The 112231-nt window shown below is 73.4% G+C and carries 103 protein-coding genes, 1 tRNA gene, 3 pseudogenes and 1 riboswitch (1 of these 108 cut by a window edge); of the genes and pseudogenes, 50 read left to right on the top strand and 57 right to left on the bottom strand.

Annotated features, from left to right (window positions below):
- A protein-coding gene (locus AB0F82_RS25735) for a trypsin-like peptidase domain-containing protein (RefSeq protein WP_362631632.1) crosses the window boundary here: on the top strand, positions 1–378 show its 3' portion. 831 nt of this gene lie to the left of the window's left edge; the window shows 378 of its 1209 coding nt (coding positions 832–1209); its start codon lies off the left edge, out of view; the stop codon is at positions 376–378.
- Here AB0F82_RS25735 and AB0F82_RS25730 read toward each other — a convergent pair.
- Positions 332–724: a hypothetical protein gene (locus tag AB0F82_RS25730; protein ID WP_362631630.1), complete on the bottom strand. Its 393-nt coding sequence runs from the start codon at positions 722–724 to the stop codon at positions 332–334. The two genes, AB0F82_RS25735 and AB0F82_RS25730, sit on opposite strands and share 47 nt — an antisense overlap.
- A gap of 80 nt (positions 725–804) precedes the next feature.
- Positions 805–1752, bottom strand: a complete 948-nt coding sequence (locus AB0F82_RS25725) for an AEC family transporter (RefSeq protein ID WP_362631628.1) — start codon at positions 1750–1752, stop codon at positions 805–807.
- Between the two features lie 83 nt (positions 1753–1835).
- Here AB0F82_RS25725 and AB0F82_RS25720 point away from each other — a divergent pair, with 83 nt between their 5' ends.
- The 4 genes from AB0F82_RS25720 to AB0F82_RS25705 all read left to right on the top strand — a co-directional run bounded on the left by AB0F82_RS25720 (position 1836) and on the right by AB0F82_RS25705 (position 6431).
- Entirely contained in the window at positions 1836–3254 is a 1419-nt protein-coding gene (locus AB0F82_RS25720) for a sensor histidine kinase (RefSeq protein ID WP_362631626.1), read from the top strand.
- A complete protein-coding gene (locus AB0F82_RS25715) occupies positions 3251–3931 on the top strand; it encodes a response regulator transcription factor (protein ID WP_356815909.1) in 681 nt (226 codons plus the stop codon). The genes AB0F82_RS25720 and AB0F82_RS25715 overlap by 4 nt, the downstream gene beginning before the upstream one ends.
- Before the next feature lie 131 nt (positions 3932–4062).
- Complete coding sequence (locus tag AB0F82_RS25710; RefSeq protein ID WP_362631624.1) at positions 4063–5178, top strand: alpha/beta hydrolase; 1116 nt, start codon at positions 4063–4065, stop codon at positions 5176–5178.
- Entirely contained in the window at positions 5175–6431 is a 1257-nt protein-coding gene (locus AB0F82_RS25705; protein WP_362631622.1) for an acyltransferase family protein, read from the top strand. Before AB0F82_RS25710 ends, AB0F82_RS25705 begins: the two co-directional genes overlap by 4 nt.
- Positions 6432–6572: 141 nt before the next feature.
- Here the strand turns inward: AB0F82_RS25705 and AB0F82_RS25700 are convergent, their stop codons facing one another.
- Positions 6573–6995 (bottom strand): DUF350 domain-containing protein, encoded by a 423-nt coding sequence (locus AB0F82_RS25700; protein WP_356815906.1) that lies wholly within the window; start codon positions 6993–6995, stop codon positions 6573–6575.
- Positions 6996–7088: 93 nt separating this feature from the next.
- Here AB0F82_RS25700 and AB0F82_RS25695 point away from each other — a divergent pair, with 93 nt between their 5' ends.
- The gene (locus tag AB0F82_RS25695) at positions 7089–8948 is read left to right on the top strand and encodes a GNAT family N-acetyltransferase (RefSeq protein ID WP_362631620.1); all 1860 of its coding nucleotides are present in this window, start codon (positions 7089–7091) and stop codon (positions 8946–8948) included.
- Between the two features lie 14 nt (positions 8949–8962).
- On the opposite strand, the gene AB0F82_RS25690 is transcribed toward AB0F82_RS25695, so the two are convergent.
- Positions 8963–11017: an AMP-binding protein gene (locus AB0F82_RS25690; RefSeq protein WP_362631618.1), complete on the bottom strand. Its 2055-nt coding sequence runs from the start codon at positions 11015–11017 to the stop codon at positions 8963–8965.
- Between the two features lie 170 nt (positions 11018–11187).
- Here AB0F82_RS25690 and AB0F82_RS25685 point away from each other — a divergent pair, with 170 nt between their 5' ends.
- The gene (locus tag AB0F82_RS25685) at positions 11188–13101 is read left to right on the top strand and encodes an ABC transporter ATP-binding protein (protein WP_362631616.1); all 1914 of its coding nucleotides are present in this window, start codon (positions 11188–11190) and stop codon (positions 13099–13101) included.
- 7 nt (positions 13102–13108) lie between these two features.
- Positions 13109–13495 (top strand): VOC family protein, encoded by a 387-nt coding sequence (locus AB0F82_RS25680; protein WP_362631614.1) that lies wholly within the window; start codon positions 13109–13111, stop codon positions 13493–13495.
- A gap of 81 nt (positions 13496–13576) precedes the next feature.
- Here AB0F82_RS25680 and AB0F82_RS25675 read toward each other — a convergent pair whose 3' ends face one another.
- Both AB0F82_RS25675 and AB0F82_RS25670 read right to left on the bottom strand, forming a co-directional pair.
- Positions 13577–13924 (bottom strand): hypothetical protein, encoded by a 348-nt coding sequence (locus AB0F82_RS25675; RefSeq protein ID WP_362631612.1) that lies wholly within the window; start codon positions 13922–13924, stop codon positions 13577–13579.
- Between the two features lie 172 nt (positions 13925–14096).
- Positions 14097–14819 (bottom strand): FadR/GntR family transcriptional regulator, encoded by a 723-nt coding sequence (locus tag AB0F82_RS25670; RefSeq protein ID WP_356816026.1) that lies wholly within the window; start codon positions 14817–14819, stop codon positions 14097–14099.
- Positions 14820–14950: 131 nt separating this feature from the next.
- On the opposite strand from AB0F82_RS25670, the gene AB0F82_RS25665 reads away from it, so the two are divergent.
- Positions 14951–15472, top strand: a complete 522-nt coding sequence (locus AB0F82_RS25665) for a gluconokinase (protein WP_362631610.1) — start codon at positions 14951–14953, stop codon at positions 15470–15472.
- Positions 15473–15511: 39 nt separating this feature from the next.
- A pseudogene (locus tag AB0F82_RS25660) lies at positions 15512–16202 on the top strand (gluconate transporter); the annotation flags it as partial.
- A gap of 16 nt (positions 16203–16218) precedes the next feature.
- Here the strand turns inward: AB0F82_RS25660 and AB0F82_RS25655 are convergent.
- The 4 genes from AB0F82_RS25655 to AB0F82_RS25640 form a co-directional block, all read right to left on the bottom strand.
- Positions 16219–17181 (bottom strand): hypothetical protein, encoded by a 963-nt coding sequence (locus AB0F82_RS25655; protein WP_362631608.1) that lies wholly within the window; start codon positions 17179–17181, stop codon positions 16219–16221.
- A gap of 87 nt (positions 17182–17268) precedes the next feature.
- A complete protein-coding gene (locus AB0F82_RS25650; protein WP_362631606.1) occupies positions 17269–18897 on the bottom strand; it encodes a cytochrome P450 in 1629 nt (542 codons plus the stop codon).
- Positions 18898–19187: 290 nt separating this feature from the next.
- Positions 19188–20072 carry a hypothetical protein gene (locus AB0F82_RS25645; protein WP_362631604.1) on the bottom strand — a complete coding sequence of 295 codons (885 nt, stop codon included), beginning with the start codon at positions 20070–20072 and terminating at the stop codon, positions 19188–19190.
- 146 nt (positions 20073–20218) lie between these two features.
- Positions 20219–23827: a S8 family serine peptidase gene (locus AB0F82_RS25640; protein WP_362631601.1), complete on the bottom strand. Its 3609-nt coding sequence runs from the start codon at positions 23825–23827 to the stop codon at positions 20219–20221.
- A gap of 179 nt (positions 23828–24006) precedes the next feature.
- Here AB0F82_RS25640 and AB0F82_RS25635 point away from each other — a divergent pair, with 179 nt between their 5' ends.
- From AB0F82_RS25635 to AB0F82_RS25625, 3 genes are all read left to right on the top strand, one after another.
- Entirely contained in the window at positions 24007–25533 is a 1527-nt protein-coding gene (locus AB0F82_RS25635) for an MFS transporter (protein WP_362631599.1), read from the top strand.
- Positions 25530–25715: a DUF6629 family protein gene (locus AB0F82_RS25630; protein ID WP_362631654.1), complete on the top strand. Its 186-nt coding sequence runs from the start codon at positions 25530–25532 to the stop codon at positions 25713–25715. Before AB0F82_RS25635 ends, AB0F82_RS25630 begins: the two co-directional genes overlap by 4 nt.
- Positions 25716–25806: 91 nt before the next feature.
- Positions 25807–27462, top strand: a complete 1656-nt coding sequence (locus AB0F82_RS25625) for a GMC oxidoreductase (protein ID WP_362631597.1) — start codon at positions 25807–25809, stop codon at positions 27460–27462.
- A 97-nt stretch (positions 27463–27559) separates the two neighbouring features.
- On the opposite strand, the gene AB0F82_RS25620 is transcribed toward AB0F82_RS25625, so the two are convergent.
- The 6 genes from AB0F82_RS25620 to AB0F82_RS25595 form a co-directional block, all read right to left on the bottom strand.
- Positions 27560–28039, bottom strand: a complete 480-nt coding sequence (locus tag AB0F82_RS25620) for a carboxymuconolactone decarboxylase family protein (protein WP_356815503.1) — start codon at positions 28037–28039, stop codon at positions 27560–27562.
- Positions 28036–29118: an NAD(P)H-dependent amine dehydrogenase family protein gene (locus AB0F82_RS25615; RefSeq protein ID WP_362631594.1), complete on the bottom strand. Its 1083-nt coding sequence runs from the start codon at positions 29116–29118 to the stop codon at positions 28036–28038. The genes AB0F82_RS25620 and AB0F82_RS25615 overlap by 4 nt, the downstream gene beginning before the upstream one ends.
- A gap of 70 nt (positions 29119–29188) precedes the next feature.
- Positions 29189–29353 carry a DUF6126 family protein gene (locus tag AB0F82_RS25610; protein WP_167751146.1) on the bottom strand — a complete coding sequence of 55 codons (165 nt, stop codon included), beginning with the start codon at positions 29351–29353 and terminating at the stop codon, positions 29189–29191.
- Between the two features lie 15 nt (positions 29354–29368).
- Positions 29369–30001, bottom strand: coding sequence for a helix-turn-helix domain-containing protein (locus AB0F82_RS25605; RefSeq protein WP_362631591.1), 633 nt, complete (start codon positions 29999–30001; stop codon positions 29369–29371).
- An 82-nt stretch (positions 30002–30083) separates the two neighbouring features.
- Entirely contained in the window at positions 30084–30653 is a 570-nt protein-coding gene (locus AB0F82_RS25600; RefSeq protein ID WP_362631589.1) for an HPP family protein, read from the bottom strand.
- Between the two features lie 238 nt (positions 30654–30891).
- Positions 30892–32427, bottom strand: coding sequence for an ATP-dependent DNA ligase (locus AB0F82_RS25595; protein ID WP_362631587.1), 1536 nt, complete (start codon positions 32425–32427; stop codon positions 30892–30894).
- A gap of 185 nt (positions 32428–32612) precedes the next feature.
- Between AB0F82_RS25595 and AB0F82_RS25590 the strand changes: the two genes are divergently transcribed.
- Positions 32613–35426, top strand: a complete 2814-nt coding sequence (locus tag AB0F82_RS25590; protein WP_362631585.1) for an alpha/beta fold hydrolase — start codon at positions 32613–32615, stop codon at positions 35424–35426.
- Positions 35423–36295, top strand: coding sequence for an ABC transporter permease (locus AB0F82_RS25585; RefSeq protein WP_362631583.1), 873 nt, complete (start codon positions 35423–35425; stop codon positions 36293–36295). Before AB0F82_RS25590 ends, AB0F82_RS25585 begins: the two co-directional genes overlap by 4 nt.
- Before the next feature lie 100 nt (positions 36296–36395).
- Here AB0F82_RS25585 and AB0F82_RS25580 read toward each other — a convergent pair whose 3' ends face one another.
- On the bottom strand, positions 36396–37346 hold the full coding sequence (locus tag AB0F82_RS25580; protein ID WP_362631581.1) for an aldo/keto reductase: 951 nt from the start codon (positions 37344–37346) through the stop codon (positions 36396–36398).
- Positions 37347–37680: 334 nt separating this feature from the next.
- Between AB0F82_RS25580 and AB0F82_RS25575 the strand changes: the two genes are divergently transcribed.
- Together AB0F82_RS25575 and AB0F82_RS25570 are read left to right on the top strand one after the other, a co-directional pair.
- Positions 37681–37959 carry a GlsB/YeaQ/YmgE family stress response membrane protein gene (locus tag AB0F82_RS25575; RefSeq protein WP_356814956.1) on the top strand — a complete coding sequence of 93 codons (279 nt, stop codon included), beginning with the start codon at positions 37681–37683 and terminating at the stop codon, positions 37957–37959.
- Between the two features lie 515 nt (positions 37960–38474).
- Positions 38475–38888 (top strand): TraR/DksA family transcriptional regulator, encoded by a 414-nt coding sequence (locus AB0F82_RS25570; protein WP_362631578.1) that lies wholly within the window; start codon positions 38475–38477, stop codon positions 38886–38888.
- Here the strand turns inward: AB0F82_RS25570 and AB0F82_RS25565 are convergent.
- Positions 38872–39129 carry a hypothetical protein gene (locus tag AB0F82_RS25565; RefSeq protein WP_356814954.1) on the bottom strand — a complete coding sequence of 86 codons (258 nt, stop codon included), beginning with the start codon at positions 39127–39129 and terminating at the stop codon, positions 38872–38874. The genes AB0F82_RS25570 and AB0F82_RS25565 overlap by 17 nt on opposite strands.
- Before the next feature lie 230 nt (positions 39130–39359).
- Here AB0F82_RS25565 and AB0F82_RS25560 point away from each other — a divergent pair, with 230 nt between their 5' ends.
- The 3 genes from AB0F82_RS25560 (at position 39360) to AB0F82_RS25550 (ending at position 40567) form a co-directional block, all read left to right on the top strand.
- Positions 39360–39533, top strand: a complete 174-nt coding sequence (locus tag AB0F82_RS25560) for a CsbD family protein (protein WP_356814953.1) — start codon at positions 39360–39362, stop codon at positions 39531–39533.
- Between the two features lie 230 nt (positions 39534–39763).
- Positions 39764–40213 carry a PRC-barrel domain-containing protein gene (locus AB0F82_RS25555; protein WP_362631575.1) on the top strand — a complete coding sequence of 150 codons (450 nt, stop codon included), beginning with the start codon at positions 39764–39766 and terminating at the stop codon, positions 40211–40213.
- 162 nt (positions 40214–40375) lie between these two features.
- Positions 40376–40567: a hypothetical protein gene (locus tag AB0F82_RS25550; RefSeq protein WP_362631573.1), complete on the top strand. Its 192-nt coding sequence runs from the start codon at positions 40376–40378 to the stop codon at positions 40565–40567.
- Between the two features lie 366 nt (positions 40568–40933).
- On the opposite strand, the gene AB0F82_RS25545 is transcribed toward AB0F82_RS25550, so the two are convergent.
- The gene (locus AB0F82_RS25545; protein ID WP_362631571.1) at positions 40934–41440 is read right to left on the bottom strand and encodes an allene oxide cyclase barrel-like domain-containing protein; all 507 of its coding nucleotides are present in this window, start codon (positions 41438–41440) and stop codon (positions 40934–40936) included.
- A gap of 319 nt (positions 41441–41759) precedes the next feature.
- Here AB0F82_RS25545 and AB0F82_RS25540 point away from each other — a divergent pair, with 319 nt between their 5' ends.
- From AB0F82_RS25540 to AB0F82_RS25495, 9 genes are all read left to right on the top strand, one after another.
- Positions 41760–42245: a DUF2975 domain-containing protein gene (locus AB0F82_RS25540; protein ID WP_362631569.1), complete on the top strand. Its 486-nt coding sequence runs from the start codon at positions 41760–41762 to the stop codon at positions 42243–42245.
- Positions 42245–42481: a helix-turn-helix domain-containing protein gene (locus AB0F82_RS25535; protein WP_362631567.1), complete on the top strand. Its 237-nt coding sequence runs from the start codon at positions 42245–42247 to the stop codon at positions 42479–42481. Before AB0F82_RS25540 ends, AB0F82_RS25535 begins: the two co-directional genes overlap by 1 nt.
- Positions 42482–42672: 191 nt before the next feature.
- Positions 42673–42993 carry a peptidase inhibitor family I36 protein gene (locus tag AB0F82_RS25530; RefSeq protein WP_356814948.1) on the top strand — a complete coding sequence of 107 codons (321 nt, stop codon included), beginning with the start codon at positions 42673–42675 and terminating at the stop codon, positions 42991–42993.
- 2061 nt (positions 42994–45054) lie between these two features.
- Positions 45055–45960, top strand: a complete 906-nt coding sequence (locus AB0F82_RS25525; RefSeq protein WP_362631565.1) for a DUF2637 domain-containing protein — start codon at positions 45055–45057, stop codon at positions 45958–45960.
- Between the two features lie 528 nt (positions 45961–46488).
- Complete coding sequence (locus tag AB0F82_RS25520; protein ID WP_362631563.1) at positions 46489–46929, top strand: hypothetical protein; 441 nt, start codon at positions 46489–46491, stop codon at positions 46927–46929.
- 106 nt (positions 46930–47035) lie between these two features.
- Positions 47036–47647 (top strand): hypothetical protein, encoded by a 612-nt coding sequence (locus AB0F82_RS25515; RefSeq protein ID WP_362631561.1) that lies wholly within the window; start codon positions 47036–47038, stop codon positions 47645–47647.
- 708 nt (positions 47648–48355) lie between these two features.
- The gene (locus AB0F82_RS25505; RefSeq protein WP_362631560.1) at positions 48356–50176 is read left to right on the top strand and encodes a CocE/NonD family hydrolase; all 1821 of its coding nucleotides are present in this window, start codon (positions 48356–48358) and stop codon (positions 50174–50176) included.
- Positions 50177–50321: 145 nt separating this feature from the next.
- A complete protein-coding gene (locus tag AB0F82_RS25500) occupies positions 50322–51956 on the top strand; it encodes a N,N-dimethylformamidase beta subunit family domain-containing protein (RefSeq protein WP_362631558.1) in 1635 nt (544 codons plus the stop codon).
- 226 nt (positions 51957–52182) lie between these two features.
- Entirely contained in the window at positions 52183–52587 is a 405-nt protein-coding gene (locus AB0F82_RS25495) for a VOC family protein (RefSeq protein WP_362631556.1), read from the top strand.
- Here AB0F82_RS25495 and AB0F82_RS25490 read toward each other — a convergent pair.
- From AB0F82_RS25490 to AB0F82_RS25465, 6 genes are all read right to left on the bottom strand, one after another.
- Positions 52557–53366: an ABC transporter ATP-binding protein gene (locus AB0F82_RS25490; protein ID WP_362631554.1), complete on the bottom strand. Its 810-nt coding sequence runs from the start codon at positions 53364–53366 to the stop codon at positions 52557–52559. The genes AB0F82_RS25495 and AB0F82_RS25490 overlap by 31 nt on opposite strands.
- Positions 53363–54391 (bottom strand): FecCD family ABC transporter permease, encoded by a 1029-nt coding sequence (locus AB0F82_RS25485; protein ID WP_362631552.1) that lies wholly within the window; start codon positions 54389–54391, stop codon positions 53363–53365. The genes AB0F82_RS25490 and AB0F82_RS25485 overlap by 4 nt, the downstream gene beginning before the upstream one ends.
- Positions 54388–55383, bottom strand: coding sequence for an ABC transporter substrate-binding protein (locus AB0F82_RS25480; RefSeq protein ID WP_362631550.1), 996 nt, complete (start codon positions 55381–55383; stop codon positions 54388–54390). The genes AB0F82_RS25485 and AB0F82_RS25480 overlap by 4 nt, the downstream gene beginning before the upstream one ends.
- Positions 55384–55425: 42 nt before the next feature.
- Positions 55426–55562, bottom strand: a riboswitch (cobalamin riboswitch).
- Positions 55563–56021: 459 nt separating this feature from the next.
- A tRNA-Trp gene (locus AB0F82_RS25475) sits at positions 56022–56098 on the bottom strand.
- A 61-nt stretch (positions 56099–56159) separates the two neighbouring features.
- Positions 56160–56687 carry an SMI1/KNR4 family protein gene (locus AB0F82_RS25470; protein ID WP_362631548.1) on the bottom strand — a complete coding sequence of 176 codons (528 nt, stop codon included), beginning with the start codon at positions 56685–56687 and terminating at the stop codon, positions 56160–56162.
- Positions 56688–56726: 39 nt separating this feature from the next.
- The gene (locus AB0F82_RS25465) at positions 56727–57122 is read right to left on the bottom strand and encodes a hypothetical protein (RefSeq protein ID WP_362631546.1); all 396 of its coding nucleotides are present in this window, start codon (positions 57120–57122) and stop codon (positions 56727–56729) included.
- A gap of 131 nt (positions 57123–57253) precedes the next feature.
- Between AB0F82_RS25465 and AB0F82_RS25460 the strand changes: the two genes are divergently transcribed.
- The 3 genes and pseudogenes from AB0F82_RS25460 to AB0F82_RS25450 all read left to right on the top strand — a co-directional run bounded on the left by AB0F82_RS25460 (position 57254) and on the right by AB0F82_RS25450 (position 59923).
- Complete coding sequence (locus AB0F82_RS25460) at positions 57254–58585, top strand: glycoside hydrolase family 18 protein (protein WP_362631544.1); 1332 nt, start codon at positions 57254–57256, stop codon at positions 58583–58585.
- Between the two features lie 159 nt (positions 58586–58744).
- Positions 58745–59140: pseudogene (locus tag AB0F82_RS25455) on the top strand (serpin family protein); the annotation flags it as partial.
- 66 nt (positions 59141–59206) lie between these two features.
- Positions 59207–59923: a serpin family protein gene (locus tag AB0F82_RS25450; protein WP_362631652.1), complete on the top strand. Its 717-nt coding sequence runs from the start codon at positions 59207–59209 to the stop codon at positions 59921–59923.
- On the opposite strand, the gene AB0F82_RS25445 is transcribed toward AB0F82_RS25450, so the two are convergent.
- Positions 59820–60854: a PfkB family carbohydrate kinase gene (locus AB0F82_RS25445; protein WP_362631542.1), complete on the bottom strand. Its 1035-nt coding sequence runs from the start codon at positions 60852–60854 to the stop codon at positions 59820–59822. The two genes, AB0F82_RS25450 and AB0F82_RS25445, sit on opposite strands and share 104 nt — an antisense overlap.
- Positions 60851–61525, bottom strand: a complete 675-nt coding sequence (locus AB0F82_RS25440) for a bifunctional 4-hydroxy-2-oxoglutarate aldolase/2-dehydro-3-deoxy-phosphogluconate aldolase (RefSeq protein ID WP_362631540.1) — start codon at positions 61523–61525, stop codon at positions 60851–60853. The genes AB0F82_RS25445 and AB0F82_RS25440 overlap by 4 nt, the downstream gene beginning before the upstream one ends.
- A gap of 88 nt (positions 61526–61613) precedes the next feature.
- Here AB0F82_RS25440 and AB0F82_RS25435 point away from each other — a divergent pair, with 88 nt between their 5' ends.
- The 3 genes and pseudogenes from AB0F82_RS25435 (at position 61614) to AB0F82_RS25425 (ending at position 64195) form a co-directional block, all read left to right on the top strand.
- The gene (locus AB0F82_RS25435) at positions 61614–61805 is read left to right on the top strand and encodes a helix-turn-helix domain-containing protein (protein ID WP_362631538.1); all 192 of its coding nucleotides are present in this window, start codon (positions 61614–61616) and stop codon (positions 61803–61805) included.
- Positions 61806–61849: 44 nt separating this feature from the next.
- Positions 61850–62374 (top strand): annotated as a pseudogene (locus AB0F82_RS25430) (IclR family transcriptional regulator); the annotation flags it as partial.
- Between the two features lie 150 nt (positions 62375–62524).
- Complete coding sequence (locus AB0F82_RS25425) at positions 62525–64195, top strand: sigma-70 family RNA polymerase sigma factor (RefSeq protein WP_362631650.1); 1671 nt, start codon at positions 62525–62527, stop codon at positions 64193–64195.
- A 49-nt stretch (positions 64196–64244) separates the two neighbouring features.
- Here the strand turns inward: AB0F82_RS25425 and AB0F82_RS25420 are convergent, their stop codons facing one another.
- From AB0F82_RS25420 to AB0F82_RS25400, 5 genes are all read right to left on the bottom strand, one after another.
- The gene (locus AB0F82_RS25420; protein WP_362631536.1) at positions 64245–65042 is read right to left on the bottom strand and encodes a class I SAM-dependent methyltransferase; all 798 of its coding nucleotides are present in this window, start codon (positions 65040–65042) and stop codon (positions 64245–64247) included.
- Between the two features lie 9 nt (positions 65043–65051).
- Entirely contained in the window at positions 65052–66443 is a 1392-nt protein-coding gene (locus AB0F82_RS25415; RefSeq protein WP_356813745.1) for a glutamate decarboxylase, read from the bottom strand.
- Positions 66444–66731: 288 nt separating this feature from the next.
- Entirely contained in the window at positions 66732–68096 is a 1365-nt protein-coding gene (locus AB0F82_RS25410; protein ID WP_362631533.1) for an MFS transporter, read from the bottom strand.
- Positions 68093–68719, bottom strand: coding sequence for an ArsR/SmtB family transcription factor (locus tag AB0F82_RS25405; protein ID WP_362631531.1), 627 nt, complete (start codon positions 68717–68719; stop codon positions 68093–68095). Before AB0F82_RS25405 ends, AB0F82_RS25410 begins: the two co-directional genes overlap by 4 nt.
- Positions 68720–68852: 133 nt before the next feature.
- Entirely contained in the window at positions 68853–69569 is a 717-nt protein-coding gene (locus tag AB0F82_RS25400) for a TioE family transcriptional regulator (RefSeq protein ID WP_362631529.1), read from the bottom strand.
- A gap of 58 nt (positions 69570–69627) precedes the next feature.
- Between AB0F82_RS25400 and AB0F82_RS25395 the strand changes: the two genes are divergently transcribed.
- The 3 genes from AB0F82_RS25395 to melC2 all read left to right on the top strand — a co-directional run bounded on the left by AB0F82_RS25395 (position 69628) and on the right by melC2 (position 72309).
- Positions 69628–70845 carry an erythromycin esterase family protein gene (locus AB0F82_RS25395; protein ID WP_356813749.1) on the top strand — a complete coding sequence of 406 codons (1218 nt, stop codon included), beginning with the start codon at positions 69628–69630 and terminating at the stop codon, positions 70843–70845.
- 232 nt (positions 70846–71077) lie between these two features.
- Positions 71078–71467, top strand: a complete 390-nt coding sequence (melC1, locus tag AB0F82_RS25390; RefSeq protein WP_356813750.1) for an apotyrosinase chaperone MelC1 — start codon at positions 71078–71080, stop codon at positions 71465–71467.
- Positions 71464–72309, top strand: a complete 846-nt coding sequence (melC2, locus tag AB0F82_RS25385; RefSeq protein WP_362631526.1) for a tyrosinase MelC2 — start codon at positions 71464–71466, stop codon at positions 72307–72309. Before melC1 ends, melC2 begins: the two co-directional genes overlap by 4 nt.
- On the opposite strand, the gene AB0F82_RS25380 is transcribed toward melC2, so the two are convergent.
- Complete coding sequence (locus AB0F82_RS25380; RefSeq protein ID WP_356813752.1) at positions 72267–72968, bottom strand: response regulator; 702 nt, start codon at positions 72966–72968, stop codon at positions 72267–72269. The two genes, melC2 and AB0F82_RS25380, sit on opposite strands and share 43 nt — an antisense overlap.
- A complete protein-coding gene (locus AB0F82_RS25375) occupies positions 72965–74593 on the bottom strand; it encodes a sensor histidine kinase (protein ID WP_356813753.1) in 1629 nt (542 codons plus the stop codon). The genes AB0F82_RS25380 and AB0F82_RS25375 overlap by 4 nt, the downstream gene beginning before the upstream one ends.
- A gap of 105 nt (positions 74594–74698) precedes the next feature.
- Here AB0F82_RS25375 and AB0F82_RS25370 point away from each other — a divergent pair, with 105 nt between their 5' ends.
- Together AB0F82_RS25370 and AB0F82_RS25365 are read left to right on the top strand one after the other, a co-directional pair.
- Positions 74699–76102, top strand: a complete 1404-nt coding sequence (locus tag AB0F82_RS25370; protein WP_356813754.1) for a cation:dicarboxylate symporter family transporter — start codon at positions 74699–74701, stop codon at positions 76100–76102.
- Between the two features lie 317 nt (positions 76103–76419).
- On the top strand, positions 76420–78195 hold the full coding sequence (locus AB0F82_RS25365; protein ID WP_356813755.1) for a S8 family peptidase: 1776 nt from the start codon (positions 76420–76422) through the stop codon (positions 78193–78195).
- Between the two features lie 30 nt (positions 78196–78225).
- On the opposite strand, the gene AB0F82_RS25360 is transcribed toward AB0F82_RS25365, so the two are convergent.
- The 4 genes from AB0F82_RS25360 to AB0F82_RS25345 form a co-directional block, all read right to left on the bottom strand.
- Positions 78226–79620 (bottom strand): alpha/beta hydrolase family protein, encoded by a 1395-nt coding sequence (locus AB0F82_RS25360; RefSeq protein ID WP_356813757.1) that lies wholly within the window; start codon positions 79618–79620, stop codon positions 78226–78228.
- Positions 79621–79704: 84 nt separating this feature from the next.
- Positions 79705–80382: a (2Fe-2S)-binding protein gene (locus AB0F82_RS25355; protein ID WP_362631522.1), complete on the bottom strand. Its 678-nt coding sequence runs from the start codon at positions 80380–80382 to the stop codon at positions 79705–79707.
- A gap of 63 nt (positions 80383–80445) precedes the next feature.
- Positions 80446–80856 (bottom strand): VOC family protein, encoded by a 411-nt coding sequence (locus tag AB0F82_RS25350; protein ID WP_362631520.1) that lies wholly within the window; start codon positions 80854–80856, stop codon positions 80446–80448.
- Positions 80857–80938: 82 nt separating this feature from the next.
- Complete coding sequence (locus AB0F82_RS25345) at positions 80939–81739, bottom strand: alpha/beta fold hydrolase (protein ID WP_362631517.1); 801 nt, start codon at positions 81737–81739, stop codon at positions 80939–80941.
- Between the two features lie 140 nt (positions 81740–81879).
- Between AB0F82_RS25345 and AB0F82_RS25340 the strand changes: the two genes are divergently transcribed.
- Positions 81880–82566 (top strand): GNAT family N-acetyltransferase, encoded by a 687-nt coding sequence (locus tag AB0F82_RS25340; RefSeq protein ID WP_362631515.1) that lies wholly within the window; start codon positions 81880–81882, stop codon positions 82564–82566.
- Positions 82567–82636: 70 nt separating this feature from the next.
- Here the strand turns inward: AB0F82_RS25340 and AB0F82_RS25335 are convergent, their stop codons facing one another.
- Positions 82637–83665: a TolB family protein gene (locus tag AB0F82_RS25335; RefSeq protein ID WP_362631513.1), complete on the bottom strand. Its 1029-nt coding sequence runs from the start codon at positions 83663–83665 to the stop codon at positions 82637–82639.
- Positions 83666–83975: 310 nt separating this feature from the next.
- On the opposite strand from AB0F82_RS25335, the gene AB0F82_RS25330 reads away from it, so the two are divergent.
- A complete protein-coding gene (locus AB0F82_RS25330; RefSeq protein WP_362631511.1) occupies positions 83976–85274 on the top strand; it encodes an alpha/beta hydrolase in 1299 nt (432 codons plus the stop codon).
- Here the strand turns inward: AB0F82_RS25330 and AB0F82_RS25325 are convergent.
- Entirely contained in the window at positions 85252–86733 is a 1482-nt protein-coding gene (locus tag AB0F82_RS25325; RefSeq protein WP_362631509.1) for a carboxylesterase/lipase family protein, read from the bottom strand. The two genes, AB0F82_RS25330 and AB0F82_RS25325, sit on opposite strands and share 23 nt — an antisense overlap.
- 98 nt (positions 86734–86831) lie before the next feature.
- On the opposite strand from AB0F82_RS25325, the gene AB0F82_RS25320 reads away from it, so the two are divergent.
- Complete coding sequence (locus AB0F82_RS25320; RefSeq protein ID WP_362631507.1) at positions 86832–87152, top strand: hypothetical protein; 321 nt, start codon at positions 86832–86834, stop codon at positions 87150–87152.
- Positions 87153–87247: 95 nt separating this feature from the next.
- Complete coding sequence (locus AB0F82_RS25315; protein ID WP_362631505.1) at positions 87248–87535, top strand: chaplin; 288 nt, start codon at positions 87248–87250, stop codon at positions 87533–87535.
- 120 nt (positions 87536–87655) lie between these two features.
- On the opposite strand, the gene AB0F82_RS25310 is transcribed toward AB0F82_RS25315, so the two are convergent.
- The 6 genes from AB0F82_RS25310 to AB0F82_RS25285 all read right to left on the bottom strand — a co-directional run bounded on the left by AB0F82_RS25310 (position 87656) and on the right by AB0F82_RS25285 (position 93464).
- Positions 87656–88519 carry a tyrosinase family protein gene (locus tag AB0F82_RS25310; RefSeq protein WP_362631503.1) on the bottom strand — a complete coding sequence of 288 codons (864 nt, stop codon included), beginning with the start codon at positions 88517–88519 and terminating at the stop codon, positions 87656–87658.
- 30 nt (positions 88520–88549) lie between these two features.
- The gene (locus tag AB0F82_RS25305) at positions 88550–88915 is read right to left on the bottom strand and encodes a tyrosinase family oxidase copper chaperone (protein WP_356813769.1); all 366 of its coding nucleotides are present in this window, start codon (positions 88913–88915) and stop codon (positions 88550–88552) included.
- 59 nt (positions 88916–88974) lie between these two features.
- Positions 88975–89514 (bottom strand): GNAT family N-acetyltransferase, encoded by a 540-nt coding sequence (locus AB0F82_RS25300; RefSeq protein ID WP_362631501.1) that lies wholly within the window; start codon positions 89512–89514, stop codon positions 88975–88977.
- 625 nt (positions 89515–90139) lie between these two features.
- The gene (locus AB0F82_RS25295; RefSeq protein ID WP_362631500.1) at positions 90140–91264 is read right to left on the bottom strand and encodes an acyl-CoA dehydrogenase family protein; all 1125 of its coding nucleotides are present in this window, start codon (positions 91262–91264) and stop codon (positions 90140–90142) included.
- Complete coding sequence (locus tag AB0F82_RS25290; RefSeq protein ID WP_362631499.1) at positions 91261–92493, bottom strand: acyl-CoA dehydrogenase family protein; 1233 nt, start codon at positions 92491–92493, stop codon at positions 91261–91263. Before AB0F82_RS25290 ends, AB0F82_RS25295 begins: the two co-directional genes overlap by 4 nt.
- Positions 92490–93464 carry an NADPH:quinone oxidoreductase family protein gene (locus AB0F82_RS25285; protein WP_362631498.1) on the bottom strand — a complete coding sequence of 325 codons (975 nt, stop codon included), beginning with the start codon at positions 93462–93464 and terminating at the stop codon, positions 92490–92492. The genes AB0F82_RS25290 and AB0F82_RS25285 overlap by 4 nt, the downstream gene beginning before the upstream one ends.
- 225 nt (positions 93465–93689) lie before the next feature.
- Between AB0F82_RS25285 and AB0F82_RS25280 the strand changes: the two genes are divergently transcribed.
- Both AB0F82_RS25280 and AB0F82_RS25275 read left to right on the top strand, forming a co-directional pair.
- Entirely contained in the window at positions 93690–94793 is a 1104-nt protein-coding gene (locus tag AB0F82_RS25280; protein ID WP_362631496.1) for a hypothetical protein, read from the top strand.
- A gap of 131 nt (positions 94794–94924) precedes the next feature.
- Entirely contained in the window at positions 94925–95866 is a 942-nt protein-coding gene (locus AB0F82_RS25275) for an SDR family oxidoreductase (RefSeq protein WP_362631494.1), read from the top strand.
- A gap of 33 nt (positions 95867–95899) precedes the next feature.
- Here the strand turns inward: AB0F82_RS25275 and AB0F82_RS25270 are convergent, their stop codons facing one another.
- Complete coding sequence (locus AB0F82_RS25270) at positions 95900–96733, bottom strand: enoyl-CoA hydratase/isomerase family protein (protein ID WP_362631493.1); 834 nt, start codon at positions 96731–96733, stop codon at positions 95900–95902.
- Between the two features lie 67 nt (positions 96734–96800).
- Positions 96801–97565 (bottom strand): PIG-L deacetylase family protein, encoded by a 765-nt coding sequence (locus tag AB0F82_RS25265; RefSeq protein WP_356813778.1) that lies wholly within the window; start codon positions 97563–97565, stop codon positions 96801–96803.
- A gap of 18 nt (positions 97566–97583) precedes the next feature.
- On the opposite strand from AB0F82_RS25265, the gene AB0F82_RS25260 reads away from it, so the two are divergent.
- Positions 97584–98375, top strand: coding sequence for an MBL fold metallo-hydrolase (locus tag AB0F82_RS25260; protein ID WP_362631491.1), 792 nt, complete (start codon positions 97584–97586; stop codon positions 98373–98375).
- Positions 98376–98385: 10 nt separating this feature from the next.
- Here the strand turns inward: AB0F82_RS25260 and AB0F82_RS25255 are convergent, their stop codons facing one another.
- From AB0F82_RS25255 to AB0F82_RS25245, 3 genes are all read right to left on the bottom strand, one after another.
- On the bottom strand, positions 98386–99696 hold the full coding sequence (locus AB0F82_RS25255; protein WP_362631490.1) for an alpha/beta fold hydrolase: 1311 nt from the start codon (positions 99694–99696) through the stop codon (positions 98386–98388).
- Positions 99697–99926: 230 nt separating this feature from the next.
- The gene (locus tag AB0F82_RS25250; protein ID WP_362631488.1) at positions 99927–101012 is read right to left on the bottom strand and encodes an S-(hydroxymethyl)mycothiol dehydrogenase; all 1086 of its coding nucleotides are present in this window, start codon (positions 101010–101012) and stop codon (positions 99927–99929) included.
- A gap of 73 nt (positions 101013–101085) precedes the next feature.
- The gene (locus AB0F82_RS25245) at positions 101086–102060 is read right to left on the bottom strand and encodes a LysR family transcriptional regulator (protein WP_362631486.1); all 975 of its coding nucleotides are present in this window, start codon (positions 102058–102060) and stop codon (positions 101086–101088) included.
- Positions 102061–102131: 71 nt separating this feature from the next.
- Between AB0F82_RS25245 and AB0F82_RS25240 the strand changes: the two genes are divergently transcribed.
- Together AB0F82_RS25240 and AB0F82_RS25235 are read left to right on the top strand one after the other, a co-directional pair.
- Entirely contained in the window at positions 102132–103133 is a 1002-nt protein-coding gene (locus AB0F82_RS25240; RefSeq protein WP_362631484.1) for a dihydrodipicolinate synthase family protein, read from the top strand.
- A 379-nt stretch (positions 103134–103512) separates the two neighbouring features.
- Complete coding sequence (locus AB0F82_RS25235) at positions 103513–104256, top strand: LysM peptidoglycan-binding domain-containing protein (RefSeq protein ID WP_362631482.1); 744 nt, start codon at positions 103513–103515, stop codon at positions 104254–104256.
- A gap of 49 nt (positions 104257–104305) precedes the next feature.
- Here the strand turns inward: AB0F82_RS25235 and AB0F82_RS25230 are convergent, their stop codons facing one another.
- The 6 genes from AB0F82_RS25230 to AB0F82_RS25205 form a co-directional block, all read right to left on the bottom strand.
- On the bottom strand, positions 104306–105214 hold the full coding sequence (locus AB0F82_RS25230) for a phytoene/squalene synthase family protein (protein WP_362631480.1): 909 nt from the start codon (positions 105212–105214) through the stop codon (positions 104306–104308).
- A gap of 71 nt (positions 105215–105285) precedes the next feature.
- Positions 105286–106980, bottom strand: coding sequence for a serine/threonine-protein kinase (locus tag AB0F82_RS25225; protein ID WP_362631478.1), 1695 nt, complete (start codon positions 106978–106980; stop codon positions 105286–105288).
- Positions 106981–107007: 27 nt separating this feature from the next.
- The gene (locus AB0F82_RS25220) at positions 107008–108630 is read right to left on the bottom strand and encodes a peptide-N4-asparagine amidase (protein WP_436842152.1); all 1623 of its coding nucleotides are present in this window, start codon (positions 108628–108630) and stop codon (positions 107008–107010) included.
- 162 nt (positions 108631–108792) lie between these two features.
- Positions 108793–109272 (bottom strand): ribonuclease E activity regulator RraA, encoded by a 480-nt coding sequence (gene rraA / locus AB0F82_RS25215; RefSeq protein ID WP_362631476.1) that lies wholly within the window; start codon positions 109270–109272, stop codon positions 108793–108795.
- Between the two features lie 247 nt (positions 109273–109519).
- A complete protein-coding gene (locus AB0F82_RS25210; protein WP_362631474.1) occupies positions 109520–110419 on the bottom strand; it encodes a DMT family transporter in 900 nt (299 codons plus the stop codon).
- A complete protein-coding gene (locus AB0F82_RS25205; RefSeq protein ID WP_362631472.1) occupies positions 110416–111324 on the bottom strand; it encodes a phosphatase PAP2 family protein in 909 nt (302 codons plus the stop codon). Before AB0F82_RS25205 ends, AB0F82_RS25210 begins: the two co-directional genes overlap by 4 nt.
- 151 nt (positions 111325–111475) lie before the next feature.
- On the opposite strand from AB0F82_RS25205, the gene AB0F82_RS25200 reads away from it, so the two are divergent.
- Positions 111476–112108, top strand: coding sequence for a TetR/AcrR family transcriptional regulator (locus AB0F82_RS25200; protein ID WP_362631470.1), 633 nt, complete (start codon positions 111476–111478; stop codon positions 112106–112108).
- Positions 112109–112231: the final 123 nt, after the last annotated feature.

Here is a 112231-nt window from a genome sequence, read left to right as displayed (position 1 = left end):
CGTGTGCAGGACGTCGTCGGCGGCAACCGGCTGGTCACCGGCGCCGGTTACGCGCACGCCCGGGCCACGCTGATCGGGCACCCGTCCACCGCCGCCCGGCCGCGCCTGTGCGTCAACCGGACGACGAAGTACACCAGCACCGACGCCCGGATCCCGGGCTCGTTCCTGCGGATCGCCTGCACCGGCTACCCGGGCGGCACCAGCGGGGGCCCCTTCCTGCTGCGGCTCGACGGCCGCACCGGGACCGGCGACGTGGTGGGCGTGATCGGCGGCTGGAAGACGGGCGGGGACACGTCCGACGTCTCGTACAGCTCGTACTTCGGCACGGACATCAGGAAGTTGTACGAGAAGGCGGTTGCCGGGGCGAAGGCGCCGTGAGCGCGCGCACCCACCGGGTCCGACGCGGGTTGCCGACCGTACGCGGGACCGCCGGGAACCCGTCGCCGGTCAGCAGCTCGGCGGGCGCGAGGCCGAGCCGGCGGCGCAGGTCGGCCAGGGCCGCGTGGACGGGCGCGAGGACCACCTCGGCGCCCGGGGCGACGGAGGCGAGGGCGTACGCGGTGGTCTCGATCGCCTCGGCGGCGTCCTCGGCCGCGGTCCGGCTCCACCCTCCCGGCGCCCCGGGGCCCCAGGGCGCGACGGTGTCGTAGAGGTGGCAGGCGGCATCGGCCGCGGCGTCGGCCCGTTCCCCGACGCCCGGCGCCGCGATGGTCGGCAGTTCCATGCCGGTTCAACGAGCCGGTCCCGCCCGGGGGTACGTACCCGTTGCCGCCGGCTCGTGCCGTCCACCCGGGCGGCGAACGCTCAGCCGGCGACCGTCTGGAGCCAGAGGGGCAGCAGCACCAGCGACAGGAGCGAGGTCTTGATCACTACCGAGGCGGAGAGGTCCACGCCCACGTCGTAGCGCTGGGCGAAGATGAACAGGTTCTGCGGGGTCGGCATGGCCGCGATCAGTACGAGGTACGCGAGCCAGTCGCCCCGCACCCCGAACAGCAGCCCGCACACCGCCCACGCCAGCAGCGGGAACGCCAGGCACTTGAACCCGATCAGGGCCAGCTCCTCGCGCGTCGTGCCCCGCAGGTGGAGGCCGACGCCGCCGAGGTGGAGGCCGAGGGCGAACAGGGCGACCGGCGAGGCGCTGTTCCCGACGAAGGCGGCTCCGTCCAGGGCCACGGCCGGGACCGGCACCGACAGCAGGTTGAGCAGGATCCCCGCGTTGCAGGCGAGGACCAGCGGGGTGGCGAGCGAGGCCCCGACGGCCCGGGACAGGCGTCGGCCCGGGCCGCCCTCGGCGGGGCCCGCGCGGCCCAGTTCCATGAGGGCGATGACGACCAGGGACAGTACGCAGACCTGGAAGAGCAGGATCGGGAAGATCGGGGCGGCCGTCCCGAAGACGGTGATGAACACCGGGACGGCGAAGTAGGCGGTGTTCACCTGGACTCCGGCCATCACGCGCAGTGCCACGGCGCGGGGCTCCCGCCGACCGCGGGCCACCGCCGCCACGGCCACGACCGCCACGGCGACCGCTGCGGCCGCCGCGTACCCTCCTATCGCCCGCCAGTTGAACAGGGCGGCGAGGTCGCTGGCGTAGATGTTCCCGAAGAGGTAGCAGGGCATGGCGAAGAGGAAGGCGTAGTCGGAGAAGGCCTTGGAGGCCTCGGCCGGGACGACCTTGCGGCGCGCGAGGAGGACTCCGCCGCCGAAGGCCAGCAGCACCGGCACCAGCTTCTCCAGCGCCGCCGCCCCGCCCATGCGAACGTCTCCCCCATGATCGACTGCTGTGCACCCTACCCCTGCGCCCGTCCGGGCCGGGCGGCGCATAGGCTGGTGCGATCATGAGCGACACACCCCGCGCACGGACCGGAAGCGGACCCGGCGGTCGGTCGGCCTGGCGACCGGCAGCGCGGCCCGGCGGCCGGACCCGGGGGCCCGGCGCCCCGGCGCAGCTCGCCGCGGCCCTGCGTACCCCGGCCGGGGCGGCCCAGCCGCTGTTCGCGCAGGCCCCCAAGGCCTGGCAGCGGGCACTGCCGTACGTCCTGGTCGGCATCGTGGTGGTCTCGCTGCTGCCGACGACGATCGTCGTGCTGAGCGACGACTACGGAATGGACGGCGGTTGGGCGGGCGCGCTCGGGGTGGCGCAGACCGTGCCACTGCTCCTCTCCGTGACCCGGCCGCTGCCGGCCTGGCTCCTCGTCCTGGTCGCGGACACGCTCGGCGCGGTCCTGCTGACCCAGGCCGACAAGGTCGCCGGACACTCCTGGCCGTGGACGCCGATGGCCGTCGTCGGCTACCTGGTGCTGATGGCCTGCCTCGGACTGCGCGAGTCCATCCGGACCCTGGTCGCCGTGTGGCTGGTGACCGGTGCGCTCGGTGCGGTGCTCGGCTTCTTCCAGCCGGCGGACACCATGAACACCGCCGCGCTGCTCTTCGTACTCGTCGGCGTCGTGCTGGCCCTGACGGGTGCTCTGCGCGGTCTGGGCGACGCGCGCCAGCGGATCGCCGAACAGGAGAGCATCAGCGAGGCCGAGCGGTCGCGGCGCACCCTGCTGGAGGAACGCGCCCGGATCGCGCGCGAGTTGCACGACGTGGTGGCCCACCACATGTCGGTGATCACCGTGCAGGCCGATTCGGCGCCCTACCGGCTGCCGGGCATGCCGGAGCCGGTGCAGGAGGAGTTCGCGGCGATCGCGGCAGGCGCGCGGCAGTCCCTCGGCGAGATGCGGCGGCTGCTGACCGTGCTGCGGGCCCCGGACGGGGCGGGTGGCGCGGGCGACGACGGCGGCGGCGGCGAGCGGGGTCCGCAGCCGGGGATCGGCCGGCTGCAGCAGCTGGTGGAGGCGACCGTACGGGCGGGCCAGCCGGTGGAGCTGTCGCTGGCGGCCGGCGCGGCGCGGGCGGCGCCGCCCGCGGTGGACCTGTCGGCGTACCGGATCGTGCAGGAGGCCCTCGCCAACGTGGTGCGGCACGCGCCGGGCGCGTCCACCCGGGTGTCGGTGACGGTCGACGACGACGAGGTTCTCGTGCTCGTCGTCAACGGTCCCGCGGCCCGGGACGCGGTGGTGGAGCCGGACGGTCCGGGCACCGGGCACGGCCTCGTGGGCATGCGCGAGCGCGTACGGTTGACCGGCGGGACGCTGGACACCGGGCCCCTGCCCGACGGGGGTTTCCGGGTCGCCGCGCGCCTGCCGTTGCGCGCCGGTGCCGGTTCCGCCGACACGGACGGCACCGACGACATGAATGAGGAGCGCAGTTGACCATCCGCGTGGTCATCGTCGACGACCAGGCCATGGTGCGGGCGGGGTTCGCCGCGCTGCTGTCGGCGCAGGCCGACATCGACGTGGTGGGCGAGGCCCCCGACGGGCGCCAGGGGGTGCGGGTGTCCCGCTCCACGCACCCCGACGTGGTGCTGATGGACGTACGGATGCCGGAGATGGACGGCCTGACGGCGGCCCGGGAGATCCTCGCCCCGCCGCCCGGGGTGGTGCACCGGCCGAAGGTGCTGATGCTGACCACCTTCGACATCGACGACTACGTGTACGAGGCGCTGCGCGCCGGGGCCTCCGGCTTCCTGCTCAAGGACGCCCCGCCCGCCGACCTGATAGCGGCGGTACGGGTCGTCGCCTCGGGCGAGGCGCTGCTCGCGCCGTCGGTGACGCGGCGGCTGATCGCGGACTTCGTCCAGCAGCGGCCGGCGCCGCGCAAGGACCCGGCGCTGCGGCTGAACGGTCTGACGCCGCGCGAGACCGAGGTGCTGGAGCTGATTGCGCGCGGGCTGTCGAACCAGGAGATCGCGGGTCACCTGGTGCTGGCGGAGCAGACGGTGAAGACGCACATCGGGCGGGTGCTGGCCAAGCTCGACCTGCGGGACCGGGCCCAGGCCGTGGTCTTCGCCTACGAGGCGGGCCTGGTGCGCCCGGGCGACTCGGCCTGATCCCACCGGCCGCCGGGCCGTCTCCTCCACCCCCTACCGGGGTATGACATCCGACTTGGCTCCACGGTCCGACGTACGCGCCGGTGCCGTCTTCCTACCTTCCCCCTCGTCACGACGAGAGGAGAAGGGGCATGCGCCGCTTCGGAAGGACGCTGGTCACGGCCGCACTGGCGGTGACCGTCGTCGGGGGGACCGCCGGATGGGCCTCGGGCGAGAGCCAGTCGGCGGTCACCGGGCCGCCGCCGGGCACCGCCGCCTGGCGGGCCGACACGGCGCACGGCCGGGCGCTGCCCGATCCGGCGACGGCGACGCCGCACGAGGTGGCCCGGTTCTTCGACGGGCTGGACGACGCGGCGCGCTCCGCACTCGTACGGACCCACCCGCTGGTGGTGGGCAACCTGGACGGAGCGCCGGTCCCCCTGCGGTACGAGGCGAACCGGCTCGCCGCCGCCACGGGTGAGGCGCGGTACGCGTCCCTGGCCGCTCCGGACCGGCGGATCCTGGCCTTCGACCCGCGCGGCCGGGGCCAGGTGGCCGAGGTCTTCGGGGACCTGGAGCACGCTGCGCACGTCTCGGTGATCGTGCCCGGCTCCGACAACGACGCCACCTCCTACGACGCCCTGCGCGCACCGCACACCGGCCCGGTCGGCATGGCCCGGGCGCTGCTCACGGCGACCGGGGGCTCGGCGACCGGCGCTTCGGTGGCCGGGGGTTCGGCGACCGGCGCTTCGGTGGCCGGGGGTTCGGCGACCGACGCTTCGGTGGCCGTCATCGCGTGGACCGGGTACACCACCCCGGTCGGCGTGGGCCTCGACGCGGCCGACGGCCGGCTGGCCGCCGCCGGGGCACCGCGGCTGGCCCGCTTCACCGCCGGCCTCGACGCGGTCGGCGCACCCGACCCGGCGCTGTTCTGCCACAGCTACGGCTCGGTGGTCTGCGGGCTGGCGGCCCGGCACACCGACGCCTCCGACATCGTGGCCCTCGGATCTCCCGGCATGCGGGCGGACACCGCCGACGCCCTGCGCACCGGCGCACGCGTCTGGGCGGCCAGGGGCCCCTCGGACTGGATCGCGGACGTCCCGAACGTCAGCTTCGCCGGGGTCGGCCACGGCGCCGATCCCACCTCGGCGGCCTTCGGCGCCCGCCGGGTGCCCGCCGCCGACGTACGCGGCCACGCGGGCTACTTCACACCCGGCACACAGTCCCTCGCGGCCTTCGCCGCGATCGCGAAGGGAGAGGTCCGATGAGCGGCCCCACCGGCCTGGCACCGCTGCGGAAGGCCGCCGAGCGGATCGACCGCCAGACCCCCGCCCACCGCGACCGGGCGGTCGACGGGCTGCGCGCTCTGGCGCTGCTGGCCGTGCCGACCGGCCACTGGCTGCTCGGCGGCTTCACGCTCGACGCGGACGGCGGCCTGCACAACGCCAGCCCCCTGTCGGCCTTCGGCGGGTGGGCGCCGGCCAGTTGGGTGCTCCAGATGCTGGGCGTCTTCTTCCTCGTCGGCGGCTACGCCTCGGCGCTCTCCTACCGTCGCCGCCCGGGGTCGGCCGGCGCATGGCTGAAGGGCCGGCTCGTACGTCTGGGGCGGCCCGTGCTCGGCGTGACGGCGGTGTGGGCGCTGGCCGCGCCCGTGCTGTACGCGGCCGGGGTGCCGGAGTCGTCGCTGCGGACCGGCGCGAAGCTGGTCGTCCAGCCGCTGTGGTTCGTCGGGGTATACGTGGTGGTCACCGCGCTGACGCCGTACTGCGTGCGGGCGGCGCGCCGGCTCGGCGGCTGGGCGGCGGCCCCGCTGCTCGCCTCGGTCGCGGTGGTGGACCTCCTGCGGTACGGGCCGCTCGCGGAGTCGGTGCCGTCCTGGCTGTCGCTGCTGAACATCCTGCCGGGCTGGCTGTTCGCGTACCAGCTGGGCGTGTCCTGGGGCGAGCGGCGCATCGGGCGGCGCGGGGCCTGGCTGCTGCTGGCCGGCGGGACGCTGCTGTTCGCGGCGCTGTTGGCGGTGTTCCACTATCCGGCGTCGATGGTGGGGGTGCCGGGTGCGGCGCGGACCAACTCGCACCCGCCGTCGCTGCTGGTGCTCGCGCTGGCCTCGGCGCAGTCGGGTGCGGCGATCCTGCTGCGGGACCGGCTGGCTCGGCTGCTGGCCCGGCCTGCCCTGTGGGCCCCGGTGGTGGCGGTCAACCTGTGCGCGATGACGATCCTGTGCTGGCACCAGACGGCCATGCTGGCCGCGGCCGTGCCCGCTTCGTTCGCGGGCGGGGTCGCCGGGCTGACGACGGCGCCGGACAGCCTGGGCTGGATCGTGGCGCGGCTGGCGTGGATGCCGGTGTTCGCGGGGCTGCTGGCCGTGATCGCCCGGTACGCGCGGCGGTTCGAGGCACCACCGGTCGAGGCACTACCGGTCGAGGGCCGGCGGGCGAGCGCCGTGCGCCGTGCGGTGCGCCGCGCGGTGGCGGGCCTCCTCGCCGCGGGCTACGGGGCGTTCGCACTGGGCCTGGCCTGAGGGCTGCCCCCAAAACAAGCGTCGGCCGCCCGCCGCGCCGGCCGGGATCTGCGGACACGACCCATGGGACCGGGCCGGGTACGCGGAGAGCGCCGCTCCCCTGACGGAGCGGCGCTCTCCACGCGTACGGGTGCTCCCGCGTCAGGCGATCGATGCGGCGACGATCGCGGCGACGGCGAGGTTGCAGGCGGCGGAGACCCAGACCGCCGGGTGGGGCTCCGGGTCGACGACGATGGCGCCGAGCTTGCCGGGGGTCACCACGTCGAGCACCAGGAAGGCCACCGCCATCAGGACCAGGCCGAGGAGGCCGAAGGCCGCCGTCGACGCCAGGCCCTTGCCGAAGTCGTCGTAGGTGGTCCAGATCGAGGTGAAGACGATGCCGCCGATCCCGAGGAGCGCGGAGCTGAGGAAGAGGGCCGCGTTGCGGTTGCGCTCCTCCCAGATCTGCTTCGGGAGCTTCCCGGGCGTCAGCACGTCCACGAGGACGATGCCGAGGATCAGCAGGACCAGGCCCAGGGCGCCGTAGGCACTGGTGCGGCCAAGTCCGTTGATGATGTCGCTCATTGAGAAGCCTGTCTCCGGTGGTGGGAAAATATGTGTCGTGGGGAGGCCGAATCTATCGCACGGCCTTCCGGCAGACCATGGGGAGGTCAGCGAATGGTAAAGGTCAGGGCCGCGCGGGCGGCCGAGGCGGAGGCCCTGACCGGGCTGGTGATGCGGTCCAAGGCGCACTGGGGATACGACGCCGGCTTCCTGGCCGCGTGCGCTCCGGAACTGCGGATCCGGCCGGACGAGGTGACGACACGCCGGATCGTGGTGGCCGAGGACCCGGAGGGGGGAGTCCTCGGGCTCGCCTCCCTGGAGGGGGGCGCCCCGCTGGCGACGCTCGGGCTGCTCTTCGTGGAGCCCTCCGCCATCGGGCAGGGCGTGGGGCGGATCCTGTACCGGGATGTGCTGCGCCGGGCCGTGGAGCAGGGGGTGCGCCGGCTGGTCATCGACTCTGATCCGCATGCGGCCGGCTTCTACCGGGCGATGGGCGCGGTCGCCGCGCCGCCCGCGGCGACCACGCCGACCGCAATGACCCCGCCGACCGCGGCGAAGGGGCCCATGGCGCAGGCCGGGACCCTGGTGCGGTTCGAGGCGGCCCCGGCCCCGCTCGCCGGCTGGGCACGGGCCTGGACCGGTGGCGGGCGGGCCGTGCACGTCGGCAACGTCGCCGAGTTCAACGCGCAGTTCGGCGACTCCTCCCTGGATTTCGGGCAGTCGGCCGCGCACCACTACTCCTGCCTGGCCGCCTTCTACAGCCCCTACCCGTCCGCTCTCGTGCTGCCCCGGGCGGTGCCCGCCGGCTGGACCGAGCTCGTCTGCCGGCAGCTCGGCTGGACCGGGGTCGAGGTGTACGACGGCCTGGTGGATGGCGGGTCCGGCCTCGTCGAGGCGGTACGGGCCCGGCCGGCGCTGGCCGCGCGGCTGGCCGGGGCCGGGGAGCCGCTCGTACCGTGGGGGCTCACCCGGCCGTTCGGGCTGCTCGCGGGGCGGCCGTGGCGGTCCGGGGAGTTGCGCTACGAGTCGAAGGCCGCGGCGCACAAGCTGTTCGAGCGGATCCTGGCGGAGGGCGGGCATCCCGGGATCGTGCTCCCCGCACAGGTACGGGCCGCCGGCCGGTGGGCGGCGGCCCGGGTGCTGGCCGCACGGGCGCGGGCCGGCGAGAGCACCGTCTTGAAATCGGAGCACGGTGTCGGGGGTTCGGGCACGACCGTGGTCAGCGCCGGGCAGGTCCGGGCCGCGGGCGGCGCCCGCGCCGTACTGCGGCGGCTGCCGCGCGGACCGCTGCTGGTGGAGGAGTTCGTCGAAGGGCCGGCGGATCCGGGCGCGGCCCGCGACCTGACGTACGACGGTTTCGTGGACCCGGCCGGCCGGGTCCACGAGGTCGGCGCTGCGCTGATGGACGTGACGGCGGGTGCCTATCGCGGAGCCACGGTGGGCCCGGGCGCCGTGCCGGAGTGGGCTTGCAAGCCGCTGCTCGCCTTCGGTGCGGCGGTGGGGCGGGAGCTGGCGGCGTCCGGCTACCGGGGCTGGTTCGACGTGGACTTCGTGGTGGACGCCGAGGGGCGGCTCGCGCCGACCGAGACGAACCTGCGGCTGACCGGGCCGTCGATCGCCTTCATGGTGGCGGCCCGGCTCGACGCGCTGAGGGGCGCGGGGCACCTCGTACGGATCGCCGACCGGGTGGAGCTCGGAGCCCGGCTGCCCGAGGCGCAGCTGGACGAACTGTGCGCGGACCTGGCCCGCGGGTGCGCGGAACTGGGGGCGGTGTTCGTCCCCGCGATCCCGACGGGCGCCTTCGATCCGGCGCCCTGGCTGGGTGTGCTGGTGGCCGCGCGCAGCCTGGAGACGCTGGACGCGGCGGAGGCGCTGGTCCGCTCCGAGGCGGCGGCCGTCGGCGCGATGTTCGACCTCTTCGAGCCGGCCGACCGACCCCCGGGTCCCGTTCGGCGGGCCGGGGGACGGCACTGACGGCCCGGTGGAGGTCAGTCCTTGTCCTCGAAGTCGAAGGGCGAGTCCGGCTTGCGGGCCACGTGGACGACCAGGACGAGGCCGGCGATCATCAGGGGGATGTTGAAGGCGTAGACGAGGAGGGCCTGGAGGGGCCAGTCCTGTTTGGCCGCCAGCCGGTAGGCATTGTCCTGGGGCCACCAGGCCAGCAGCAGGTAGCTCGCCGCGAGGTGGACGGCCCGGATGCGGCCCGGGGGCCTGCCGCGTTCGCGGCGTTCGATCAGGCGGTACCCGGTGAACAGGAAGGCGAGGCCCGCGCCGAAGGCCAGGCTCTCCGCCACGTAGAGGAGGAAGAACAGCGCCGCCCACGGGTAGGGCACCGCGGTGAGGTCGGTGGAACCGGGCCACACGACGGGGGTGAACAGCAGGGTGAGGAAGGCGACGACGAGCGTCAGGCACCCTGCGCCGACGAGACGGCCGCCGTCGGAATCTGCGACGGTGGCGGATGCCCGGCCGTACTTGCTCCCGTGGACGGCGGGCCGTTCGGAGACGGGCTGGGTGGGCAGCGGCAGGGCCGAGCGGTCCTCCTGGCCGGCCCGGTTGCGCGGCAGGGCCCGGAGCCGGATGAGGACGGTCGGGGACACCTCCTTGAGGACGACGCCCGAGAGGTGGTTGCGCAGCCCGTGGATGTCGGGCAGCGGCGCTGAGGCGTCCCAGGCCGGGTCGCCGGGCGGCGGGGTCACGTAGGCGACGAGCCGCCGCTCCCCGTCCTTGTCGACGCCGGCGACGATGGCCGCGCCGATGCCCGGGTGGGTGCGGATCGCCGCCTCGACGGCATGGGGGTCGAAGGAGCCTCCGTGGAGGGGGATCCGGTCGCGGATCCGGCCGGCGAACTCCAGCAGGCCGTCGGGACGCAGGACGCCGAGGTCGCCGGTGGGTATCGCGTCACCGCCGCCGGGCGGGGTGAGGCGTATCTCCCCGCCCCGCAGGTGGACCTGGCATCCCGCGAAGGGGGTGCCCAGCAGTGAGAGGCGTTCCGGTTCGCCGACGGGGGCCTGCAGTTGCGGAAGTTCGAAGCAGGTACCCACTCCGGCCGTCTCGGTGAGCCCGTAGACGTTGAGGACCCTTACGCCGGGGCGCAACCGCATGTGCAGGGCGTCCAGTTCGTCGAGGTGGAGGCGGTCACCGCTGACGGTGGCCAGCCGGAGCGAGCGCAGCGGCCGGGGGCCGGTCCTGCGGTCCGCGGCGGTGGGTCTGGGGCCGTCGACCACCAGCGCGGCGATGCCGGCCGGATCCGTGTGCAGGACGGTGACCTTCTGGACGTCGACCGCTGTGCGGACCTGCTGCGGGTTCCCGGACGGCCAGGAGGGACCCGGGGGCAGGACGAGGCCACCGCCCGTGCACAGGGCCCGGGTCCAGCCGGCGGCGAAGGCGGTGACGTCCGGCCGCGCGGTGATGAGGTGCCGGTCCTGCGGGGTCGGCCGGGCCAGCTCGGTCCAGCCCGAGTGGGCGGCGAGCAGCAGGGCGTGGCCGACGGGTACGGGGCGCGGTTCGGCGCTCGCCGTGAACAGGACGGCCGCGCCGGCCGGCGCTGCGGCTCCGCCGGTCGTCTCCGCGAGGTCCGGTGCGTAGGCGGGTCGGGCGGCGATCTCGGTGGCGGCCTCGTCGGTCCGGATCGCGCGCAGGCCCCTGGCGGTGTCGAGGGCGGCCCGGTGGGGCGTGTGGGTGAGCAGCGCGAAGGGCGCCAAGGGCTGGAGGGCGGCGAGTTGTCGGCGGCCGGTGCGGGGCGTTTCGGCGTCGACGACGGCATAGACCCCGCCGGCCTTCAGGACGGCGAGGATGCCGACGACGAGTTCGGCGGGCCGGCTGGTGCCGATGGCGACGAGACCGCCGGGCGGCAGGCCGCAGGCGAGCAGGTGGTGCGCCAGCCGGTTGGCGCGGGCGTCGAGCACCCCGTACGGGAGCCGGTTCTTCGAGCCGGCGATGAGGGCGGGGGCCTCGGGCGTGTCGCGCGCCCAGCGTTCGAAGTGGTGCAGGACGGTGTCGGTGGTGCCCTTGGTGAAGCGGACGGACTCGGATCCCTGCGTCATGAACCGATGATGCCACCGGGTACCGACAACGGAGGAGCCTTCGAAATCGCCTGCTTTCCACCGAAGTTGCCGGAGGCAGCTCCTCCTGTACCCCCCGGCGGTCCCCCGGTCGGGGGGTCCGGAGCCGAACCCTTGACCTCTACTTTGGTTGAGGTCCTAGCGTTCGGGTCATGGACATGGAAGTCACCGCTTGGACCTCGCTGCACAGCGCGATCAACGCCCAGCAGGACCGTCGCCCCCTCTCCCGGGCCGGTCTGCGCCGCGTGGCCGCGTTCGCCCGCCCGCACCGCCGCGGGCTCGTTCTCTTCCTCCTGCTGAGCGTGGTGACCGCCCTGCTGGCGGTGGCCACCCCGGTGCTCGCCAGCCGGGTAGTCACCGCCGTCGTGGACGGCCGGGACGGCGCCACGGTGACGCGGCTCGCCCTGCTCATCGCGCTGATCGCGGTCGCGGAGGCCGGGCTCGGGCTGCTGGCCCGCCGGCTCTCCGCCACCCTCGGCGAGGGGCTGATCCTGGATCTGCGGACGGCGGTCTTCGACCACGTGCAGCGGATGCCGGTCGCCTTCTTCACCCGGACCCGGACCGGCGCCCTCGTCAGCCGCCTCAACAACGACGTCATCGGCGCCCAGCGGGCGTTCAGCAACACCCTGTCGGGCGTGGTCGCCAATACCGTGACCCTCCTGCTGACCCTCGCCGTGATGCTGAGCATCTCCTGGCAGATCACCCTGCTGGCACTGGTGCTGCTGCCCGTGTTCGTGCTGCCGGCCCGCCGGATGGGGGCGCGGATGGCGGCGATGCAGCGGGAGGCCTCCGCGCTGAACGCCGCGATGGGCACGCAGATGACCGAGCGGTTCTCGGCGCCCGGCGCGACGCTGGTCAAGCTGTTCGGCCGGCCCGCCGACGAGTCCGCGGAGTTCGCGGTCCGGGCGGCGCGGGTACGGGACATCGGGATCCGTACGGCGATGGCCCAGTCGGCGTTCATCACGGCCCTCACCCTGGTCTCGGCCCTGGCCCTCGCGCTCGTCTACGGACTCGGCGGGTACTACGCCCTGCGCGGGACCCTGGACGCCGGTTCCGTCGTCGCGCTCGCCCTGCTCCTGACCCGGCTGTACGCCCCGCTGACCGCTCTCGCCGGGGCCCGCGTCGAGGTGATGAGCGCGATGGTGAGCTTCGAGCGGGTCTTCGAGATCCTCGACCTGAAGCCCCTCATCACGCAGAAGCCGGAAGCCCGCCCGGTGCCGGAGGGGCCCGTGGCCGTCGAGTTCGACCGGGTGTCCTTCGGCTACCCGGCCGCCGACAAGGTCTCCCTCGCGTCGCTGGAGGAGGTCGCCGTCCTCGACGCCCGGGGCGGTACGCAGGTCCTGCACGAGGTGTCCTTCCGTGCCGAGCCCGGCCAGATGGTGGCCCTGGTGGGCTCGTCCGGCGCCGGCAAGTCCACCATCGCGCAGCTGCTGCCGCGACTGTACGACGCGGACGCGGGGACGGTCCGGCTCGGCGGGGTCGACGTACGGGACCTGACGGCCGATTCGATCCGCGAGACGCTCGGCATGGTCACCCAGGACGGACACCTCTTCCACGAGTCGGTACGGGCCAACCTGCTGCTGGCCCGCCCGGACGCCACCGAGGAGGACATCTGGGAGGCCCTGCGCAGGTCCCGGCTGGACGGCCTCGTCGCCTCCCTGCCGGACGGGCTGGACACGGTGGTCGGGGAGCGCGGTTACCGGCTGTCGGGCGGGGAGCGGCAGCGGCTGACGATCGCCCGGCTGCTACTGGCACGGCAGCGGGTCGTGGTCCTCGACGAGGCGACCGCACACCTGGACTCCACGTCGGAGGCGGCGGTGCAGGAGGCCCTGGGCGAGGCCCTGGCGGGCCGGACCGCCGTGGTCATCGCGCACCGTCTGTCGACCGTGCAGGCGGCCGACCTGATCCTCGTGGTCGAGGACGGCCGGATCGTGGAACGGGGCACGCACACCGAGCTGCTGGCCGCGGGCGGCCGGTACGAGGAGCTGTACCGTACGCAGTTCGCCGCGGCGGACACGCCCGCCGGCATGGAATCCGGCGGCGCGGCACCGGTCCGGGGCGCATGATGCTGTGATGGACATCAAACTGGAACTCGTCGCCGTCCCCGTTACCGATGTGGACCGGGCCAAGGCCTTCTACGAGAAGATCGGCTTCAACGCCGACCACGACGTCACCGTCAGCGAGGACATCCGCTTCGTCCAGCTGACCCCGCCGGGGTCGGCCTGCTCGATCGCGATCGGCAGGGGCCTCACCCGGTTGACCCCGGGAGCCCTCGACAACATGCAGGTCGTCGTCACCGACATCGAGGAGGCCTACGAGGACCTGCGCGGCCGGGGGGTCGAGGTGACGGAGATCCAGGACCTGCCGTGGGGCTCGTTCGTCTACTTCTCGGACCCGGACGGGAACGGCTGGGCGGTCCAGCAGACCACCCCGCGCAAGTCGGCGGAATCCGGGGCGTGATGTCCGCCGGCCGCGGCCGGCGCCGGGCGGGACGCCGCGTCGCACGGTGCGGGGAGCACCGTGCGACGGCGTCCGGCGCGATCAGGCCTCCGCGGCGGCGTGGTGGTGGTCGAGCTCCCAGGCGTGGTGCTTGAACTCGTGGCGGAAGTCGGTGTGGTCTTCCCACTGGCGGGCGATGCCGCGCAGCACGTCCCAGTTGTGCTCGACGGACTGGTCGATCACGCGGCGCATGGCGGGCTCGGCGGCTTCCCGCTTCTCGATGAGGCCCTTGATGGCCGAGGCCTCCAACACGGAGTTGCGCAGCGCGCGCAGGGCGCGCGAGGTGTCGTCCATCGAGAAGCCTCGATCGCTCCCCGTCCCCGCGTCGAACAGCGGGGTGAGCCGCGCCTCGATGAATGCGGTGATCCGCTCGAAGTGCTGCACGTCCATCGGGGCTCCCTCTCCTGCCGGACCACCATGTGACCCGGCGTCTCCACTGCTTGTGCCGTTCGCGGACATTATCCCCGAAGCCCCCACGGGCCCCGGTGCTGCAGGCCGCAGTGGTTCCGGAACCTGCCCGGCGTCGCCGGCGCGGCGGGCCGGCTGCGGCTGACGCAGCCGCCTACGGGGCGAGCAGGACGTCCAGTTCCTCCAGCGCGCCCACCGCGATCCGCCGGGTCAGTGCCTCGGCCCGGGCGGCGTCGCCCTCGCGGACCGCCTCGGCCACCTGGACGTGCAGGGTGACGGCGGCGGGGTCGGGGTCGTGGAACATCACCTCGTGTTCGGTACGCCCCGTCAGGACCTCCGCGACGACGTCCCCGAGCCGGGCGAACATCTCGTTCCCGGAGGCGTTCAGCACGACGCGGTGGAAGGCGATGTCGTACCGCAGGTAGTCCTCGAGCTGGTGGCCGCGCGAGGTGCGGACCATGCCGAGGGCCGCCGCGGTGAGGTCGGCGCAGTGCTGCGGTGTGGCCAGGGTCGCGGCGAGCCCGGCCGCCACCGGTTCGATCGCGGAGCGCAGCACGGTGAGGGAGCGCAGCTGCCGGGGCCGGTCGGGGCCGGCGAGCCGCCAGCGGATCACCCTTGGGTCGTAGACGTTCCACGCGTCGGCCGGGCGCACGGTGACGCCGACCCGGCGGCGGGACTCGACCAGGTGCATCGACTCCAGGACCCGGACGACCTCGCGCACCACGGTGCGGGAGGCGTCGAAGCGTTCGGCGATCTCGTCCGTGCGCAGGACGCTGCCGGGCGGGTACTCGCCCGCGGCGATCGCGAGGCCGATGGTGTCCAGCACATGGGAGTGCAGGCCCGGCCCTGAACCGCTTTCGGCGCCTTCGGTGGTCATGGCGCAAGCGTACGGGGACGCCCCCTCCGGCGAAAGATGTGACGTTTTCGACGCAAGGCTTGAATACGTACTACTTAATGCGCTTCAGTGGTGCAGCACTAACCGATGGCGACGAGGACGGCGAGGTGGACGTGAGCACGCAGCGCGTCATTGTGGTGATGGGCGTGGCCGGCACGGGCAAGACGACCGTGGGCCGGCTGCTCGCGGAACGGCTCGGCCTTCCCTACGCGGAGGGCGACGCCTTCCACCCTGCGGCCAATGTCGCCAAGATGGCGGCCGGCCACCCCCTGGACGACGCGGACCGGTGGCCCTGGCTGGACGCCGTGGGCGAGTGGATCCGCAACCGCGCCGGGACGTGCGGCGGGGTGATCGCCGCGTCCTCGCTCAAGCGCGCCTACCGCGACCGGCTGCGCGCCGCGGCCCCCCGGGCCGCCTTCGTGCACCTCACCGGCGAACGCACGCTGATCGGGGAGCGGATGGCGGCGCGCAAGGGCCACTTCATGCCCACCACCCTGCTGGCATCGCAGTTCGCCACGCTGGAGCCGCTCCAGGACGACGAGTTCGGCGTCGCGGTCGACGTGTCCGGCTCTCCGGAGGAAGTCACCGAACGGGCCCTGGCCGCGCTGCGCCGGCTCTGCGCCGCGGAGAGCTGAGGGAACGTCATCGTGATCCGGTGATCCGCCACCGCGCCGATCACCTCGGCCGGCAACACCCAGCTCGGGATCGCCGTCCTCGCCGCCCTCGCACTCGTCGTCCTGCTCATCACCCGCCTGAAACTGCACGCCTTCCCGGCCCTGACGGTCGGCTCGCCGGCCCTCGGCGTCTTCGCGGGCGCGCCCCTGGCCAAGACCGTCGCGAGCTTCAACGCCGGACTCGGCGCCACGGTCGATCGTGGACAACGTCCTTGCACGGGCCAGGGGCCGGGCCATGCCCCGGGCGATGGTGCTCATCGCCTGCTGATCCCGGTGGTGCTGCTCGGGGCCGAGCGGGGGAACTACTCCCTCATGCGCATGGGCATCCCGGCGCCGGCCGGCCTGTCCGTGATGCACGGGCTGATACCGCCGCACCCCGCGCCCCTCGTCGCGATCGACGCGCTCCACGCGAACCTGGGCGTCCCTCGCGCTCGGTGTGGTCGTCGCGATCCCGACCATGATCATCGCCGGGCCGCTGTTCTCCCGGTACGCGGCCCGGTGGGTGGACGTCACGGTGCCGGAGGACACGATCGTCCGAGCACGCCCGACGGACGGCGCGGAGCACCGCCCGCGGTCCGAGGCGACCGCGTCCACCGTGTTGCTGCCCGGGGCCCTGCTGATCGCGCTGCTCACGGCGGTGCTGGTGGGCATGTTCGCCCTCGGCCGGGCGGCCGGCTTCACCAGAGCGCGTCCTCACTCGCCGGCCGTCACGGATCCCGCAGTTGGGCGGAGGCGAGGGCGAGACCGCCCGCGGCCGTCGCGCAGCGGGCCGCGAGGTTCTCGACCTCGGCGCGCAGGGCTTCGGTCTCCCCGCCCTTCCATCCCGGTGACCAGGCCGCGGCCCCGCGCAGCCGGACCGCGTGCGCGCGCAGCGCGGCGGCGTGGTCGCGCAGGCTCCCGCCCGGGGGCCGCGCTGCCGGCCTGAGCGGCCGGGGAGTGCGGGGCGGCCGGTCCGCGACGCGGCGCCGGACGGGCCCGTGTTCGGGGACCGGCTCCGCCGGGGGCCGTACGGGCAGACCGGAGCCGCGGTCGCAGAGGGCCCACAGGGCGGCGCCGAGTCCGAGGAGCGGCCGGGCCGTCTCGGCCCGGCCGGTGGCGACCTGCCAGCCGGCGTGGTCGTTGAAGGGGTTCGCGTCGGTCAGGGCGTGCCAGGCGAGGATGTCGGCGAACGAAGGCGCCAGCAGGGAGAAGGCGTGCTCGGCGCCCCTCTCGCGCATGATGGCACGGAACAGGCGGACGGCCTCGGCCTGGCGGCCGGCTTCGACGGCCCGCAGGACCGCCGCGGTGCCGGCGTCCTCCAGGAGTTCGGGGCGGTCGGCGCTCGCGGCCCGGATCCTGGCCTTGAGTCCGCAGACGGCGATGCTGATGGCAAGGCTCTCCCGGCCGGCCAGGACCCCCGCGAGGCGGCCGGCGCGGGCCGCGCCCCGGCCGCGCGCGGCCCAGCCGAGGCCCGCCGGGTCGGTGAGGGTACGCAGCAGGGTGCGCCAACCGCGCCTGCTGCGGCCTCCCCTGGCCAGCGCCGCCGCGGGCAGGCGGGTACCGAAGGCGAGGCCGGAGGCGTAGCGGGCGGCCTCGCCGACCGCGTCGGCGGCCTCGGCAAGGGCGCGGCACGGGGCATCGAGCTTGTCGACGTCCGGGGCGGTGGACGCGGAGGTCGCGGCGTCGGACATGGGTTCCTCGTGGGGGTTCGGCAGGGATCTGAGGGTGGACGGCAGGGCAGGTGGTCCGGGTGTGGCGGCGCCGGCGCCACGACCCGGTCAGCGGCGGGTGAGGATGAGCCGGACTCCGTGCAGGTCGAGCGTCATGGGCAGCGGTCCGACCGGGTCCAGGACCGGCCGGGCGCCCGTGATCCGGTGTCCGCGCAGCACCTCGGCGCAGAAGGCGGCCGTGATCATGAGCCCGAGCTGATCACCGGGGCAGCGGCCGCCGCCGTGGCTGAAGGGTGCCATCCGGATGTCCCGGTCGGCGCCGGGGTTCTTCCACCGGCCCGGTACGAAGACATGGGCGGCCGGGACCCGTTCGGGGTCGCGCTGGTGGAACGCGGCGGGCAGGAGCACGGCGGTGCCGGCCGGGTGGCGCACTCCCCGCCATTCGGTCTCGCCGCGGGTGACGCGGATCAGGTCCGGCACCACCGGGTACAGGCGCAGCGACTCGCGGACGCAGGCCCGCAGCCTGGGCAGTTCGCCCCGGGCCGGACCGGCGGCGACCTCGGCGGACGCTTCGGCGGCGGCCGCGTCCTGTTCGCAGGGGTGCGCGCCCAGCAGGAGCAGCGTGCGCAGCAGTGTGTCGGGCACGGCGTCCATCGCCAGGAGCCACAGCCGGGCCTCGTCGGCGGGGTCGACGGCGCCGTCGGGATCGGTGGTGTCGACGGGGCCGGCGTGGCGGACGGCGCGGCCGGCGAGGGTGTCGTCGCCCGCGTGCCGGACGTACTCCCCGATGCGTGCGCGGGCCTTGCTGTGCACCGACCGTGCGGCGCGTGTCCGGCTGCCGCGCGGGCGCCCGTCCTCGGCGCGCAGCTGGGTGAGCCATCCGGCGAGTTCGTCGTCCTCGGCGGCCGGATCGCCCAGGACGATCCGCCGGGCGGCCCGGTTCACGGCGTGCCGGGCGCGGGCGAGTTCGAGGGTGCCTGTGGCGGTCAGGTGCCGGGCCTCCTCGGCGACGACCGTGAGGATCGGGCCGGCGGCGGGGTGGACGGGCAGGCCCGCGGCCAGCACGTCGGCGCTCATCCGCCGCCGTTCCGGGCGCTGTTCACCGCGGGCGCAGTCGGGGGCGTCGCCGTTCCCGCCGGGCTCGTGCGTACTCAGGCCCCGGCACTTCTGGGGCGGGTCGGCCGCGAGGACGCTGAGGGGTTCGGCGTAGAAGCGGCGCAGGTCCAGCGGGTCGAGGAGGACGAGGACCGTCTGGCCGGACCGGGTGCGTACGAGCGCGGGCGCGTCCCCGTGGCGTGCGCGCAGGGCGCGGAGCGTGGCGGCGGAGGCGCGGACCTCGCCCGGCCGGCGGCGGGGTCGCGGCCGGCCGGCGGCGGTGAGCAGGGCGCCGAGGGAGGCGAACACGGTGGCCGCGGCGGCGGGGGTCCCGGCGGGCGCGAGGGCCGCGGCGGGGCCGGTCGGCGCGGCGGCGGCCGTCCGCCGGAGCGGTTCCTTCACCGGTGTCCGCCGGCCGGGGTCCTGCGCGCCGAACGGCGGCACGGCCGGAGCGGGGTCCGCGAGCGGCGCCCCGCCCCGCAGTGACCGGCCGGCCCGCTCCGTAAGGCGCGGCCGGGCGGCCGGTCCGGCGTGCGAACCGGCCTGGCCCCGCGTGGAACGCACCGGGAGCCCGGTCCGTTCCGCGAGGGCCCGTACCCGGGCCTTGAGCCCGTCGAGGGCGGCCCCTTGGACCGTACGCATCCGTGTACCTCCGCGGCGGGAACGACGACAACGGTCGGTGACATCGGCATCACCGTACGTCCCGTCCGCTGAGCGCGCGCCCCGAGGGCCAGGCCGTGTCTTGTCGTCAATCGGGCCGGATCAGGGAGCGGCGTCGGGGGCCGTGGGGCCTCCCCGGCCTCGCAGGGCCGAGGCGAGGGATCGCAGGGCGGACGAGGGAGGCGGCGCGGAGCGTCGTCGAGCGAGGACAACGCGGCGAGGCGCGGGCCCGACGGCGCTCCCTGATCCGGCGGCGATCGACACGACACGGCCTACGCCCCGGGGACCCCGTTCGGCGTGCTGCGCCGGGCCGGTCCGTGCGGGGCGAAGACCGCCTCGCGGAAGGTGGTGCGCAGCGGGCCGGCGGCGGCCGGGAGGAGGACCGCCCACCGGTGGTGGCGGGGGGAGATCCAGACGGCGGGGCCCGGGTCGGTCGGGGCGTGGTGGGTCCAGACGCCGTGCGGGGCGGGGTGCCAGAGGAGCCCGCGGGCGGGGGTGAGTTCGCCCGTGCGGATGCGGAGGGACTCGGCCGTCCAGGCGCGGGTGAGGGGCTGCGGGCCGGACGCGTGGTCCGGGTCGTTCGTCTCGTTCGCGGCACTCGGGGCACTCGCGGCGCTCGCGGCACTGGCGGCACCCGCGGCCCTTGGGGCAGTCGGGGCACTCGGGGCACTCGGGGCACTCGGGGCACTCGGACGAAGGAGGTGCCTCAGGAAGAGGGCGAGGTCGGCGAGGGGCGCGCGGAGGGTGCCGTCGGCGAGGCGGGTGCGGGTCATGCCCAGCGGGTTCCAGACACGTGCGGCCGCAACCTCGGCGAGGGTGCTGCCGGCGAGGTGTTCGACGAGGCGGGTGAGAGCGGCCGTGCCACCGGGGCGGGTGAGAAGGTGGTGGGCGGTCGTCCCGGCGGGGGTGCCCGACGCGGCCTCGTCGCCGTACGCGGCCAGCGGGGTGTGCAGCCGCAGCGCGCCCTCGTCGACGAGGGTCCCGACCGCCGGCCACAGGGCGAGGACGGCGGTGAGGCCGCCGACGTCGAAGACCTCGTCCGCGCCGTCCGAACACGCCTGTGGGCCGTCGGGTCCGCCGACGGCCCACACCGCTCCGGGATCGGCGGACTCCACGAGGGCTCGGACGGCGTCTGCCTGGTCGCTCAGGAGCGTCATGGTCGCTCACGCTAACGACCCGGGCCACCGACCCGTGGCAGGTCGTGCGAATCGGCCGGTCCCGCCACCCGAATGGGCCGGAAAGGCCCGGGACCCCGGACCGGAAGGAGGGGGCGGGGCCGGTCGGCACCCCGCCCCTCACCGCGTCAGCTCTTGTCGGGGCGGTCGGTCACCCGGAGGGTGTTCAGCAGGGGTTTGCCGAATCCGGAGTGCGTCACGAAGCGGACGTTGAGCACCCCGTCCGTGACCGTGACCGTGTACGTGCGGGTCAGGGCCTTGTAGGTGCCCGCCTCCAGCGCGATGTCGAGGGAGGGCAGGACCTGCGTGCCCTCGGCGAGGACGTCGAAGACCCGCTTGTTCGGCCTGGTGGAGGAGAGCTCCGCGAAGCCGAGTTCCACCGTGTAGGTGCCGTTCGGCACGTTGTCGAAGCGGTACTCGTACATGCCCTCACGGGCGTTGCGGAAGAGCCGCTGCTCGTCCGTGCCGGCGATGGTGCGGCCGGTGGACTGGACGGTGCCGTTGCCCTGGTACCCGTAGGAGCCCGCCGTGTACTTGCGGTCCGGGGACCAGGCGTCGCCGAGGGCGTCGGTGGAGCCGTAGCCGGAGCCCGCGTCCAGGCCGACCTGGTAGCGCGGGACGACGACCTTGACCGGGACGGTGAGCACCGGGGTGCGGCCGCTCGTGGAAGCAATCTTCAGGTCGGCGGTGAGGACCGTGCCGGGAGCCAGTCCGGTCGTGTCGACCGAGAGGGTGACCGGGGCCTTCCCGCCCGTCGGCAGGTCGCCGCCGGCGGGTGTGGCCGTCAGCCAGGCCGCGTCCTCGGACACCGTGAACGCCGTGCCGAGGCCCGGGTTGGTGAGGTCCAGGGTCCGGGTCCGTTGCTGGCCGGCCGGGAGCACGACCTCCAGAGCCGGCTGCGACGCCGTCACCTTGCCGGTGCGCAGGGACCGCGTCACCGTCGTGACGTCGGCGGCCTTGACGTCCACCGCGGCCGTGGCGGGCTCGTACTGCGCCGCCGCGAGGGAGACGGTCCGCGAGCCGGAGGGGCTCTGGACGACGTACCCGCCGTCCGCCGCCGTGGTCGCCGACACCGCGGTGTCGCCGGTGCCGACGGTCACCGTGGCCCCGGCGACGCCGTTGCCGTCGTTGGCGTCGAGCACCCGGCCGGCCACCACGCCGCTCTTGGTGGTGCGGAAGGCGATGGACAGGCCGTCGGTGATGACCGGGGTGTTGAAGGAGTACTTGAAGGCGTCGGTTCCGGTGGCGTTCTCCACGCCGACCGTGGCCGTGGAGCCGCCCTTGATGCCGGTGCCGCCGGTGCCCTTGTAGGAGTAGGTGACGGTGCCGTCCTCGCCGATCGCCGCGGAGAAGGAGAACTTCTCGGCCTGCGCCGACCAGTGGGCCACCTCGCGCCACTCGATCACGTAGCTGCGGTGCGGGGCGGTGCCGGTGACCGCGGTGAAGACGCCGGAGCCGCTGCCCGCCGCGCCGACGACCAGGTCGTCCCAGAAGGGGTAGAGGGCGGCGTTGGGCGTGGCCGTGCTGGGGAGGTCCCCGTTGATGTCGCCGGTGTGGTTTCCTCCGAAGCTGACCGTGCCGTTCGTGCCGATCCAGGCCTGGGCGTACGTCTTGCCGTACAGCGGCAGCGGGAAGGGCAGGTCGACCCGTTCGGTGGTGTTGTCGCCGGTGAGCGCGAGCTGCCGGCTGCCCGCCGGGTACGGCCGGTCGCCTGCGGTGGCGCAGGCGTAGCCGTAGCCGTCGGTGCGCTCGGGCAGGTTCACGGTGACGGTGGTGTCACCGCCGACGGTGACCTCCGCCGTGCCGGCGCCGAGGCAGCGGGAGGCGTGGGTGGCGTTCACCCGGTAGGTGCCGTGGGGCAGGGTGGCCTCGAAGCGGCCCTGTGCGTCGGCGGTCGCGGTGACCGGGGTGTCGGCGATGGTGACGGCGGCCCCCGCGGCCGGCCCGGAGGCCGAGGCGACGGTGCCGATGACCTTGCCGGAGGCCGCTTGGGTGAGGGTGAAGTCGCCGGTTGCGGTGGCGTTCTCGGTCACGGTGGCGGTCGCTGTCTGCTGCCCGTAGCCGAACTTGGCGGCGGTCAGGGTGTACTCGCCCACCGAGAGGGCCGGGAAGGTGTAGCTGCCGTCGGCCGCCGTGGTGGTCGTACGGTCGATCGGGCCGTCGGCGGTGACCTTCACGCCCGCGAGCGGCTGGCCGCCGGAGCGGACGGTGCCGCCGAGGGCGCCGATCGCACCGCGCGGGGCGGCGTTGACGGCGGCGAGGACGTCGAGCCGGCCTTCGCCGAAGACGTTGTTGTCGGCGGCGTTGCCACCGCACTGGCTGCTGTCGGTGTCCAGGGCGGTGCCGTCCAGGAGGGACTCGGTCTGCGCGATGTCGCCTTCGAGGGACGGGGCGGCGGACCACAGCAGGGCCACGGCGGCCGCGGTGTGCGGCGAGGCCATGGAGGTGCCGGAGAAGGCCTCGTACGCGCCGCCGGGGACGGAGGAGCGGACGTTCACGCCCGGAGCGGAGATGTTCGGCTTGACGATGCCGCCGGGGCCGGCGCCGCGCGAGGAGAAGGACGCGATCGCGTTGTTGATGTCGAAGGCGCCGGAGCTGTAGGAGCTGGCGTAGTCACCCGGTGAGCCGCTGGTGGAGCAGCCCGGTCCGGCGTTGCCATTGGAGAACGCCGGGAAGATGCCGGCGGCCCGCCAGGTGTCGACGATCTGCTGGTACCAGGCGTCGCCGCCCGTGCCGCCCCAGGAGTTGTTGACGATGTGCGGGGCCAGGTCGGGGCGCGGGTTCTGCCCGTTCAGGTCGGTCGGGGCGACGATCCACTGGCCGGAGGCGAGCAGGGAGGCCTCGGAGCAGGAGTTGGACTCGCAGCCCTTGGCGGCGATCCACCGGGCGCCGGGGGCGACGCCGATCTTGTTGGCGCCGCCGTCGTCGCCGACCATCGTGCCCATGGTGTGGGTGCCGTGGTCGTTGTTGTCGCACGGTGCGGCGCCCGCGCACACGCCCGCCGGGTCGAACCAGTTGTAGGCGTGGGAGTAGCTGCCGTCCGCGTGCTTGCCGCGGTACCGGTCGGCCACGGCCGGGTGCGTGAAGTCGACGCCGCTGTCGATGTTGGCGACGACGACGCCCTCGCCGCGGACCCCGATCTGGTCCCACACCTGCGGGGCCTTGATCCGGTCGATGTTCCACTCGACGGCGTCGGCGACGGCCTTCTCGCGCTTGCCCTCGGCGGGCTTGGGGAGGTCGACCTTGTCGTCGGCGTCGATCCGGGCCACCTCCGGGCGCTGGGCGAGGGTTCCGGCGAGCTTCTCGCCGCCGACGACGCGCACGGCGTTCACGATCCAGTACGAGGTGTACTCGGCCCCGGCGCCTTCCAGGGCCTTGATGACGTCGGCCTGGCTGCGCGCGGCGTGGTCCTTCTTCGTCCTCAGCACGGTTTCGGCCTTGGCGGCGCGGGTCTGCTGCTTCCCCGCGGCGGTGAGGTCGGCGGCGCTGTCGAGGTAGACCCAGAAGACGGCCTTGGCCGAGCCGTCGAGCTGGGCGCGGAGCTTGGGTTCGATCTTGCGCTCGGCCGCGCTCGGCGCGCCGGGGCCGGGATCCGGTGCGGCCGCGGCGACGCCCGCGCCGAGCGGGAGCAGCAGGACCGAGGTGAGGGCGGCGAGCGCCGTGCGTAAGGACCGTGCGGGCCGGCCCGGCCTTGTGGGCCGTAGGGCTCGTGAGGACCGCTTGTCGCGTTGGGCCACGTGTTGTCTCCTCGTACGCCGTGTGCGGGATGTGCGGGAAGGGTGCGCGTGACGTGCGCGGGTCATGCTGAAGTAGACGTCATGCTCATTACAAGAGGGCCTTATGAGCCGTCCTCGGCCGCACGGACCGGCGCGGCGCCCCGGTGGCCCTTCCGCGCCGGGCGCGCCAGCCTGAAGGCATGACCGTGCCCCCCGAGCCGCCTGACACCCCGCCCGAGCCCGGCACCCCGCCCGAGCCCGCCATCCCGCTCACCTCGGCGCGCGGCCGGTGGATCCTGCTCACCACGGTGCTCGGCTCGACCATGGCCATGCTGGACGGGACCGTGGTGAACGTGGCGCTGCCGCGCATCGGGGAGGACCTCGACGCCGATCTGGCGGTGCTCCAGTGGACGGTGAACGCCTATCTGCTCACCCTGGCCGGGCTGATCCTGGTCGGCGGCTCACTGAGTGACCGCTTCGGCCGGCGCCGGATCTTCACGCTCGGTGTGGTGTGGTTCGCCGTCGGCTCGCTTCTGTGCGGCATCGCGCCGAACGCCGGGGTGCTGATCGCCGCCCGGGCCCTGCAGGGCATCGGCGGGGCGCTGCTGGCGCCCGGCTCCCTGGCCCTGATCCAGGCGTCGATCCGCGCCGAGGACAGAGGGCGTGCGATCGGCCTGTGGTCGGGGTTCGGCGGGGTGGGTGCCGCGGTGGGGCCGTTCCTCGGCGGCTGGCTGGTGGACGGGCCCGGCTGGCGGTGGGTCTTCCTGCTGAACGTTCCGCTGGCCGCGGTGTGCGTGCCGGTCGCCCTGCGGCACGTACCGGAATCCCGGGACCCGCAGGCGCACGGGCGGTTCGACGTGGCCGGCGCGGCACTCGGCGCGGGCGCTCTGGGGCTGGTCACCTACGCGCTGATCGAGGCCCGGTCCGGATCGGCGGCGGTGACCGTCGCGGCGGTGCTCGGGGTCCTGCTGGGCGCCGCCTTCGTGTACACGGAGCGGCGGCGGACCGACCCGATGGTGCCTCCGGACATCTTCGCGTCCCGGCTGTTCACCGCGGTCAACCTCGTCACCCTGTGCGTGTACGCGGCCATCGGAGGGTTCTTCTTCCTCGTCGTGCTCCAGCTCCAGGTGGTGTCCGGCTACTCGGCGCTGGCCGCCGGGGCCGCGATGCTGCCGACGACCCTTCTGATGCTCCTGCTGTCGGCGCGCTCGGGTGAGCTGGGGGAGCGGATCGGACCACGCGTCCCGCTCACGGTGGGGCCGGTGCTGTGCGCGGTGGGGACGCTGCTGATGCTGCGGGTGGGGCCCCCGGCCTCCTACGTAGAGGACGTGCTGCCCGCGATGGTCGTGATGGGCATGGGCCTGGTGGCCCTCGTCGCCCCGCTGACGTCCACCGTGCTGGCCTCGGTGGACCCCGGCCGGGCGGGACTGGCCAGCGGCATCAACAACGCGGCGGCGCGCGTCGCCGGGCTGCTCGCGGTGGCGGCGCTGCCGCTGCTGTCCGGGATGGGGCCCGAGTCGTACCGCTCGGCGACCCAGTTCGACGCCGCGTTCGGGCGGGCCATGCTCTGGTGCACCGGGGCGTTCCTGGCCGGTGCCGCCGTGGCCTGGGCGACCGTACGGAGCCCCGTGTCCAAGGCGTGCCACCCGCAGTGCCACACGTACTGCGCGGTGTCGGCCCCGCCGCTCGAACCCCGCGAGCAGGGTGACCGTACGACGCCGGGCTGAACCAGTGCTGGAGCGCGATCGCCGATCTGGTGGCGGGCACGGCCGTCGCCGCCGTCGGACTCGTGAGCGCGGCGCGCGTACGACGGACCCGCGGCCTGCCGCCTGCCGGTGGCGCCTGTGGGCACCAGTGGCGGTCGGCACCGCGACGGCCGGGCCGGGAACCGGCCGCCGGGGGCCGTTGATCGACCGAAAGTTACCTAGACGTATGTAGTGACTTCACACGCGCCCAGCAGTAGAACTCGTTCCCATTCCATCGAGAGTGAGGGACGTCACATGGGTGACAACACCCTGCCTGAGAGAGGCTCCAAGGGCATTTCACGCCGCGGATTCATAGGTAGAACAGGTTCCGTCATCGGGGCGGTGGCCCTGGCCGGTCACCTCGCTCCCGCGGCGGCGCGGGCGGCGGCGGCCGCCGCCGCACCGGGACCGATCGGTGACGGCGTCCGCGTACCGGTCCTGGTCATCGGCACCGGCTACGGCGGGTCGGTCGCGGCACTGCGGCTGGCGCAGGCCGGAGTGGACGTGCAGATGATCGAGATGGGCATGAACTGGGACACTCCCGGACCGGACGGCAAGGTCTTCCCGAAGGTGACCAGTCCGGACTACCGCTCGTTCTGGCTCCGCACGCGGACCAAGGCACCGCTCAGCAACTTCCTCGGCTTCCCGATCGACAAGGACGTCCCCAGGTACACGGGGATCCTGGACGCCGAGGACTTCGCCGGCATCACGGTCTACCAGGGCCGCGGCGTCGGCGGCGGTTCGCTGGTCAACGGCGGCATGGCGGTCACGCCCAAGCGCGCGAACTTCGCCGCCGTCCTCCCGTCGGTGAACGCCGACGAGATGTACGACACCTACTACCCGAGGGCCAACGCCGGTCTGGGCGTCGGGATGGTCGACCCTGCCTGGTTCGACACCGCCGACTGCTACCAGTTCTCCCGGGTCGGCCGCAAGCACGCCCAGCGGTCCGGCTTCGCCTGGACCTTCGTGCCCGACGTGTACGACTGGGACTACATGAAGCGGGAGGCCGCGGGCACCGCCACCAAGTCCGCCCTGGCCGGCGAGATCCTCTACGGCAACAACGCCGGCAAGAAGTCCCTCGTCCAGACCTACCTCGCGCGGGCCAGGGCGACCGGCAGGGTCACCGTCTCGCCGCTGCACAAGGTCACCACGGTCTCCCCCGCCGCGGGCGGCGGCTACACGGTCGCCATCGACCAGCTCAACACCACCGGCGACACCGTGGCCACCAAGACCGTGACCGCCGACCGGGTGTTCTTCGCGGCCGGCAGCGTCGGCACCAGCAAGCTCCTGGTCAAGCTGAAGGCCACCGGAGCACTGCCGAACCTCAACGGCGAGGTCGGCAAGGGCTGGGGCGAGAACGGCAACGTCATGTGCGGCCGCGCCAACCACATGTGGGACCCGACCGGCAAGCTCCAGTCGACCATCCCCTGCTCCGGCATCGACAACTGGGACGCCGGCGGCGCGTTCGCCGAGGTCGCCCCGCTGCCCACCGGGATCGAGACCTACGCCTCCTTCTACCTGTCGATCACGAAGAACCCCAACCGCGCCGAGTTCACCTGGAACGCGGCGACGGCCAAGGCCGACCTGAGCTGGCAGACGGCTTGGAAGCAGCCGTCCATCACCATGGCCAAGACCATCTTCGACAAGATCAACTCGAAGGAGGGGACGATCTACCGGACCGACCTGTTCGGCGGCAACAAGATCTGGAACGACACCCTCACCTACCATCCGCTCGGCGGCGCCGTCCTCGGCAAGGCCACCGACAACTACGGCCGTCTGCACGGCTACACCGGTCTGTACGTGATCGACGGCGCGCTGATCCCCGGAAACGCCAGCGTGAACCCGTTCGTCACCATCACCGCGCTCGCCGAGCGCAACATCGAGAAGATCATCGCCACAGACCTCTCGTAGGGCCGCGTCCTCCCCCCAGCGGCCGGGGCCGTTCGGATGCGCCGAACGGCCCCTGCTCCACGTTCCGCTTCTTCACGTTCCGCCGCGCCCCGCGGGCTCAGTGCCCGGGCAGCACGCAGACGCTGTCGAGGCCCAGCACGTGGTTGAGCCGCCCGAAGGCGAGCCAGGACCCGATGCTCATCGTGAGTTCCACGATCTCCAGCTGGCTGTACCGCGCGGTCATCCGGTCCCAGAACTCGTCGTCGAGCCCGTGGTGGTCGAGGGTGTACCGCTCGGCGTACTCCGCCGCCAGCCGGGTGCGCTCGTCGAACGCCTCGGTGGTGCGCCACTCGGTGACCGCGTCGGCGAACTCCTCCTCGACCTTCTGCCCGTCCCGTTCGGTGCGCCAGTCCAGGCAGAACACGCACCCGTTGATCTGCGCGACGCGCAGCCGGGCCGCCTCGAACTCGCGCAGCCCCAGCGTGGTGTGGGCGTACACGGACAGGGAGAAGTTCGCGGCGGCCATGCCGATCCCGGGGACCATGTCGCCCCACACGTACTCGATCGGGTGCTGGCCTTCGGGGATGTCGATCCTCATGACGGTTTCCTTCCGAGTCTGCCGGTGGCGGGGCGCAGCGGGACGTCGAGGGCGTCGTAGAGTCCGGGCTCCGCCTCGGTGAGCCAGTCGATGGCGCCGACGAGTCGGCCGACGGCGGTGGCGTTGCCGCCCGCGGCGCGGTTCTCGCCCTCGTCGGTGGCCTCGACGGTGACCTCGATGCGGGGGCGGCCCTCGATGACGACGCGGTGGGCGCCGGCGCCGCCGTCCGGCGGCACGGGCCAGTCCGGTGCGCACGAAGCGTGGATACGGGTGACGTGCTCGATGACGATGCGCGGCTCGCCAGCGACGATGCCCTGGACCTCGAAGCGGATCGCGCCCTGGGTGCCCGCCTCGAACACGCCCATGCTGCGGGTGGTCACGGTGGTGTCGAGGGCGCGGCGCTCCGACGTCTCACGGATCTCGTCGAGTTCGACGCCGAGCGCCCGGGCCATCATCCGTATCTGGCCGCCCCAGACCATCGTCGGGATCGAGGGCATGAGCATCATCGGCTCGAAGTCCATGGGGTGGCCCATGCCGACGAGGTTGCGGACGGAGTCCGGCTGGTCGTAGGTGGAGTAGTCGAAGATCTCCTGGCAGCGGATGGCCTCGATCGTGGTGCCGAGTCCGCTGATCAGGAGGGGAAGTACGTCGTTGCCCCAGCCGGGGTCGACGCCGGAGGCGAAGAGCGAGCCGCCGCCCGCCGCCACGGCCGCCAGCACCGGGTCGCGGAACTCCGGCGGCGCGCTGCGGTGGTCGTACAGCGGGTAGAGGGCCGGGCTGACGACGACCGCGCCCGCCCGGATCGCACGGGTGATGTCGGCGAGGGCCTCGTCGGGCCGGACGTCACCGGACGCGGCGTACACCACGGCCCTGGGACGGCCGGCCAGTACCGCTGCGGCGTCGTCGGTGGCCTCGACCCCCAACAGGCGGTCAAGCCCGCCGAGTTCGCCCGCGTCGCGGCCGACCTTGGCTGGATCGTGGACGATGACTGCGGACAGTTTCAGCGCGGGATGGGCCGCGACGGCGCGGATGGCCAGACGGCCGACGTTGCCGGTACCCCAGACAACCGTGGGAATCATGCGCGGAGGGTAGCCATCGCCCCCGCACCTTTCCATAGCCGCGCGGTCCGAACTCGCGCGGCCGGGGCGGCTACTGGTTCTGGCCACCCAGGACGAAGAGGAGGTAGACGAAGAAGGCGAAGAGGTGGCCCACGAAGAGGTAGGCGATCAGCCGGATGATCAGGCCGCGCGGAAACTTGGCCTCGAAGCGCGCGCGTACGCCGACGGGCTCGTCCGCGGGGGGCACGGGGGTCATGGGTGGGCTCCTCGCCTATCGGTGGTGCGTGGTGGTCGTGGCCCCGCCGAGGCACAGCCCGGCGAGGCTGCTCTGGAGCAGGGTGTGGACGAACAGCAGGTCGGCCCCGCCGGAGGAGGCCGCCCCGATCCGATGCGGGGTGAGGGAGTCGAAGTGGGCGCTGTCCCCCGGCTCCAACAGGTGTTCGGCCTCGCCCAGGTGCAGGCGCAGCCGCCCGTCCAGTACGTACAGCCATTCCTCACCGGGATGGACGCGGACCAGGTCGTCCGGACCGCGGCCGTGCGGGACGTGCACGCGCAGCGCCTGCATCCCGCGCCCGGCGCCGCCCGCCTGCCAGTACGTCCAGCCGTCGGCCTCGCGGGCTCCCGGACCGCCGGCCCGTACGATGGGATCGGCGACGGCGGAGGTCTCGCCGAGCAGCTCGGAGACCGTCGTACCGTAGGTGCGGGCGAGCCCCAGTAGCAGCGGCAGCGAAGGCTGGCGCCGACCGGTCTCCAGCCGGGACAGGTGGGCGGGCGAGAGCCTGGCCCGGGCGGCGGCGGCCTCGAGGGTGAGACCGGCGCGGCGGCGCAGCTCGCGCAGCTGCGGCGCCACGGCGGGCAGCTCGTCGGCGGCGTCTTCCGAGCCGGGGGCGGGACCGGTGTTCATGTCCCCGATTGAGCCAGAATCTTGCCCTTCTGGCAAACCTGCTTGCCTCTGAGGCAAATCACCGTTGCATGCGGCTCTGCCGCTACCACCAGCGGACGGGGTACCGCGGCGCTGCCCCGTGCAGGCGGGAGGCGGCGAGAGCGCCGAGGACGAGCATCAGCGTGGCGCCGAGCAGCAGGGGGACGAACCGCGCGGCTGCCGGAGTCTGCAGCACGACGACCACGGCGGTGGCGCAGGCGGGCGAGTGCGGGGTCCGGGCGAGGCTCGTGGCGGCGAAGGTGAGCCCTCCCGCAAGTGCCGCGCTCCAGGGGCTGCTCGGCGCTGCGGCGAGGACCGCGTAGCCGGCCGCGGCACCGAGGAGGTGGGCGACGACGACGGTCCGGGGCTGGGCCGTGGGCAGGGTGGGGGTGTGGTGGAGGACGGCGGCGCTCGCGGCCAGGGACGGTATGAGGACCGGTTCGCGGATCATCGCGCCGACGGCGGCGAGGGCGAGGAGGACGCCGGCGACCGCACCGGTTCCGGGGAGGGCCCCGACCGCGGCGGTCCGGGCACGGTGGAGGAGGCGCCCGGACCCCTTCGGGGGCGGTGCGTCGTCGCGGGGCGGTGCGAGGCCGGGTAACGGCCGGCGGGTCAGCACGGAGTCGAGGTCCACGATGGCGGCTCCTGGCACGGCGGATCACGGTCACAGTCACGGTCACGACGGTTGCCGTCGCCGTCGCGATCGCCCTCGCGGTTGCGGTCGGCGGAAAGGACGGAGCGGGCCGTCGTGGTGCGTGCCTGCCGTCACGGGCCGGCACGTGGACAGCCACCCTGCACCGCCGGTCTATCGCGGCCCTATGACGGTTCCGTGGTCCGCTCTCCACCGGCCGCCGGCCCTTCGCCGGCTGCCCTCAGAGGGCGTTCCCCTGGGCCAGGACCGTCTCGACGGTGTCGGCCTGCTCCGCCGCCTTGTCCGGGCGGTGCCTCACCACCCGCGCGAAGCGCAGGGCCACTCCGGCCGGATAGCGCGTCGAGCGCTGCAGGCCGTCGTAGGCGATCTCCACCACCAGTTCGGGCCGGACCCGTACGGTGAACCCGTCGTCCGAGGTGGCGAGCGCGCGCAGCGCCTCCGTCTGCCAGCGCAGCATCTCGTCCGTGAGGCCCTTGAAGGTCTTGCCGAGCATGGCGTAGGTGCCGTCGGCGGCCCGCGCCCCCAAGTGAAGGTTCGAGAGCAGTCCCGTGCGCCGCCCGTGGCCCCATTCGGCGGCGAGCACGACCAGGTCCAGGGTGTGCACCGGTTTCACCTTCAGCCAGTGCTTGCCGCGCCGGCCGGCCGCGTAGGCCGATTCCAGGCCCTTGACCACCACGCCCTCGTGACCGCGGCGCAGGGTCTCGGCCCAGAACTGCACCGCCTCGGCCTCCTGCGCCGCCGGGTCCCGAACCTCCAGGCGGCCGACCCGGGCGCTCTCGGGCACGAGGGCGGCGAGGGCCGCGTACCGCTCGCGGACCGGGAGGTCGAGGAGGACGTCGTCGCCGACGGCCAGGACGTCGAAGAAGTAGGGGACCACCGGGAGCGTCCGCCGGGCGGCGTCCACGTCCACCCGGGAGCCGACCCGGCTCGCGATCTCCTGGAAGGGGACGGGGCGGCCGTCCGCCGTCTGCCCGATGACCTCCCCGTCGAGGATGAACCGCTCCCCCGGCAGCGCGCGGGCGAGGTCCGCCACTTCCGGCAGCCGCCCGGTGATCTCGTCGAGAGAGCGCGTGTAGACCCGTACGTCGTCCCCCTCTCGGTGGACCTGTACGCGGATCCCGTCGAGCTTCTCCTCCAGCGCGCACGGGCCGAGCGCCGCCAGTGCCTCGGTGACCGATGGGGCCGTACCCGCCAGCATCGGCTGTACGGGCCGCCCCACCCGAAGGGTCACGGCGCGCAGCGCCGCGGGGCCGTCGGCCAGCACCGCCTCGGCCACCCGCGGCAGGGAGCCGTCCAGCATCACCGCGCGGCGCAGCTCGGCGGCGGGTACTCCGGCGGCCGCGGCCACGCCGTCCAGGGCCACCGCGTCGAGGGCGCCCTGGCGTACCTCGCCGGACAGCAGGCTGCGCAAGAAGGCCTGCTCGGCCCCGGTGGCCGCGCCGAGCAGGCCGGCGACGATCCCGCTGCGCCGGGCGGCGGACCCGGCGCCGGCCTCCGCGACGAGTCCGCTCACCGCCGCGTCGACGTCGCGGACGGTGAGGGTGGGCTCGGGTGCCGGTGCGATCTCCTGGCCCAGAGTGCGCCAGCCGATGCCGGGACGGCCCTGCGGGAGGCGTCCGGAGAGGTAGGAGATGACCAGCCCGGCCTCCTCGGGGGCAGCCGCGGCGAACAGTTCCGCGAGCAGCGCGGTCTTGCGGGACCGGGCGGAAGTGGCGGCGACTTCCCGGGACACACGGGCGACCTCGGCCAGCAGCATGCGGCCATCCTCCCGCTGTACGGGGCGCCGCGCAGGTCGGACGCCCGTACCGCCGGTGCGGTGGACGGGTGGGGCACTCGTACCGCGGGTGCGGTACGCGCGGGCGGCGGCCTGGTACCTGAGAAGGTCGGGAGTTCCGCCTGTGGGTGCTCGGAGGCCGGCCGACGGGCCCTTAGGGTGCCCGTATGAAGCTCCGTATGCCCCGGCGCCGCCGAGACCGCCTGCTCGCGGGCGCCGCCGCGCTGGCCGTCGTGGCGGGGGCCGGTACGTGGACGGCCTCGTCCGCGTCCGGCGACGCGCCCGCCGTGCACCGCCGGGACCAGGTCCTGAACATGCCCGGCGCCGACATCGACACCTCCTACTTCGTCGCGGGCGACGGGGAGGGCGGTGGGGCGAAACGTCCCGCCGTACTCCTCGGGCACGGCTTCGGGGGCAGCAAGGACGACGTCCGTGAACAGGCCGAACGTCTGGCGCGCGACGGCTACGCCGTCATGACCTGGTCTGCGCGCGGCTTCGGCCGCTCCGGCGGCCGGATCGGGCTGAACGACCCCGAGCACGAGGTCAAGGACGTCTCCCGGCTCGTCGACTGGCTCGCGGCCCGGCCCGAGGTGCGCCTCGACGCGGACGGCGACCCGCGCGTCGGCGTGTCCGGAGCCTCCTACGGCGGGGCTGTCTCGCTGCTGGCGGCCGGTCACGACCGTCGCGTCGACGCGATCGCCCCGGAGATCGCGTACTGGAACCTCGCGGACTCCCTCTTCCCGGGCGGCGTCTTCAAGAAGCTGTGGTCCGGCATCTTCTTCACCACCGGCTCGGCCGGCGGGATGCAGCAGGCCGGGACCGCGCCCCAGGACACATCGCCGAACACCGGGACCGGACGCCCCGAGGCGGGGACCGGACGGCCGGAGACCGGCGCCGGGTCCTCGACGGGGGCCGCGTCAGGTCCGCAGGACGCCGCCCCGGCCGGTGCCGGCTGCGGGAAGTTCACCCCCGAGCTGTGCGCGATGTACGAACGCGTCGCCGTGGCCGGGAAGCCCGATGCCGAGGCCCGCACCCTGCTGGAACAGCGCAGTCCGTCGGCGGTCGCCGACCGGATCAAGGTGCCGGCGCTCATCGTGCAGGGCCAGGACGACTCCCTCTTCCCGCTGGACCAGGCCGATGCGATGGCCGCGGCCATCGCGGCCAACGGCGCGCCCGTGTCGGTGGACTGGGCGGCCGGCGGACACGACGGCGGCATGCGCGAGGCGGACCGGGTTCAGGCCCGCGTGGCCGCCTGGTTCGACCGCCACCTCAAGGGCGACGAGGGCGCGGACACCGGCCCGGTCTTCCGGGTCTCGCGCTCCGGCGGGATCGACTCCACCGACGGCGAGGTGATTCTGCGCGGGGCGAGCGGCGAGCGCTACCCCGGGCTGGCCTCCGCCCCGCGGGAGTTCGCCCTGACGGGACGCGAGCAGACCTTCGTCAACCCGGCGGGCGGCGCACCTCCCGCGCTGTCCTCCCTGCCCGGTGTCGGCGGGCAGCTGGCCTCCTTCGGGGCCGGGCTCTCGCTGGACTTCCCCGGGCAGAACGCCCGCTTCGAGTCGGCGCCGCTGGCCGAGGACCTCCGGATCACCGGGACCCCGACCGTAACCCTGAAGGTGAGGTCGACGGCTGCGGACGGTTCGGCCGCGCTGTTCGGCAAGGTGTACGACGTCGGGCCCGACGGGCGGCAGCAGGTGCTGCCCTCCCAGCTGGTCGCCCCGCTGCGGGTGGAGAACGCGCAACAGGGTGCAACCGTACGGCTGAGGCTGCCCGCGATCGACCATTCCGTCGCGGCCGGACACCGCCTGCGCCTCGTGGTCGCCGCCACGGACCTGGGCTACGCGAGCCCGGCCGCGTCGGCCGCCTACACGGTCGCGGTGGAAGGCCCCCTGGCGGTGCCCGTCGCCCCGCGCGTGCGGACCGCCACGGCGGGGCTGCCCGCCTGGACCTGGGGGCTGCCGCTGGGCGCGGCGGTACTCGCGGCCGCGTTGCTGGGGCTGCGCGGGCCGGGCAGGAGCGGCGCGCGGGCACGGGCCGGCGTACCGCAGCCGGACCCGGCGCTGGCCGACGTACCGCTTGAGATCACGGGACTGACGAAGCGGTACGCGAAGGCGCAGGACCGGTACGCCGTACGGGACCTGTCGTTCCGGGTGGAGAAGGGGCAGGTGCTGGGGCTGCTCGGGCCCAACGGCGCCGGGAAGACCACCACGCTGCGCATGCTGATGGGGCTGATCTCGCCGGACGCCGGTGAGATCCGGGTGTTCGGGCACGCGGTACGGGCCGGGGCTCCGGTCCTGTCGCGGGTCGGGGCCTTCGTGGAGGGTGCGGGCTTCCTGCCGCACCTGACGGGCCGCGCCAACCTGGAGCTGTACTGGCAGGCCACCGGCCGCCCGGCGGAGGACGCGCACATGGCGGAGGCCCTGGAGATCGCGGGGCTCGGCGACGCGCTGGAGCGCGCGGTGCGTACGTACTCGCAGGGCATGCGGCAGCGGCTCGCGATCGCGCAGGCGATGCTGGGGATGCCCGACCTGCTGATCCTGGACGAGCCGACGAACGGTCTGGACCCGCCGCAGATCCGCGAGATGCGGGACGTGATGATCCGCTACGCGGCCGGCGGGCGGACCGTCATCGTCTCCAGCCACCTGCTGTCGGAGGTGGAGCAGTCGTGCACGCACCTGGTGGTCATGGACCGCGGGCAGCGGGTGGCGGCGGGCGAGGTCGCCGAGATCACCGGCGGCGGGGACACCCTGCTGGTGACCCTGGCCGAGCCGGTGGACGAGGTGGCCGTCGAGAAGGTGGCGGCACTGGAAGGGGTGGGGTCCGTGGTGGCCGTGGACGACGGACTGCTCGTACGGCTCGAAGGCGCGACGGCCGCCGGGCTGATCGCCGAACTCGTGCGGCTGGAGGTTCCGGTGACCGGAGTGGGGCCGCACCGGAGGCTGGAGGACGCGTTCCTCACCCTGATCGGAGGTGCGGCGTGAGTACGGCGACGACGGCGCGGGAGGTGGCGCCCGGCTACCGGGCGAGCCGTACGCTGCCGCTGCGCGTGGAGGCGCTGCGGCAGTGGCGCCGGCGGCGGACGCTGGTGATGGGCGGGGTGCTGGCCGCACTGCCCTTCATCATGATCATCGCGTTCGCGGTGGGCGGTGGCCCTGACCGCAGGGGTGGCGGGAACGGCCGGATCACCCTGATCGACACGGCCACGGCCTCGGGCGCGAACTTCGCCGCGACCTGTCTGTTCGTGTCGGCCGGTTTCCTGCTGGTGGTGCCGGTGGCGCTGTTCTGCGGGGACACCGTGGCGTCGGAGGCGAGCTGGTCCTCGCTGCGCTATCTGCTGGCGTCACCGGTGCCGCGGGCGCGGCTGCTGTGGAGCAAGCTGGTGGTGGCGCTGGGCTTCAGCCTGGCGGCGATGGTGCTGCTGCCGGTGGTGGCGCTGGCGGCTGGCACGGTGGCCTACGGGTGGGGGCCGCTGAAACTCCCGGCGGGCGGCGCGCTGGCGGCCGGCGACACGGTGCCGCGGCTCGCGCTGGCGGTGGCCTTCGTCTTCGTCTCGCAGCTGGTCACGGCGGGGCTGGCGTTCTGGCTGTCCACGCGGACGGACGCACCGCTGGGCGCGGTGGGGGGCGCGGTCGGCCTGACGATCGTCGGCAACGTGCTGGACGCGGTGACTGCGCTCGGCTCGTGGCGCGACTTCCTGCCGGCGCACTGGCAGTTCGCGTGGGCGGACGCCTTGCAGCCCCAGCTGGAGTGGGGCGGGATGGTGAAGGGGGCGGTGGTGTCGGTGTCGTACGCGCTGGTGCTCTTCGCCCTGGCCTTCCGCGGCTTCTCCCGCAAGGACATCGTGTCCTGAGGCGGCGGACGGGTCGGCTCGCCGGCCCGAGTGCGCGCGCCACGAGCGCTCCTCATGCCCCTGCGGGGGTGCGGGGAGCGCTCGTCGGCGTTTGCGGCCCCTACGCCGGGACGCCCGGCGCGATCGCGTCGATCTCGGCGAGCAGCTCCGCGCCCAGGGGGCGTTCGCCGGCGGCCGCGTTCGCGCGGATCTGCTCGGCGGATGTGGCGCCGGCGATGACGGAGGCGCAGCCGGGCTGGGCCGAGAGCCAGCCGATGGCCAGTTCGAGGACGGTGCGGTCGTGCTTCTCGGCGATCGCGGCCAGCGCCTCGACCACGTCGAGGCGCTCCTCGGTGAGGTAGGAGCTCCTGCCCTCGAGGCGGGAGCCGGCCGGGACGGGAGCGCCCCGGCGGATCTTGCCGGTCAGCAGGCCGTTGGCGAGCGGGTAGTACGGGAGTACACCGACGCCGTAGTGCCGGGCGGCCGGGACCAGCTCGCGCTCGGCCGACCGCTCCAGCAGCGACCACTCGTTCTGCGCGGACACGAAGGGGACGGCGCCCGTCTCGCGGGCGACGTGTGCGGCTTCGGCCAGCTGCCAGCCGGTGAAGTTGGAGTGCCCGATGTAGCGGACCTTGCCCTCGGCGACGAGCTCGGTGAGCGCGGCCAGCGTCTCCGCGACGGGGGTGGCCGGGTCGTGGCTGTGCAGCTGGAGCAGGTCTATGTGGTCGGTTTCGAGCCGGCGCAGGGACTCCTCGACGGCGCGCCGGATGTAGGCGCGGCTGCCGCGGGAGCCGGCGGCGGGCCCGTACTTCATGTCGACGCCGTCGTAGCCGAACTTGGTGGCGAGGACGACCTGGTCGCGCCGGCCCTTCAGGGCCTGCCCGAGGTACCGCTCCGAGCCGCCACCGCCGCCGTAGATGTCGGCGGTGTCGAGCAGGGTGACGCCCGCCTCCAGGGCGGCGTCGACGACGGACCGGGTGGCCTGGGCGTCGAGACGGCCGCCGAAGTTGTTGCAGCCGAGGCCGACGGCGGACACCTGCAGACCTGAACTGCCCAGCGGGAGATAGCGCATGCGTTTTCGTTCCTCCGACTCGACTGACACACGATCAAGGGAGCCTCGCCCCCACTGCATACTGCCAGCCCGAGCGGATCGGAGGGCGGCTGGGCGAAGCCGCGACGGTCGGATTCGCCCGACCGTTCGCGGCGGCACGGTCTGTGTGTGGCGGACCGGGCCGGGGCAAGGGCCTGGGCCGCACCCCAGGCTTCGAAAGTGCCGAACCTCGTCGTCTCCTGACCACGGTGGACGGCCTCCGCAGGCGTTGATCAAAGGATCCGGACGTTTGGAAACCTCGGAACGGTGAAGACGAGCGTCAACACCGGCTCACTTCACGAGGTTGGAGAAGCGCATGGGCATCATTGCCTGGATCCTGATCGGACTGCTCGCGGGCTTCATCGCCAAGGCACTCATGCCGGGCAAGGACCCGGGCGGAATCATCATCACGATGCTCATCGGCATCGCGGGCGGCCTGCTCGGCGGCTGGCTCGGGAAGGTCATCTTCGGCGTCGACTCCATCGACGGCTTCTTCGACCTCTCCACCTGGATCGCGGCCATCATCGGCTCCGTCCTCCTTCTCGCCGTCTACCGTCTGCTCACCGGCAACAAGCACCATCACCGCCACGCCTGAGCGACGCGCCGGCATCCCGCCGCAGTCGCACCGATGGGGCCACAGCCTGGAGGCTGTGGCCCCATCGTCGTGAACCGTTCACTCGCACCCGCCGGGACGGGCGGGGTGGCACCCCGGTCGGTCGCGTTGTGCACCGCTGGCCCGGGGTGCGGTCGTCCGCTGGGGCTTGAACGACCGGGAAGCCTCGACCTCGTACGCGGGCGCAGGGAGTTCACCTCATCGCGGGCGGCGCGCTGATCGACCGCATCTTCTCGGAGCACCCGGACATCTCCGCAGTGGTGCACTGCGCGGCCTTGATCGTGGTGTCGGAGTCGGTCGCGGACACGGTCGGCCACTGCGAGGCGAACGCCGCCGAAAGCCTGGCTCCTCGGCCTCGATCCACCGGCCGAGCACGGCTCGTCCGTCACGAGGACTCCCCCCTGGCGCCAGACGTGGCCGGGGGCTGCACCACGAGCGACCGGGCGGCGTGGCCGGGCGCGGGGGAATGGGGCAGCGTGGATCGGCGTTGTCGCAGCATGGGTGATGCATCCCGGTACGGCCATGACGAGCCCGACCCGTCCGCCTCCTCGGCCGTCCGCGCCCGACTCGCGGCCGACCGCGCCGACACCCTCGCGCGGGCGGCCGCGCTGAGCCGCGACTTCGACGGTATCGTCGCGGCCAACGCGCTGGTCGCGGTCGATGACGAGCACGACCCCGAGGGCGGCACCACCGCCTTCGAGCGGGCTCACGTGGCCGCCCTGATGGCCCAGGCGCGCGAACACCTCGAAGAACTGGACCGGGCACTGCACCGACTCGAACGCGGGCAGTACGGGTGCTGCGAGGGCTGCGGCGGCACCATCGCGCCCGAACGCCTGGAGATCCGCCCGGCGGCCACCACCTGCGTCCGCTGCGCCCGGCGATCCGGAGGGCGGCTCAGCAGTTCTCGCTGATCACGTCCTCCAGATCCGACAGCGACGTGCGCTCGTCCTCGATCTTCTTCCTGATCACTTCCAGCGTCTGCTTCAAGGCGGTGATCTGGCCTTGGTCCGGATTCGCCTGCGCCTCCAGTTGGGCGATCCTTCCCTCGACCTCGTCCGCGTGCTTCTCGCCCTTCTTGATGCTCTCCTTGAGGTCCTTCGCGAGGCGCTTCATCAGCTGGCACCCGGTCTCCGCGGCCATTGGTGAGTTCATGCCGGTACTCCTTCGTCAGCACGCCCCGCCGTCGGGGGGTCCGGCGGCCAGTATCGAAGCCACCGGCCGCCCTCACCCGGCGGAGTAGCCCGTCCGGACGCCGGACGCCACTGCGGGCCCGCGGCGGCACGAGAACATGCCGGTGGCCCGATGCGGCGGGGTTTACGGGCGGCGATCGGGAGCAGGAGAGCGTTCACGACCAAGCCGGTACAACAACGAGGAGGTCCCCGATGTCGGGCACTGAGAAGAGCAAGGCCCACGCCGAGCAGGCGAAGGGCAAGGCCAAGGAGACCGTCGGCCGAGCCGTCGGCAACGAGCGCATGACCGCGGAGGGACAGGCCGAGCAGGCCAAGGGCAAGACCCGCCACGCCAAGGAAGACGTCAAGGACGCCTTCCGCCGCTGACCGCGGTCAGCGGTCAGCGGTCAGCGGTCAGCGGTCCGCCGCGAACCGTCGCATCGACTCGGCCGGGCCCCGACCCCTCCCCCTGGGTCGGGGCCCGGCCGCGTGTCCGCCGACCACGGGAACGCCCCCCAGCGAGAGAGGAAGGGCCGCGCCGCCTCGTGCGTGCTTCACCTCGGCCCGGCTGGGTAGCCGCGGGACGACAGAGCACGCGGCAGGGGTGAGGAGCATCAGTGATCACGCAGGAGCAGATCGCGGCCATGGAAGGTTCCACGGCTTTCACGGACCAGGGGCAGCGCCTGGGGCTGGTGGAGTACATCCTGGTGGACGACACCACCGGCAGGCCCGAGTGGGTGCGGATCATCGATCGGGCGTCCGGACTGGGCGGGGTGTTCGTCCCGTTGCGACAGGCGGACCTGCAGAACGGGCGCCTGGTCGTCCCGTATCCGGTGACGATGATCGAGCACGCTCCCTGTGCGGCCCTGGACTGTGGAAGCGTCCTGTCCGTGTCGGAGGAAGCGGAGCTCTACAGGCACTACGGCGTGCGTGACGCGCGCGACGAGGTGAATGCGGAAGGCCGGGCGGGCTGGGCGGTCATGGACCGGGCGCAGACCATTCGCGAGGGCACGGCCGGTCAGGAGCACGCGGTGTCCCGCCTGCAGCAGGTGCAACCGGGGCGGTGATCCGCGGACCGGTGCGCCGCACCGCGCCGGCCGTGCCGTACGGCTCGGGTGCCGGTGGGGGCGCCGATGAGGCTCGGGGCCGCATCGGACGGTCAGGAACCATCAGTGGTCCGGGGGTCTTTAGCGTGGGCGTTCCCTTGCCCTTCCGCAGAGAGGTGCAGCATGCGCTTCCTTCTGACCGCCCTTGCCGCCGGCGCCGTCGCCTTCGGTACCGCCGGTGCCGCGAGCGCCGACGTGACCGTGGACTACCAGCCGCAGCCGTCATTCACCATCGTCTTCGGCGACTGGTCCCAGGTCGCCGGTGACGACGTCTTCAACGCCGGGCACGACAACACCGTCGGCTCCAACAACTGACACCCCGACGCCTCCCAGGGCGCCCCGTTCCCCGTCGCCTTCCGCGCTGATGCCGCACGGCCCGTTCGCCGTCACCGTCACCGCGCAGCAGGTCTGCCGGAGCGACGGGGCGCCCTGTGCTGTCAGCGGGCGACGGCGCCCGCGTGACGGCAGCGCGGCCGCCGAGCGCCGGTCATGCCTCGGCAGGTCGTCTGCAAGGGGGCCTGCAAGTAGGGTCGGGAGACTGGGAGTCATGACTTCGCGCAACACTTGCCACTCACCCGTTACCCCTACGCCCGCGTGACTCAAAGTTGATCATCGCGCTCATCCCACACCCGTGAGCGGGCGCATAAGGAGGGCCCGCTGACCGGCCGGGTCGGGGTGGGGTCAGCGCTCGAGGTCGATGGTGAAGCGCCTCGTGCCCGTGGCGATGGTGTCCGCGTGGACCGAGCCCCGGGCCCGGTCGAACTTGCCCGTGCCGCCGGTGATCGCGTTGTCGAACGACGGCGGAGGACCCGGGACGAGGTGCCCGAAAACCATCCCCTGCACGGTGAGCTGCCCGCCCGGCAGGACGTACGTCACGACGCACTCCTCCGCTCCCCCGTTGGCGACCCGGGTGGTGGTGCAGGTACCGCCGGTCTCGCCGACCTCCTTGCCGTCCTGGTCGAAGAGGACCGAGCGGAAGACGGTCCGGTCACCCTGGGCGGGGGCGCCGCCGGGGTTGACGGGGAAGCGCGACTGCTCGGCGAGCCGACCGGTGAGGACGATGACCCGGTCCCGGTCCTTCTTGGGGGCGGGGTCGGTGTCCGCCGCGGCCGACACGACGGGGGCACAGGCGAGGAGGGCGACCAGGGCGGTGGTCGTGCCGAGAGAGGCTGCTCTGATGGGGCGCATCAACTGGCTCCTGGGATTGACGCTCGTGGACGGTGAAGCGACCCATTCATAGCCTCGGGTCCGCGGCCGCCCGGAGCGTCACGGCGCGAACCACCAGCAGATCCGACCGATCGGACCAGCCGGCCGGTGAGGACGGTGGGGCGGTGGTTGTCGGGGCTGAACACCCAGCCGTCAGCGAGTCGGAGCGGAAGGGGGACGGCGATTGCCCTCGTCACCACCGTGCGGCCGTCCGGCCGGACCGCGGCCCGTCACCCCAACCCCTTGTCCGGCCTATCGTTAGTCGATAGATTTCCATCGCAAGTCGATGGAGGGACGGGTCATGGGGAAACTGACAGTGCGCGCGCTGCGCGCCGTTCTCACGGTGGTGCTCGCCGGCACCGTGTTCGTACAGGCCTCCATGGTGTGGGCGTTGGGACACGACCCGGAGGACGGGTCGCTCCCGCTGACCCCGCTGCGCGTGATCACCATCCTGGGCATGGTGTCGGCCCAGGTCGCCCTGGTCTGCGTATGGCGGCTGGTGACGATGGTGCGACGCGGAACCGTGTTCTCGCACGCGGCGTTCCGCTACGTGGACGGCGTGATCTGGGCGATCACGGCGGCCGCGCTGTTGTGGTTCGCGGTCACAGCCGTCAACGCCCCCGGCCAGCGGGAGGACCCGGGCGTCACCGTGATCATGGGCGGGATCGGCCTGGCCATCCTGGGGGTCGCCCTCATCGTGCTGGTCCTGCGGATGCTGCTCGCCCAGGCCGTCGCGCGCGACGGCGAAGCGGCGCAGATGCGGGCCGAGCTGGACGAGGTGATCTGATGCCCATCGCCGTCGACATCGACGTGATGCTGGCCAGGCGGAAGATGTCCGTGGGCGAGCTCGCGGACCGGGTGGGGATCACCCCGGCGAACCTGGCGGTACTCAAGAACGGCCGCGCCAAGGCAGTGCGCTTCGCGACGCTCGCCGCCCTCTGCGAGGTCCTGGAGTGCCAGCCGGGCGACCTGCTCCGCTGGGAGGCCGAGGACGCCGCGCCGGAGGAGGGGGCAGGGCTCTGAGGTCCGCCGGCGTCGGCCCGGCGGACCCGCGTCCCGCCGTGCCGGGCTGATGACTGGACCGTACGGGTGGTCATGTTCATTGCAGGAACGATCAGGCTCCGGATGGATGCCGCCGGTGCGGTCGGGCTGTGGAACGTTGTCGCCACCTGCCCAGCCGGAGACACCGGCTGGCTCGAGGAACGGAGAGAGCCATGAGCACTCAGCTGCCCGCCGGCGTCGTCGCGATCACCCCTGACGGTGCGGAGTGTCCGCCCAAGACGCTCGGCCTGTACCGGGACTACAACCGGAAGGGGCCCGGTTACGGAATCGGTGCCGGCTATGACGTGGACCTGGCGCAGCTGCCGCTTCCCGGTGGGGGCAACATGGCCAAGAACGTCTCGGCGTGGTGGAACCGGACGGACAGCAACGCGATCCTGATCGGCCGGACCGAGCGTGTCCTGAAGGCCGGCGAGAGGCTCGAGGAGCCGTCGGACTCCAACGACACCGTGGTCAGGGTCACCTGGGAGGAGTAGGCCCGCGCCCGCCAGTCGGCTTGTCCACCGGCCCGCTCGAAGGCGAAGCTCGCCTTCGAGCGGGCCGGCCCGCGAACGTCGGCAGCGCCTGGCACTGAGCCCGGTGCACCACAGGCCTCTCTCGGGTCTCAGGCGCCGTCACCCGTCAGGGCCCGTCAGGGTCGGCCCGGCCGTCGATACCGGGATTTCCGAGGGAGAGGCACCACGGACATTCGTGGAGGTCGCTCGCGGCGCTCGCTGCATGCGGGGAGGACAGGGAGAAGCCCGCCCTGTATTCATCCTCACGCACCCGCTCCGAGCATATTTTCATCCAGCTCGAGGCGATGTACCCACCACCGCCCCCTTGAGCGAAGCGGCGTACCACCCGCATCAGCGGCGCCCTCACAGTGTTTCCGCGCCGTGCCGCTGCAAGCAGGACACGGCGCAGGGCGGACGACCGCGGGCCGCGATCGGATCGGTCACCGTAAGGTGCCATGCCCGCGCAACCCTTCTCGTGGAAAATCCATATGACCCTACAATCTCCGACATCGTCGGCTGGCTGCGAAACGCCCCTCCCCGATCGGGCGGGGCGCGAGTGCTGACCTTGCCGCCAGGGAGGCACTCCGGGGAAGGGTGGCAGCCCCTTGCGAATTTCGGACGGGGATCTCTACACAGATGATAATTCTTTTATTTTTGACACTTCCCGAATTCACCCAGGCATGCAGAACGGAGATCTGTCGAACATGAATTAGACAAGCCGCACCGCTTTGACGCGACCTCAATATCGCGACGAAAGCCAGCAATGTACAGATTGCCGGGGTTTCTTAGGTGGCGGCCCGCGTGTGAATTGCCGGTGTTTCTGCCGGATGCGGCGGTATCCGACCTCTTCCCGGCGCCGGCATGACGAAGTGGTTCGGCGAGCGGGGTCAGCCGACGGCGTGGAGGGATGCCGACGCAGAGGTCTCGCGTGAAGAGTGGTCGTCCGGCTCCTTGCCACCCGGGAGCGGACCCGCACACATGCATGCCGAGGCGCTGGCGGGCTCTCCTCCCCGCGGTACGGAGGCCGTCACTCGCCGGGGCGACAGCCGGACAGCGTCCACATGGCAGGCCAGGACGCGCCTGAAGCGTTGCTGACGCTGCAGCTCAAGGGCGTCCACGCGCCACAGGCGGCCGGCCCCTGATGACGTCCATGCGGTGCAACCTGTGCCCAGTGCGGTCGAGATCAGCACGATCCACAGGAGAATGTCCCCCATAGCCGGTCCTTTCGAAGGCTCACGGTTCCAGGGCTCACATGATCGGAGCCCCGCGATCGTGGGGCATAACGCAGAGGCATATGCAGAGTTGCGCCCTCCCGTCTGATTGCAGCCATGCGCAGCAATCTGCAGGCCTTGGCATCTCAGCGTTTTTGATGATGGTCGGTCGATGTGGGGGTGGTCCCGAGAGAGGTGTTCGACAGCCGCCTCAGCAGCCACCAAGGCCGAATGCCGCGCTCACGCAGGGGCGTGCGACCGCCTGATGCGAGGCAAGCGAAGCCGGTGGATTCGGCGGCAGGGCTCGGCAGTGAGTGCCGGCGAACGTGCGATCAAGGGCGACGGGGCGACGCATTCGGGTCCGCTGCGGCCCGCGCCATGGCGCCCTGAACTGCGGCGCAGCGGGACGCAACTGCTTCTCCTGTTGTATTCGCAGATCCGATGAGCGGCAGGAAACATGCAATCATCTGCCACCACCACCCGAATGGCCCACACCCTGACCAACATCAACGGCGTTTACGGCATATGACAACCGCAAAGCTCCCCATCTCCTTCCGCAGGCCCGCGGAAAGAGACGGACAGGGAGGCAGCTCAGAGGCCGGGCCCACTCAGATTGGAAAGTGGACTTTCACTCCGCGTCCGACCGACTGCAGCGAGACCGCGAACGCGACGTTGGAACAAGACAGCCTGGCGGTCGACCTGAGCTACTCTTCCTCGATCCTTGAGGACTTCCTCCATACGATGAGCATGATCCAGATCGACTTCGACCGGCGGTCGGGGAACATCGACCGGTCCACGATGCCAGGCGACCGACGTGCAGGCGGCAGCTCCCGTGTTTGAGCCGTACGGATCGCCGGACCTCCACGCCCCCCACCCCCAACCGGACGACACCGCCTTCTGGCCTCAGCCGGACCATGTGCAGCGCCACTCCCCCGGGCAGCCGTTCGACGGGCCCGGTGAGCAGGAGCGTCCGTGGGATCCGGCGGAAGAGCTCGCCATCCTCCTCCAGGAGAGCGGTTCGCCCCGGGGGCCGGAGTCCTTCAACCGCGTCGGCTTCGACACCGCGCCTGACACGGTCAGCGCCATGGGGCTCGTCGCCGGGCTGAAGCACACCCCCGTCGAGCGGCCGCCCGGACAGACCTCCAGGGGGCACCGCCGGAGCCCGTCGAAGCCGCCGGTCGTGACCCTGCTGCGAACGGGCAGCCTGTTCACCGCCGTGCTGGTTGCCGTCATCGCCGCCGTGGTGAGCATCCTCAGCGGCCTGGCCATCTGCGAAACCCTGCGCCAGAGCGCCGGACTCCATACGGCACGCGAAGTGGGCAGCTGGTGGCCCCTGCTGATCTACGGCCCCTGGATGGTCGCCTCCCTCTCCATCCTCAGATCCGCGCTGCACCAGCGCCGCGCCCTGCATTCCTGGTCCATTGTTCTGCTGTTCTCCACCCTGGCCACGCTCCTGTGCGTTGCCCAGGCACCCAGAACGATCGCGGCCGGAACGGCGTCCGCCCTTCCAGCCGTGGCCGCGCTGGCCTGCTTCCAGCAGCTGGTCCGCCAGATCACCCTCACGCGGCCGCCGCGCCAGTCCTCGCCACGTCACCGGAACCTGCCCGCCTCCGCGCTCGGCCGGACGACCACCGGCGGGCGCGGCCCGGAAGGCGTCCCGCCCGGCTACCTCATGGCAGGAAAGAGGACTGCTGCCCAACCTCCGTCCGGCGGTCACAGATTCGGGTACGGCGCATGACGGCCCCACGGATGCGGCGGTGCCGGCTGCGACGCAGGTCAGAGCTGCGGTTCTCGGCCAGGGCGATGAATTGCGGCTCCCGTGACGGGCGAGGTGGCACCCGGGTACCCCCACAACGGTCGATGTCGTGCCGGCGGCAGGGGAACAGCCTCGGGGTTCTTCACTCGTCTGGTCCACAGGACTCGGTGGGCCCCCGTCGGAGGGCCGAGCATCCCAAGGGCGGCGACCGCGGAGAACAAAGGCGGTAGCAGTCGCCAACTCCCTTGCCAACCCGGTCCTTCCCACACATCAAAGGGATGTTCGCCTGCACCTTTGAAACGAAGATCCAAACCGATGGTCACGGGCCGCACGCAGACTCAGTCCTACGGTCTACCCGCCCGTGCCCCGTCGCGAGCCCATCCGGGCCCGGCGCGCCGGGCGGAAGGCCACACCTCGCTGAACCGAGGGCACAACGCGCTCCGGAGCCTCCCCTCCCTTGCCCTCCACTCCCCTCCACTCCCGTCACGAAAGGTCAGCAGCATGTACGAAATGACCCACGCAGAGCGAGTCCAGTACAAGCGGCGCCAGGACGCCGCCTACCAGGCCGGCGAGGATGCTGTCACCAACCTTCGGGCGGCGCTCGCGCTCGCAGACCTGACCCTCCCCTCCCTGAGCAACGACGGGCCGGTGGCAGGCCACGGCTTCGTCCGGCTCGGAGGATGCAACGCGGACTTCGCCAACCAGCTCGCCGAAGTCGTCGCCGCGGGTGCCGACGCCCTGCGATGTCGTCGGAGGGCCAGCACGGTGGAACGGCTTCAGGAAGGGCTGCAGCGACAGCCCACCGTCCACGGCGTCGAAGTCGACGGCTACCGGATTCTGCGCGCCGAAGTCCCGCCCGCACCGGACCCCATCGCCGCGTTCCTCCTTGCCGTGCGCGACACCCCCGGGCATCCAGCCTGCGTGGACCGAAGGGCATCGCTGGCCCACTGAAGCCCCGCGCGCTGACGGCCTTGGCTTCGGCCGGCTGTGAACCGCCGCGAACAGCGCATGCAGCAGCTCCAGTGTGCGCGGCCGTGTCGCGGGGTACCCGTGGGGCGTGGGACGCGAACGGCTGACGTTCGACGGCTGGATCGCCGCCGTCGGGACGGGCTCGGGCACGCGCGTGGTCGTGGGCCACTGGCCGCTGTCGCCCTTCGGGCCGTTCAGCGACGTAATGCTGGAGCGCGCCGACGGCTGGCGCACGCTGATCGCCCCCACCACCCGCACAGCCGAGTACATCGCCGGCGTCTACCACTTCGACGAGGTCCGAACGGACCCGGTGGACGTACGGATCCGTGAGGGCCGGTGGGACGTCACGGCGGGCCCTCTCCAGCTGCGCTTCCGGGTCGGGCGGCAGGGAGTGCTCGGCTTGGCCCTGCGGGCCGTCCCCCGGCCGCTCGCCCGCCGGCCGTTGTGGGCGGCCGCGACCGACGTGCCCGCCCGTCTGATGGCCGGCGTACGGACCCGGGGCAGTTCGCGCCCTGGATGCCGCCAGTGGTACGCGACAGGCGGCCTGTGGCCGATCACCGCCGCCCGGGCCTCCTTCGACGGCACCGACCTCGGCGCCCCGGCCCCCGTCGTCCCGCCCGTCCGCTTCGGCTTCGCGTCGGCCCCCGCGTCACCCGCACTGGTACGGGTGCACTCCACCGTCGAACGCACAGCACCCTGACGGGCCGGAGCCCACTTGGCGTTGACCAGAGGGTGACGAGCGTGGTGCGGCCGAGGTCCGGGTGGGCGCGCAGGGGGAGCCGGGTGCCGGGGCGCTCCAGTTCGAGGACGGCGACCTCGTTCTCGGCGTCCCGCCACAGGGGGCCGGGGGCGCAGGCCGGCCGCGGTGCCGGCGGGGTGCAGCGGTTCCTCGGGGTGGGCGCGCACCTCGAGGCCGTGAAAGCCGTGCGCCGCCGCGAGGGCGGCGCTGCGGGCGAGTGGTGTGCCGGGCAGACCGAGCGTGGAGAAGGCGTACTTCACGGAGCCGGCCCTCCTGTGCTGAATCGTTCACCTACGCCGCAGTGCGCCATCTCGTGCACCACCGCGACCGGTTGGTGTTCGGAAACGACAAAAGGGTGAGCCTAGAACGCCCGAGTGCGCTGCGGGAGGCCCTCTCCCCCGTTCTGCGGCACGGCTGGGACCGGATCAAGTCGATCACTCCCGGCCCCTCGGGGACCGTATCCGATCACCCGGCGGCGGACGCTGATCGTTCTCCGCGTCCCAGGACGGCCGGGTGCGTTCAAACCGTCTGGACGGGTGAAGCCCGCCGACCTCCACCAAGAGCGCAGATGTCCTGATATGCCCTGCGGAGTGTCCCGGCCGGGCTAGAACGGGTGCCCCCACGGCACCGACCGGCACGCCCGGTCGGCGATTTCGAGAGGACCCCTCCGTGAGCCACTCGCAGGACGACAACCCGATCACCCCTGTCACCGCGACACAGTTGAACCGGATCGCCGGGCACGGCATCTACAGCTCGGCCACCGCCATCGACCCGGCCGCCGTCAACATCGCCGAGGCCCTGGTCGCCACGCTGAACGGCACGGCCGAGACGCCGCTGCTCACCCCCGACCTCCAGAAGCTCACGGAACAGGTCCGGCAGAAGGCGACCTTCGGCTTCCCCCGCATCACCGCCGACGACGGGGTGAAGCTCTCCGCGCACACGATCAAGCTCACCACCTCGGAGCCCCGCCCCGTGGTGATCGTGCCGGCGGGCTGGACCCCCTTCGGCTGGATCCTCTTCGAGTACGCGTACCTCCAGCTGGCGCTGCGCGGGTACCACGTGCTGGCCTACACCCCTCGCGGCATCGGCCTCACCTCCGCCCTGCCGGACGGCGGCTACCTCGACGCGCCATGGACCTCCGGGGGCACGATCCAGGTGGGCGGCCCCTCGGACTGGACCGACGGCTCCACCGTCATCGACTACGCCGAGCGGCACTTCAACCCGAGCAAGGTCGCTTTCCTGGGCGAGTCCTACGGGTCGGGCATCAGCCAGCTGGTCGCGGCGCACGACCCGGCGGCCCGCGTGGACGCGGTCGTCGCCCTGAGCACGTGGGGCGACCTGGCCGACAGCCTCTACCAGAACGACACCAGGCACCTGGAGGCGGTCCAGAAGCTGATCGACTTCACCGGCGGCCCGATCGAGAGGAAGTTCGACCCGGCCACCCAGCAGATGCTGAAGGACTTCCTGGCCGGCGAGAACCTCGACAAGGTGGTGGCGTGGGGCAAGGAGCGCTCCCCGTCGTCGTACGCCGACCGGACCAACGCCCGCGGCGTTCCCACGTTCATCTCCAACACCTGGCACGAGACGCTGTTCCCGGCCAACCAGGCCATCGCGCACTTCGAGCGGCTGACGGTCCCCAAGCGGCTCAACCTCTGGATCGGCGACCACGCCGCGCCGGAGGGCGCCGGCCTCACCATCCCCTTCAGCGCGCCGAACCTGCCCGTCGAGGAGGCCTTCGCCTGGCTCGACCACCACATCCTCGGGGCCCCGAACGGCGTACCCGGGTGGGAGCCGGTCAGCAGCCAGATCATGTTCACGTACAAGACCAAGCCCGACCCGGAGTCGGGACAGGACGTCATCATCGAACCTGCGGTCCGCGAACCCGCACGGTCCTGGGCGGACGTCACCACCTCCACCGAACGCTGGTACCTCACCGCCGGCGCGACGGACCGCCGCGACGGCGGCCTCGGCACCGCGCCGGAGACGGGCTGGAAGAGGGAGTTCACCGCCGGGCAGCTCACCTCCGCCACCGCCGTGGACGCCGTCATCACGACGGGCCAGGCGGAATGGAACGGCAACCCCAAGACGTACTCCACCAGCGCCTTCGACCGCGCGCACCTCGCCGTGTGGAGCAGCGGTCCGCTCCAGACGGCCCGCCGCATCCGCGGCGTGCCGCGGCTCACCCTGAACGTCCGCAGCTCCTGCGCCGCCACGACCCTCGTGGCCTACCTGTTCGACGTCGGCCCCGACGACACGGCCCGCATCATCACGCACGAGCCCTTCACCCTGCGGGAACTCTCCCCCGGTGAGGACCGCCAGGTCACCTGGCAGCTCCAGGCCGCCGGTTACGACCTCGCCCCGAACCACCGGCTCATGCTGGTCGTGAACAGCGAGGACCGCCTCTACTCCGACGCGAACACCGACGGCAGCACCACCACGATCACCTCGGCCGACGACAGCGTCGCCCAGCTGGAACTGCCCCTCGGGTAGTTGCCGGGCGGGAGCGGGCCGGCCCGACACGCCCGCCCCGCTCCCGCGCCCCCGACGCCGTCCCGGCCCGCCGACCGCACATCACCAGGTCAGCAGGGTCGGGGCGGTGGAGGCGGGGCGCGAAGCGTGACATAGCGTGCCCCTCATGGATCAGGAGCACATAGCCGGGCCGGCCGGGGACGGCGACGGCGCGGGCAGGCGGCGGTTCCTCGCGATCGCCACCGGCGCCGCGACGGCCGCGGGACTCGGCGCGGTGGCCGGCTGCGCGAAGGGGGACGGGGACGACGTCGGCGACCGCGGCGCCGACGGGAAGAACGGAGCCCCGGCACCGGACGGCAAGCCGTCGGCGCCGGGAGGCCACGGCTTCGACGTGAAGGCTGAGAACGCCCGCGCCGGCCATGCCGACTGGGCCGTGACGAAGGCCGGTCCGGCCCGGGCCGTCGAGGGCTTCGCCGACAGGGTCAGCGTGCTCCCCGGCGAGTCCTTCGGGCTGTACGTGTCGACGACCGCGCCCCGGTTCACCGTCTCCGCCTACCGGATGGGCTGGTACGGCGGCGCCCGCGCCCGGCTGGTGTGGCGCTCGGAGGCCCTGCCCGGGGTGCGGCAGCCGGAGCGCACCGTCGACTCCGACACCCGGATGGTCCGCACGCGCTGGTCCCGCACCACCACGGTCGAGACGAAGGACTGGCCGGAGGGCAGCTACCTGCTGCGCCTCGACGCGCAGGGCGGCGAGGGCGGCCAGCGTTTCGTGCCGGTCACCGTCCGGTCGGCGGCGACGGCCGGGCGTACCGTCGTGGTCAACGCGGTCGCCACCTGGCAGGCCTACAACCGCTGGGGCGGCTACGGCAGTTACGACGGCCCCAACGGCGGCTACGCCTCTCGCTCCCTCTCCGTCTCCTTCGACCGGCCGTACGAGTACGACGACGGCGCGGGCCTGTTCCTGGTGTACGAGGCCCCTCTGATCGCCCTGGCCGAACGGCTCGGCATACCCCTCGCCTACGCCACCACCACGGACGTGGCGCGGGAGAAGCGGCTCCTGGAGGGAGCCGCGGCGGTGCTCTCGCTCGGGCACGACGAGTACTGGTCGCCGGAACAGCGCGCCCACTTCACGGCCGCCCGCGACGCCGGAACCAACATCGCGATCCTGGGCGCGAACTGCTGCTTCCGCCGGATCCGGCTGGAGGCCTCCGAGCTGGGGCCGGACCGGACCCTGGTCTGCTACAAGTCCTCCTACGACCAGGACCCGGGCTTCAAGCGGGGCCATCCCGCGACGGTGGACTTCCGCTCCGCTCCCGGTGCCGACCCGGAGAGCTCCCTGCTCGGTGTGATCTACGACGGCTATCCGGTGGACGCCCCGTACGTGGTGACCAACCCCGGCCACTGGCTGTTCGAGGGTACCGGCGCGAAGGCGGGCGACCGTTTCGAACACCTCGTGGGCGTGGAGTACGACAAGGTCGACACCGGTTTCACGACGCCCCGGCCGATCGAGATACTGGCCCACTCACCCGTGGTGTGCGAGGGCCGCCCCAGCCACCAGGACACCGCCTACTACTCGGTGCCGAGCGGCGCGGGGGTCTTCGCGACCGGCACGATGCGGTGGGTGGAGGCGCTGGACGCGACGGGCGACGGCCGCAGCGGACGCAACCACGGGCTCGACGAGCGGTCCGGGGCGCTGACCACCCGGGTGACGGAGAACCTCCTGCGGGTGTTCGCGGCGGGCCCGGCCGGCCGGTCGCATCCGGCGCAGGACAACGTCAAGGCGGTGTACGGGAAGTCCTGACCCCGAGGGGAACCGGGCGGCGCCCGGGGCGGCGCGCACGCGGAAGGCGCTTGGCCCCGCCCCGGCCCGGTGCCTGGGGAGTGTCGTCAAAGCAGCGTCGGCCGCCCGAAGGCCAGGCGGGACTTTGACGACACGGCCTATGATCGCGAGCACGGCATCGCGTGTCGGTCACCGACCGGGTGAGGCATGGAGGTGCCCGTGAGGTGCCTTCCGGAGGCATTCACCCGTGTCCGTACAGCTGAACCACACGATCGTCCACTCCCGTGACAACCGGGAGTCCGCCGAGTTCCTGGCGCACGTCCTCGGCCTGGAGGTCGGGGCCGAGTGGGGGCCGTTCATCCCCGTCGTCACCGCCAACGGCGTCACCCTGGACTTCGCCACCCTCCCGGCCGAGTCCACCACCCCGCAGCACTACGCCTTCCTCCTCTCCGAGGAGGAGTTCGACGTGGCGTTCGGGAAGATCCGCTCGGCGGGCGTCGCGTACTTCGCCGACCCGCACGGCAGGCCCCCCGGCGAAATCAACCACAACGACGGGGGCCGCGGCGTCTACTTCACGGACCCCGCGGGGCACGGGATGGAGATCATCACGCGCCCCTACGGCTACCAGGAGCCCGCCGCGACCGGCAGGTAAACCACGTTGGGCGCGCCCGTGTCGGGGTGGACCCCGACCCGGGCGCGCACCCCGTACACCTCGGCCAGCAGCTCCTCGGTGAGCACCTCCCCCGGCGGCCCGGAGGCCAGGACGCGGCCGCCCGACAGGACGTACAGCCGGTCGCAGAAGGCGGCGGCGAGGTTGAGGTCGTGCAGGACGAGCAGGCTGGTCGCGGGCAGCGCCCGGACCAGGCCGAGGACCTCCAGCTGGTAGCGGATGTCCAGGTGGTTGGTCGGCTCGTCGAGGGCGAGCAGTCCCGGGTCCTGGACGAGGGCCCGGGCCACCAGCACGCGTTGCCGTTCGCCCCCGGACAACTCGTCGAAGCGGCGGGCCGCAAAGGGGCCGGCGCCCACGGTCTCCAGGGCCCCGGTGACGCGCCGTACGTCGTCCGGACCGTCCTGCTCCCAGAAGCGCTTGTGCGGGCTGCGCCCCATCGCGACGACCTCGCGCACGGTCAGGCCGAAGGTGCCGCTCGCGTCCTGCGGCACCACCGCCACGCGCCGCGCCCGTTCCTTGACGGTGAGCGCGCCCGCGTCCGCGCCGTCCAGCAGCACCCGGCCGGCGGTCGCCCGCAGGGTGCCGTAGACGCAGCGCAGCAGGGTGGTCTTGCCGCTGCCGTTGGGGCCGACCACCCCCACCGTCTCGCCGGGCCGGGCGGTGAGGTCGATCCCGTGCAGCAGGGTGTGCCCGTCGGTCTCGTAGCGCACTCCCTCGACGGCGAGTTCCACCGGCCGGACCGGTCCGGCCCCTGCCGTCATCCCGTCACCCCTTCGGTACGGCCGGAGCGGCGCAGCATCCAGAGGAAGAACGGCCCTCCGACGAGGGCGGTGACCACACCCACCGGTATCTCCTCGGGGGCGGCGGCCGTACGGGCGACCAGGTCGGCCAGGATCAGGAACACCGCACCGCCCAGCGCCGCGACCGGCAGCAGTGCCCGGTGTCCGGCGCCCACGACCATCCGGGCGGCGTGCGGGACCATCAGCCCGACGAAGCCGATCGCCCCGCTGCAGGCGACGAGCACGCCGATGATGAGTGAGGTCAGGACGAACGCGGCGGCGCGGAAGCGTCCGGTGTCCAGGCCCAGGGTGTGCGCGCCCTCCTCCCCGGCGAGGAGCAGGTCGAGCGGCCGGGCGAGGGCGAGGAGCAGTGCGCCGCCGGCGAGCAGCGCGACGGTGGGCAGGGCCAGTTCGTCCCAGCGCGCCCCGCCGAGTCCGCCGAGGGTCCAGAAGAGCACGGAGCGGATCTGGTCGGGGTGCGCGGCGAGCACGAGGACGAGGCTGGTGAAGGCGGACAGGATGTACTGGACGGCCACGCCGGCCAGGATGAGCCGGCCGGTGGTCATGGTGCCGCCGCGGCGGGCCATGGCGTAGACGGCGACGAGCGCGGCCATGGAACCCGTGAAGGCGGCCAGCGGCACGCCCGTGCCGAAGCCGGCCGCGGCCGTGCCGAAGACGATCACGAGGACGGCTCCGGCGGAGGCCCCGGAGGAGGCCCCGAGGAGGAAGGGGTCGGCGAGCTGGTTGCGTACGAGTGCCTGGAGCACGGTGCCCGCCACGGCGAGTCCGGCTCCCACGACGGCGCCGAGCAGGAGCCTCGGCATGCGCACGTCCCACACGATGGAGGCGAAGGCTCCGGTGGGCCGGTTCCCCGTCAGACCGCCGAGGACGATGTCGAAGACCCGGTCGGGGGCGATCCGTACGGGGCCCAGCGCCAGGCCGGCGATCGCCGAGACGGCGAGCGCGGCGGCGAGGACCGCGAGGACCGCCCCGGTCCGGAGCCTCACGCGGCGTTCGGGTGGAGCTGGCCGCCCAGCGCCTCCACGGCGTCCGCCACCCGGACACCGAGGACGACGGAGGAGAGCGGCAGGACGACGAACCGCCGGTTCTTGACGGCGGGCACGTCGGCGAGGGCCGGGTCGTTCAGCAAGCGCTGCTTCTTGGCCTCCACCGTGGTGCCGCCGTAGTCGTAGATGAGGACGACTTCCGGCTTGCGCTCGATGACCTTCTCCCAGGCGACGTCGCCGAAGGTGTCCTTGAGGTCGGCGAAGACGTTCGTGCCGCCGGAGAGGGAGATGATCTCGTTGCCTATGCCGTTGCCGCCGGAGGTGGAGGCGGAGGCCTCACCGGAGTCGTAGGCGAAGACGGTCGGCCGGGGCTTGTCCTGGACGCGGCTGGTCACGGCGTCGATGCGGCGCTGCTCGTCCTCGATCAGCTTCGCGCCGCGCTCGGGCACGCCGAAGGTCCGCGCGACTTCGGTGATCTCGGTCTTCAGCTGGGCGAGGCCGACGTTCCCCTCGGTGCAGTACTCCACGTTGAGGCGGGAGTTGATGCCGGACGTGGCGAGCCCCTCGCGGTCGCGGCCCTGCGTCTTGTCGAAGGCGCTGGCATAGCCGCCGTAGACGAAGTCCGGGTCGGCGCCGAGCAGGACCTCCTTGGAGGGGTACTCCTCGGCCAGCACCTTGATCTTGTCGTAGGCGGGCCGGTAGGCGGGCAGTACGGCGTCGTCGAGGTAGGCGGAGCCGGCGATCCGGTCGCCCAGACCGAGGGCGAGCATCATCTCGGTGGCGTGCTGGTTCATGGTGACCGCGCGCCGGGGCGGCGCCTGGTAGGTGCTGCTCACACCGCAGTTGGAGACGGTGTAGGGGAAACCGGGCGCGGCGCCGGGGTCCTCGGCCGCCCCGTCCTGTCCGGCGCCGGGTGAACCGGCGCAGCCGGTCAGGGATATGAGGAGCGCGACGGGGGTGAACGCGCGCAGGGCGGCGCGGGAACGCGACATGGCGGGGCCTCTCCGGGGGATCCGCGTCCCCTGGTCGACGTGAAGGAGCAGAGGCGGTGCGTCAGTGTCTGACTCCCGGTTTCCCCGCGCGGGGAAACCGGTCACAGTGGCGGGACCGCACCGGAATCACACCGGTTTCCTGTCCTGCACCGCCTGGTACGCGTCCAGTCTGCCAGAACGCGCACGTGGGGTGGGGTGGGGGGCCGCATCCGCCCCGGCCCTTTCGGGCTCAGCGGCACAGGTGGGGCGTTCTCCTCGGCCCCTGCCGGAACGGCCTGCCCGGGGGGCTCTCCGTGACCATGCCGTCGAAGTAGCCGCGCCGCCCCGTCCGGCCGCCGCGGGCCGGGCAGGTGGTACGTCACCCCTGCCATGCCCGCGGCGCGCAGGGGCTCACCCGGCCCGCCGCCGACGACCAAGCGGGTGCATCGTGCCGGCTGTCCGGTACCCGGTCGGCGAACCAGCCGGGCGGTGTCCCGCCAGGGTGCGTCGACCGGCCCGGGATCGACGTCGAGCACGTCGAGCGCCGTCGCCCGGAGCCGGATCGGTTCGGGTATGGCGGCGGTGGTCGCCGTACGGGGCAACGCCGTCGGGGCCGGGTCCTGGCAGGACCCGGCCCCGACGGCGGTGATCCGAACTGTTGGCAGGGGCGGCAGGATTTGAACCCGCGGCCTACGGTTTTGGAGACCGTTGCTCTGACCGGCTGAGCTACACCCCTTCGGCGAGACCAACGATGGCACAGTCACGCCGGGAGTTCCACTGGATTGGCGCTGCGCGGGTCAGCGGCAGAGTTCCATGATGGTGCCGTCGAAATCGGGGAACTCCTCGGCCGCCAGCTCGATCACGGCGCCCGCCGAACGGCGCGAGTCCGGAGCGAACCGCTCGGCCACGGCCGTCAGGGCGCCGTCCGGGCGCGAGGTCCAGTCGGCGCCGTACGGCGCGGCCGCCTCGTACGGGCCGCAGCCGTCGGCCAGCAGCCACAGGAAGTCGCCCAGGTCGCGCGCCACGACGGCCGTCTCCCCCTCGGACCCGAGGAACACCACGGGCTGTTCGGCCGCCGGCAGGCCCGGCCGGACCAGCCAGAACGCCGCGTACCCGCCCGTGCCGTCCTGGCCGAAGACGCGGAAGGCATCTCCGTCCAGTTCGTTGTTCCCCGTCCACGCCCTGAACCAGTCGGTGGTGTCCTCGGCGGAGAGGAAGGCCTCGTAGGGCTCGAAGTCGATACCGTCGCCGTCCGCGTAGTCGATGGGAACCGCCATCGCGGCCGCGAGCGCGGCGGGGAACTGTCGATCGTCGGTGAGCGTCACTCGCACACACTACGAGGCTGCACGGCCGCACGGCCCACGTCAGGCCGGCGCCGGGAGGAAGCCGCCGCGGCCGGCGCCGGATCCCAGCAGGTGCGGCCAGTCGAGCGTCTCGGGCAGTGCGTCCAGGGACAGCACCACCGCCCCGCCGGCGCGTTCGGCGTCCGCGCACCAGTCGGCCATGTCGCCGGGCTGAAGGCTTCCGCCGAATCCGTCGAGCACCGGCGCGACCATGGCGGGGACGACGAGGCCGGCATCGCCGGGACCGTCCACGACGCACAGCGTGAGCTTGGGGACGATGCTCCAGCCCGCGCACCGGGGCACCGCGCCGTCCGGCGCGGCCAGCACCGGCAGGGCGCCGTGCACGGGGGCGTCGGTCAGAAGGAGGACGGGGGTGGCCCCCCGGACGAACAGGGTCTTCTCAGGGGCGAGCAGCATCGGGTCACCCTCGCAGACGGGCCCGGCCGAGTTTCGGCCACCCCCTTGACCGCTCTGGTCCAGACCAATAGTTTCCGGCATGCACCGCCGCACGCGCTCACGCCCACTCCTCGCATCCGCAAAGGAAGCCCATGCGCCGCAGCATGCTCGGCAGACTGGCCGTAGCCGCCTGTTCCCTCTCCCTGCTGACCGCCTTCGCCCCCGCCGGCGGTGACGACGCAGCCGCCGCGGGCGGATCCGGCCGCTCGTACAAGAAGGTCGGCTACTTCACTCAATGGGGCGTCTACGGGCGGGACTTCCAGGTCCAGGACCTCGATGCGAACGGCTCCGCCGGTAAGCTCACCCACATCAACTACGCCTTCGGCAACGTCAGCGCCGAGGGCAAGTGCTTCACCGGGAACATCCCGGGCGAGGCCGACGCCTGGGCCGACTACGCCCGGCCGCTCGACGCCGCGAACTCCGTCGACGGTGTCGCCGACACCTGGGACCAGCCGCTCGCCGGCAACTTCAACCAGCTGCGCGAGCTCAAGGCCAAGCACCCCGGCCTCAAGGTGCTGATCTCGCTGGGCGGCTGGAGCTGGTCCACCCACTTCTCCGACGCCGCGCTGACCCCGGCCTCCCGCAAGGCCTTCGTCGAGTCCTGCATCGACCTCTACATCAAGGGCAACCTCCCCCAGGACGGCACCCGCGGCGGCGCCGGAGCCGCCGCCGGGGTGTTCGACGGGATCGACCTCGATTGGGAGTGGCCCGGCTCCGCGGGCGACGCCGACACCAAGTACCGGCCCGAGGACAAGCGCAACTTCACCGAGCTCGTCAAGGAGTTCCGCACCCAGCTCGACGCGTACGCGCGGAGCCGGAAGCGGGACACGAAGTACGAGCTGACCGCCTTCGTCCCGACGGCCCCCGCCAAGATCGACGCGGGTTTCGACGTCCGCCGCATCATGCGCGACCTGGACTTCGTCACCCTCCAGGGCTACGACTTCCACGTCTCCGGCGAACCGAGGACCGCGCAGCAGTCCGCGCTGTACGCCCGCGGCGACTTCAGCGTCCACGGCACCGTGGAGGCCTGGCAGCGGCGCGGCGCGCCCGCGCACAAGCTCGTGATGGGCATGCCGTTCTACGGGCAGGGCTGGACCGGCGTCAGCGGCGGCGGGGACGGCATGGGGCAGCCCGCCACCGGGCCGGCCCCGGCCACCTGGGCCGCCGGGTACGAGGACTACAAGGCGCTGAAGAAGCTGGCCGATTCGGGGGCCTACGAGGTCCACCGCGACCGGCGCGGCGGGCACGCCTGGCTGTTCGACGGCACCACCCTGTGGACGTACGACGACCCGCAGGTGCTGCGCGCCAAGACCGGCTACATCCGCGAACACGGCTTGGGCGGTGCGATGTTCTGGTCGCTCGACGCGGACACCGCCGACGGTGAGCTGTTGACGGCCGTCGACCGGGGCCTGCGCGGCCGCTGACCGGCGCCGCCGGGCCGTGGAAATCCGTCCGGCCCGGCGGCGTCCCTCCACGTACGCTCCCCCGCATGACGCACATGAAATTCGACGGTACGGGCGGTCAACCACCTCACCGCGCGCTGGGGCGCGCGGGCCGTTTCCGGCGGCGGGGGCACGGTCTTCACCGCGGCCGGGGTCTGGCCGCTGCTCGCCCTGCTCGCGGACGGCTCAGCCGGGCCGGCCCGCGCCGAACTGGCGCAGGCGCTGGGCATACCCGCCGCGGACGCCGCCGCGGCCGCGCGGGAGCTGCTGGCCGCGCTGGACGGCGTACGGGGACTCGGTACGGCGACCGGCCTGTGGGCCGCGGCCGACCTGCCGCTGGAGGACGGCTGGTCCGCGAAGCTGCCGCCCGGCACCCGGGGCACGCTGACCGGGGACCTGGAGGCGGACAGGGAGGTCCTGGACGGATGGGCGTCGGACCGGACCGGCGGCCTGATCGAACGCATGCCGGTCACCCTCCAGCCGGACACCCGCCTCGTCCTCGCGACCGCGCTCGCGCTGACGCTGAAGTGGGCCGAGCCGTTCCGGGAGTTCCCGGGCCGCCCGTCCGACGGCCCCTGGGCGGGCCGCGGCCTGCGGCAGCTGATGCGCACCACGTCCTCGCTGGACCCGGTCCGGGTCGCCGAGGGCCCCGCGGGGCCGGTCACGGCCCTGGAGGTCACCGGCGCCGAGGACATGGACATGGACGTGCACCTGCTCCTGGGCGGCCCGGCGGCGCCGGCCGCCGAGGTCCTGGCGACCGGCATCGCGGCCGTCTCCGGAGCCCTCCCGTCCGTGGCCGGCGACGCCCTCCCGGACGGGACCGCGGGCCCCGGGCTGGCGATCGGGACGGTGGACGCGTTCAGCCCGCGGCCCATGCTGTCCGTGTCCACGGTGGTCTTCTCCCTGTCCGCGGAGCACGACCTGCTGGAGGACGCGGCGCTGTTCGACCTGCTGACGGCGACGGACAGCGACTACGGGCACTTCCCCGGCATCAGCGGCAGCCCGCTGGCGATCAGCTCCGCACGGCAGTCGGCGATGGCCCGGTTCCACGCCGAGGGATTCGAGGCGGCGGCCGTCACCGCCGTCGCCGCCCGGCCCGGCGGCGCCGCACGGCAGCCGAGCCACCGGGCGCGGCGGGCCGCGGTCCGTTTCGACCGGCCGTTCGGGTTCCTGGCCGTCCACCGGGCCTCCCGGCTGGTCCTCGCCGCGGGCTGGGTCACCGATCCGGAACCGGCGGCGCAGCCTCGGCGCCGGGCGGCCGGCCTGCTTCCTCCGCCGCCCTTCTCCGGTGTGCGGCCGCCAGCGCCGCCGTCTCACTGAACGCGGGAACCCGCCCGGTGCCGCCGCGGCCGGACACCGACAGGGAGGCGGCGGCGGTGCCGTGGGCCACGGCGTCCGCGAGGGTGTCGCCGAGCACGAGCCGGGCGGTCGCGGTGCCCGTGAAGCAGTCGCCCGCACCGGTCGCGTCGACGGGTGCGGGGTTCACCGGCACCGGGTGGTAGTCCGCCCGCGTGCCGTCGTCGAGCAGGAGCCGGCCGGCGCCCGCGGTGACCGCGACCGTACGGGCGCCGAGCGCGCGCAGGCGGGCGGCGGCCCGCCGCGGGTCGGTGGTGCCGACGAGGGCCTCGGCGTCGGCCGGGCAGGAGGTCTTGAGCAGTCCGGTCAGGGGGGCGATCCGGGTGAGCAGTTCCCCGGCCTCGGCCCGGCCGGTGAGCCGGGGGCGGAAGTTGGGGTCGTACGTGAGGTGCCCGCCCGCGGCGTGGACCAGGCCTGCGGCGGCCAGTACGGCGGCCCGGCTGCTCGGTGACAGGGCGCCGGTGATCCCGCTGGTGACGAGCGCCCCGCAGCGGGTCAGCAGGTCGCGCCAGGAGCCGACGTGCCCGGGCGAGAGGGTGGATCCGGCGCTGCGGGTGCGCCAGTAGACGAACTCGCGGTCGCCGTCGGGGTCGGCGGAGAGCAGGTAGGCGCCGTTGGGATGCGGGGCGCGGCGGACGTGGGAGACGTCCACGCCGAGTTCGGCGGCCCGCCGCAGCAGCGGGACGCTGAGCTCGTCGTCGCCGACCACCGCGAGCAGGGCGGTGCGGGCTCCGGCGGCGGCCGCAGCGGCCGCCGCGTTGAGGGCGTCGCCGGAGTAGGAGATGCGGGCCGGGGTGCCGTCGGCGGCTTCGCGCAGGGCGGTGCCCGCGTGGATCTCGACCAGGACCTCGCCGAGCACGAGGACGTCGTAGTCGGCGGCGGCCCGTCCGGTCACGGCCGCGGCTCCGGGGCGGCGCCCTGGTGGCCGGCGGTGCGCAGGTCTTCATGGGCGCCGCTGCCCGGCAGGGCCGCGCCGGCGAACACGGCGGCGAGTTCGGCCGGGTCGGCGGGCAGGCCGTCGCCGATGCCGACGGCGGTCGCGCCGGCGGCGAGCCAGTCGGGGACCTCCTCGGGCCGGATGCCGCCGGTCGGGACGAGCACCGCGTCCGGCAGGACGGCCCGGACGGAGCGGAGGAACCGCGGGCCGCCCACGTGGGCCGGGAAGACCTTGGCCGCCCCGGCGGCCCGGACGGCGGACGCGATCTCGGCGGGGGTGAAACCGCCCTCGATGAAGACGGCTTCGCGCCGCCGGGCGACGTCGCGGACCTCGGGCGCCGGGTACGGGGAGACCAGGAAGGCGGCGCCCGCGTCCAGGGCGGTCTCGGCCTGCGCGGTGGTCGTCACCGTGCCCACGCCGATCAGGGCGGGACGCCCGTAGGCGTCCGCGAGCGGCGCCGAACGGGTGACGGCCCCGGCCCAGCCGCGGGTGGAGGTGGTCAGTTCGACGGCGCGGCAGCCGGCGGCGAGCAGGGCGGTGGCGGCGCGTACCGCGTCGTCGGCGTCGGCGTTGCGCAGCACCGGCAGGAGCCGCTGGGCGGCCAGCACCGCGTACGGGTGGCTGGACATGTGACCCTCCCGTTTGTTCCGTGTAGTGGAACTGCGTATCGCCTGACGGAACGATGTGGTCCAGACCTTACACACGGCGGGAGTTGGCGTGCCGTCGAATGCCGAGGAATCCTCCTGGGGCGTTCGTACGGGCCGGTCGTCGGCGGCCGGTTCGGCGGCGGAGAAGTCCTTGCGCGTCCTGGAGGCGGTGGCGGCGCCGGGCGGCCCGCACCGGCTGACCGATGTGGCGGCGGCCGCCGCGGTACCCAAGTCGAGCACCTTCCGCGTCCTGCCACGCTGATCGACCAGGGGTTCGTACGCCAGGCGCCCGAGAGCCGCTACGGCGTGGGGCCCCGGCTGCGCGCTCTGTCCGCCCTGGTCGACGGCGGGGAGCCGGCCGGTATCGGGCGCGTCCTCGGTGAACTCCGGCGAACCACCGGCCAGACGGTGCACCTCGCCCTGCACAGCGGCGAGACGATCACCTACATCCGCAAACTGGAGGGCGACCAGCCCTTCCGGACGGCATCCCGGGTCGGGATGCGCATGCCGCTGCACACGACGGCGATCGGCAAGGGCGTACTGGCCCACCTGCCCGCCGGGGAGGTGGCCGACCTCGTGGCCGCCACCGGGCTGCCGGGCCGGACGCCGAACACCCTCGCCACCCCGCATGCGCTGTACGCGCAGTTGGCGGCGGTCCGCTCCCTCGGCTACGCGCTCGACGACGAGGAGAACGAGCCCACCATCCGCTGCATCGGGGCGGCGGTCCTCGGCCCGTCGGGCCGCCCGGTCGGCGGGGTCAGCGTCACCACCGTGACGTTCCTCGTCTCCCGTGAGGAGATCGAGTCGTACGCGCCCGCCCTGCGCGCCGCCGCGGAGGCACTGGCGCCCTGCTGTGACACCGGCGGGTGCCCGGAAGTGGTCTCCGGGAAAATTCTTCCGATTAACTGTTATCGAGGCCCCCCTGCACGGTCTCCCAGGTATCGGGCATCATCGACCGCCGGTACGGACAGGGACATTCACATGACTACTCAGCACACCGCAGCGCTGGTGGCAGCGGCTCGCGCGGGCGATCCCCGCGCACAGGACGAGCTCGTCGGCGCCCACCTCCCGCTCGTCTACAACATCGTCGGGCGGGCCCTGAACGGCTCCTGCGACGTGGACGACGTGGTGCAGGACACGATGCTGCGGGCCCTGGACGGGCTGGGCGGCCTGCGTGCGGAGGAGTCCTTCCGGTCCTGGCTGGTGGCCATCGCGATGAACCGGGTGCGGGCGCACTGGCAGGCCCGGCAGAGCGGGTTCGGCGAGAGCACCCTGGAGTCGGCCTGGGACGTGGCCGACCCGGGCGCGGACTTCGTCGACCTGACCGTCGTACGCCTCAACCTGGCGGGCCAGCGGCGTGAGACGGCCCGGGCGACGCGCTGGCTGGAGCCCGAGGACCGCGCACTGCTGTCGCTGTGGTGGCTGGAGTGCGCCGGGGAACTGACCCGGGCGGAGGTCGCCTCGGCGCTGGAGCTGTCCCCGCAGCACACGGCGGTGCGCGTGCAGCGGATGAAGGCCCAGCTGGAGGCGGCGCGGGTGGTGGAGCGCGCCCTGGACGCCCAGCCGGCGTGCGAGGAGCTGAGGACCGTGCTGGCGGGCTGGGACGGGCAGCCCTCGGCGCTGTGGCGCAAGCGAATAGCCCGTCACGCGAGGGAATGCGTACGGTGCTCCGGCCTGTGGAGCGGCCTGGTCCCGGCGGAGGGACTGCTGGCCGGTCTGGCCCTCGTACCGGTCTCGGCGGCCCTGCTGGCCGGGATACGCACGGCCGGCACGGCCGGCTTCGAGGCCGCGCCGGCGGCCTACGCGGACGGCATGGACGCAACCGGGGCGATGAACGGCACGAGTGGCGCCGACGGCGGGTTCGCCGACGCGGCGACCCAGCTCACTCCGGTGGCGGGCACGGGCACCGGCACCGGCGGCCGCGGCGCGCTGCGCAAGCGCCGGCAGAGCCGCCGCCGGGTGGTCGGCGGCGCCGTCGTCGCCGCCTGCGTCGCGGGCAGCGGCCTGGCCTACCTCGGCGGGCTCCCCGGCTCCGGGAGCCCGAAGGACGAGGGCGGCGCGTCCGCCGCGCCGCTGGCCGCGCTCTCGGCCACGGAGTCCGCCGGGGCCCCTTCGCAGTCGGCCTCCCCCTCTCCGTCCGCATCGGCCTCCCCGTCCGCCTCCGTCTCCGCTTCGGCCTCGGCGAGCCCGTCGGCGAGCCCGAGCCCCACCCAGAGCCGCAGCAGCTCGCCGAGCCCGCGCACCTCGGCGCCCAAGCCGGCGCCCGCCCCGCCGGGCATCGCCGGCCAGGTGGTCGCACTCGTCAACACCGAGCGGGCGGCGGCCGGCTGCGGCCCCCTCAGGGAGGACCCGCAGCTGCGGGCCGCGGCCCAGGAGCACTCCGAGGACATGGCCGCACGGAACTTCTTCGACCACACCAACCCCGACGGCGAGGACCCCGGCAAGCGCACGACGGCGTCCGGCTACCGCTGGTCGACGTACGGCGAGAACATCGCGAGGGGCCAGCAGACGGCGCAGTCGGTGATGGACTCCTGGATGAAGAGCCCGGGTCACCGGGCGAACATCCTCAACTGCTCCTTCAAGGACATCGGCGTGGGCATCCACCGGGGCGCGGGCGGCCCCTGGTGGACGCAGAACTTCGGCGCCAAGTAGGAGGCCCCCTCGTACCGGCCTCAGCCGTGTCCGCCGGGGGGCGCGTGGGTCACGGGCGGCGGCCGCGGACCGTCCAGGCGCGGGCGGTGAGGGAGACCGAGCCGTCCGGGCCGGTGGGGAGGGCCGCGGCGAGCCGGGTGCGCAGGCGGTCCCGGGCGGCGGGGTTGAGCCTGGCGACGTAGCCGGGAGCCGGCCCCTGGCCGGAGAGGAACGGCTCCCACACGTCCTCGAAGCGGCCGAACACGGTGGGCACCTCGACGGGGGCGACCGTCACGTCGGCCAGCCCCGCCCCGGTCCAGAGCGCGTGCAGCGGACCGGGGCGGCAGAGCGGGAAACGCCGGCCCTCGTCCAGTGCGGCGGCAGCCGGATCGACGGCGGCCGCGGCGGTCCAGAAGTGGCTCAGGAGGGCCATGCCGCCGGCGTAGTCCCACACGTACGCCGCGACCAGCCCGCCCGGCCGGACCACCCGGGCGGCTTCGGCCACCGCGGTTGAAGGCGATTCGAGGAAGTTCAGGGCCAGCCCGCTGACGACCGTGTCGAAGGATGCGTCGCGGACCGGCAGCGCCGAGGCGTCGGCGATTGCGAACCGGGCCGGCGCGGGCGCGGCGGCCCGGGCCGTGCGCAGGAATCCCGGGGACCGGTCCAGCCCCACCACGGCGCGCGGCCCGCACCGGGCGGCGACCACGGCGGTCAGCGCCCCGGTGCCGCAGCCGACGTCGAGCCACCGCAGACCGGCCGGGACGCCGAGCCGGGCCACGAAGACCTCGGCGACCCGACGGCTCCACCGGCCCATGTACCGCTCGTAGGCGTCGCCTTGCGCCCAGACGTCGGCCGGTCCTCCGTCCATCCGGCGCGGCTAGTGGTGGAAGCCGGACCGGGGCTCGGCGGCCGCTACGGGCGGGGGTGTGGCCGTCAGGTGTTCCACGGCCCGGCGCATGTCCTCCACGAGCAGGGCGATCTGGTCGCGGGTCACTCCGTGGCGGACCAGGACGCGCTGGATGACGGTGTCGTCGCGGTTGGCGGGCAGCGGGTACGAGGGCACCTGCCAGCCCCGCATGCGCAGCCGGTCGGAGAGGTCGTAGAGGGTGAAGGGGGACGCGGCCGGGTCGGTGAGGGTGTAGGAGACGGCGGGCAGGGCGCCCTTGCCGTCGTAGAGGAGGGTGAAGGGGCCCATGTCGGCGATCTGCCCCGCCAGGTACTGGGCGGTGTCGGCGCAGGCCTGCTGGACGCGGCGGTAGCCGCCCCGGCCGAGGCGCAGGAAGAGGTAGTACTGGGCCACGATCTCGCCGCCGGGGCGGGAGAAGTTGAGGGCGAAGGTCGGCATGTCGCCGCCGAGGTAGTCCACCTTGAAGACGAGGTCCGCGGGGAGCAGGTCGGGGGAGCGCCAGATGATCCAGCCGACGCCGAGGGGCGCGAGCCCGTACTTGTGGCCGGAGGTGTTGACGGAGGCGACGCGCGGCAGCCGGAAGTCCCAGACCACGTCGGGATGGAGGAAGGGCGCGACGAAGCCGCCGCTCGCGCCGTCCACGTGGATGGGGACGTCCCAGCCGTGCTCGGCCTGGATCCGGTCCAGCTCGGCGGCGAGCTCGGCGACGGGCTCGTAGTCGCAGGTGTAGGTGACGCCGAGGATGGCGACGACGCCGATGGTGTTCTCGTCCACGTACTCGGCGAGCTGATGGGGCTGCAGACCGGTGGCGCCGGGCTCGAGCGGGACCTGGCGCAGCTCGACGTCGAAATAGCGGGCGAACTTGTCCCAGCAGATCTGGACGGGGCCGCAGACGAGGTTCGGGCGGTCCGTGGGCAGCCCCTCGGCGCGGCGGCGTTCGCGCCAGCGCCATTTGAGGGCGAGCCCGCCGAGCATGGCGGCCTCGCTGGAGCCGGTGGTGGAACATCCGGTCGCGGTGGTGCCGGCGGGGGCGTTCCACAGGTCGGCGAGGATGTTGACGCACCGGGACTCGATCTCGGCGGTCTGCGGGTACTCGTCCTTGTCGATCATGTTCTTGTCGAGACAGACGTTCATCAGGCGGTGCACGCCCTCGTCCGACCAAGTGGTGCAGAAGGTCGCGAGGTTCTGGGCGGCGTTGCCGTCGAGGAGGAGCTCGTTGCGGAGCAGTTCGTAGACGACCTCGGTGGGCGAGTGGTCCTCCGGAATCCGGTACTTGGGGAGGATCTGGCCGCTCAGCGTGGACGCGAACACGTCCGTATCGGCGTCCTGGCGGGTTACGTCCTTCGTCTCATGCAGAGCCATGCCTGGACTATAGGTGAAGAAGCTGACCATTCCCGGACAGACCGGATATCGACGCGAAGCGGGGCTCGGCGGGCGCACGCGCCGAGGGTCCGCTGCGCCAAGCGGCCCGCCCGAACCGACACCGCGGCCGGGGGCGAGTGTCGTCAAAGTAGCGCCGGCCAGACGGGACTTTGACGACACGACCCAGGGGCGATCGACCTGCAAGAGGGGCGGGCTCCGCGAACCCGGAGTGAGCGCGCACCCCGGCCCGGCCGCCCGGTCGGCGCCACTTTGCGGACACGACCCGGGTCAGGGGCCGCCGTGGGGCGGGCCGTCACCGGTCACCGCGCCGACCGGCGGCGGAGGGCTGTCGGCGGCGGACGGAGCCGCCGGGGACCGGCGGCCGTCGCGATCGACCCACAGAAGGGCTCCGGCCAGCATCGCGAGGCCTCCCAGCAGCCAGGGCAGCGGCCCCGGCGGCAGCAGGCCCGCGATCGAAGCGGTGAGGGCTGCCGACAGCTGCAGCGCGAGGGACTGGACGGACAGGGCCGTGGCCCGCCCCGACCCTTCGACACGCCGGTGCAGCAGCTCGTTCTCGCTCGGACCCGCCGCACCGCGGCCGAGGTAGACCAGCCCCAAACCGGCGGCTCCGAGGACCACCGGAGCCATGCCGGTGGACGCCGCCGTGGCGGCCAGCAGGAACAGGCCGCCCGCACTGGCACCGAGGCCCGCGACGACCGCCCGCTGCCCGCCGCCCGCGAGCCTGGCGGTGAGGGGCGCGAGGTGGCTGCCGATGGCGGAGCAGGCGAAGCCGGCGCACGCGAGCGCGGCGAAGAGCACCGCACCTGACTCCGGAGCACCCGTCAGGGCGGCGGTACGGCCCGGGGTGAGCAGTTCGACCACGGCCAGCGCACTGCCGGCGCCCGCCGCGCCGAGGAGCACCCGGCGGACCAGCGCGTCGCGTCCGCCGAGGCGCAGTCCGCCCGCCACCGTGGCCGGTACGCCCCGGAGCACGTCGGGCAGCGTGGCCGCCGGCCGGGGCGGCTCGTGCAGGGCGGCCAGGACGTACAGGACGAAGACGACCTCGACCGCCGCGCCCAGCAGCAGCGGCCAGGAGAGCGGCAGGATCAGCCCGGAGGTCGCCGCGCTCAGCCGGGCGCCGAGGTCGGGCCCGAGTCCGAGCAGCCAGGGAAGGGCGCCGCCGAGCAGGGTGCCGCCCGCGAGCGCGACCGACATCGCGGCGGCGCCCCGGGCCAGACCGGTGCGCAGTTCGGCGCCGGGGCCGGCGTCGGCCTGGACGGTGTCGACGTACCAGGCCTCGGCCGGCCCGCTGGACAGGGCGCGGCCCGCGCCGATGAGGGCCATGCCGAGTGCGAGCTGCCAGGCGGCCGTGCCCAGGGCCACGAGGATCAGTGCGGCCAGGTTCGACATGCCGGCGGCCGCCAGGACGACGCGGCGCCCGACGACGTCGGACAGTCCCCCGGTGGGCAGTTCCAGTGCGGCGGCGGTGAGGGAGTGCGCTGCCAGGCAGCCGGCGACGGCCGGCAGGGAGAGGCCGCGCTCGGTGAGCAGCAGGATCAGGGGGGCGATGGTCAGCCCCAGCGGCAGCCAGTACAGGACGCAGACCGTGGCGTAGCGCCGGCGCGCTGCGGGCAGGTCCGCCACCCGCCTCATGACCCGCCCCCGGCGGCGGTGCCCGGGCCGGACCCCGGTTCACGCGGAGCCAGCGGCAGGGCGGCGGTGAGCAGGACGACCTGCATCGCGCGCGGATCGCCCGCGTCTCGCGCGGTCAGTTCCTCCAGCCTCCGGCCGAAGGCCTCCAGGAGCTCGGTGAGGGACTCGGGGGTCAGCCGGGGCATCAGGTCGCTGATCCCGGAGGGCTCCACCCACTCCCGCCCCAGCCGGCCGTCGGCGATGTCGGCCTCGTGCCGGGCGAGGGACGCCGCCAGGTGCCGGATCTGCGCCCTGCGCGAGAGGTTGACGTAGGCACGGCTGCCCGGCGTGGCCTCCATGGCCTCGTTGCTCCAGGAGGTCAGGGCGTGCACGGCCTGCCAGCGGCGCTCCCGGCCGTCACGGTGCTCGGCCTCGGTGACGAACGCGTACTTCGCCAGGACCCGCAGGTGGTAGCTGGTGGAAGCGGACGACTCCCCCGTCCTGACCGCGAGTTCACTGGCGGTGGCGGGGCCGTCCTGCCGGAGCATCCCGAGCAGCCGGATGCGCAGGGGGTGCGTGAGGGCCTTGAGCGCCGCCGCGTCCCGTTCGGGATCGAGTACGCGTTTTTGATCTTCGCTGGGCATGAGGAGGAGGCTAGAGCGGCCCGCACGCTTCCCAAAAGTCTTTTTGCAGAACTTCTTTTGCAGAGTCCACCCCGAGCCGGAGAGTCAACCCGACGCTGGGGAGTCCGCCCGGTGCCGGCGGCCTTTCGGGCCGTCAGCCGCGGGCGCGCAGGTACGCCTCCAGCTCGGCGGCGCCTGCCAGCAGGGCACGGCCGCGGGAGGATAGGCGCTCGCGCCAGGTGAGCAGTGCCGCCTCCAGGGGTTCCAGGCCGCCGGCCGAGCGGACCTGGGTGAGCAGTGGGGCGATCTGTTCCAGCAGGTAGCCGCCCCGCCTGAGTTGGTGGGCCAGGCGGGCGTCCCGTACGGCGGCCTCGTCGTAGACGCGGTAGCCGGTCAGCGGGTCCCGGCGCGGGCGGACGAGCCCGGCCCTCTCCCATGCGCGCAGGGTCGCGGGCCTGATCCCCAGCTCTTGCGCGAGCGGCCCGATGAACGACTCGCCGGACGCCGGCACCGCCGGGGCGGGTGCCAGGTCGCGGAGGGCGTTCTCCACGGCGCGCAGGGTCCGCCGGTCGTCGAGCAGTTGGGCGTGGCTCTCGTCGATGAGGCGGAACGCCTCCTCGACGGCGCCCTCGTTCACGGCCCGCATGATCGACGTCGCCGTCCGGTGGCCGTGGCCGGGCACGAGGGCGAGGAAGGCGTCCAGCGCCCGCGCGTGCAGCGGGGTATAGGTGCGGTAGCCGTGGGGAGTGCGGTCGGCGGGTGGAAGTATTCCGGCCTCCTCGTAGTTCCTGACGGCCTGCGTGGACAGACCGTGCCCGCGCGCCAGGTCGACCGGCCTCAGCTGGATCCCGGTTTGAAGGTTTGGTGCCACGATCCCGACGATATCGCGGGAAAGTTTCAACCGGAGCTTCAACGATAGCGTTGAAGGCATGGCTACTGACATCAAGGACACCGTCCACGCCGTCGAGGCCGCTGCCGTCATGGGGCTGCTCGCGACCCGGCCGCGGCTGCTCGCACTGGGCGAGCCCACCCACGGCGAGGACGCCCTGCTCGACGTGCGCAACGAGCTCTTCCGGCAGCTCGTCGAGGAGGAGGGCTACCGGACGATCGCGATCGAGAGTGACTGCATGGCCGGGCTGGCCGTCGACGCGTACGTCACCTCCGGCACCGGCAGCCTCGACGAGGTCATGGAGCGCGGGTTCAGCCACGGCTTCGGCGAGTCCGCGGCCAACCGTGAACTCGTACGCTGGATGCGCGCGTACAACGAGGGCCGGCCCGCGCCCGAGCGGCTGCGCTTCGCCGGCGTCGACGGCCCGCTGGAGATGACCGGCGCCGCGAGCCCCCGGCAGGCCCTCACCGCGCTCCACGGCTACCTCGCACCGCATGTGGACGCCGACCTGCTCCCCTGCGGTGCCGACACGCTCGACCGCCTGCTCGGCGCCGACGACCGGTGGACCGAACCGGCGGCGATGACCGACCCGGCCCGGTCGGCGGGCCGCTGTACCGAGGCCGGTGAACTGCGGCTGCTCGCGGACGACCTCGTGGCGCTGCTCGACGCGCAGGCACCGCACCTGATCGCGGCGACCTCGCGGGAGGCGTGGGAGCGGGCCCGGCTGTACGGGCGCACGGCGACCGGCCTGCTGGGCTACCACTTCTGGATGGCGGACACCTCACCCGGGCGCATGGCGCGACTGGTCGGCCAGCGGGACCTGATGATGGCCGACAACCTCCTCGCCCTCGCCGAGCGCGGCCCCACTCTGGTCCACGCCCACAACAGCCACCTCCAGCGGGACAGGAGCTCGATGCGGATGGGCGGCCGGCCGCTGGAGTGGTGGAGCGCCGGTTCGATCGCGAGCGCCCACCTGGGCGAGCGGTACGCCTTCTTCGCGACGGCCCTCGGCACGATCCGGCACCGGGGAGTGGACACCCCGCGGCCGGGCACGCTGGAGGGGCTGCTGTACGCGCTCCCGGACGACGTCTGCGTGGTCGACTCCCCCGGCCTCGGCGCAGCCCTCGCCGGCACGCTCGCCGCACCCCGCACGTCCGCCTGGTTCGGCTACTTCCCGTTCGACCCCGCCCACTTGGCGGCGACCGACGGACTCGTGTTCATCAAAGACATCCCGCCGGGCCGGGACGCGTCCACCTGACGGTCCCGCTGACACTCTGCTTCCGGCCGACTCTGCAGTGTGACACCGTTCATACGGCCCCTGTCGGTCAGAAAAAATTACCGTCCAGTAAACTCACCACCGCAGATCTTCCCGTTCGGGCCTCAGGAGCCGGCCCGGACGGGAAGATCATCCAACTTGTTCTACCGGCAACTTATCCACCGATGTCCGGATACTGGCCAAGCCGCCCCCGAGCGCTGATACCTCTTCGGGCATGAACAAGATCACCCGCCGTCAGGCCCTGGGGACAACCGCCGGTGCACTCACCGTCCTCGGCCTGACCGCAGCAGCAACGAGCGTCGCCACGAGCGCAGCCGCGACCCCCGCCGCGCCCACACCCCCGGGCACGGTCGACGAGGTCTACCAGGGCCGCCGCATCCAGATCACCAAGGGAGGCGGAGGCCACCACGGGGGCCACCACGCGCCCGACCAACCCACCGTCCGAATAGACGGCAGAGAACTGCACATCATGCGCAACGCCGACGGCAGCTGGATCAGCGTCATCAACCACTACGAGACGTTCGCCGAGCCCAAGCTGCTCGCCCGCGCCGCCGTGCGCGACCTCCAGGGCGCGCCCCTCGTCCCCTTCGGCGGTGCGGCATGACCGTCCGCAAGAACCAGGCCACGCTGACCGCCGACGAGAAGCGCGCCTTCACCTCGGCCCTGCTGGAGCTCAAGCGCAACGGCAGCTACGACCGCTTCGTCACCACCCACAACGGCTTCATCATGAGCGACACCGACTCGGGCGACCGCGTCGGCCACCGCTCCCCCTCCTTCCTGCCGTGGCACCGCCGCTTCCTGCTGGAGTTCGAGGAGGCGCTGCAGAAAGTGGACGCGAGCGTCGCGCTCCCGTACTGGGACTGGACCGTCGACCGCACCACCCGCTCCTCCCTCTGGGCCCCCGACTTCCTCGGTGGCACCGGGCGGGCCCGTGACGGGCAGGTCATCGACGGCCCCTTCGCCTATGCGACGGGCCGGTGGAACATAGACGTACGCGTGGACGGGCGCCCCTACCTGCGGCGCGCGCTCGGCGCGGGCGTCGCCCAGCTGCCGACCCGGGCCGAGGTGGACTCCGTACTGGCCATGCCGGTCTACGACACGTCTCCCTGGAACAGCTCCTCCAACGGCTTCCGCAACCACCTGGAGGGCTGGCGCGGCGCCAACCTGCACAACCGGGTGCACGTGTGGGTCGGCGGGCAGATGTCCACCGGGGTCTCCCCCAACGACCCGGTGTTCTGGATGCACCACGCCTTCATCGACAAGCTGTGGGCCGACTGGCAGGCCAAGCACCCGCAGTCCACGTACCTGCCGGCCGCGGGCACGACGAACGTGGTCGACCTGAACGACACCATGCGGCCGTGGAACAACGTGACTCCGGCGGACATGCTCGACCACCGGAAGTTCTACACCTTCGACACCGAACCGGCCGCCGCCAGCCAGCGGTAGTGCAGTTCGGGGCGACCGACCTGGCCGTACCGGGGAGTACGGTCCGCACGGCCGGTGTCCACCAGGTGCTCCAGGTAGCGGCGGGCGGTGATCCGGGAGATCCCGGCCGCCTCGGCCGCCCCCGCCGCGGTCAGCCCCTCGGCCGCCGCCCGCAGCAGGGCGGCGACCCGGTCCAGGGTCGGCGCGCTCAGCCCCTTGGGGAGCTCGGCCGGGCGGGGCGCGCGCAGGGCGGCCATCGCCCGATCGACGTCGTCCTGGCCGGCCGCCTCGCCCGCCGTCGCACGGAACTCGGCGTAGCGCAGCAGCCGTTCACGCAGCGTCGGGAAGGCGAAGGGCTTCAGGACGTACTGGACCACGCCCAGTGAGACGCTCTCACGGACCACGGCCAGGTCCCGGGCGGAGGTCACCACGATCACGTCGACCGGATGCCCGGCGGCCCGCAGTCCGCGCGCGAACCGCAGGCCGTGCCCGTCGGGCAGGCCGAGGTCGAGCAGCAGCAGGTCGACCCGGGTGCGCTCCAGCGCCCGGGTGGCCTCGGCGAGCGAGTGGACGGCGCCGACGGCGGTGAAGCCGGGCACCCGGTCGACGTAGAGCGCGTGCGCGTCGGCGGCGACCTGGTCGTCCTCGACCACCAGCACGCGCACCTCGCCGCCGCTCACCGCGCGCCTCCCGCGGCCGCGCCCCGGTCCGCCGTCCGCTCGGGTGCCGTGGGCAGCCGTACGGTGAACTCCGCGCCGCCGCCCGGTCCCTGCGAGGCGGTCACCGCGCCGCCGTAGCGCTGTGCTACCTGGCGGACGAGGGCGAGGCCGAGGCCGCGGCCCTCCCCCTTGCCGGACCAGCCCCGGCGGAACACGTCCACCCCCTCGGGCAGCCCGGGCCCGTTGTCCGCGACCCGCAGGAGCAGCTCCTCGCGCTCGGGCCGCAGGGTGACCGCTATGCGGGCTCCCGGCACGGCCGCCACCGCGTCGACGGCGTTGTCGATGAGGTTGCCGAGCACCGTGACGAGGTCCCGGGCCGGCGGCAGCCCGCCCAGGTCTGCGAGGCTGCGGCTGTCGGCGGTGACGACGAGTTCGATGCCGCGCTCGTGCGCCTGGGCCGCCTTGCCCAGCAGCAGCGCGACGAGCACCGGCTCTCCGACGGCGGTGACCACCTCGTCGGTGAGGGCCTGGGCCAGTTCCAGCTCGGCGGTGGCGAAATCCACCGCCTCCTGCGCGCGGCCGAGTTCGATCAGCGAGACCACGGTGTGCAGCCGGTTGGCCGCCTCGTGGGCCTGGGAGCGCAGGGCCTGGGTGAAGCCCCGCTCGTGGTCCAGTTCCCCGGTCAGCGCCTGCAGTTCCGTGTGGTCGCGCAGGGTGACCACGGTGCCGCGGCGGCCGCCGCCGGCGACGGGCGAGCTGTTGACCACCAGCACCCGGTCCGCGGTGAGGTGCACCTCGTCCACCCGGGGCCGGTCGGCCAGCAGCACGCCGGTGAGGGGGGCGGGCAGCCCGAGATCGGCGGCCCCGGTGCCGGTGACATCGCCGCGCAGGCCCAGCAGCTCGCGTCCGGCGTCGTTGATCAGGGTGATCCGGCGCTGCCCGTCGAGCATGAGCAGCCCCTCGCGCACCCCGTGCAGGGCCGCCTGGTGGTAGTCGTACATCCGGCTGAGCTCGGCCGCGTTCATGCCATGAGTGTGGCGGCGCAGCCTCGCGTTGACGACGTACGTGCCCGCGCCGCCCAGGGCGAGCGCGCCTCCCGCGACCCAGGCGAGGGCGGAGAGCTGCGCGCCGAGCCGGTCGCTGATGGCGCGGACGGTGATCCCCGCGCTGACCAGGCCGACGATCCGGCCGTCGTCCTCCAGCGGGGTGACCACGCGGATGGAGGGGCCGAGGGTGCCGGTGTAGGTCTCGCTGAAGGTCTCGCCGCGCAGGGCCCGTGCGGTGTTGCCCATGAAGGGCTCGCCGATCCGGCGGGGGTCGGGGTGGGTCCAGCGCCTGCCGTCCGGAGCCATGATCGTGACGAAGTCGACGCCGGAGTCCACGCGGACCTTCTGCGCGTAGGGCTGGAGCTCGGCCGAGGGGTCGCTCCCGCGCGCCGCTCCCCGTACCGCCTCCCGTACGGAGGGCGAGTCGGCGACCGCGCGGGCCACGGCCCCGGCCTGGCGCCGTGCGGCTTCCTCGGCCTGGCCCCGGGCGGTGGCGTAGGCGAAGACGGCGCAGCCCGCGACGACCACGGCGACGAGCAGTACCTGCATGGCGAAGAGCTGGCCGGCGAGGCTGCGCGGCGGACGAGGGAAGCGGAACATGGCGCTCAGTGTGCCCCGGGTCGTGAACTCAATGAACGCAAGGGTGACCGGGGTCACAGCCCTGGGTGATGGTCTCCCCGGACGACTTCACCACCAGGAGGCATCGTGGCCGCCAGACGCGACAGAACGCACTATCTCTACATCGCGGTGATCGCCGCGGTGCTGCTCGGCATCGCGGTCGGGTTCGCCGCACCCGGCGTGGCCGTCGAGCTCAAACCGCTCGGCACGGGCTTCGTGAACCTCATCAAGATGATGATCTCCCCCGTGATCTTCTGCACGATCGTGTTGGGCATCGGTTCCGTACGCAAGGCCGCCAAGGTGGGCGCCGTGGGCGGACTGGCCCTCGGCTACTTCATGGTCATGTCCACGGTGGCGCTGGCCATCGGTCTGCTGGTCGGCAACCTCCTGGAGCCGGGCAGCGGGCTGCACCTGACCGAGGCGGCGCGGAGCGCGGGTGAGGCGCAGGCCAAGGCCGGCGGGGCCGAGAGCACCCCCGAGTTCCTGCTGGGGATCATCCCGACCACACTCGTCTCCGCCTTCACCGGCGGGGAGGTGCTCCAGACGCTGCTGGTGGCACTGCTGTGCGGGTTCGCGCTCCAGGCCATGGGCACGGCGGGCGAGCCGGTGCTGCGGGGCATCGGGCACGTGCAGAAGCTGGTGTTCCGGGTCCTCGCGATGATCATGTGGGCGGCTCCGGTCGGGGCCTTCGGGGCGATCGCGGCGGTGGTCGGGGCGACCGGCATCGACGCGCTGAAGTCCCTCGCCGTCATCATGATCGGCTTCTACACGACCTGCCTGCTCTTCGTCTTCGTCGTGCTGGGCACGCTGCTGCGCGTGTGCACGGGGGTCAGCGTCTTCGCCCTGCTGCGCTATCTGGGCCGGGAGTTCCTGCTGATCCTCTCGACCTCCTCGTCGGAGTCGGCGCTGCCGCGGCTGATCGCGAAAATGGAGCACCTGGGGGTCTCGCGGCCGGTCACCGGCATCACGGTGCCGACCGGATACTCCTTCAACCTGGACGGCACCGCGATCTACCTGACGATGTCCTCGCTGTTCGTCGCCGAGGCCATGGGCACGCCGCTGGCCCTGGGCGAGCAGATCTCCCTGCTGCTGTTCATGATCATCGCTTCGAAGGGCGCGGCCGGGGTGACCGGCGCGGGCCTGGCCACCCTCGCCGGCGGCCTGCAGTCGCACCGGCCGGAACTGGTCGACGGCGTCGGCCTGATCGTGGGCATCGACCGGTTCATGAGCGAGGCCCGGGCCCTGACCAACTTCGCCGGGAACGCGGTCGCGACGGTGCTCATCGGAACGTGGACGAAGGAGTTCGACCGCGGCCGGGCCGCGGAAGTCCTCGCGGGGCGGCTGCCGTTCGACGAGAAGACGCTGGTCGACGACGAATACCGGACGGAGCCGACCGAACCGGACACGACCGCCCCGGCCCCGGCCTCAACCCCGGCCTCGCCCGAGGCGCCGGTCCCGGCGCACAACCCCAAGGACGGCGTGCCGGTCTAGGTCGTGCCGTCAAGGTCCCGCCCGCCCGGCGGGGCCTGGCACCCGCTCAGCCGGTCCGCCCGCATGCGGGCCGGCCGGGCAGGGCTCGCCCCCACGGTGCCCAGCCCGGTCGGCCCGCCGCATTCTCCCCACTTGCACCCATAGTCGGTATTCGGCCACCGATAAACGAACCCCCATGCTGTAAAAGGTACTTCCGTAACCGGCCGCGTGCATGACATCTTGCGTCCACCACTTGTTTCGTACGACCCGGCCTGACCACCGGGTCTTCGGAGGACGCATTGATACCCCACATATCCAGCCGACCTCGACGTGCCCTCGTGCTGGCTGCCACGCTCGGCGCGGCGCTCGCCCTCGGAGCTCCCGCCGCGCTCGCCGGCACCGCCCCCGTCGCTCCCTCCGGCTCGGCCGTCCCCGCCCCCGCGGCGGCGGCCCCCAAGGCCGCGGCCCCCGCTTCCCAGAGTGCGACCTGGGTCGCCGGCACCCGCGCCTACCTCGTGATCACCGCCCCCGGTGACACCACGGCGGTCCGCAACGCGGTCACCGCCAACGGCGGAACGGTGTTCCAGTACTACGACGCGATCGGCGTCATCACCGCCCACTCCGCGTCCGCCTCCTTCGCCGCCACCATGCGCGGCGTGAGCGGGGTCCAGCAGGTCGGCGCCACCCGCACCTCGGACGTGCCGGCGGACGCCTACAACCCGGCGCTGCCCGCCAACCCGGCCCAGTCCACGACCCCTTCGGGCGAGCCGGTCCGCGCCGACATGACCCAGATCAAGGCCGACCAGGCCTGGGCCGTCACCACGGGCTCCGCCTCCGTCAAGGTCGGCATCCTGGACACCGGTGTCGACGACCAGCACCAGGACCTGGCCCCGAACTTCAACGCCGCGGACTCCGCGTCCTGCGCGTACGGCAAGCCCGACACCCGTACGGGAGCCTGGCGCGACGTCGGCACCCACGGCACGCACGTGGCCGGTACGGTCGCCGCCGCCAAGAACGGCAAGGGCGTCATCGGCGTGGCCCCGGGCGTGAAGATCTCCTCGGTGCGCATCGCCGAGCCGAGCTCCTCGCTCTTCTTCGCCGAGAACACCATCTGCGGCTTCATGTGGGCCGGCGACCACGGCTTCAAGGTCACCAACAACAGCTACTACACGGACCCGTGGCAGTTCAACTGCCCCGACAACGCCGACCAGGCCGCGATCATCGAGGGCGTCAAGCGCGCCCAGGAGTACGCGGAGGGCAAGGGCTCGCTGCAGGTCGCGGCGGCCGGCAACTCCAACATCGACCTGGCCAACAAGACGACCGACACCGAGAGCCCCAACGACTCGACTCCGGTCACCCGCACCATCACCAACGCCTGCCTCGACATTCCGACCGAGCTCCCGGGCGTGGTCACCGTCTCGGCGATGGGCACCACCGCGAAGGCCTCGTACTCCAACTACGGTCTGAACGTCGTCGACGTCACGGCCCCCGGCGGAGACACCACCGGCATCTACAGCACCCTGCCGGGTGGCAAGTACGGCTCCATGAGCGGTACTTCGATGGCCTCGCCGCACGTCGCCGGTGTGGCGGCGCTGCTGGCCAGCACCAACCCGGGCATCACCCCGGCGCAGCTGCGCGACAAGCTGGCCACGCAGGCCAACGACGTCGCCTGCCCGTCGGACAGCCGCTGCAAGGGCACCACGGCGAAGAACGGCTTCTTCGGCGAGGGCCAGGTCGACGCCCTCAAGGCGGTCGGCAGCACTCCGCCTCCCGGCAAGTACTTCGAGAACACCGCGGACTTCGCCATCGGTGACAACACCACCGTGGAGAGCCCGATCACCGTCAGCGGCGTGACCGGCAACGCCCCGGCCACCCTCAAGGTCGGCGTGAACATCGTGCACACCTACATCGGTGACCTGAAGGTCGACCTGATCGCCCCGGACGGCACCGTCTACACGGTCCACAACCGCTCGGGCGGGAGCACCGACAACATCAACCAGGTCTACACCGTCAACGCCTCCTCCGAGGTCGCGGGCGGCACCTGGAAGCTCCGGGTCAACGACAACGCCGGCGGCGACATCGGCAAGATCGACTCCTGGAACACCACCTTCTGACGTCGCCTTCCGAGGGCGCGCACGGAGCACTCAGCGCTGGAGGACGTCGGCGAGCCAGTCGAAGACGACGTCGCAGTGCTGCTGAGGGGCCATCGGGGAGCAGTGCAACTGCGCCCCGGTGGCCTTCGTCAGTTTCACGTACTCGCGGCGGGTGCGCAGCAGGTCGTACATCTGCCGCGGCTGGCCGGGGTAGAACTGCTCGAAGTCGTAGTCCAGCACGAGCGTCGGGGCCTTGATCCTCCCGACCACCTTGGTGATGTCGAGGCCCATGGCCACCTGTGCCGGCGTCCAGAGGTCGGTGAGGACCTTGCCCTCGCGCGCCTGGCGCAGCGCCTGCCGGTCGAAGATCTCGAAACGCTTCTTGACGGTGAAGGCCGCCTGCGGGGTCAGCTCCGGGACGACCTCCTCGTTCCAGATCCGGTTGGTCTCCGCCTTGTCGGGCGTGACGATGTCGCGCAGCTCCTTGTCGAAGCCCAGCCAGGGGTTGAGGCATCCGGGCATGGCCGCGACCGCGGCGAGCCGGTGCTCGAAGGCGGCGGCGCGCGGAGCGAGGTTGCCGCCCATGCTGAGGCCGGTGATGGCGATGCGGCCGCCGTCCACGTCCTCGCGCCCCAGCAGCCAGTCGACGATCGGGCTGACCGCCGTCTCCCAGCGGGTGGTGAAGGGGATCTCCTCCACGAACAGCAACTGCCCCTGGCCCGGGCCGTCGTAGACGAGGGCGTTCCAGCCCCGGTCGAGGGCCGCGGACACGCCGTAGGTCCACATGTCGACGTTCTGCCCGTCACTGCCGTTGGTGAGGATGACGGTGGGGCGCCGCTCGGAGGGACCGTCCGGGCGGAAGAACCACAGCGGCAGACGGGTCTTGCCCCACGGGACGTGGGCGGTGACGGCGGCCGGTGTGCACAGTCGGGCGAAGGTGTCCCAGGCCCTGCGTCCCGCCCGGTAGACCGCCTCCTCGTCACCGGGCCGGTCGGTGCCGAGCACGTAGAACAGCGCCTGGGCGTAGTACTGGGCGGCGCGCAGCGAGCGGAAGCGGCGGGTCTGCGACGGTGTCCCGCCGCCGTCCCGGCCGGCGGCGGGGGGCGCGGCGAGCTTGTCGCCCCAGGACCGGAAGGTGTCGGTATAGGTCTGCTCGGACAGTCCCGCCGCGTTGATGACGTTGACCGCGGTGAGCACCTCGCCGACCTCGGAGGCGCGCATGCCGGCGGCTCCGAGGGCGAGCAGTCCCGCGAAGTTGAAGCCGGGATCGGTGAAGAGCCGCATGGCTCCCGGCGCCGGTTCGGACGCCGTCGCGGACGGCGTGGGCACAGCCTCCGCGGTGCAGGCGGTGCTTCCGACGGCGAGCGCGCCGGCTCCCGCGGCCAGCCCGGTCAGGGCGGCGCGGCGGGTGAGGGCAGCGGGCTGGTGCGGTGTGCTTGCGGTCATGGAGGGGACGCTACGGCGCGCCCCCGCGCGCCGGGGTGTGGCGCGCCCTCCCCTGCTCCGAACGGGCTTCCCGCGCGGGCGGCTTCAGGTGCTCCGCCGGGTGCGCAGGACGCAGTCGCCGCACAGGCCGCCGCCGGGGACGCGGTAGTAGAGGCAGCAGCTGCGCCGTACGAAGGCCACGCCGAGCCCCTCCTCGTGGATGAAGGTGCCGGTGCCCGCCAGGGGGCCGTCCTCGGCGAGCAGGGCGCGTGTGAGCGCGACGGCAGCGCCCCCGGGGACCCGGTCGATCAGCACCCGCAGCGCGCCGACCAGTCCGGACGCCGCGTTCCCCCGCAGGACCTTCGGGGAGACGCCGTACAGCCCCCGCAGACCGGTCTCCAGCAGGGCCAGGTTGCCCAGGACCGACTCCCCGAGGCCCTCGGCCGGTCGTGCGGCCGGCTCGGGCAGCCAGAGCTGGAGCGAGCCCTCGTCGGGCAGCCGCCACCACACCCGGTCGGCGGCCAGGTCCGGCACCCGCCCGGCCAGCGCCGCGCACCCCAGCCCGATCGACCAGAGCCGGGAGGCGATCCCGAACTGGGCGGTCGAGGCGGCCACCCTGCCGGGCCCGCTGCCGATCCGGCGGCCCACCTCGGCCACGTACGGCGCGAGGTGCCCGCCGTACAGCGCGGTGAGCGGACGGAAGCCGGGCCCGGGCGGCTCCTGCCCGTACGGCACGGTGAAGAAGGGGCCCACGGGGGCCAGTCGCCGCAGTACGTCGTCCATGCCCGGAATGATCTCAGTACGGCGCCCTGTGCCGGGACGTGCTCACGACACCCGCGTTGCCGGTCAGGCGGGGTCGGGGGTCGCCCCTTCGAGGACCTCCACGTAGTGCGGGTTGCGCATGATCCCGAGCACGTTGCCGAAGGGGTCGGTGACGGCCGCGGTGACGAACCCGCCGTCGCCGTGGGCGGTCACGGGCTGGTACTCCTCGGCCCCCAGCTCCAGGAGCCGCCGCAGGACCTCCTGGAGGTCGTCGACGGCCCAGTAGGCCACGGCGCCGCCCGGCTCCTTGGCGGCGCCCGGCGGGGCGTAGCGCCGGTCGACGATGCCGATCTCGTGCTGGTAGTCGCCGATGCGGAACTCCGCGTACCCGGGCCGCTCGAAGTACGGCGCGATCCCGATCACCTCGGTGTACCAGGCCTTCGCCGCCTCCAGGTCGTCGGCCCAGAAGTTGATCGTCGCAAATCCGCGCAGCATGAGCACCCTCCTCGACGTGATCCCGCCCCGACTCTACGGCGGCCCGGGCGGGCCCGGGCGGTCCTCGGAAGGGCCGTCCGGCTCAGAGGCCGGCGAGGAAGTCCAGCAGGGCCCGGTTGAAGGCTTCGGGCCGTTCCACACCCGGCAGGTGGCCCGCACCCTCGATGACGGTCAGCACCGAGTGGGGCAGCAGCGCGTGCAGGGCCTGGGCCTCCGCGACCGGGGTGTAGACGTCGTCGGCGCCGACCAGGACCAGGCAGGGCTCGGCGGCTCCGGCGAGCAGCGGCCGGTAGTCGGGGCGCTCGGCCCGGCCGCGCTGGGCGGCGGCCGCGCCCTCCGGGTCGGTCGCGCACATCATGGCCGTGACCCGCGCGGCGGCCTCGGGCATGCCGGTCACGTTGTAGGGCGCCAGCATCTTGTCGATCACCTCCTCGGCATAGGGCCGCATGCCCTCCGCGATCAGTCGTTCGGCGGTCTCCCGGCGGAGTTTCGCCCCGGCTTCCGTCTCGGGCGCCGGGGAGGTGTCGGACAGCACCAGGGCACGTACCAGACCCGGGTGGCGCAGCCGCATCTCCATCGCGATCTGACCGCCCATGGACACACCACCGACGACCACGCGTTCGAGGCCCAGTCCGGCGAGGAGGGCGGCGAGATCGTCGGCGAGGTCGGCGAGCAGGGCCTTGCCCGGCAGCACCGGGCTGTCTCCGTATCCTCGCAGGTCAGGGGCGATCACGCGGTACCCGGCGGCCGTGAGGGCAGCCGTCTGGGGAGCCCACATGGTGCGGTTGAAGGGATGTCCGTGGATCAGGATCACGGGCGCTCCGAGGCGGGGACCCGAGTCGTCGAAAACCAGCGTCACACCATTGCCAAATTGGGGCTTCATGAGAGGACTTTAAGGGGCTACATTGAGCCACTCGCGTTCACCCGACAGCCGGTTGCCTTTCACTCGTGTTTTGCACGGGGGGCGACGTCATGGACGCAGACTGTGCAACCACCCCACCGCCCAGAAGGACCGAAGGCTCCGTGCCCGTACCCGTACACCTCGCGGGCCGCACCGTGCGGCTCGAGCCCCTCGCACCCCACCACACCGAGGCCCTGGCCGTGGCCGGTGCCGAGGATCGTACGACTTACGCCTTCACCCCCGTACCCCATGGGGTGCAGGCGTCACACGAGTACATCGACCGCGCCCTCGCCGATCAGGCTGCGGGTCGATCGCTCCCCTTCGCCATCGTCAGAGCCACTGACGGGCGCGTCGTCGGTTCGACCCGGTTCCTGGAACTCGACTACTGGCAGGGGCCGCTGGTGTGGCCCGCCGTGCCCGGCGTCCCGTTCGGCGATCCGGCGACGGCGATTCCCGATGCCGCCGAGATCGGCAATACCTGGCTGTCCCCGACCGCCCAGGGCACCGGCATCAACACCGAGGCGAAGCTGCTCATGCTCCGCCATGCCTTCGAGACCTGGGGTGTCCGGCGCATCTCGCTGCGCGCCGACGCGCGCAACGGCCGGTCGCGGGCCGCGATGGATCGTCTCGGCTTCACCTGCGAAGGGGTCCGCCGGGCCCATTCGCGGGGGCTGGACGGCGCCGTCCGCAGCACCGCCTTCTACTCGATCCTCGACGAGGAGTGGCCGGCCGTACGGTCGATCATCGAGCTGAGGCTGTCGGCGGGCACGCAGCGCAAGCGCCGCCGCAAGACCCTGGTCCCGGCCTGATCGGCAAGACACCCCCGCGCCGGACGGAAGAACGGAAAAGCGGTCCTGCACCACCCGTGTCCCGGCCCCCTCATCCGAGGAAGGCCGGGGCCAGGGCCGAGTCCATCAACCGGGCCGGGGCGCCGCTCCCGTCCGCCGGTACGGCGTACAGGTCGGCGCCGAAGTCCCCGGGCAGGGAGTAGACGACCGTCCCGCGGTCCGTCCACACCACCTGGTCGTCCACGCTGCGCTCCTCGGCGAGCGGGGTCTCGGCACCCGAGGCCAGGTCCAGGACGTGCAGCCGCCAGGGCGCCTCGGGCGGCAGGCCCGGCACCCGCTTCTTGAACACCACCCGGGTCCCGTCGGGCGACAGCGACGGGCACTCGACGTTCTCGCGCAGGCTGGTCACCGTGCGCTCGGCCAGGTCGCCGCGGACCAGGTGGGTCCGGCCGCCGGTGGCCATGGTCGCGTAGAAGGTCCGCTCGTCGGCGGCGAAGGCCACACCCCAGAAGTTCACGTCGGCGCTGCGGTACGGCTTGCCGTCCTTGTGGATCGTGAAGTCCTCCAGCGAGGCGTCGAACCTGCCGGTGCGCAGGTCGAGCACCGAGGTCCGCGTCGAGAAGTTCGTACCGGCGTACGAGTCCCCGCCGACGAAGACGGTCCAGGCGGCCAGGTGCCCGCCGGGTGACACCCGGGCACGCGTGGGGATCCCCGCCAGCGGACGGGTGGAGACCTCCTTGAGGCGGGCGTCGAGGACGACGGCCCGGTAGCCGTCCTGGACCCCGCTCCTGTCGGCCTGGAGGCAGATCCCCGTGCCGCCGGCCGCGTGGAAGCGCAGGCAGCTCACCCCGGACACGGTGCGGGCGCGCTCGGGCGCGTCGGCGGCGACGCTGGCGAGCTCGTCCCGGTGCGGGCCCCAGGCCATGTTCCGGAAGACGATCCGCCGGCCGCCGCCGTCCGGGACGAGGGAAACCTCGCCCCGGCCGGTCCGCGGGCCGTCGGCGCGCGCCCGGTCCTTCTCGTCCGCGGCGGAGGAGGCCCGCACGACGGCGATCAGGCCCACGGCCGTGAGCACGGCGAGGGTGGCGGCGAAGAGCAGGATCCGGCGCTGCAGGGTCATGGGCCGACTCCGGGCGGGGTGGGCGTTCCGGGCGGGGCGGGGCGGGGCGGGGCGGGGCGGGGCGGGGCGGGGCGGGGCGGGGCGGGGGCACCCTACCCAGCGGCCTGTGCGGATACCAGACACGCGCGGCCACCGGATCGGGAACTCCCGGCACCCGGCGGCAATCGGGCAATGCGCTGGCCTAGGGCACCCCAAGAAAAGGAAAAATGCGGAACCCTGACGTACTTTCGTTCATCTTCCGAACGGAAGAACCGAGTCGTCGGACCACCCCGCCCCCCTGGGGGCAGCACCAGCCGGAGAGCCACCGCACATGTCGTACGCACCCGAGGGGCAGCAGCACCAGCCGTACGGGCCGGGAGGGCAGGGCCCGCGGCCGCCCCACGGCGATCAGTACGGCCGTCCGTACGGGCAGCCGCACGGACAGTCCCCGCACCAAGAGCAGTACGGAGAACCGTACGGGGAGCAGTACGCCCGGCAGGACCAGCACGGCGGGCCGTACGGGCAGCAGCCGCAGGGCCCCTGGGAGCGGGAGCAGCCCGAGCCCCCGCGCCGCCGGGGCAGGCGCTGGCTGATCGCCGGCGTCACCGTGCTCGCGCTCGCCGGCATAGCCGCCGGCGTCATGAACCACTACGAGATACCCCCGTTCACCGACAAGGGCTCCGCGGTCTCCTTCGGGCAGCAGCCCGGCGGCAAGGGCTCCGGGCAGGGCGGCGCGGGGGCCCAGCAGCCGGCGAACTCCAAGATGCTGATGCCGACCGGGCCGGCCGCCGACTTCAAGAACTCGATGACCCTGGCCGACGGCACGCACGTGGCCGTGACCACCCTGGACGGCAAGAAGTCCGGCTTCAAGGGCAAGGTCTGGGTCTGGGCGCCCAAGGAGTACAACGACCCGAAGTTCGCCAAGAGCGGCTTTCCGGTCATGATCGCCCTGCCGGGCGGCGCCGGCTATCCGAACAATTACTGGATGGGCACGGACCTCGGCCTCCAGACCAGCATCAGCAAGTGGTACGCGGAGGGGAAGAGCAAGCCCTTCCTGCTGGCCATGCCGGTGCTCAACCCCGGCCCGGACGACAAGGGCGTCTACTGGGACGGCTCCGACATCCCCGGCCAGCCGAAGATGGGCACCTGGCTGACCGAGGACGTCCCGGACCTGATGAAGGCGAACTTCCGCACCGTGAAGTCCCGTGACGGCTGGGCCTTCATGGGCTCCTCCACCGGCGGTTTCGCGGGCATGAAGGCCGTGCTCAAGCACCCGGACAAGTTCAAGGCCGTGATCGCCTCCGGCCCGGACATCGTCCCGGACTCCTCCCTGTGGAAGGGCCACGACAAGGAGAAGGCCGAGAACAACCCGGAGCTGCTGGCCAAGCAGCTCATCGACACCAAGGGTCCGGACGTCTACATCGCCTTCCAGGTCGGCGACAACGAAAGCAACAAGAAGACCCTGCCGGACGTGCAGAAGTTCGTCGCCGCCTTCGGCAACAAGGGGCCCGTTCACACCAGCCTGCGGGTGATACCGGGCGGCCAGCACAACGCCAAGACCTACGTCCCGAACATGGGCGAGGGCCCGATCCAGTACATCAGCAAGGTCATGGAAGGACCGGTCGAATAGCCACCGGCACCTCCGTCCGATCGCGCTCCGGCCCGCCGAACACCTTCGGCGGGCCGTCGCCGTTCCAGGGCGCCCAGCCCGGGTCGCCCGTCGTCGCGAACCGCACCCACGCCGTGTGCATCTCGTCGGCCAGCGCCTGCGGCGCCTCGTTCCCGGCCAGCCACGCGGCCTCGGGCACGGACAGCGTGTCGAACACGAAGCCCAGCTCCAGGGCGTGGCAGGCGCCGAGGCCCGGGACGCCCGAGCACCAGGCGAACTCGTACAGGTAGCTCGGCGCGGCCCGGCGGGCCCCCGCGAGCCTGCGCAGCGGATCGCGCAGCAGCCGGTCGGTGAGCAGCTGCCCGGCGAGCTCGGCCGGCCCGGCCCCCGGCAGGACCGTGCGCAGCGCCCGTACGGCATCGCGGTCCTTGCCGGCACGGGCGCGGGCCAGCGCCACGGCGAGCGGCCCCAGCCGGTCCAGCAGCCGCATCCCGCCGGTCGGGACGAGCCAGAGCCGGTACTCCTCGGTGGTCCATCCGAACAGCAGCGGCACCGCGCCGGAAGCGGCGTCCGCGTCGGCGGTCAGGGCGTCGAGGGGGTCGACGGGGAGCGTGTCCGGGTCGACGACCAGGCCGAAGGCGGGGCCGCCGAGGAGGGGGCCCGATCTGCGCAGGACGGCGGCCTGGGCGGCCATCAGGTCGGGCAGGGAGGCGGCGGTGAAGGCCCCGGCGGTGGCGTCCACCTTCAGCAGCGAGGCCATCCGACGGACCATGGCGCGCACCCTCGGGCGCGGCAGTGCCTCGGGGGCTCCGCTCTGCAGGACCGCCCGGTGGAAGAGGCCGGCAGCGCGCGGTGCTGCCAGGAGGGCGCCGATGCTGATGGCTCCGGCTGATTCGCCGAAGACGGTGACGCGGGCCGGGTCCCCGCCGAAGGCCTCGATGTTGTCGCGGACCCATTCGAGGGCGGCGATCTGGTCCAGCAGGCCCCGGTTGGCGGGTGCGTCGGGGAAGAGCCCGTACCCGAGGACGCCGAGGCGGAAGTTGAAGGACACCAGCACGATGCCGTCGCGGGCGAAGGCCGTGCCGTCGTAGACGGGCACTGCAGCGGAGCCCCGGGTGTGCGCCCCGCCGTGGATCCACACCATGACCGGCAGCCCGGCCCCGGGGGCCGGGTCGGGGGTCCACACGTTCACGTTGAGGCAGTCGTCGCCGGGGATCTCCGGGTCGGTCAGCAGGGCCGCGAAGGTGGCCGGGTAGGGCACTTTCGGTGCGGTCGGGCCGAAGGCCGCGGCCTCGCGTACGCCGTCCCAGGCGGCCGGGGGCGCGGGTGGCGCGAAGCGGAGGGCGCCGACGGGCGGGGCCGCGTACGGGATGCCCCGGAAGACCGCGATCCCGTCGGTCCCGGTACGGCCCTCGACCAGGCCGGCCCCGGTCCTGACCCGCGGCCGGCCGACGCCGGCGGCGACGCCCTCTGTGCTCATCCATCCTCCTGCAGCTGGTGCCGGTCCCGCACGGTCGCACAGCCGTCCAACAGGTGACAAGGCGTGACCGGGCCGGGGACCGGCCCGGTTGGACGGGCATGCGAATCCTGCGTATCCCCCACACTGTGCCCGCCCTGCTGTTGGCGGGCATCTCGTGCGTCACCGGTCCGGCCCACGCCGCGGGCCCGGATTTCCAGTACGTGGGCCAGGACGACCGGGTCCACGGGCTCACCGCGCCGCGGGGCTGCGTGGCGGCGGAGGGCGGCGGCGGGCGCGCGGTCACCAACACGACCCGCGGCTCGGCGACCCTCTACCAGGGCCCACGCTGCTCGGGCCGGGTCGTCGGCGCGCTGCGGCCCGGGGAGATGGCTCAGGTGCGGCCGTACTTCGCCTCCGTCGCCTTTCCCGTCACCGGGTAGGCGTAGGGGCCGTGACCCCGCGGCCGTCCCCGCGTTGTATGCCATGTCAAATGCCACGGATTCTGTGGCGCCTTACATCTCACGAGGAGATCTTGATGTCGCGTATCGCGAAGGCATTCGCCATCACCGCTGTCACCGGTAGCGCCGTGGTCGCCGGTGCGGGCCTGGCTGTCGCCGATGCCGGAGCGCACGGTGCGGCGGTCGGCTCCCCCGGTGTCCTGTCGGGCAACCTGCTCCAGGTTCCGGTGCACGTCCCGGTCAACGTCTGCGGCAACACGGTGAACGTGATCGCCCTCCTGAACCCCGCGTTCGGCAACACCTGCGTCAACGCGTCGGGCGGCGGCGCCGACCACCACACCGAGGACGAGGGCTACGGCCACTGATCGCCGGCTCGACCGAAGGGCCCTCGCCGCTCGGCGGGGGCCCTTCCCCTGTGCCCCCTGCCCGCTGGGGGCCCGCTGCGCCCTGTGCCCGTGCCCCCGCTCGCTCCCGGGACCGCCGGGTCACTCGTAGCGGTACAGGCCCCGGTGGCCGAGGGCCTCGCGCGGCGTGACGTCCCACGGCGGCATCGGCTCGTCGAGGGCGATCACCCGGCCGCGCTGGAGGTCGCCCTTCGCCAGTGGGGCGGCGGGCAGGTAGCCGGAGCGGGGGTGCTGCCGCTGCCAGCGGTCCCAGATCAGGTCCACGAAGGCGTGGTGCAGCCAGAACGCCGGGTCGTTGGGCGCCGTACCGCCGGTCATGTGACCGCCGATCCACTGGTGGACCTTGTTGTGGTTGCGCCAGCGCTCGCTCTTTGGGGCGGCCCAGCCCTCCAGCTTGTTGCGGAAGCCGCCGGCCGTGGCCGTGGAGTCCCAGGGCGAGACGTCGTAGACCGGGTCGTCGATCGCCCACTGGAGTTCGGCCGGGGTCGGCAGGGTGATCGGGTTCTGCGGCCTGCCCAGGTTGCGGGTGAGGAACGCGGACTCCGTGATGCCGACGGTGACCGTCCAGTTGCCCTTGTCGTAGGCGAACGGCCCGGTCATCACCTTGCGGTCGGTCGCGCGGCCGGTTCCGCCGAGGAAGTCGTCCGCCCAGAGCGAGGACACCGGGCTGGTGTCGGTGGTCCAGTCCCAGTACGGGACGGACACGCCCGGGTCGATCTGCTGCAACTGCTTCTCGAACTCCAGGAGATAGAGCCGGTGCCACGGGAAGAAGGAGGGGGACATGTGCCCGACGCGCAGCTTGCGGTCGCGGTCGGGCACGAAGTACTTGTCGTGGGTGCGCACCAGGGCGTCGTAGGCGCCGCTGCGCTTGAGCTCCAGCACCGCCGCGGTGAACCGCTTCTTCTGGGCGCTGGTGAGGTTCTTCTGGTTCTGCCGGACGTGCAAAGCGGAGGTCCTCCCGTTCCCGTGGGTCTGTCAGCCGTGGTGCGGCGCCGCGAACGCCAGCTGTGTCGTGCCCAGTTCGTCGACAGCGGCACGGGCCAGTTCCAGTGGGGTCGGATAGGACTGGAAGTGGTTGATCCCGCTCAGGTAGCTGCCGTCGGCGCGGCGCATGACGTGCAGGGGGCGGCCGTCGATGCGGACCCCGGCGACGTCGACGGCGATGTGCCGGCCGCGGTACGTCTCCTCGGTGAGCGGCGCGGGGGTGAGGGTCTGCCGGGGCCGGCGGGCGCGCAGTACGGGGGCCAGGACCGCGCCCGTACCGGCGAGCACGGCCGCGGTGAACGCCGTGCGCAGGAGGGCGCGTCGGGTCAGAGGTGCGGCGTCGGTTGCTGCGGACATACGGTCTCCCTCGCTCGGTGGCCGGCGGCTACGGGTCTAACGCCGCGCGGCGGGCGAGGTCACCCGTGGGCGCCGCGCAGCTGCTTGTAGAAGAGGGTGGTCGGGTGCAGCCGGCCCGCCGGGTCGGTGGCGTAGTCGGGAATGGTGCCGGCCTCCGTCCAGCCCGCCGAGCGGTAGACGTGTTCGGCGCCGCTGCCGGTCTCGGTGTCCAGGAACAGCAGCAGCACCCCGGCGCGGGAGGCCTCGGTCTCGGCGTGCGCGAGGAGGGCGCGGGCGGTGCCGCGGCCCCGGGCGGCCGGGTGGACCATGAGCTTGCGCAGCTCGGCGCGGTGGCGGCCGTTGGGCTTGGACTCCCGGTACCAGCTGACGGTGCCGTCGATGGGGCCGTCGGCGCCGCTGCGGGAGACCCACAGGGCGAGGGATCCGTCTTCGACGGCGGGCAGCAGGGAGTCCCACCAGGCGACGGCGGTCGCGTGGTCGAGGCCCGCGAGGAAGCCGAGCGAGGAGCCGTCGCGGACCACGGCGTGCAGGAGGGCTGCGAGTTCGTCGCGGTGGGTGCGCAGTCCGGCGGCGGACAGAGCGGTGATCACGGCGGTCATGGGGCGAGCATAGGGATCGGCCGGGAGCGCGCCGCAGGCGGGGCAGATGCCGGTGCCGGTGCGCGCAGAGCGGTGCCGGTACAGGTTCCAGAGCGGTGCAGGTGCACGTCGCCGAGCGGTGCCGGTGCGGTGAGGTGCAGGCCCCGGAGCGGTGCCGGGTACAGGTCCCGGAGCGGTGCAGGTGCAGGGGCAGGTGCAGGTCGTCGAGCGGTGCCCGTGCAGGTCGCCGAGCGGTGCTGTGCAGGCCGCGGAGCCGTGCTGGTGCAGGCCCCGGAGCGGCGCCGGTACAGGTCCCGGTCCAGGTCGCGGAAGATCGCGCCGTGCGTAGGGCGGGAACCGGCCCTGCGGGGACCGGACCTGCGCAGACGGCTGTGCCGTCGGCCGCCGGTGTGCCCGTCCACCGGCACTCGACGTGGGTGCGGCGGCCGCCGGGAAGGGAAACCGTGCCCTCGACGTCCCCCCGCCCGCCGTCGCGGGCGGGTCCGTACCGTCCCCGGCCGCGGGCCCGGCCGCTGCCGGACCGGCCGGGGCGAGGGCCGCGACGCCGAGAGGGCCGCGGCGCGTGACGGCGGGGCCCGCGTCGTGCGGGCATGGATCCAGTCCGGCACCGCCCCCGCGGCCGCAGCTACGGCGCCGGGAGTTCCGCGAAGTCGGCGACCAGGCCGCGGTGGTGGCCCGCGGTGCCGAGGGCGAGGGAGTCTGCCTTGGCCCGCTTGAGGTACAGGTGGGCGGGGTGCTCCCACGTCATGCCGATGCCTCCGTGGAGCTGGACGCATTCCTCGGCGGCGCGGACGGCGACCCCCGAGCAGAAGGCCTGGGCGACGGCGACCGTCAGGGGCGCGTCGGAGGCGCCGGTGGCGAGGGCGTCGGCCGCGGCCCTGGCCGCCGCGCGGGCGGAGGCCACGTCGAGCCAGAGCCGCGCCAGGCGGTGTTTGAGGGCCTGGAAGGAGCCGACGGGCCGGTTGAACTGGTAGCGGCCCTTGACGTGGGCGACGGTCTCGGTCAGGCACCACTCGGCGAGTCCGACCTGCTCGGACGCGAGGAGGCCCGCCGCGGAGAGCAGGGCTCCGGCGACGGCGGCCCGGGCCGTGGCGGGGTCGGCGAGGCGGGTGCCCGGGGCCGCCTCCAGGGTGACGGTGGCGAGCGGGCGGGTCAGGTCCAGCGGAACCAGCGGGGTCACGGCGGCGTCCGTCGCCCGGACCGCGTACAGCCCGGTGTCGGCCGGGACGAGCAGTACGTCGGCGGCCACCGCGTCCGCCACGGCGTTGACCGTGCCGGTCAGGCTCCCCCCGCCGGAGTCCCGTACGGGGGCGGGCAGGCGGGCACCGGGGGCGAGGGTCAGCGGAACGGCCGGGGCGCACACCGTGCGACCCGAGGCCAGCTCCGCCAGCAGCGGGGCGGCTTCGGCGGTGTCGCAGCCGAGCAGGACCTCCGTGGCGAGCACGGCGCTGGTGAGGTACGGGACGGGAGCCACGGCACGGCCCAGCTCCTCCAGCACCACGGCCGCCTCCCGGTGTCCCGCGCCCTGCCCGCCGAGCTTCTCGGGCACGAGGAGCCCCGCCGTGCCGATCTCGGCGGCGAGGGTGTGCCACAGGGCGGGGTCGTGCGGCCGGCCGGTCTCGGCGCGGGTGAGGACCGCCTTGGCGTCGCAGCGGGCGGCGAGGAGCGAGCGTACGGCGGCGCGCAGCTCCTCCTCGGCTTCGGAGTAAAGGAGGTCGGCCGGCGCCGTCGGCGCTGTCGGTGCCGTCATCGGGACAGGTCCTTCCATGCGAGGTCCTTGTCGTCGCGCGGCTCGGGGGGCAGGCCGAGGACGCGTTCGGCGACGATGTTGAGGAGGATTTCGCTCGTGCCGCCCTCGATGCTGTTGCCCTTGGCGCGCAGGTAGCGGTAGCCGGCGTCGCGGCCGGTGAAGTCGACCAGTTCGGGACGGCGCATGGTCCAGTCCTCGTACAGCAGTCCCTCCTCGCCGAGGAGTTCCACCTCCAGGCCGCTGATCTCCTGGTTGAGGCGGGCGAAGGTCAGCTTCATGCCCGAGCCCTCGGGTCCGGGCTGGCCGGCGGCGAGCTGCTGGCGCAGCCGCTCCCCGGTGAGGCGGGCGACTTCGGCTTCCACCCACAGTTCCAGCAGCCGCTGGTGGAGGGCGTGGGTGCGCAGGCCGGGGCGTTCGCGCCAGGCCGCGGCGACGGGTGTGATCATGCCGCCCTCGCGCGGGATGCGCATGCCGCCGATGGAGACGCGTTCGTTCATCAGGGTGGTGCGGGCGACCGCCCAGCCCTCGCCGACGGCGCCGAGGCGGTGGGCGTCGGGGATGCGGACGCCGGTGAGGAAGACCTCGTTGAACTCGGCCTCGCCGGTGATCTGGCGCAGCGGCCGGACCTCGACGCCGGGGTCGTGCATGTCGCAGAGGAAGTAGGTGATGCCCTGGTGCTTGGGCAGTGCAGGGTCGGTGCGGGCGACGAGGATGCCCCAGCGGGCGTTGTGGGCACTGGAGGTCCAGACCTTCTGGCCGTCGACGACCCACTCGCCGGCACCCTCGTCGAGGACGGCGCGGGTGGCGAGCGCCGCGAGGTCGGATCCGGCGCCGGGCTCGCTGAAGAGCTGGCACCAGACCTCCTCGCCCACCCACAGGGGGCGCAGGAAGCGCCGCTTCTGCTCCTCGGTGCCGTACGCGAGGATCGTGGGCGCGGCCATGCCGAGGCCGATGCCGATCCGGCGCGGGTCGTTGTCGGGGGCGCCGGCGGCTTCCAGTTCGGCGTCGACGGCGGCCTGGAGGGAACGGGGCGCGCCGAGTCCGCCGAGTCCCTCGGGGTAGTGCACCCAGGCGAGTCCGGCGTCGAAGCGGGCGCGGAGGAATGCGGTGCGGTCGGTGCCGGCGGGCGGGTGCGCGGCGAGCAGTTCCCTGGTGCGGGCGCGTACGGTCTCGGCGGTGACGGGAGTGACCGGAGGGATGGGGTCGGCGGGGGTGGCTCCGGTGGTCATCGGGCGGCTCCGTCCAGGCCCGGCAGGACCACCAGGCGGCCGGTGGTGGTCCCGTCGGCGAGGCGCTGCACCGCGTCGGCGGCGCCTGCGAGCGGGACGCGTTCGCTGACCAGCGGTTTGACCGCGCCCTCGGCGGCGAGCCGGGTGAGTTCGGTGTGGCAGGCGAGGATGGCGGCGGGGTCCTTGGACGCGTACAGGCCCCAGTGCAGGCCGAGCACGGCGTAGTTCTTCACGAGGGCGTGGTTGAGGGCGGGGGCCGGGATGGTGCCGCTCGCGAAGCCGACGACGACGATCCGGCCCTCGAAGGCGACGCACTTGGTCGACGCGGTGTAGGCGCCGCCGCCGACCGGGTCGTAGACGACGTCGGCGCCGCGTCCGCCGGTGAACTCCTTGACGCGGGCGGCGATGTCCTCCGCCGTACGGTCGATCACCAGGTCGCAGCCGAGCTCCTCGGCGGTACGGGCCTTGTCCTTGCCTCCGACGACTCCGATGACGGTGGCCCCGGCGGCCTTGCCCAGCTGGACGGCGGCGCTGCCGACGCCGCCGGCGGCGGCGTGCACGAGGAGGGTCTCGCCGGCCCGGAGGCCGGCGCGCCGGTGCAGGCCGAACCAGCCGGTCTGGTAGCCGATGTGGAGGGCCGCCGCCTCGGCGTCGTCCAGGGTGTCCGGGGCCGGGAGCAGGGCGCGCGCCGGTGCGGTGACGTACTCGGCGAACCCGCCGTGCGGCAGGCTCGGGTTGGCGATGACGCGGCGGCCGTCCTCGGTCTCGCCGCAGATCTCGACGCCGGGGGTGAAGGGCAGCGGGGGTGTGATCTGGTACTGCCCGCGGACGAGCAGCGCGTCGGGAAAGTTCACGTTGGCGGCGAGCACCCTGAGTCTCACCTCGCCCTCGCCGGGGACCGGTTCGGGTACCTCTTCGAGGCGCATGGCCTCGCGGGGCTCGCCGGGGGTATGTACTCGCCATGCCTGCATCCGGGGCCTCCAGCCGCCGTCGAGGAATCACGCTCCGAGCGCATACTAAGCGGTCGCTTGCCCTTCTGTGAATCGCCGGGACGAGTGGACCGTCACCCGGTCCGAAACAACAGGCGTCATTTCAGGCCGCATCCGACCCACCATCAGGCAATATGTGGCGTGCACGTGTCATGACTCAACGGGGAACTGCACCTGTCCAGGGGGGACCACCACATGAGAAGAAGCATGTCCGCGGCCGCAGCCGCCGTCGTTCTGGCGGGCCTGATCACCGCCGCCGGGCCGGCCGTGGCGGCCGACGCGAGGTGCACGCCGAAGATCCAGGTGCTCGGCTCGATCGGGGACGAGACGTACGTGCGCGACATGCAGCGCGCCCAGGGCGTCTTCGACCTCGGCCCGGACGGCCTCGCCGTCGGCGTGTCGGGCCACAAGCCCGTGTACTGGACCGGCACCACCGTCCACCAGGTACCGCTGGGCGACCCGAACCGGACGGGGCAGGTCGTCGCCGTCAACGCGCACGGACTGATGGTGGGCGTCCTCCACGGCTCCGGCGGTGCCTCCCTGTTCACCTACCAGGCGGGCGCCGCGGCGATCACCCCGCTGCCGGACGGCTACGGCTACGACATCGAGGCCGACGTCAACGACGCCGGGTACGTGGTCTCCCGCTCCGACGGCGGGCTCGGCACCGTCTGGAAGGACGGTCAGAAGGTCCGGGAACTGGCCGTCCCGGCCGACGCGGGCCCGGGCACCCGGATCACGATGGTCACGGGCATCAACAACCGGGGCGACATCCTCGGCATGGCCACCCAGGACTACGAGGTCCCCGAGACCGGAGCGCACCTGGAGGGCACCCACCCGGTGCTGTGGCCCGGGGACGGGACCGCCGCCCGGCTGCTGGATCCCACGATGAACGACAGTTACGTCCAGGACCTCGACGAGAGCGGCCGGATCGTCGGCTACGACTGGGCCGGGCCGTGGCACGAGTACCGGACGTGGGTCTGGGAACCCCCGCTCACCGGTCCAGGCACCAGCCCCGGGGGCCTGAGTTCGCACCCGTACGCCACGTTCGAGGCGATCAGCCCGACCACGAACGTCAGCGTCGGCACGGCCAAGTTCCACCCGGACGAGATGACCCTGCCGGACCAGGCGCTGCTGCGTGCCGGTTCCGGCCCGGTCAAGGCCCTGCCGCGGCTGGCCGCGGGCGGGGCGAGCATGGCCGATGCGGTGTCGGACGACGACCGCGTCGGCGGGGCCGCCGTGAACGCGAAGGGCAGGCTCAAGCCGGTGATCTGGACCTGCGCGCCCCAGCAGGCGTACAACCCGGGCAGCTAGGGGTGTCTTGTCGGTCAGGGCGGATCAGGGAGCGGTGCCATGCGCCGCGAGCCCGGCAGGATCGGCGAGACACCCCCCAGGGGGTGTCCGCGCCCTGGTGATCTGAGCGCCCGCGCGCTATCGATGGGCGCATGGAGAACCCTCAGCACGGCCTTCCCGCGCCCCCGCCACTCGGTGCCGCCGCCCTGCCCGCCGGTACGTACGCCGGGCAGGTGGTCCTGGTGACCGGCGGCGGCACCGGGCTGGGCAAGGCCGTGGCCACCGAGTTCGCCCGGCTCGGCGCCGATCTGCTGATAGCGGGCCGGCGCCCCGAGCAGCTCCGGGCGGCGCGGGACGAGCTGGCGGCCGTACCGGGCGCGGGCCGGGTGAGCTCCGCCGTCTGCGACATCAGCAACCCCGAGCGGGTCGCGGAGGTCTTCGACGCGGCGCAGGCGGCGCTCGGGCTGCCGGACGTACTGGTCAACAACGCGGCCGCGAACTTCCCCTCCCCCGCGGAGGACCTCTCCCCCAACGCCTGGCGGGCGGTCGTCGACATCACCCTGACCGGCACGTGGTTCATGACCCGTGAATTCGGCCGCCGTCACCTCGCGGTCGGCACCCCCGGGTCGATCATCAACATCGGCGCCTCGTACGCCTGGACGGGCGGGCCGGGCTTCGCCCACAGCGCCGCCGCCAAGGCCGGGGTCAAGAACCTCGTGGAGACCCTCGCCGTGGAGTGGGGTCCCTACGGCATCCAGATCAACGGGCTCGTCCCGGGCCTGTTCCCGCACGCCGACATGACCGCGGACATCCGGGGCGGCCTCGAACACGCCGCGCCCGGCGCCAGGGACGCCCGGCAGCCGGCGCTGCGGGTGGGGGTGCCGCGCGAACTGGGCTGGGCCGCGACCTTCCTGGCCTCGCCGTACGCCCGGTTCGTCACCGGCCACACCCTGGTCGTCGACGGCGCCAACTGGCAGCGCCGGACGGTGGTCGGTCCGGAGGTCGTCCCGGTACGGGAGCAGCTGGGGCGCGGTCCCTTCGCCACCCGGCCGGGCGGGCCCCGCCCGACGGATCCGCCCGCGGGCGGCGCGTAGGTCGTGTCGTCAAAGCCCCGCCTGGCCGGCGGGTCAGCCGCCGGTGAAGCGGGGCGGCCGGCGCTCCGCCTGGGCGGTGTAGCCCTCGCGGGCGTCTTCCGAGGCGAGCGTGAGGGCCGCGGTCATCGCCACCCGGTCGAGGGCCGCGGGGAGGGCGGCGTCGGCGTAGGCGTCGACCGCACGCTTGATGCCCTGGACCGCGAGCGGGGCATTGGCGGCGACCTCCGCCGCGAGGGCGCGGGAGGCCTCCTCCAAGTCCTCTCTTTCGACGAGGAGTTGGACCAGGTTGAGCCGTTCGGCGGTCGCCGCGTCGATCCGCCGACCGGTGAGGGCCAGGAACTTCGCCCAGCCCGCGCCCGCCTCGCGGGCGATGCGCAGGTCGCCGCCCGCGTCGACCGCCACGCCCAGCCGGGCCTCGGGCAGGGCGAAGACGGCGTCCCGCGCCGCCACCCGGACGTCGGCCATCAGCGCCAGCTCGAAACCGAAGCCCAGGCAGTAGCCCTGGACGGCGGCCACCACGGGCTGCGGGAGCCGGGCGAGGACCGTGAAGCGCTCGTGGACCCAGCGGATGCCCTCGTAGTAGTTGCGGGTGCGTTCGGCGGTGGATCCGCCCGTGATGGCGCCGCCCGGCGCGGTCACGTCGATGCCGGCGCAGAAGGCCCGGCCCTCGGCCCGCAGCAGCACGGCGCGTACCGAAGGGTCGAAGCGGATCCGGTCGGCGAGCAGACCCAGCTGGCGGCTGGACTCCCAGCTCCAGCCGTTGAGCTGGGCGGGGCGGCAGAGGGTGAGGACGGCCACGCCCTCCGCGACCTCCAGGCGGATCCGCTCCTCACCCTCCGCGATCTCCGTGGAGATGGTGTCGATCACCGTGTCCGCACCCCCGGCTCGGCAGCTGCCCATGTACTGACAGGCCGTCAGACTAGGGGTGTGGCGGTCAGCGGGGGAAGACCTCGAACGCGACCGCCGGGCGGCCGTCGTACCGCGCCGCCACCCGTTCGGCGTTGCCGGTGAGGAAGGTACGGACGTACTCCTCCGGGTCCTGGTCCGTCAGCGCCGCGATGTAGGCCTTGTGCTCCAGCAGGGACAGGACCGAACGCTCCAGGCCCGGGCCGGCGTCGGCCGCGTGCGTGGGCGTGCTGGTACCGGCCACCGCCACCCAGCGGACTCCGTTCCACGGCTCCAGGCCTTGCTCGGAGATGAGCTCCGGGAAGATCCAGCGGTTGCCGGCGTCGGCGGCGGCGTCCAGGGTGGCCCGGCCGACGGCCTTGTGGTCGGGGGTGTTCCAGTAGCCGCCGCCCTGCTCCCCGCCCCACGTGTCGCGGTGGTTGAGGGTGATGACCAGCTCGGGGCGGTGCCGGCGGATGGCGGCCGCGATGTCCCGGCGCAGGCCGAGACCGTATTCGACGATGCCGTCGCGGTGGTCGAGGAACTCCACCGCGGACACCCCGACCACGGCGGCGCTCGCACGCTGTTCGGCCTCGCGCAGCGGGGCGCACGCGGCGGGGGCGAGGGAGTCGATACCCGCCTCGCCGCGGGTGGCCAGGAGGTAGACCACCTCGCGGCCGCCGTCCGTCCAGTCCGCGATGGCGGCCGCGCACCCGTACTCCAGGTCGTCCGGGTGGGCCACGACGGCGAGGGCGCGCTGCCAGTCGGTGGGCATCGGCTCCAAGGGGGCCTGCTGATCACGTTGTTCGGTCATACGTCGCACCATAGGTGAATGGACCGACACGGACTGGTAGTGGCCCTCCTGGATGCCACAGGAACCTTCTTCGAGCCCGCCGCAACGGCGTTCCCCGGCGCGGACGAGGCCGACTGGGCGCGCGCCGCCCTGCTGGATCCGGGCGCGCCCGGTCCCGGCGGTTCCTGGCGGCTGGACTTCCGGTGCTTCGCCGTCGCGCGGCCGGGGGGCCGGTGGGTGTTGGTGGACGCGGGCGTCGGACCGGCGGACGGGCCCGCCGCCGGGTGGGCGCCGGTACCCGGGCGGCTGCCGGCCGCCCTTGCGGAGGCCGGTATCGATGCGGCGGACGTGGAGACGGTGGTGCTGACCCATCTGCACGAGGACCATGCGGGCTGGACCTCGGGGCCCGGCGGCGAGCCCTTCTTCCCCGCCGCGCGCCATGTCGTCCAGCGGGCCGAGGTCGTCGCCCTGGACCGGGCCGACCCGGTGTGGGAGTGGACGGTTGCCCCGCTGCGGGAGACCGGACAGCTGCACGAGGTGGACGGCACGCACCGGCTGGGGACGGGGATCACGCTGCTGCCGACGCCGGGCCACACCCCCGGCCACCAGTCGGTGCTGGTGGAGCAGGGCCCGGCCGGCCGGGACGTACTGGTCACCGGCGACGTGCTGGTGCACGCCGTGCAGCTGGGCAATCCGGCGGTCGCGTACTCACACGAACGCGACCGGCCAGCCGCCCGCGCCTCCCGCGAGCACCTGCTGGCGCAGGCGGCCCGACGCGGCGCCCTCCTGGCCACGGCCCACCTGACCCGCGCCTTCGTGGAGCCCTGCTGAGCCCTTCCGCTCAGGCGTCGTCGTGTACGAGGGCCAGCAGGCGGTCCAGGACGCGGGGGCCGCCCGCGCGGAGGCCGTCGTGTTCGAACTCGTCCGTCACCCAGGTGCGCAGGCCGCGGATGGCGCGGGCCGTGCGCAGGGAGTCCTCCGTGTCCACGTACATGTCGTCGTGGTAGACGGCGGCGGCCACCGGCACCTCGTTGGTCGCCAGTCGCTCCGGGTCGTAGAGGGGCTGCCAGCCCGTACGGGCGGCCAGCAGGTCGGCGGTCTCGCGCAGCGGGGCGAGGGCCGGGTCGGTGGTGAAGTGCCAGGGGTGGATGGTCTCGCCGGTGAAGAGCAGGGGCTCGTCGCCGGCGAGGGCCTTGTGGGCGTCGAAGCGGGGGTTCTCCGCCCGGACCCGTTCGGCGGCCCAGGCCGTGGGCGCGGCCGGGTCCTGGGCGTAGATCGCCTCGTGGACCAGCGCGTAGAGGGGGTGGCCGGCGAAGGACAGGAGGGCGCGGGCGCCTTCCAGGAAGGCGTCGGAGAGGGCCGGCCCCGCGGGGGTCGGGACGAAGGCGTCCTCCAGGAGGTAGTGGAGCTGGTGGCTGCCGTCGCCGCCGCCGAGGAGGGTGCCGAGGGACTGGAAGGCCTCGACCGTCAGGACGTGGCCGCCGGGGAGTTCGGCCGGCTGCCGCGCGAGGTGGGCGGCGATCCGGCGGGCCCGCTCGACGTCCATGGGGTAACGGGCGTAGTGGGCCGCGTTCTTGCGCTCGATGCGGGGGTAGGCGGCCCGGTACACCTCGTCGGCGGTGGCGGTCAGCGACGGGAGGCCGCCGGTGATCAGGGCCGCGGTGAGGCCCTCGGGGGCGCTGGAGAGGTAGCGGACCGTGCAGAAGCCGCCGAAGCTCTGGCCGAGCACGGTCCAGGGCGCGCCGCCGGTCAGACCGGGGCGGATGGCCTCGGCGTCACGGACGATGGAGTCCGCGCGGAAGTGTGCCAGGTGGTCGGCCTGTTGGGTGGGAGTGCCGCGCAGGGGCAGCGTCTGCCGGTTCACCGGGGTGGACCGGCCGGTGCCGCGCTGGTCCAGCAGCAGCACCCGGTAGTCCTGCAGGGCGCGCTCCAGCCAGGCCTGCCGGCCGACGAAGCGGCGGGCGCCGAAGCCCGGGCCGCCCTCCAGGTACAGCAGCCAGGGCAGGGACTCCGGGTCCTTGCCGGTGGCGACCACCTCGCGGCCGTACAGCTCGATCCGCTCCCCGTCCGGGCGGGCGTGGTCCAGGGGGACGGAGAACCGGTGGTCGGTGAGGACCGTGCCGGGCTGGCGGTAGCTGTGGACGACGGTCACGGACGGCCCCCAGGGATACGAGGTACGGAGATGGCGCACCCCGGCCAGGTGAGACGCGGGCGGGCGCGGCGGTCCGCCCGAGTCTATGACCCGTCCGGGGCGCAGGGGCCCGGGGGGCCTTACCGGCCTTCTGTGCGGCGGCGGGGGCCGCAGCGCACGGAAGGCCGGTGGCCGGGTCACTCGGGCAGGCGCCGGTGGCAGGCGCCGATGGCCGGCTCGGCGGGGCTGCGTCAGAACTCGACGACCGAGCGGAGCACCTCGCCGCGTCCCATCCGGGCGAAGGCCTCCTCGACCCCGTCCAGCGGGATGGTCTCGGAGACGAAGGCGTCGAGGTCGAGCCGGCCCTGCAGGTAGAGGTCGATCAGCAGGGGGAAGTCGCGCTCGGGCAGGCAGTCGCCGTACCAGGAGGACTTCAGGGCGCCCCCGCGGCCGAAGACGTCCAGGAGCGGGAGCTCGAGCTTCATCTGCGGGGTCGGCACTCCGACCAGGACCACCGTCCCGGCGAGGTCGCGCGCGTAGAAGGCCTGCTGGTAGGTCTCGGGGCGGCCCACGGCGTCGATGACCACGTCGGCGCCGTTGCCGCCGGTGAGGCCCTGGACGGCCTTGACGACGTCCTCGGTGCGGCCGTTGACGGTGTGCGTGGCGCCGAGGCCGCGCGCCCACTCCAGCTTGCGGTCGTCCAGGTCCACCGCGATGATCCGCGAGGCGCCCGCCAGCCGGGCACCGGCCACGGCCGCGTTGCCCACTCCCCCGCAGCCGATGACGGCGACGGAGTCGCCCCGTCCGACGTTGCCGGTGTTGAGGGCGGCGCCGAGACCGGCCATCACCCCGCAGCCGAGGAGTCCGGCGGCGGCCGGGGAGGCTGCCGGGTCCACCTTGGTGCACTGGCCGGCCGCGACCAGGGTCTTCTCGGCGAAGGAGCCGATGCCGAGGGCCGGGGAGAGCGGAGTGCCGTCCTCCAGGGTCATGGGCTGGGTGGCGTTGTGCGTGGCGAAGCAGTACCAGGGGCGTCCGCGCTTGCAGGCCCGACAGGTGCCGCACACCGCACGCCAGTTGAGGACGACGAAGTCGCCGGGGGCCACGGAGGTGACGTCCGGGCCGACGGACTCCACGATGCCGGCGGCCTCGTGGCCGAGCAGGAAGGGGAATTCGTCGTTGATCCCGCCTTCGCGGTAGTGCAGGTCGGTGTGGCAGACCCCGCAGGCCTGCACCCGGACGAGCGCCTCGCCCGGCCCCGGGTCGGGCACGAGGATCGTCGTCGTCTCCACCGGTGCGCCCTTGCTCCGGGCGATGACCCCTCGTACGCGATGCGTCACGTCGTACCCCGTTCTGATCGGTTCGGTCTGGATCAACGAACGTACACGGACGGCATCCGGTAAGGGAGTTGTGTCACGCTTCGGCGCGCGACCCGGCCAGATCCGGTGGCACGGCGGCGCGAAGCGCCGCGCCGAAGGCCGCCACGGCCGGGTGGGCGCCGGCTCCGCTGCGGAAGGCGAGGTTGGTGCGCCGCTGCATGGCCAGCCGGGTGAGGTGCACGGACGGGTCGGCGGGACCCGTCACCCCGAGCTGGGGTACGACGGCCACGCCCTGGCCGGCCGCGACCAGCGCGAGCACGGTGGCGAACTCGTCCACCTGGTGGCGCACCCGGGGAGTGAAGCCGGCGGCCTGGCAGGCGCGCACGGTCATGGCGTGGCAGAGGGTACCGGGGCTGGCGGTGATCCAGGGCGATCCGGCGTGCGCGCGCAGGACCGCGTCCTGGTCGGGCGCGGGCGCCCCGGCCGTCCCGAGTGCCCCGGCCGTCCTGACACCCCCGGGCGTCCCGGGCGTTCCCGTGGCGGGCTCGGCCAGGTACATCGCCTCGCCGTACAGCGGTTCGGTGGTCAGTCCCGGCTCACGCTCGGCGGGTACGAAGTCGTAGGCGTGGACGAGGGCGACGTCCAGGTCGCCGGCCCGCAGGGCGTGGGCGACCGCCGCCGGATCGGTCTCGCAGACCATCGGCTCCAGCCCAGGGTGGCGCCGGGCGAGGGCCACCAGGGCGGCCGGGACGATCGCGCGGGAGGCGGTGGGGAAGGCACCGATGCGCAGGGCTCCGGCGAGGCCGCCGCGGGCTTCGGCAAGGTCGGCCTCGGCCCGTTCGAGCCGTTCCAGGACGGCCTCGGCGTGCCGGACGAGGTTCTGCCCGGCGGGGGTGAGCCGGACCCGCCGTCCGGTGCGTTCCAGCAGGGACAGGCCGGCCTCCCGCTCCAGCACGCCGAGCTGCTGCGACACCGCCGAAGGGCTGAAGGAGAGGGCCTCGGCCACGGCGGCGATGGTGCCGCGGCGGGCGAGTTCGCGCAGCAGGCGCAGGCGTCGTACGTCGAGCATCGGCTCAGCTTACGGGTTGGGTAAGGAACGTGAACTGGATTTGCCGCTCGGGGCGGGTCAGGCTCGTGGGCATGGCACAGGACACGACGCAGGACATCGCAGAAACGGCCCCGCAGGGCATCGCGGGGGCGGCCCCGGAGGACATCGTGCGGGCGGTCCCGCTCCACGGGATCCACGTACCGCTCGTCACGCCCTTCGCGCCCACCGGGGCGGTCGCCGCCGAGGCCCTGGAGGCATTGGCCCACGACGTGCTCGACGCGGGCGCCACCGGAATCGTCGCCCTCGGCACCACCGGGGAGGCCGCCGCCCTCGACGCGGCGGAGCGCGACCTCGTCACCGGCGTGTGCGCCCGCGTCTGCGGGGAACGCGGCGCGGTGCTGACCGTCGGCGCGGGAGCGTCCGGCACCAGGGCCGCGGAGGCCTCCCTGGCCGGGCTGGCGCGGTGGCCGCAGGTGGGGGCGGCGCTGGTCACGGTTCCGTCGTTCGTACGGCCTTCGGCGGCCGGGGTGTTGGCGCACTTCGAGCGGCTGGCCGCGGTCAGCCCCGTACCGCTCATCGTCTATCACGTCCCCTACCGCACGGGGCAGCCACTGGACGCCACCACGCTTCGGGCCCTCGGCTCGCTCCCCGGGGTCGTCGGGGTGAAGTACGCGGTCGGCGCCCTCGACCAGGACGCGGTGGAACTGCTCGGCGACCGGCCGGCCGGTTTCCACGTCCTGGCCGGGGACGACGTGCACGTGTCGGCGATGCTCGCGCTGGGCGCGTCGGGCGGGATCCTGGCCTCGGCCCACCTGGCGACGCAGCGGTTCGCGGAGCTCGCCGCGGCCTGGCGGGCGGGGGACGCGGTACACGCCCGGACGCTGGGCCACGCGCTCGCCAGGCTGTCGGCGGCGGCCTTCACCGAGCCGAGCCCGGGCGTCGTCAAGGGCCTGCTCCACGCCCAGGGCCGCATCCCGACCCCCGACGTACGGCTTCCCCTGCTGCCGGCCTCGCAGGCGGCGGTGGCGGCCGCCCTGAAGCGGCTGGCGGCGCTCTCCGAGCCCCTCACCGAGTCCGCGACCGGGGAGGCATGAGGAGGGCGCACACGCCGGAAAGAGTGTGGATGGGCGATTTAACCCCTAAGCGCGAGTCGCCCGAATGAGGCCAACAGAGAGTGGACTTGCCCTTATTGACCCCCGGGCCGCCACCCCGTGATGTCAGTCACGCGGAACACGTCAACATCATTTCCCACAAGAGGTCGATTCCCTTTTCCCGGAAAGGGAATCGACCTTTTCGTCGCGATGCCCACAAGGTCATTTCCGGGGCGGATAGCGGGATGTCGATCTATGGGTGGAATTCGGGGCTTGTTCGCGCCCGTCGGGCTCACCTACCGTCACCTCACTCCAGGTGGCGAGCTGCCGAATACGGCGCTGCCGACCGGGTCTCCCGTCCCCCCACGTGAGGAATTCCCCCATGCCTGCAAAGGGTAAGCACCGTCGGCCGAAGCAGAACCCGATCACCCGCAAGCTGGCCCTTGCCGGCACAGGTGGCGCTGCCCTCACGCTCCCGCTGATCGGCGCGACCACCGCGGGCGCGGCCGGGACGAGCGCGCCGGCAGCCGCGGTGACCACCGTCACCGCAGCCACCGCGGTCACCGCGGTGACCGCCCCTCCCGCCACGTATTCCGTGGTCGTTGGCGACACCCTTTCGGAGATCGCCGCGGACCACTCCGTCAGTGGCGGATGGAAGCGGCTCTACGAGGTGAACCGCGCGGTCGTCGGCGACAACCCGTCGGTCATCCGGCCCGGTCTCAAACTGACCATCGGCGCCCAGGCGAAGGCCGCCACCGCGGCCAAGACCGCGGTGAAGACGGCCGCCAAGCCGGCGTCCTCCTACCCGAACAATCTCGACGGGTGGATCCGCGAGTCCCTCGACGTGATGGCCAAGCACGGTATTCCCGGCAGCTACAACGGAATTCACCGCAACGTGATGCGCGAGTCCTCGGGCAACCCCAAGGCGATCAACCTCTGGGACATCAACGCCCGGAACGGAATCCCCTCCAAGGGTCTGCTCCAGGTCATCGACCCGACCTTCAAGGCCTATCACGTGCCCGGCACTTCGCTGGACTCCTACGACCCGGTGGCCAACATCACCGCGGCCTGCAACTACGCGGCCGCCCGCTACGGCTCCATCGACAACGTCAACGGCGCCTACTAGGGAGTGCGTGCCAGGCCCCGCCGGCCAGGCGGGACTTCGACGACACGACCTAGACCACCGGGCGGCGGCGGGCGGCGCGCAACAGGATCCGCAGGGGTGCGACGATCCCGTAGCCGACGTCCCGGCGCAGGGCGCCCGCGCCGGCCCGCTCGACGGCGGTCAGCTGGTGCGCCATGAGGTCCGCCATGGTGGCGACGACGGGGCGCAGGCCGGGCTCGGCGAGGTCGAGGATGCCGCGGGTGGCGTCGAGGGCCGCGCGGGCACGTCGGATCTCGTCGGCGAGGAGGGCCCGTACGGCAGGGGTGTCACGGGCCGCCTCCAGGTCGGCCCGGGTCACGGAGTGCTCGTCGAGGCGGGCGCGCGGGAGGCACAGCCGGCCGTCGGCCAGATCGCCGTGGAGGTCGGCGAGGAAGTCGACGCGCTGGGCTGCGTCGACGAACCGGCGCCAGCCGGCGGCCTGTTCGGGATCCGGGCCGCCCTGGTACTGCAGGCCGGTGAAGACGAGGACGCCGGGCCAGGCGTACGCGTCGAGGTAGGCCTGGAAGTCCGCCTCGTCGGCGAAGCCGTCGAAGGCGGCCTCCGCCGTGGCGGCGCCCGCGAGGAAGCGGGACACCCAGTGCTCGGGCAGGCCCCGGGAGTCCACCGCGTGGGCGTACGCCCGCAGCACGGGATCGCTGCTGTCCCCGGTCTTGAGGGCGGCCTCGACCTGCTCGGTCAACGCGGCCAGGCCCGCGGCCCGTTGCTGCGGGGTGCCGGTCTCGGCCACGTCGTCGACCAGGTTCATGAAGGCGAGGCCGGCGGCGAGGGCCGGCACCAGGGGCGGCGCGGCGAGCAGTCGCAGCGCCAAATACGGGGCGGGTTCGCGACGGAGCACCCGGCGGGCGGCGTGGGTGTAGTCGTCCCGCAGCCGGGTGCCGGCCGTCCCGGCCGTCGTGAGGGTGGTGCGCCAGCTGGGCACGGTGGGTGGGGCTCCTCGGTGTACGCCTGGTCGGGGGACGGTACGGGCACGCGGCTCAGGGGCCGTGGGTCTCAGGGGCCGTAGACCTTCCTGAGGCTGCCGTCGATGCCCCAGAGGACGTAGCCGCCGCGCCCGTACTCGTCGCTGAGGTAGGTGCGGATGGAGGGGGTCTGGTCCATCATCCAGGGGTCGATGATGACGTGGCGCGAGGTCGGCTTCTCGACCTTGAGGTCCTTCTTGGACTGCTCCAGGAGGCCGGGCAGCGCGTCCCAGTTGACCGTGGCCATGTCGATCAGCGGCTCCCCCTCCCTGACCGTGCCGTCCGGGCCGGTGCGGCCGGCCACGCCGTCCCGGTACTGCCAGGAGTCGACGGTCTCGGCGCCGGCGGCCGTGGGGATGGAGGCGAGGATGTAGCCGTCGTAGAGCGTCATGTCGACGAAGGTGGTCGTGCCGGTCTGCTTCTTGAACGCCTCCAGGGCGGTGCGGACGTTCCCCGGCGTCATCATGCTGCCGCGGGGCGCGTCCGCCTTCTGCGCGCTGGCCTTCGGGGCGGGGGCCGGGGAGGCGTCCCGCGCCGGCGGGGTGGCGGAGGTGGTGGCGGCGCCGCCCTTCGCCTTGTCGTCGCCGGAGTTGCCGTCGGGCAGCAGCTGGACGATGCCGATCACGCCGGCCGCCAGCACCGCGGTGAGCGCGGCACCGACCAGGGCCGGGCGCCGGCGCGGCGCGGACGCCACCGGGACGGGCGTGGTGGCGGCCGCGTACGGGGAGGCGCCCGAGCCGTACGGCGGCGGGGTGTGCGGGGCGTGCGGGGTGCTGGTGGGCCTGGGCGCGTAGGGGCCGAACTGCCCGTACGGGCCCGGAACGGCCGGGGAGGCGGCGGGCGGCGCGGCAAGGGGCGCGGCACCAGCACCAGCACCGAGAGCAGCGCTCGCGTCCCGGAGCAGTTGTTCCAGCTGTGCGCCGTCGGGCCGCGCGGCCGGGTCCCGGACGAGCAGCCGCTCCAGTACGGGTCCCAGCGGGCCGGACCGCACCGGCGCGGGGATCGGCTCGTCGAGCACGGCGACGACCGTGGCCAGGCTCGTGGCCCGGCGCAGCGGATTGGCCCCCTCGGCGGCCACGTACAGCAGCATGCCGAGCGACCACAGGTCGGAGGCGGCCAGCCCCTCCTCGCCACGGACCCGCTCGGGTGCGATGTACTCCGGCGAGCCGATCAGCACGCCGGTCGCGGTGAGTCCGGTGGAGTCGTGCAGCGCGGCGATGCCGAAGTCGGTCAGCACGGCAGACCCGTCGGGGCGCAGCAGCACGTTGGCAGGCTTCACGTCACGGTGCAGGATCCCCTCGGCGTGCGCGGCGCGCAGCGCGGACAGCACGTCGAGGCCGAGGCGCACCGCTTCCGCGGGCGGCACGGGGCCGGACTCCAGGCGGTCGTGCAGGGAGCCGCCCCGGACCATCTCCATGACGATCCACGGGTGCCCGTCCGTGCCCTCCGCGGGCTCGACGATGTGGTGGATCGTCACGACGTGGGGGTGGGCGAGACGGGCGAGGGCGCGGGCCTCGCGGACGGCGCGTTCGCGCATCTGGTCCGCGAGGCCGGGCTGGGCGGCGGCGGTCGCCGGGTCCGGCGGGCGCACCTCCTTGAGAGCCACCTCGCGGTGCAGGGCGATGTCGCGCGCCCGCCAAACGGTACCCATGCCGCCGCTGCCCAGGGGCGCGACCAGTTCGAAGCGCCCGTCGATCAGCTGTCTGCCGGCCTCACTCGTGTCCATGGCGGATCATCGTAGGCGCCGCCGCCGTCAGCAGCGTCGCCGGTCCACCGTGACCGTTCCCTGGGCGGTGCCCACCGTGCGGTCGTAGCACCCGCCGGGCACCTGCGACCCGTACAGCCGGTAGCGCGCGGAGGTGGTGGCGACCGCGTGGCGCTGGTCCCGGGGGACGTTCGCGGTGTAGGTGGCGTCGCCCGTGTACCGGTCGTCGAGCCGGGAGGCGTCGACGGTCCGGCCGCCGCGCAGGGTGACGGTGTCCGCGCGGTCGCCGAGGCTCAGGACCGTGCGCAGGCGGTCGCCGGCGCCGAGGGTGGTCTCGCCGTCCATCGTGTAGGTGCGGTCGATCCGGGTGGTCGTCGGCCCCTGCGTCACGCTCTCCTCGTCGGTCCAGCTCGCGGTGAGCGCGTCGATGCTCTCCCCCTCGGTCCAACGGTGGGCGGAGGTGTGGTGCACGGAGCGGGTGACGGTGGTGTCCACCCGCCCGTGTGAGGTGTTCAGGTACCCGGCGACGGTCAGGCGGTGTGCGCCCTCGGTGTCCACCCGGTGCTGTCCGCCGGGGCCGGCGGGCGTCCAGCGGGAGTGGCCCGACGGTTCGCTCTCCTCGTACCGGGTGAGGGCACCGGTGACGACCTGGCGGGCCTCGTCCTGCCACAGCAGCAGGTTGGCGGGGGTGCTCCAGCCGCTCTGTCCGGCGGGCAGCCCAGCGACGCCCACCTCGATGCGGTGCGGGCGCCCGTCGTTGAGCAGGGCGGCGTAGGGCGTGAGGTCGTAGCGGATCGGCTGGACGTCGAAGGCGCGCGGGCCGGGGGTGACGTACCGGAGGAACGGGTTGGACCAGCCGCCGGTCCAGACGGTGGGGAAGGGTGCGGCGATGCCGGCGAGCCGCCCGTCGACCAGGACGCGGACCTCGCGGTGGGGGCCGCCGTCCGCCGTGCAGGAGTACGGGGCTCCGGTGGGGGTGGTCATGTACCAGTACTCCTCGCAGCCGCCGCCGGAGCCGGTGGCATACACCTCGGCCAGCAGCCGTTCGGTGTTGCGGGGCGTGGTGATCACCGGGGTGGTGAGGGGCAGCACGCGGTCGGGGGTGTCGGGCGCCCGGGTGCGTCCTTCGGCCGCGTAGAAGGTCAGGGTCACCTTGACGTCGATGACGCCCGTGTAGGTGTCGTCGACGACGTTGCCGATGAGCATCTCTACGGGCTGCGGGCGGGCCAGGGTGTCGCGGTACCGGGTGACGTCCTTCTCGACGGACCAGGTGATGCCGTCGGGCGAGGGCTGGGGTGTGGAGGTGCGCAGGATCTCCACACCGCCCAGGGAGAGGTGGCCCAGCCGGTCGTACTGGCGGCCTTTGACCTTGCCGTCGAGGCGGAGCACCACGGCGGCCCAGTCGGCCGCGCCGCAGGCGGCGGGGGGCGCGTAGTCGCCGCGGTAGGGGGTGAAGTCGCGGAACTGCGCCTCGGCGAGGGTCACCCGGCACGACCGGGTCGCGGGTCGTGCGACGGGTGGCGCGGCGGTGAGGGGGTCGTGCCAGTCGGTGCCGAACTCGGCGGGCGGCGGGTCGGCCCGGGGCAGGCCGTGCGCGGGTCCCGCGGCGGCCAGGGTGCCGGCGGCCAGCGCGATCGCGCCGAGCAGGCCCGTGATCCTGTGTCGTCTCATGGACCGGCAGTGAAACCCCGCGCGCCGGGCGGCTGCCAGGGCCGGCGGGTCGGCCCTGGCCGGTTCTCGTCGTGGCCGTGCGGGAGTTCGGGCGGCCGGGCGGGAGTCTCGTCGTCGGCCGTGCGGGAGTTCGCGCGGGCGGCCGGGCGGGAGTCCTCGTCGTCAGCCGCGCAGGACGACCACGCCGTCGTCGTCCGCGTGGACGGTGTCCCCGGCCCGGAACGTGACGTCGCCGATGGTCACGGGCTCGTCCACGGCGCCGGCGCCCGTCTTGCCGCTCTTGCGCGGGACGGTGCGCAGGGCCTTCACTCCGAGGTCGAGGCCGCCGAGCGCGACGCTGTCGCGGACCGAGCCGTTGATGATCAGGCCCGCCCAGCCGTTGCGTTCGGCGGCGCCGGCGATGAGGTCGCCGACCAGGGCGGTGCGCGGCGAGCCGCCGCCGTCCACGACGAGGACGGCGCCCTCGCCCGGCGTGTGGACGAGTCCGCGCAGGAGGGCGTTGTCCTCGTGGCAGCGGACGGTCCGCACGGGGCCGGCGAAGAGCCGGCGGCCGCCGAACTGGTGGAACCCGGTGGTGCAGATGTCGAGGGATTCGCCGTACTCGTCGTACAGGTCGGCGGTGGGGACGGGGGTGACGCTCATCTCGATACCGGTTCCTCGCTGCTCGTTCTCGGACTTCGCGTGGTGCGGCCAGGGTAGTGGGCGCGGTTGCGCCGACGGCCGGGGCGTGTCCTGCGGATCGGGCCCCGCGAGCCCGGCAATGATCCGCAAGACACGCCCCAGGGGCGGGCGGGCGGAACAACGGCCGGAACCCGACGGGCCGGATGTCCGCCGCAAGGGGACACGACGAGACGAAACGTTTCCGCACAGGGTCGTGCGGCCTCCCGGATCAGACGGGCACCCGGCGCCCGGGCACGGCCAGATCGGCCGCCCCGGCCGGCACCAGGGCCCCCGGTGCGCCCCTTGGGGCGGCCGGCGCCCTGGTCAGCAGGACCACTCCGCGCGCCGCCACGAGCGCGCCGGCCGCCGCCAGCAGCAGCCCCGCCGGCCCTCCCTGGAGGCGTTCGCCGAGCAGGACCGCGCCGATGGCGGCCGCGGCCAGGGGATTGGCCAGGTTCACCACGGCGAGCGGGGCGCCGAGGCCGCCGCCCCGGTAGGCCCGCTGAGACAGGAGCATCCCGCCGACCGCGAACACCACGACGAGCAGGGCCACGGCGACGACGCGGACGCTGACGAGGGACCCTCCGCGGCCGCCGGCGACGGCCACGGTCTGGGTCAGTGCGGAGGCCACCGCGGACGCCAGTCCTGAGGCGGTGGCGTGCCGCAGCCCCGAGCCCGGGTCCTTCGCCGCCGTCAGGAACAGGATCACCGCGATGGTGGCCCCGGACACCGCCAACGCCTCGACCAGCGTGAGGGTGTCGTCGGGAGCCGGCCCGGAGGCCGGGAGCAGCAGCAGCCCGAGCCCGGCGACGGTGGCGAGTGTGCCGCGCCATTCGGTGGCGGCCACACGGCGGCCGGCCCGGCGCGCCCCCATCGGCACGGCGGCGACCAGGGTGAGCGCGCCGAGCGGCTGCACCAGCGTGAGGGGCCCGTACCGCAGGGCCGCGGCGTGGAGCAGGGCTGCTGCCGCGTTCAGTCCTGCCGACCACCACCAGACGCCCGAGCCCAGCAGCGCCCCGGCGCTGCGCGCGACGCCGGCGCGGGCGAGGCGCTCCTGGGCGACGGCTCCGGCCGCGTAGGCCACGGCCGATGCGAGGCAGAGCCCGACGGCGAGGGCGGTGTCGTTCACTTTCCCGCTCCCACGGTTTGGGCGGTGCTCTTCTGGTGCGGCAGGGCGGGTGCGGCCTGTACGGCGCCTTCCGCGTCGCGGCGGGTGGGGGCTGCCGACGCCTCCGCGCCATCGCCGGTGCCGGCGCCGGTGCCCGCATCGGGCATATCGGTGTCCGGCTCGCCCGCGCGCGGGCGCGGGACCACCAGCAGGGCGATCCCGAGCAGGACAGCGGCGACGACCGCGTCGAGCCAGTAGTGGTTGGCGGTGCCGACTATCACCAGGAGCGTCACCAGCGGATGCAGCAGCCACAGCAGGCCCCACCGCCACCGCTTCCCGCCCCGGGTCGCGGCGATCACCCCGATCGCCAGCATCAGCGCCCAGCCGAAGTGCAGGGAGGGCATCGCGGCGAACTGGTTGGCCAGCGTGTCGGCGTCCGGAGCGGCCCGGTAGACGGTGGGCCCGTAGACCTGTCCGGTGTCGACGAGCCCCGCGTCGGGAAGCATCCGCGGGGGCGCGAGGGGGTAGGCGAGGTGCAGGACGAGCGCGGCTCCGGTGAGCACGGCGAGCACCCGGCGGGTCCACAGGTAGTGCGCGGGGCGTCGGACGTAGAGCCAGATCAGGAAGAGCGCGGTGGCGGGGAAGTGGACGGCGGCGTAGTAGGTGTTCGCGGTGGTCACGAGGGCTTCCCCGTGCAGCAGCAGCCGCTGCACCGCGCCCTCGCCGGGCAGGCGCAGGGCGCGTTCGGCGTCCCAGATCCGGTCGGCGTTGCGGAAGGCCTCGCCGGTGCGGTCCGTCGAGAGCAGCCGGCCCGCCTTGTAGAAGGTGAAGAAGCCCGCGACGAGCAGCAGCTCGCGTATGAGGCGTCGGCGAGCGGCTCTCGGTCCGCCTGCCGGCGGCCCGGCAGGCGTGGTGTGGGCGGTCATCCCCCGGTCTCTCTTCCTGTTGCGCGCACAGCGACACGCCAGTGTATCGATACATTGGCGTATCGATACGCTGGTGTACCGATACGTTCGCGTTCCCGTACACTTCGTAGCGGAACCCGCAGTCGAGGCGCCCCGAGGAGAGCCGCAACCCATGACGCCGACGCCGATCCCCGCGCGCCGCTCCAAGATCACCCCGGAGCGGGAGCAGGAGTTCTACGACGCCGTCCTGGAGCAGTTGCGCGAGCACGGCTACGAGGCCCTGACGATGGAGGGCATCGCCGCCCGGGCGAGCTGCGGCAAGTCCACGCTCTACCGGCAGTGGAGGACCAAGCCCCAGCTGGTCGCGGCCGCCCTGCGCTCCGCCCGGCGGGGAACCCTCGCCGCGGTGGACACCGGGACCCTGGCGGGCGACCTGCGCGAGGCGGCCCGGATCGCGGCCGGAACCTCCGGCCGGGACACCCGGCTGACGCAGGCCCTCGGCCACGCCGTACTCAGTGACGAGGCGCTCCAGGCCGCCCTGCGCGAGGCGCTGGTCGAGCCCGAACTGGCCGCCTTCGACGCGATGGTGGGACGGGCCGTGGAGCGCGGCGAGATCGCCGCGGACCATCCCGCCGTGGAATTCCTGCCGGCCCAGCTGATGGGCGTGCTGCGCATCCGGCCGGTGCTGGAGGGGCGGTACGCGGACGCCGACTACCTGATCCGGTTCGTGGAGGCGGTCATGCTCCCGGCCCTGGGTCTCGCGCCCGGCCGCCCCACCCGGCCGGCGGCCGGCCAGGCCCCCTGAACCGGCGGGCCGTCGTCCCGGTGACCGGACGGTGACCCGCCCGCGCTGCCTCGTGGGGACGGCGGCAGCGCGCCACCCGGACCGGGCGGGCGCCCCCCACACCCGGGGGCGCCCCCCCCCCAT

Origin of the sequence: Streptomyces virginiae (assembly GCF_040638905.1) — a bacterium.
In the GTDB taxonomy this organism is placed as follows: Bacteria; Actinomycetota; Actinomycetes; order Streptomycetales; family Streptomycetaceae; genus Streptomyces; species Streptomyces virginiae_B.
Note: the sequence above shows the minus strand (reverse complement) of the source record. Positions and strands in the feature narration are given on the sequence as shown.

Bases quoted from the DNA above. Each gene is read 5' to 3' on its own strand.
- AB0F82_RS25730 (WP_362631630.1), bottom strand. From the start codon at position 724: ATGGAACTGCCGACCATCGCGGCGCCGGGCGTCGGGGAACGGGCCGAC.
- AB0F82_RS25725 (WP_362631628.1), bottom strand. From the start codon at position 1,752: ATGGGCGGGGCGGCGGCGCTGGAGAAGCTGGTGCCGGTGCTGCTGGCC.
- AB0F82_RS25720 (WP_362631626.1), top strand. From the start codon at position 1,836: ATGAGCGACACACCCCGCGCACGGACCGGAAGCGGACCCGGCGGTCGG.
- AB0F82_RS25710 (WP_362631624.1), top strand. From the start codon at position 4,063: ATGCGCCGCTTCGGAAGGACGCTGGTCACGGCCGCACTGGCGGTGACC.
- AB0F82_RS25705 (WP_362631622.1), top strand. From the start codon at position 5,175: ATGAGCGGCCCCACCGGCCTGGCACCGCTGCGGAAGGCCGCCGAGCGG.
- AB0F82_RS25700 (WP_356815906.1), bottom strand. From the start codon at position 6,995: ATGAGCGACATCATCAACGGACTTGGCCGCACCAGTGCCTACGGCGCC.
- AB0F82_RS25695 (WP_362631620.1), top strand. From the start codon at position 7,089: ATGGTAAAGGTCAGGGCCGCGCGGGCGGCCGAGGCGGAGGCCCTGACC.
- AB0F82_RS25690 (WP_362631618.1), bottom strand. From the start codon at position 11,017: ATGACGCAGGGATCCGAGTCCGTCCGCTTCACCAAGGGCACCACCGAC.
- AB0F82_RS25685 (WP_362631616.1), top strand. From the start codon at position 11,188: ATGGACATGGAAGTCACCGCTTGGACCTCGCTGCACAGCGCGATCAAC.
- AB0F82_RS25680 (WP_362631614.1), top strand. From the start codon at position 13,109: ATGGACATCAAACTGGAACTCGTCGCCGTCCCCGTTACCGATGTGGAC.
- AB0F82_RS25675 (WP_362631612.1), bottom strand. From the start codon at position 13,924: ATGGACGTGCAGCACTTCGAGCGGATCACCGCATTCATCGAGGCGCGG.
- AB0F82_RS25670 (WP_356816026.1), bottom strand. From the start codon at position 14,819: ATGACCACCGAAGGCGCCGAAAGCGGTTCAGGGCCGGGCCTGCACTCC.
- AB0F82_RS25655 (WP_362631608.1), bottom strand. From the start codon at position 17,181: ATGTCCGACGCCGCGACCTCCGCGTCCACCGCCCCGGACGTCGACAAG.
- AB0F82_RS25650 (WP_362631606.1), bottom strand. From the start codon at position 18,897: ATGCGTACGGTCCAAGGGGCCGCCCTCGACGGGCTCAAGGCCCGGGTA.
- AB0F82_RS25645 (WP_362631604.1), bottom strand. From the start codon at position 20,072: ATGACGCTCCTGAGCGACCAGGCAGACGCCGTCCGAGCCCTCGTGGAG.
- AB0F82_RS25635 (WP_362631599.1), top strand. From the start codon at position 24,007: ATGACCGTGCCCCCCGAGCCGCCTGACACCCCGCCCGAGCCCGGCACC.
- AB0F82_RS25625 (WP_362631597.1), top strand. From the start codon at position 25,807: ATGGGTGACAACACCCTGCCTGAGAGAGGCTCCAAGGGCATTTCACGC.
- AB0F82_RS25620 (WP_356815503.1), bottom strand. From the start codon at position 28,039: ATGAGGATCGACATCCCCGAAGGCCAGCACCCGATCGAGTACGTGTGG.
- AB0F82_RS25615 (WP_362631594.1), bottom strand. From the start codon at position 29,118: ATGATTCCCACGGTTGTCTGGGGTACCGGCAACGTCGGCCGTCTGGCC.
- AB0F82_RS25610 (WP_167751146.1), bottom strand. From the start codon at position 29,353: ATGACCCCCGTGCCCCCCGCGGACGAGCCCGTCGGCGTACGCGCGCGC.
- AB0F82_RS25605 (WP_362631591.1), bottom strand. From the start codon at position 30,001: ATGAACACCGGTCCCGCCCCCGGCTCGGAAGACGCCGCCGACGAGCTG.
- AB0F82_RS25595 (WP_362631587.1), bottom strand. From the start codon at position 32,427: ATGCTGCTGGCCGAGGTCGCCCGTGTGTCCCGGGAAGTCGCCGCCACT.
- AB0F82_RS25590 (WP_362631585.1), top strand. From the start codon at position 32,613: ATGAAGCTCCGTATGCCCCGGCGCCGCCGAGACCGCCTGCTCGCGGGC.
- AB0F82_RS25580 (WP_362631581.1), bottom strand. From the start codon at position 37,346: ATGCGCTATCTCCCGCTGGGCAGTTCAGGTCTGCAGGTGTCCGCCGTC.
- AB0F82_RS25575 (WP_356814956.1), top strand. From the start codon at position 37,681: ATGGGCATCATTGCCTGGATCCTGATCGGACTGCTCGCGGGCTTCATC.
- AB0F82_RS25570 (WP_362631578.1), top strand. From the start codon at position 38,475: ATGGGTGATGCATCCCGGTACGGCCATGACGAGCCCGACCCGTCCGCC.
- AB0F82_RS25565 (WP_356814954.1), bottom strand. From the start codon at position 39,129: ATGAACTCACCAATGGCCGCGGAGACCGGGTGCCAGCTGATGAAGCGC.
- AB0F82_RS25560 (WP_356814953.1), top strand. From the start codon at position 39,360: ATGTCGGGCACTGAGAAGAGCAAGGCCCACGCCGAGCAGGCGAAGGGC.
- AB0F82_RS25550 (WP_362631573.1), top strand. From the start codon at position 40,376: ATGCGCTTCCTTCTGACCGCCCTTGCCGCCGGCGCCGTCGCCTTCGGT.
- AB0F82_RS25545 (WP_362631571.1), bottom strand. From the start codon at position 41,440: ATGCGCCCCATCAGAGCAGCCTCTCTCGGCACGACCACCGCCCTGGTC.
- AB0F82_RS25540 (WP_362631569.1), top strand. From the start codon at position 41,760: ATGGGGAAACTGACAGTGCGCGCGCTGCGCGCCGTTCTCACGGTGGTG.
- AB0F82_RS25535 (WP_362631567.1), top strand. From the start codon at position 42,245: ATGCCCATCGCCGTCGACATCGACGTGATGCTGGCCAGGCGGAAGATG.
- AB0F82_RS25530 (WP_356814948.1), top strand. From the start codon at position 42,673: ATGAGCACTCAGCTGCCCGCCGGCGTCGTCGCGATCACCCCTGACGGT.
- AB0F82_RS25520 (WP_362631563.1), top strand. From the start codon at position 46,489: ATGACCCACGCAGAGCGAGTCCAGTACAAGCGGCGCCAGGACGCCGCC.
- AB0F82_RS25500 (WP_362631558.1), top strand. From the start codon at position 50,322: ATGGATCAGGAGCACATAGCCGGGCCGGCCGGGGACGGCGACGGCGCG.
- AB0F82_RS25490 (WP_362631554.1), bottom strand. From the start codon at position 53,366: ATGACGGCAGGGGCCGGACCGGTCCGGCCGGTGGAACTCGCCGTCGAG.
- AB0F82_RS25480 (WP_362631550.1), bottom strand. From the start codon at position 55,383: ATGTCGCGTTCCCGCGCCGCCCTGCGCGCGTTCACCCCCGTCGCGCTC.
- AB0F82_RS25465 (WP_362631546.1), bottom strand. From the start codon at position 57,122: ATGCTGCTCGCCCCTGAGAAGACCCTGTTCGTCCGGGGGGCCACCCCC.
- AB0F82_RS25460 (WP_362631544.1), top strand. From the start codon at position 57,254: ATGCGCCGCAGCATGCTCGGCAGACTGGCCGTAGCCGCCTGTTCCCTC.
- AB0F82_RS25450 (WP_362631652.1), top strand. From the start codon at position 59,207: ATGCGCACCACGTCCTCGCTGGACCCGGTCCGGGTCGCCGAGGGCCCC.
- AB0F82_RS25440 (WP_362631540.1), bottom strand. From the start codon at position 61,525: ATGTCCAGCCACCCGTACGCGGTGCTGGCCGCCCAGCGGCTCCTGCCG.
- AB0F82_RS25425 (WP_362631650.1), top strand. From the start codon at position 62,525: ATGACTACTCAGCACACCGCAGCGCTGGTGGCAGCGGCTCGCGCGGGC.
- AB0F82_RS25420 (WP_362631536.1), bottom strand. From the start codon at position 65,042: ATGGACGGAGGACCGGCCGACGTCTGGGCGCAAGGCGACGCCTACGAG.
- AB0F82_RS25415 (WP_356813745.1), bottom strand. From the start codon at position 66,443: ATGGCTCTGCATGAGACGAAGGACGTAACCCGCCAGGACGCCGATACG.
- AB0F82_RS25410 (WP_362631533.1), bottom strand. From the start codon at position 68,096: ATGAGGCGGGTGGCGGACCTGCCCGCAGCGCGCCGGCGCTACGCCACG.
- AB0F82_RS25405 (WP_362631531.1), bottom strand. From the start codon at position 68,719: ATGCCCAGCGAAGATCAAAAACGCGTACTCGATCCCGAACGGGACGCG.
- AB0F82_RS25395 (WP_356813749.1), top strand. From the start codon at position 69,628: ATGGCTACTGACATCAAGGACACCGTCCACGCCGTCGAGGCCGCTGCC.
- melC1 (WP_356813750.1), top strand. From the start codon at position 71,078: ATGAACAAGATCACCCGCCGTCAGGCCCTGGGGACAACCGCCGGTGCA.
- melC2 (WP_362631526.1), top strand. From the start codon at position 71,464: ATGACCGTCCGCAAGAACCAGGCCACGCTGACCGCCGACGAGAAGCGC.
- AB0F82_RS25375 (WP_356813753.1), bottom strand. From the start codon at position 74,593: ATGTTCCGCTTCCCTCGTCCGCCGCGCAGCCTCGCCGGCCAGCTCTTC.
- AB0F82_RS25360 (WP_356813757.1), bottom strand. From the start codon at position 79,620: ATGACCGCAAGCACACCGCACCAGCCCGCTGCCCTCACCCGCCGCGCC.
- AB0F82_RS25355 (WP_362631522.1), bottom strand. From the start codon at position 80,382: ATGGACGACGTACTGCGGCGACTGGCCCCCGTGGGCCCCTTCTTCACC.
- AB0F82_RS25350 (WP_362631520.1), bottom strand. From the start codon at position 80,856: ATGCTGCGCGGATTTGCGACGATCAACTTCTGGGCCGACGACCTGGAG.
- AB0F82_RS25345 (WP_362631517.1), bottom strand. From the start codon at position 81,739: ATGAAGCCCCAATTTGGCAATGGTGTGACGCTGGTTTTCGACGACTCG.
- AB0F82_RS25335 (WP_362631513.1), bottom strand. From the start codon at position 83,665: ATGACCCTGCAGCGCCGGATCCTGCTCTTCGCCGCCACCCTCGCCGTG.
- AB0F82_RS25330 (WP_362631511.1), top strand. From the start codon at position 83,976: ATGTCGTACGCACCCGAGGGGCAGCAGCACCAGCCGTACGGGCCGGGA.
- AB0F82_RS25325 (WP_362631509.1), bottom strand. From the start codon at position 86,733: ATGAGCACAGAGGGCGTCGCCGCCGGCGTCGGCCGGCCGCGGGTCAGG.
- AB0F82_RS25320 (WP_362631507.1), top strand. From the start codon at position 86,832: ATGCGAATCCTGCGTATCCCCCACACTGTGCCCGCCCTGCTGTTGGCG.
- AB0F82_RS25315 (WP_362631505.1), top strand. From the start codon at position 87,248: ATGTCGCGTATCGCGAAGGCATTCGCCATCACCGCTGTCACCGGTAGC.
- AB0F82_RS25305 (WP_356813769.1), bottom strand. From the start codon at position 88,915: ATGTCCGCAGCAACCGACGCCGCACCTCTGACCCGACGCGCCCTCCTG.
- AB0F82_RS25300 (WP_362631501.1), bottom strand. From the start codon at position 89,514: ATGACCGCCGTGATCACCGCTCTGTCCGCCGCCGGACTGCGCACCCAC.
- AB0F82_RS25295 (WP_362631500.1), bottom strand. From the start codon at position 91,264: ATGACGGCACCGACAGCGCCGACGGCGCCGGCCGACCTCCTTTACTCC.
- AB0F82_RS25290 (WP_362631499.1), bottom strand. From the start codon at position 92,493: ATGACCACCGGAGCCACCCCCGCCGACCCCATCCCTCCGGTCACTCCC.
- AB0F82_RS25285 (WP_362631498.1), bottom strand. From the start codon at position 93,464: ATGCAGGCATGGCGAGTACATACCCCCGGCGAGCCCCGCGAGGCCATG.
- AB0F82_RS25280 (WP_362631496.1), top strand. From the start codon at position 93,690: ATGTCCGCGGCCGCAGCCGCCGTCGTTCTGGCGGGCCTGATCACCGCC.
- AB0F82_RS25275 (WP_362631494.1), top strand. From the start codon at position 94,925: ATGGAGAACCCTCAGCACGGCCTTCCCGCGCCCCCGCCACTCGGTGCC.
- AB0F82_RS25265 (WP_356813778.1), bottom strand. From the start codon at position 97,565: ATGACCGAACAACGTGATCAGCAGGCCCCCTTGGAGCCGATGCCCACC.
- AB0F82_RS25260 (WP_362631491.1), top strand. From the start codon at position 97,584: ATGGACCGACACGGACTGGTAGTGGCCCTCCTGGATGCCACAGGAACC.
- AB0F82_RS25245 (WP_362631486.1), bottom strand. From the start codon at position 102,060: ATGCTCGACGTACGACGCCTGCGCCTGCTGCGCGAACTCGCCCGCCGC.
- AB0F82_RS25240 (WP_362631484.1), top strand. From the start codon at position 102,132: ATGGCACAGGACACGACGCAGGACATCGCAGAAACGGCCCCGCAGGGC.
- AB0F82_RS25235 (WP_362631482.1), top strand. From the start codon at position 103,513: ATGCCTGCAAAGGGTAAGCACCGTCGGCCGAAGCAGAACCCGATCACC.
- AB0F82_RS25225 (WP_362631478.1), bottom strand. From the start codon at position 106,980: ATGGACACGAGTGAGGCCGGCAGACAGCTGATCGACGGGCGCTTCGAA.
- AB0F82_RS25220 (WP_436842152.1), bottom strand. From the start codon at position 108,630: ATGAGACGACACAGGATCACGGGCCTGCTCGGCGCGATCGCGCTGGCC.
- rraA (WP_362631476.1), bottom strand. From the start codon at position 109,272: ATGAGCGTCACCCCCGTCCCCACCGCCGACCTGTACGACGAGTACGGC.
- AB0F82_RS25205 (WP_362631472.1), bottom strand. From the start codon at position 111,324: ATGACCGCCCACACCACGCCTGCCGGGCCGCCGGCAGGCGGACCGAGA.
- AB0F82_RS25200 (WP_362631470.1), top strand. From the start codon at position 111,476: ATGACGCCGACGCCGATCCCCGCGCGCCGCTCCAAGATCACCCCGGAG.